This is a genomic window from Duganella fentianensis (genome assembly GCF_964031615.1).
Lineage (GTDB): Bacteria > Pseudomonadota > Gammaproteobacteria > Burkholderiales > Burkholderiaceae_D > Rugamonas > Rugamonas fentianensis_A.
On record NZ_CAXIQN010000022.1, the window covers coordinates 515,377 to 629,253 of the forward strand.

Below are 113,877 nucleotides of genomic sequence, written 5' to 3' on the forward strand. Positions count from 1 at the left end.
GGTGCGCAGAATCTCGCGCGAATGTAGGGCGGCATCGACGCTTTCAGCCTGTACCTGCGGCGCAAGTTCGCCCAGGTGGAGCTGGTGACGCAGTTGCTCCATAGGGCGGCCGGCACCTAGCCCCTGCTGTACGAATTCATGGTAAGACTCTCGCGCACGCTGCAGATCGTTGCCGAAATGTGCGAGCAAAGCAGTTGTATTGAGCCATTGCGGGCATGGAGCGGCGCCCATGACGTACCGGTGGCTACTCCAGTTCCATTCCTCTACGGACTCAACCAGTTTGGCACGTACAGGGTTAAGCACGATATAGCGCGCCAGCTCCTGCAAATACGATTCCTTTTCGCACAGTATTGCCGTGTAGCGCCCTTGGAATACATGTCCAACGAGCTGATGGCGGCGATTGAAAGTTTGTGAGTAGATGCCATTCAGCTGGCGCATGCCGTGGGCGAGATGCGCCTTGCGGGTTTCGATCAGCAAGTGAAAATGGTTGCCCATCATGCAGTATGCATAGATGACAAAATCAAAGCGCTCGCATACATGCGTCAGTATATCCAGCCAACAACGGCGATCAATGTCGTCCTGATAGATGAATTCGCAGCGGTCCCCACGTGTCGTTACGTGATACAGAGCACCGTCAAATTCGATTCGGAGAGGTCGGGTCATAGGCGCAATGTAGCTGAGCGCGCGAAAGCGGCTTTGAAGTTCCTCAACCGGCAGAGGCGCTCGGATAGAGCGGAACGACTCACGGTCGAGGCTGCACAACTGCCCGACCTGACACCTGCACTTTGCCCGACCTGACCCCAGGGTTAAGTGGCGTTGAGTTCGGCGACGAAGTCGTATAGGTCGCCGCGAAAGTAGGAGCGGCAGAATTCGATGGCGCGGCCGTCGCGCAGAAAGCCGAGCCGTTCGACCGCCAGCCCCGCTTCGCCGCGGGCGGTCTGCAGCAGGCTGGCCTGTTCGCCCGTCAGTAGCAGGGCGCTCAGGCGCTGCAAGGCGCGTACGGGACGGTTGCCGGCCTGCTCCAGCGCGGCATACAGCGAATCCTGCACGGCGTCCAGCGCCGGCAGGCTGCTGCCCACCAAGGTGGCGTATTCGAGGCAGACCGGGACGTCGTCGGCATAACGGATGCGGTGAAAGCGGTACACCAGCGTTCCCGGACTGAGCCGCAGCCGCAGCGCTTCTTCCGGCGCGACGATGCCTTCGCTGCGCTTGAGCCAGACGCTGTGCGGCTGGCGTCCCCGCGCCCGCATGTCTTCCGAGAACGAGCTGAGTTTGGCGAAGTTCTTTTCTATCCGCGTATTGACGAAGTTGCCCGAGCCGGGCCGGCGTACCAGCAGGCCTTCTTCCACCAGTCCATCAATGGCTTTGCGCACCGTGATGCGCGACAGCCCCAGTTCGCTGGCCAGCTGACGCTCGGCGGGCAGGGCGCCATCTTTGCCGAACAGTTTGCTGTCGATGGCGCTGCGCAAGGCACGCTGCAGCTGCAGATACAGGGGCTGGCTGTTGTTTTCTCCCAACTTCTGCATGATCTGTGCTAGCGCATTCATACCCGGTGGTCTCCGTCTGGTTTGTTGGAAAATAATACCAAAAAAGACCAGTTGTGCGGTATTACACTGGTCTTATCACATTAGACCACCGCTACGCCTCTTCTCTGTGACAGAAAGCAACAAAGTGGTATGTATTGTTCATACAACATGAAGAAAAATATCGAAAACTGGTAGTGTTCTGGTATTGGTCTGGAGTATATTGGCGTTAAATTGGTTTTGTAAGTGGTTGCAAAGAAGGGATCTGCAGGAAGTTGCGGCGGCAACCAACTGCTTCTGAGATCTACGTTTAACCTGGACTGGCTTAGAGAAGCCACCAATCAAAGGGGGAGTATATGAAAGGTAATTTCACCGCAGAACAGCGCATGAAGCCGATCGCTGCAGCCGTGGCCATGCTGGCCATGAGCGTGGCCATGTCGGCTCAGGCTCAGCAAGCTAAAGAAGAACCGACCACCGTTATCGTGACCGGTATCCGCGCTTCGCTGCAGCAGTCGCTGAACCAGAAGAAAAATGCGGAATCGCTGGTGGAAGTCATCACCGCGGAAGACATCGGCAAAATGCCGGACAAAAACGTGGCTGACTCGCTGTCGCGCGTGGCTGGCGTGACCACCACCAGCGCCGGTTCGGCTGAAGGTTCGTTCGGCGAGAACGAACACGTACAGCTGCGCGGCCTATCCTCGCAGTTCACCCTGACCACTCTGAACGGCCACACCGTTTCCAGCGGTGACTGGTACGGTCCTAACATCGCGGCCGGTGGCCGCAGCGTTTCCTACACCCTGCTGCCATCCGATCTGGTAGGCCGCATCGTGGTGCACAAATCGTCGCAAGCTGACCTGATCGAAGGCGGCGCAGCCGGTACCGTGGACATCCAGACCCGCAAACCACTGGAATTCAAAGACCGTCTGACCACGTCGGCCTCCATCGAAGCAGCTTACTCGACCGCTGCCAAATCGACCGATCCAGCGATCACCGCACTGGCTAACTGGAAAAATGAAGACAACACCTTCGGTATTCTGGCCCAGGTGTTCTCGCAGTCGCGCAAGCTGCAACGCGCCGGTTCGGAAGGCGTGTGGTGGGACAAGGCTGGTGCTAACTACCCAGACCCGGCACTGGCTGGCAAAAACGTTTCCCTGCTGAGCGGCGCTGTGCTGTTCGAACAGGAACGTAAGCGTAACGGTGGCTATCTGGAAGCCCAGTGGAAACCACAAAGCAATGTAACCCTGGACCTGTCGGGCTTCCTGTCGACCGTCGACGCGAAGAACTACAACACCAACTACATGGCTGACACCATCAATGCCTTCAATGGCCCTGGCTGGAATGGCAATGCCGTGAAACCAACCGGTTCCTACACCGTTGCTGGTAACACCGTCACCTCTATCTTCTTCGACAAGAACGCTTTCGGTGCGAACTCGGCTGGCGCATGGTCGGTGGTGGAAGACGTGGCTGCACGTCCTGACGCTAAGACCGATTCGAAGTTCCTGAACTTCGATGCCAAATGGAAAGTCAGCGATGACCTGACCCTGACCAGCAAACTGGGCCACACCAGCGGCAGCGGCAAGACCAAGGACGTCGGTTTCGAAGTGCTGAGCGGCTGGAATCAAGGCGCCGGCTACTCGCTGACCAGCGATGGTATCTTCGTGCTGAACGTACCGGGCGGCGACAAGTTCGTACGTAACGGTGGCGGCATCGGCGGCTGGGGTAGCTACACCTCGTCGACCGACAAAGAATCGTATGGCCAGGTGGATGCTGACCTGAAACTGGCTTCGGACTTCGTTCCATCGGTTAAATTCGGTGTGCGTTTCGCTAAACACGAGCGCGATCTGCAGAAAATGGGCATGACCCTGGGTAAAGGTGCAGATGACGAGAAGCAGATTCCTGAAAGCGCCATCGGTAACTACGGTTCTAACTGGTACGGCAACCTGCCAGTCAACCCGACCCCTGGCTTCAACCCGTTCAAGATCAGCAACGAGTACGTGGCATCGTGGGTAGCGCAGTACGCTACCTTCAACACCCACGCTACCCAGCAAGAGTTCAACATCAAGGAAGACACCAGCGCTGGCTACTTCATGGCTAACCTGCAGCCTTCCGAGAATGTCAGCGGTAATGTCGGTGTACGTCTGGTGCGCACCAAGATGGATATCCACGCATTCCTGCCAGGCGGCAAGCCACAGTACGAGCAGACCTTCAACGACGTACTGCCTAGCCTGAACCTGCGTGCTGACGTTACCAAAGACCTGATCGCCCGCTTCGCCGTGAACCGTGGTCTGTCGCGTCCTGACTTCGGTCAGCTGGCCGGCAACGACCTGCGCGACACCCAGCACAACGGCGTTGGCAGCAACCCATACCTGAGCCCAATCCGCAGCAACAATCTGGATCTGAGCGTGGAATGGTACTTCGCTCCTAAAGCACTGCTGTCCGCTGGCATCTTCAGCAGCGACCTGAAAGGTGTGATCGCTTATGGCCACAGCATCCTGCCATACGCTGATGCATCGAAACAGGGCGCGATCGCCAACTACGACATCTCGGCTCCGGTCAACACCAACGGCAAGCTGAATGGCTTCAATCTGGCGTACGAGCAGAACGTCTGGGGCGGCATCGGCGTATCGGGTAACTACACCTACTCGGATGGCAAACAGACCGACAAACTGGCAACCGGCACCTGCAACGGTAAAGCTGGCGAAGACTGCACCCTGTACGGCACTTCCAAAGACTCCTACAACGTAGGCGCCTTCTACGAAGATGACCGCTTCAGCGCACGTATCGCTTACAGCCATCGTTCGGCCTACAAGCTGGGTAACCGCGGCGGCGCTGACTACTTCCAGAGCCCTAACGGTTCGCTCAACATCGCGCTGAACTACACCCTGAACAAGAACGTGATGTTCACCGTGGAAGCGCAGAACCTGAACGATCCGCTGATGACCGTGTACAAGACCGACACTACCCAGATCGCTGGCGTGTACAAAAACGGCAAGACCGTGTACGGTGGTCTGCGCGTCAAGTTCTAATGGCATGACTGATCCGGTCCGCCATGTCTGACATGGCAGGCCGTGATTAAGCGAGGCTGTCCGGCACTGGTGCCGGCAGCCTTTTTTCTTTGTATGACAGGATTAAAAATGCGTCGACTCTCTTTGCCTGCGCTGGCTGCTGCTGGCGCCATGCTGTTCACTTGCGCAGCAGCTTCTGCAACCACTGTTGCAACCACTGCGGCTCCCGCTGCCGTCGCTGTGCCAGACAGTGCACCACCCGTGGTATTCAGCGCATACAAACATCTGGCGCAGTGGCAGGATGATGCCGCGCCCGTGATCACGGTAGCGCCGGACGGTGTGCGCCTGCCGTATCTGGCCGACGGCGCCAGCCGCTTTGGGCGCGCCGCCCTGAGCTGGGCTTTTGCCAGCGGCGAGTGCGGCGAAGAAGTCTGGGGGAGCGTGAGCGGTGCGCAGATTGCGGCCGCCAATGTGGCGGCGTTCGCGCAGGCCGGCATCGGCTACATCGTCTCCACCGGCGGGCAGGGTCACATGTTCACCTGCGCCAGTGATGAAGGCATGGAGCGCTTCATCAGCCGCTACGAATCGCCCGCTTTGCTGGGCATTGATTTCGATATCGAAGAAGGCCAGACGCCAGCGCAGATCGATGCGCTGGTAGGGCGCGCCAAAGTGGCACAGCAGCACCGCCCCGCGCTGCGCTACAGCTTTACGGTGGCCACCCATGCCGCTTCCGATGGCAGCCGGCACAGCCTGAATACGCTGGGCGAGACTGTGCTCAAGGCAGTACGCCAGCATGGCCTGCGTAACTACACCTTCAATCTGATGGTGATGGATTATGGCCCGGCAGCGCGCAAGGCCTGCGTGGTACGCAAGGGGCGCTGCGATATGGGGCGCTCGGCGCTGCAGGCGGCGCACAATGTACATCGCAAGTATGGCATTCCCTATCAGCAGATCGAACTGACGCCCATGCTGGGTGTGAATGACGTAGTGGAGAACGTGTTCACCGTGGCGGATATGCAGTTGCTGGCGCGCGCCGTAGCGCAGTACAAGATGGCCGGCCTGCATTTCTGGTCGCTCGATCGTGACACGCCGTGCCGCCAGCCCGTAGCGGGCGCGGATGCGCTGTGCAGCGGTATGAACGGTGTGCCCGCAGGCGCCTATCTGCGTGCGATGGGGGCGGCGCCGACGGAGGCCAAGCAATGAAACGGCTGCTGGCGCTGGATGTATTGCGTGGCCTGACGGTCGCGCTGATGATCGTGGTGAATACGCCGGGCGACTGGAACCATGTGTTTGCGCCGCTGCTGCACGCGCAATGGCATGGCTTCACGCCTACCGACTGGGTGTTCCCCACCTTTCTGTTCGTGGTGGGGAATGCGCTGAGTTTTGCCGTGCCGCGTTACGCGGCACAAGGCCATGGCGCCGTGCTGCGCAAGGCTTTCAAGCGCAATGCCATCATTTTCCTGCTGGGTTTTCTGCTGTTCTGGTTCCCGTTTGTGACGCAGGATGCGAGCGGTAGCTGGGGCCTGATACCGCTGGCTGGCACCCGCATCCCCGGTGTGCTGCAGCGTATCGCGCTGTGTTCGCTGCTGGCCACCCTGATTCTGAATTTCTGGGGGCTGCGCGGTGCCGTGCTGTATTGCGTGCTGGCGTTGCTGGGCTACTGGTGGCTGCTGCTGGCATTGGGTGATCTGACGCTGGCGGGCAATGCACCCGCCAAGTTTGACCTGTGGCTGCTTGGCGCCTCCCACCTGTATCAAGGGGAGGGTGTGCCATTCGATCCGGAAGGCTTGCTCGGCACGCTGCCCGCGACGGTGAATCTGCTGGCCGGCTATTTCACGGGACGCATGCTGCTTCAGCAAGGCACGGGTGTGGCGACCTTACGCCGCATGGTGCAGGCGGGCGTGCTGCTGGTGTTGCTGGCACTGTGCTGGCAGCTGGTGCTGCCGCTGAATAAAAAGTTATGGACTAGTTCCTACGTGCTGCTAACGGTAGGTCTGGATCTGCTGGTGCTGGCGCTGCTGGTGTATGCCATTGAAGTGCGCGGACAGCGTGGCTGGACCTACTTCTTCGAGGTGTTCGGCAAGAATACGCTATTCATCTACTTGCTGTCGGAGCTGGCGGTGGTGGTGCTGGTGCGTATGCGTGTCGGTGCGGTGGATGGCTACACGTGGATATACCAGCAGCTATTCCAGTCGCTGGCAGCGCCGCAGGTGGCCTCGCTGATGTATGCGCTGTGCTTCATGCTGCTGTGCTGGATGGTCGGCTGGCTGATGGATAAGCGCCAGTGGTACGTGAAGGTATAGCCGCAATGACCGTCCATCTTGCCACCAGCATCGGCAACAGTAGCATCGGCAGCGGCAGCGGCAGCGGCACCGCAGTGCGCCTGCTCAGTCTTGACGCCTTCCGTGGTTTCGTGATTCTCACCATGATCTGGGTGAACTATCTGGCCGGCATGGCGGGCATTCCCTACTGGCTGGAACACGCGGGGCCGCGCGCTGACGGCATCACTCTGCCTGATCTGGTATTCCCCGGCTTCCTGTTCATCGCCGGCATGGCGATTCCGCTGGCGCTGCGCCGTGCCGTGGGGCAGGTCACACCGGCCTTGCTGGCGCGTCTGTGCTGGCGCGCCTTCAGCCTGATGGTGGCAGGCGTGGTGCTAGCCAATGCTTACCGCTACGATGCGCAGGCGCTACTGCCTCGCGCTGCGTACATGGTGCTGTTCTATCTGTCCATGCTGCTGTTGTGGCGGCAGGGCGGTGCGCGCTGGCAGGTGTGCTTGGGCGCGGCCCTGATGCTGGCCTTGCTGCTGCTATTCCGCGGCCAGCCCGATGCTGATTTCCCCAGCGTGCATCTGCATCACGGCTGGTGGGGCATACTGGGCATGATAGGCTGGGCTTATCTGGTCTGCAGTCTGCTGTATCTGGCTACTGGCGGTAGTGCCATGGCGCTGACGGGCGCGCTGGCTGGTCTGCTGGTGCTGTACATGGGCGGCACGGCCGGTGCCTTGGCAATTCCCGCGTCGCTGGGCGATCTGGTGAATGTGCCGCAAGTGCTAGGCTCGACGTCCGCCAATATGCTGGCCGGCGTGCTGGCCACCCTGTTGCTGACCAATGCTGCGGCCACGCCGTGGCAGCGCGCGCGGGCGCTGGCGTGGCTGGCGCTGTCCCTGTTTGGGGCGGGCCTGCTGCTGCGCCCCTATCACGGCATTAACAAGATCCATGCAACCGAGTCCTACACGCTGGTGTGCTCGGGCCTGGTACTGGCCATGTTCATCGTGTTCTATGTGCTGATCGATATTCTGCAATGGCGGCGCTGGTGCTGGCTGCTGCTGCCCGCTGGCGGCAATGCGCTGTTTGCGTATATTGCGCCCGATCTGTGGGAACAGTTGATGGCGCTGCTGCATATGCCGCGCTGGTGGTGGCCATACTGGCAGCAGGGCGGTGCGGCAGGCTTGCTGAACGCTGCCGCGATGACGCTGGCGATGATGGGGCTGACGGCGCTGGCTAATCGCGCAGGCTGGCGCCTCAAGTTCTGACTTGTATCGAGGCTGAAAAGCACTGCGGCCGGAAGATCCGGCCGCAGAATGATTGCGCTAGCGGTTACTGCAAGCTGTGATTACTTGGCTTCGGCAGCAGCTTTAGGCGGGTTCTGGTACATGATCCAGTAGCGCGCCAGATCGGCACGACCGTCATTGCCGGTGATGGTTTCCAGCAGCTTGATCGATTCTTCCTTCTGACCAGCCAGTGCCAGCGCGTAGCCCAGACGCAGTTTGGCGTCTTCAGGATTCTTCGCGACGCCTTTGGCGATACCCTGTTTCATCAGGTCGATACCTTTGTCGAACTGGCCCAGTGCGATGTAGTTGTAGCCCAGATTGACCAGACCCACGCCGTCTTTCGACTTCTGTGCAGCAGCGATACCTTTGTCGATGTTTTTCGCATCGTCGGCAGCGCCCTTGTCGGCGCTGTCTTTCACCTTCTGGATCACGGCCTTGTCTTTACCGGCAGGGACGCCGTTAGGATAGGCTTTGTCCATCGCGACTTTACCTTCGGTGAAGAAGCCACCCAGCACGGCCAGATCACCCAGTTCCAGATAGTCTTCGGTTTCCATTTTCGATGGCGCAGCCAGCGCCTTCAGACGCGCCACATCCAGATCGAAGCGGGTCGAGTAGGTTTTCTTGCCGCGAGTACGGTTCAGCAGGTCGAACCAGTAGTCCGGGGTTGCGTAGTAGCGTGTCAGTTCTTCCACGGCCTGCAGATACAGCTCGGTATCCTTGGTCTTGATACCGATGTTACCCAGCAGGTTCAGTTCATCCTTCGGTGGCGCGATGCCGGTCTTCTTGGCGGCTTCTACGTCCTTCAGCACTTCTGCCTTGGCGCCGGCGAAGTCGTTCTTGAAGAACATCGAACGTACGATGTACTGGCGCTGCTTCTGGGTGTCGCCCGATTCGGTGCCGTAGCGGTTGAACCAGGTAATGGCCTGATCGTAGTCCTTGATATTGCTGTAGTAGATGCCGGCGATAGCATCGATGAAGCGCAGTTTGTTTTCTGGCGTCAGACGGCCCGATTCCACCATTTCAGCCAGCGCTTTCACGCTCATTTCGTGGTTGGACGAAGCCTGACCCAGTTGCACACGCATCTGGTTCAGAATGAACTGCTCGTAAGGGGTGACGTTGGCCATGGCGGCCGACTGGTCGATGCGGCTCTGGAATTCGGCGAAGTTCTTATTGTCCAGCAGGACTTTGGTCTGGGCTGGATCGATCAGTTTGAAGATTTCCGGACGGATGGTGTCCTTAGGCGGCTCGGCCGCTTTGGCCGCTTCCGCAGCAACGACAGGGCTCATGCCCAGCAGGGTAGGGGCAGCGTTCAGGCCGATGGCGGCCAGCAGCAGACTAAGACGGGCGAAACGAATATGGGACATGAATTATCCTTCTATCAAACAATTGAGCGATCGGGCTGGTAGGCCCTGCCGTCGCGACGGAGTAAACCCGCGTATTGTTACATAAAACGCGAGGAAAAACTGAAATCAAGCGTGCTGTGCGCTGCTAGCAAGCGCCTGACCGCTGGCGTCGAAAATGTGGCACTGCAACACAGGCAGTTGCAGATAGGCCCGCTGGCCTGCTTGCAGCGCGGCGGCATCGGCCGGTGCGCGGATTGCAATCAGTTCGCTGCCGCCATCCAGACTGGCGTAGACGATGGACTGGTCGCCCAGATATTCGATATGGCCGATGCGCACTTCCACCGTGTTGTGACCGGCCGCTGGTGCAAGGCGCAGGTGCTCGGCGCGCACGCCCAGCGTCACCCGCTGGCCGCAACTGGCCTTGCTTCTGGCGCCGCTGGCGACGGCAATGATGGCGCCACCGGGTAGCAGCAGGTTCAGTTGTTCGCCGCTGCTGGCGATTACCTCGGCACTGATGAAGTTCATCTTGGGCGTACCGAGGAAGCCGGCCACGAACAGGTTGGCCGGATGGTTGTATAGCTGGTGCGGCGTGCCCACCTGCTCGATACGGCCGCCGTTAAACACGGCAATGCGCTGGCCCAGCGTCATGGCTTCCACCTGATCGTGGGTGACGTAGATCATGGTGGTTTGCAGTTCGCGGTGCAGCCGGCTGATTTCCACCCGCATCTGCACGCGCAGGCTGGCATCCAGATTCGAGAGCGGCTCGTCGAACAGGAACAGTTCCGGCGTGCGCACGATGGCGCGGCCTATCGCTACGCGCTGGCGCTGGCCACCCGATAGTTCGGACGGTTTGCGCTGTAATAGCTGGGTGATCTGCAGCGTGGCCGCCGCACGTTGCACGGCTTCGTCGATGGCAGCAGCCTTGTGGCCGGCCAGCTTGAGGGCAAACGCCATATTCTCGTACACCGTCATGTGCGGATACAGCGCATATGACTGGAACACCATGGCCAGCTTGCGCTGGGCCGGTGCGATATCGTTGGCACGTATGCCGCCGATGTGCAGATCGCCGCCGCTGATCTGTTCCAGACCGGCGATCATGCGCAGCAGAGTGGACTTGCCGCAGCCGGACGGGCCGACGAACACCATCAGCTCGCCGTCGGCGATATCGAGGTCGATGCCGTGCAGGACGGCGGTTTTATCGTAATGCTTGACGATCTGTTTGAGACTGACACTGGCCATGGAGTCAACCTGCACTGGCCGCGGCGGGTGAGCCTTCCGCTGCGGCTTCATCGTCTTGTGGACGGGCCGCCATAGGAATCAGTTGCGACAGCACGGCCACCGGCACGGCGCACACCATCACCCACACGAAGAAGTTGCGGTAACCCAGTGCCAGCTGGATGTCGCCGCTAAACAATTTGAACAGCACGAAGCCCAGCTGCATCACACCGGTGGCGAACGCATAGTGGGCCGTCTGGTATTTGCCCGGTGCCACCACCTGCATCATGTACAGAATCAGACCGACGAAACCGAAGCCGTAGCCGAACATCTCTACGCTCAGGGCCACGCCGATTACGGACAGTTCGGTGGGCTGGAATACGGACAGCAGATAGAAGGCCAGATTCGGCAGGTTCACGGCCAGTATCAGCCACAGAATGGCGCGCTTGAGGCTGAGCCACGACGTAAAGTAGCCACCGGCGATACTGCCCACCACAAAGGCCACCGTGCCCACGGTGCCATAGACGGCACCCACTTCGGCCGTGCTCAGGCCAAGGCCACCCAGATGACGGGCTTCGCGCAGGAATAGCGGGCCGATCGACTGTACCTGTGCTTCGCCGGCGCGGAACAGGATGATGAAGATGATGGAAACCCAGATGCCTTTTTTGCGGAAGAATTCGACGATGACTTGCCACAGCGTGCGGGCAATCGCTGCCGCATTGTGTTCATCGCTGGTGGCGTTCTTCGCCAGCGGCAGCGCCCAGCTGTTGTACAGCCCCAGCGTAACCATGATGGCGGCAAGGATGCAGTAGCTAATCGTCCATGCCGGCACTACGCCGATGGATTTCTCGAAGTGACCAGCCAGCAGCAGCAAGCCGCCCGTGGTAAAGAATTTGCCGGCATTGAAGAAGGTGCCGGTCCAGCCGGCGTAAGCTGCCTGACCTTTTTCATCGAGGCTGGTGATGTACAGGCCATCACAGGCGATATCGTGGGTGGCGGCGGAAATCGCCACCAGTCCCAGCATGGTCAGCACGGCAGCAAACCAGAACGGCGTATGCAGCGACAGCGCCACGCCGCCCAGACACAGACCGCCCAGAATCTGGAAGCTGACCACCACCAGCTTCTTGCTGCTGGCCAGTTCGAGGAAGGGACTCCACAATGGTTTGAACACCCACGCAAAGCCGATCAGCCCCGTCCAGTGATTAAGCTCGTCGTTGGGCACGCCCATACTCTTGAGCATCTGGTTCGCCACGATCATGACGGCGAAGAAAGGCAGGCCCTGCGCCAGATACAGGCTGGGCACCCAGAATTTCGGATTGCGTACGGCGGGTGTGCTGTGTTCCATGTGGTGTCTCCCCTCAGATTTTTTTATGCGAAGCCGCCGACCGGTGCGCGGCCGCTGGCTTCCAGCGTGCCGGACAGCCACAGGTTAATCGCTTCCAGTGCGGGCTGGGCAAAGCCGTAGGTCATCAGGGCAGGGGCTTGAATGTCGAGCGCCTGATACGGGTTCCACAGCGCCAGATGCAGGTCGGGCTTCCAGTTGTTACGGGCGTTGTCGCCATAGCGCAGGCGCGAAGTAGAAGCCAGCATGGTGTAGCGGCCATCGTCGGGCAGGCTGTTCCAGTCGAAGCTGTCGGCATCGTCGTAGGTCACCAGTTCCACGTCGTACAGGGTGCGCAGCGAATCGGCCACCACGGCGGCCGGTACGCCAGCTTCCGAAACGCCATCGCTGACCACATCCTGCCGTGCCACCAGACGCACGCGTGCACCTGCTGGCGGGCGCTGTGGCGCGCCGTAGGCGGTCAGGCTGCGCTGCCAGCCTTCGGCCATGATGCGGCGGTCGCTGGCATCTTCCTTGTAGGAGCGCTGCTTGCACGGGTAAGCCTGTGCCAGTGCGCCCAGACGTGCCAGACGGCGCTGGATGTCGGCCTGGGTGATTTCGCCCGAAGCGATAGCGGCGGCGATGGCGTTCAGGGTTTCTTCCTGCGTTTCCGTGGTGCCCAGTGCCATCACCATGTCGGCACCGGCGGTCAGTGCGCGCACGGCGGCATTGCCCACGCCATAGCGGCCGGCAATCGCGTGCATGTCCATGCCGTCAGTGATGATGATGCCCTGATACTGCCATTCCTCGCGCAGCAGGCCGGTCAGGATGCGGCGCGACATGGTGGCCGGATTGTCGGCATCCAGCGTCGGGTAGACGATGTGCGCCGTCATCATGGCCGGTGCAGCACCGGCGGCGATGCGGAACGGCGCCAGTTCCATGCGTTCAAGTTCGGCCACCGGCTTGTCCACGGTGGGCAGATCGCGGTGCGAATCCACGCTGGTATCGCCATGGCCGGGGAAGTGCTTGACGCAGCAGGCTACGCCTTCGGCGTGCGAGCCGGCCATCCATGCCATCGCCAGTTCGGCTGCGCGCACCGGCTCGGCGCCAAACGAACGTTCGGCAATGACGGGGTTGTGCGGATTGTTGTTCAGGTCCAGCACGGGAGCGAAGTTCCAGTTGAAGCCCAGTGCTTTGACGGCGCGCGCCACGGCGGCGCCGGTGCGGTAGCTCAGATCGAGGTCGTTGGCTGCGCCGAGGCCCATGGCCGCCGGTGGTGCTGGCACCCATGTCGAGCGCACCACGGCACCGCCTTCCTGATCGATGGCGATCAGGGCTTCGTCGCCCATCACGGCGCGCAGGTCGGCCGTCAGCTTGGCCAGTTGGACGGAGTCCGTCATATTGCCGCGGAACAGACAGACGGCGCGGATGCCGTTAGTCTTGAGGAAATCAGCGGTGGCGGCATCGAGCGTGGTGCCGGGGAAGCGGATCATGATCAGCTGGCCGGCCAGCTTGCGCAACTGGTCTTGGGTTACTTGTGGGGTTAAGGTCATTTCACTGCTCCATCCATGCCGCGCATGAAGAATCGTTGAGTAAAGAGGAAGGCTGCCAGGGTAGGCAGTATGGTAAGCACGGTGCCGGCGGCGATCACGCGCGTGCTGCTGCCGAACGTGCCGCGTAAATACAGCACGCCGACCGACAGCGGGAACTGGTCTGGCTTGCTCATCACGATGGATGGCCAGATGTATTCATTCCATGCTTCCACCGCCGTCAGGATGCCGACCGTGGCCAGCCACGGTGCGATCAGTGGCAGCATGATTTTATAGAAGATAGTCCACTCCGAAGCGCCGTCCACGCGGGCCGCATCGATCAGATCCTGCGGCACTTCTTCGAAGGCCTGCTTGAGCAGCAGGATGGCGACTGCCGTGACGACATTCGGCAGGATCACACCCGTGTAGGTATCGACCAGACTGAGTTTGGTGACGGTGATGAAGTTGACGAGGAAATTCACTTCCGACGGCAGCACCAGCGTGGCGAGAATCAGGCCGAACACCAGCTTGCGGCCTTTGAACTGCATGCGCGCAAGCGGATACGCGGCGGCGGAACACAGCGCCAGTTTCCAGAACACGGTGCAGGCTGCGATCAGCAGCGAGTTGCCGAGGAAGGTAGCCATAGGCAGGGTGTCGAACACGGCGATGAAGTTCGCCAGTGATGGCTCGCGTGGCCAGAACGTCGGCGGGAACGCGAAGATATTCCCTTCCGTAGACAGCGCCGTGACCAGCGTCCACCAGAACGGGAATACGCACACCAGTGCCAGTGCACTCAGCAGCAGATAGTGGGCGAGTGTTTTCAAGGGCGTCTTCATGGGCGGTGTTTGGGTTTTAGGTAGCGCAGGCACAGCAGGGCTATGCCTATGCAGAACACCGACATGACGAAGCTGGCCGCCAGTGCGCGCGGCAGTTTCAGGTGTTTGAGTCCCTGATCGTAGGCGTAGTACAGGCCCGTGAAGGTGGAGTTCATGGGGCCGCCCTGCGTCAGCACATCGACTTCCTGATAGGCTTTGAGCGCGGCCAGCACGGACAGAATGGCGCATACCATGATGGTAGGGCGCAGCATGGGGACGGTGATTTTCCAGAAACGCTGCCAGCGGCTTGCGCCATCGAGAATGGCGGCTTCCTGCATATCGGCCGGCACGGCCTGCAGCGCGGCCAGATACATCACCATATACCAGCCCAGCCCGCGCCACAGCGTGACGAACATGATGGCAAACAGCGCCAGACTGTCGTTGGACAGCCAGCCTACGGGCGCATCGACCAGACGGCACAGCATCAGCACGTAGTTGAGCGCACCCTGTTCGTGGAACATAAAGCCCCACATGATGCCGACCACGGAGACAGTGGTCACTACGGGCACATAGAACGCGGCGCGGAAGTAGCGGATGCCGGGTAGCTGATTATTCACCAGCACGGCCAGACTCAGTGCACCGATCTGCACGAACGGCACCATTAGCAAAAACACCAGCGAGTTTTTCAGGCCGGTGACGAACATCTCGTTGTTGAAGATGTAGCGGAAGTTATCCGGACCTACCCAGTGCGTCTCGCGGATCAGGCTATAGTCGGTAAAGGCCAGTAGCGAACCGAAGGCCACGGGCCAGAACGAGAACACCGCCAGCAATGCCAGTGCTGGTGCGAGGAACAGCCATGCAGTCAGGTTACGCATCTCAGTGGCTCCGCAGGCTGGCAAGTTTGCGGTTCCACTGCTGCACGGCCTGATCGAGCGCGAGGCGGATATCCTGCTTGCCCGTCACGCCCGCTTCCACGGCTTTCACCAAGTAGCGGCGCAGTTCATCGTAATCGTCGATGCCGGCTACGTACATGGTGTGGGAGTGGGGCATCGAGACGGCACCGGCGGCCACAGCTTTTTCGGCCGCGCCGGCACCAGCAGGCACGGTGGTGAAGAAGGCATCGTTGGCCGCCTGCGCCATGGCAGGATATACGCTGGCCTGCTTGGCGAAGGCCAGCTGGTTGGCGTCGTTGGTCAGGTAGCGGGCGAACTTGCCCACTGCAGGCAGCAGCGCAGGGCTGACATTTTTCGGCACGGCGAAATGCACCAGCCAGCCGCCATCGGCGATGCCGGTAGGGCCTAGCGGCGCAGGGGCCACGTCGGTAATGGCGTAGATATCCTTGGCGTCCGTTTCGATCCGGCGCACGGCCGTGGGCGGTGCCAGCAGCATGCCGAGCCGGCCGCCTTTGTAGGCGTCGATGGCGGCGGGGAAGTTATCCTCGGCGAACAGGGCATCCTTGAGCAGTCCACCGGCGCGATAGGTTTCCGCCAGCTTGCGGATCAGCGCCACATGGGCGGGCGAATTGAATACGGCTTTGCCATCGCGGAGCAGGGGCAGACCCTGCTGCATCATCAGGCCGTCAATCTTCGACAGGGCAGGGCATAGACCGGCCTTGCCTGTGCGGGCCGCGATCTGACGTGCAAACAGCAGCTGTTCATCTAGGTCGCGCGGGGCGCGGGTAATGCCAGCCTGCTTGAAAATTTCGGTGTTGTAGGTGATCACCGCCACGTTGCTATACATGGGGAAGCCGTAGGTCTTGCCACCGAAGGTCAGATCCTGCAGCGTGCCGGGCAGGTAGCGCGCACGCGCGTCGGCCAGCAGGCCGTCCACCGGCAGCAACAGGCCGTCGCGGGCAAATTCGTCGGCCCATGGCACGTTGAGATTGACCAGCGCGGGCGGGGTGCCGGCAACAATCCGGGTGACCAGTTTGGTCTGGATGATATCCCACGGGAAGTCGACCCACTCTACTTTCACCTCGGGGTTGTCGCGCTCGTAGCGCTGTACCAGCTGTTCGAAGTAGGGGGTGAACTTGGGCTTCATGCTGAAGGTCCAGAATTCGATCTTCTGGACCGGTGGCAGGCTAGGGCTAGCCGCCGTGGCCAGCGAGCCCACCATCCACGCGACGAGCAGGGCCGATAGTTTGCGCAAGGTCTGCATGCTCATGGATGGTGGCGCGGCGTGGTAATGCTTAGTTGGTCTTGGTGACTTTGCTCAGGTGGCGCGGTGCATCCGGGTCCATGCCACGCGCTGCCGACAGTTGTGCCGCCATGACGTAGAAGGCCTGAATTGCCACGATAGGATCGAGATCCGGCGTGGCCGCTACTGGCAGGGTCAGATCGCGTTCGGCCACATCGGCCGGTGCCGCCAGCAGCACGCGCGCACCACGGCCACGCATTTCACTGGCCAGTTGCAGCAGGCCAGCCTGGGTCGGGCCACGGGTGGCGAAGATCACCAGCGGGTAGCCGTCTTCGATCAGCGCCATCGGGCCGTGCTTGATTTCCGCGCCGCTGAAGGCTTCTGCCTGCAGTGCCGATGTCTCCTTGAATTTCAGCGAAGCTTCCAGAGCCACAGGGAAGCTGATGCCGCGGCCGACCACCATGATGTTGCGGGCTGGTGCCAGCACTTCGATGGCGGAGCTCCAGTCTTCCTTGGTGGCGGCGCGCAGCGAGTCAGGCAGCGCTTCCAGACCGGCCAGCAGTTCCGGATCGTTCTGCCATGCAGCGACCAGACGGGCACCGGCCACCATGCTGGTGATGAAGCTCTTGGTGGCGGCGACGCTCTGTTCTTTACCGGCGCGCAGCGGAATCGCGTATTCGGCCGCGTGGGCCAGTGGCGATTCGATATCGTTGACGAGGGCTACGGTGGTAGCACCGCCATCGCGGAAGTATTTGATTGGCTCGACCACGTCCGGGCTCTGGCCCGATTGCGAGATGGAGATGGCCAGCGTGTCGCGCGTGATCAGCGGCGATTTGTTCAGCGTGACCAGCGACATCGGCAGCGATGCCACCACGCGGCCCAGACGGGCCATGATCAGGTAGGCCGCGTAGGCGCAGGCGTGGTCCGAGCTACCGCGCGCAATCGTCAGCGCGGTCGAGAAGGACGTGCTCCTCAATTTACGGCCCAGCTCCGCGTAGGCTTCGCCATCGCTGGCCAGTTGCAGGGCTACGCAATCAGCGGCGGACAGGGCTTCTTTCAACATCATTGAGGTCACAACAATTCTCCTTCGATATAGACGGCTTTGAGGTTCAGGTCACGGTCGAGCACCACCAGATCGGCATAGGTGCCGGGAGCCAGACGGCCCCGCTCTTGCAGGCCGAGATAGTCGGCCGCGTTGGTTGAGACCCGTGCCGAGGCATCTGCCAGATCGAGGCCGAGTCCGACCAGGTTGCGTAGCGCCTGGTCCATAGTGAGTGTGCTGCCTGCCAGCGTGCCGTCGGCCAGCCTGACCCCGCCCATGCATTTCATGACGGTGTGGCGGCCCAGCATATATTCGCCATCGGGCATGCCCGTAGCGGAGGTTGAATCGGTGACGCAATACAGTTGCGGAATGCAGCGCAGCGCGGTGCGGATGGCACCCGGATGCACGTGCAGTAAATCGGGAATCACTTCGGCGTAGTGGGCATGCGCCAGCGCTGCGCCCACCATGCCCGGCTCGCGGTGATGCAGGCCTGTCATGGCGTTGAACAGATGGGTGAAGCCGTGCGCGCCATGCTGGAGCGCGGCGACGCCATCTTCGTAGCTGCCCAGGGTATGGCCGATCTGTACACGCATGCCCGCCTCGGCCAGTTCGCGTACCAGTTCCAGATGGCCTTCCAGTTCAGGCGCTACGGTAATCAGTTTGAGCGGCGCCAGTGCTTCCAGCTGTTCCACGTCGGCCAGCTTGGCAGAGCGCGCATACGGCGGCTGGGCTCCCAGCTTGCCGGAGTTGATGAACGGGCCTTCCAGATGCACGCCCAGTACGCGCGCCTCACCTTGGCCGCGTTGCTGCACGGCGCGCTGGATACCACGCAGCGCCTGTTCGATATCTTCCGGTGGCGCCGTCATGGTGGTGGCCAGCAGGCTGGTGGTGCCATGGCGCGCATGGACTGCGGCGATGGTGTGAATGGCGTCGCCGCCTTCCATTACATCCTTGCCGCCACCGCCGTGTACATGCAGGTCGATAAAGCCGGGCAGGATGTAATCGTCGCTATTGAGCTCGGGGGCGGCATGATCGCCGTGTATGGCGCTGACGCGCTGGGTGAACGTGATCTCGCCGTGCACCCAGCCTGCCGTGGTGAGGATATTGCCCTTGATGCTGTTGCTGCCCTTGATTGCATCGCTCATCTGCGCGACTCCGCTACGAATTCATAATAATCACTGCGGCAATACGAGTGGGTCAGTTCCACCGCTGCGCCGTTGTCGAGATAACTGACGCGGGTAATGTGCAGCATGGCTGCCCCCGCAGGTATGCTGGCCAGTTGCGCCTGTTCGGCATTGGCGTTGACGGCGCGGATATGCTGCAGCGCGCGCATCGGTATGGTGCCATTGGCTTCCAGATAGCCGTACAGGGAATCCTGCACGCTGTGGGGATTCGGCATGTACTGGGCCGGAATGGTGGTGGTTTCGATCGCCATCACCACATCGTCGGCCGTACGCAGACGCTTCAGGCGCGCCACCGGCATATTCGGCGACAGTCCCAGCGACAGCACTTCGGTGGGTGAAGCGATGCCGATTTCGCGTTGCAGCCAGCGCGAGCCGGCCGAGAAGCCCCGTTCGCGCAGCTCTTCCGAGAAGCTGGTCAGACGTGACAGCGGCTGTTCCAGTTTGGGCGTGATGTAAGTGCCGGAACCGCGCCGGCGCGTCAGCATGCCCCGTTCGCACAGCATGTCGATGGCTTTGCGCGCCGTCACGCGCGAGATGGTCAGCATCTCGGACAGCACGCGCTCGGAAGGCAGCGCTTCGTTGACGCGCCAGTCGCCGGCGGCGATACCGTCGGTCAGCTTGTTCGCCAGTTGCACATACAGCGGGGTATCGCTATCGGCATCAGGACGGAAATCGCGCAGTTGGCTCAGCACCGGCTCATCCTTTCAGGTGCTGCTGGATCAGGCGCAGCGCACCGGCGGCGGAATCGCCTTGCGGATTGACGATACGGCGCAGCATGGAGACGGGCAGGTAAGGGCGCAGTGGTGCAGCGAGGCCGCCGCACAGGGCGATCGGAAGAGTGCCCGTGCTATCGAGCGCGTTGCCCATCAGTTCTACCTGACGTCCCGCTTCCAGCAGGATGGTGCGGGCGACCTCGTTGTTCTCGCCATGCTGCAGTACCAGCCGTGCCAGCTGGGCGTAATTGGTCTGGCTGGCGCGTGCCAGCCAGTTCTGGATGGCCGTGCGTTCGCCGCCGCACGCTTGTGCCACGTCGTGGCTGAAAGCGTCGGCTGGCTGGCGGCCATCGAGTACCTGCTGCACATGGTTGATAGCGCGCAGACCCATCCACGCGCCCGAGGCTTCGTCGCCAGCAGGGAAGCCCCAGCCGCCTACTTCTACGTGGACGCCGTCGATGCGTTTGATTTCGCCCACGCTGCCGGTGCCCAGCGCGATGATGGCGCCCGGCTGGCCGCGGTGTGCGCCCAGTACGGTGGTATGGCCATCGCTTTCCAGCGCAAGGCGGGCATAGCCGGGATTGGCCGCGACGAATTCGGCGGCCCACTGTTTATTGTGTACGCCGGCCAGACCGAGGCCGATGGCTACGTGGCGACGCTCGGGGACAGGCAGATCGGCCGCACGGTAGGCCATGGCAGCCGCTTCCTCGACGGCTTTCCACGCATTGGCGATGCCATGCATGAGGCCGGATGGACCACTCACACCCTCTGCCAGTTCTATGCCATCAGTACGTGCCAGACGTACTCTGGTGCCGCTGCCGCCGCCATCAACCCCGAGTAAGAATTCGATCATGATTATCTGTGTAAGTCGCCGTGGAAGTCCGGCGTTGAGGGCACTATAGGTGCTTGCAAACCAGCTTGTCAACAGGTATTTAACTGGTATTATAAAATAATGAAGTGGACTGGCAATTGTATGCTCGGAATTTTTCCTAAGTAATTGAAATCAAACAGAAGTTTGAAAAATCGGGCGTATTGTGCAAGTGTGGTATTTGCATGCCACTTTGGTCTGCATCTGGTTAGCTTGCAGTACCTTGAGGCAGGGGGGGGAGAGGAAGTAGTACGGCGGGGGAGACTTGCGGGGGAGGCGGGGCGGGCAGACACGTGGCCTGCCCGCAAGAAGAACTCGCGTAACTTACTGGGTGGTGCGCTGGCCGCGGCGTTCGTAGGTCACCAGCTGGGTGCGCTCGCCTGCTGTGCGGCCGGCCTGATTCACCACCGCATTGCCGGGGCCGCGAACCTGAATGTCGGTCTGCTGGGCCAGCAGCTGACGTGCATTCAGATTGCCTGAGCCGTTCAATTGTGCGCTCAGTTGCTCGGTGCGGCCATCGAGCTTGATGTCGCCGGGGCCCTGTATGCTCAGCTTGACGGACTTGCAGGCCGCCGTTGCGCTGAGGTCGCCCGAGCCACTCATTTCCGCGTCCAGCGTTTCACTCACGCGGCTCAGGTAGATGCTGCCGGGGCCGCGGCTACGTGCCATGGCACGGCCCACCTGCAAGTTCTGGCCTTCCAGATCACCGGAGCCGCTCAGCTCGGCATTCAGCTGGCCCACGCTGCCGCTGAGTATCATATTGCCCGGCCCTGTCAGCACGGCATGCACGCTGGCGGCCTGCAGGCCGCGTACGGTCAGGTCACCCGAACCGCGTACTTCGCCATCGAATTTCTTCAGATTGCCGGAGATGCAGGCTTCGCCGGGACCGCGCAGGGCGGCGCTGGCTGCTTCCGTGCTGAGGGTGCAGGCATCCAGATCGCCGGAGCCGGTGATTTCCGTACGCAATTCGGCACTGCTGCCGCTCAGCGTGACGGAACCGGGGCCGTGTAGGGCGGCGTTGATGCGGCTGGCATGCAGATCACCCAGATGCAGGTCGCCCGAGCCGTTCAGCGTCAGGTTGACATCCTGTGTCATGCCGGCCGCATCGACATCGCCGGCGCCATTCATGGTCAGGTTCAGGCTGGCGGCTTTCAGCGTGCGCAGGCGCAGGTCGCCGCTGCCGGACGCCTGCACGGTGAGGTCGCGCACGCTGCCGTTGGCATAGATGTCGCCGGAACCTTCGGCATACACGGTCAGTTGCTGGCCCTGGATATTCTGCAGTTCGATATCGCCGCTGCCGCTGTTGCGCAGGCTTTTCAAAGTCGCTGCGCTGATGCGCACCGTGACGGGCGGTTTGCTTTCCTTGTTCCAGCTGAAGTTGAAGGTCCAGCCTTTGCTCTTGTGGCGTGGCTGGCGCACGGTCAGCGTGTCGCCGCTGACGCTGGTTTCAATTTCGGCAATCTGGCGGCGCAGGCCGCTCAGTTCGATGCTGCTGCCGGGCTGGTTGGTGACGATCACGCGGAACGGGCCATCAATGGCAATATTGCTGAAAGCGGCCACGTTACGGTTTTCCGTGGTGCTGGCGTTGTCGGTCTTATTGTCCGTCTTGTTGTCGGCGTGGCTGGGCAGGGCGGCCAGCAGCAGGGTGGCAGCAACGGCGGCAGTCAGCTTGGCGGGGGTGAAGGTAGGCTTCATGATGGTCTCGGTCATCGGTAGTGGCGATGGTGAAACGATAAGGGTTAGGCCGTGGGCGCGTAGGCAGTTTGGGACGAATGCGCCAAATTGCGGCATCAGCTGCAAAAATGCGCGCCTGAACGGTGACGCCCTGCCTGCAACAGCGGCCATTTTGACGCGTGGAAACAGTATGTGATTTGAATTCAAACTGTCATAATAGGAATCACAAATTTATTGCCAACAATAGGCTAAAGTTGCAGGCAACTAAATGCCGTTATAAACGTATTGCCGGGAAATACCTGCGCACGTATCTGGAGAGCGCACATGATTAAATATATGGGGACAAAAAATAAGGAAGACGGCTCGGTGCTGTACGTTTTTGTCGTGAATGGTCTGCATAAGGAAATCCGCGAGGGCGCATTGAAACAGCATCCCGGTTGCTACGAAGCCTTGCCTGCTACGGCCAAGGCACGCATCAGCGCCAACCGTCTCTGGTTGTCCAAAGCCTGATGGGGGCGCGCTGGCGGCTACTGCTGGCGGCTGCGGCGCTGGCCGCGCAAGCCGGCATGGCGCAGGCCGTGCCCACCACCTTCGGCACCATCATCGGTAACGGTGTGCTGTGCCGCGATCACACGGATAATCTGTATTTCTACAATTATCTGGTGAAGTTTTTTAAAGAGCCCTACAAGCACGAGGGCGGCGCGTTCTGGTTCAAGACGGACGGCGCTACGCTGTGGGGAATCACGATACCGGAAGTGATGGTCAGCGACGATACCAGCCCTTACATCTTTGTCGGTGCCGTGGCCGAAGCGCCACCGGAAGATCTGGAAAAAGCCATCATTGCGCAGGTGGGTCACCATTACACCCGTATCGATACTTCTGCCTATCCCGTGCGGGAATCCAAGCCGGCCAGCCGGATCGTGTATTTCGACACGCGCGCCAAGATATACTGCGCCAAGTTCAAACCCATGCCGCCGGTGCAGCCGCCAGCCGTGCAATTGCCGCCCGCGCGTGCGCGGGTGAAATAGCACGGGCGCTGCCGCCTGTGCCGTTCTGACTATGTACACCCACTACTTCCATCTCAAACAGTCGCCGTTTTCCATCGCCCCTGATCCGCGCTACCTGTTCATGAGCGAACGCCATCGCGAAGCGCTGGCGCATCTGCTGTTTGGCGTGGGCAGTGGCGGTGGCTTTGTGCTGCTGACGGGCGAAATCGGCGCCGGCAAAACGACTGTGTGCCGCTGCTTCATGGAGCAGATTCCCGAGAACTGCAAGCTGGCCTACATCTTCAATCCCAAGCTGTCGGTGGAAGAACTGCTGCTGTCGATCTGTGACGAATTCGGCATTGTGCTGCCAGCGCAGGGCGCGGGTGCCGTCAGCGTTAAAACCTATGTGGATGCCATCAATGCCTACTTGCTGGCCAGCCATGCGCAGGGACGCAACAATGTGCTGATCATCGATGAGGCGCAGAATCTGTCAGCTGCCGTGCTGGAGCAGCTGCGCCTGCTGACCAATCTGGAAACCAGCGAGCGCAAGCTGCTGCAGATTATTCTGATCGGCCAGCCGGAACTGCGCAGCATGGTGGCGCAGCCGGAACTGGAACAGCTGGCGCAGCGGGTGATTGCGCGCTATCACCTTGGTTCGCTGACGGCGGCGGAAACCGCCGCCTATGTGGAGCACCGGCTGGCGGTGGCCGGAGCGGTGGCAAGCGCACCGTTCCCGCGCACGCTGATGCCGCTGCTGCACAAGCTCACCAAAGGTGTGCCGCGCCGTATCAACCTGCTGTGCGACCGCGCGTTGCTGGGCGCTTATGTGGAGAATCAGCCGCAGGTCAACCGGGCGATTTTGCGCAAGGCAGCGGCGGAAGTGTTTGCCAGTTCCGAGGGAGGCAGCGCAGCGGGCACGCCGCCGCGCTGGCCGCTGCTGGCAGCCGGAGTGCTGGGCGGGGTCGTGCTGAGTGGCGCCGTGTGGCTGGGCTACGGGCGTGCGCCGGCTGGTGAGGCGGCGCAAGTAGCGGCGCCGGCCGCCGCCGTTACGCCGGCGGTGCCGGCAGCGTCAAATCCAGCTTCTGCCACGACCGGCGCGGCTGCGGCGGCAGCGCCGGTTGCAGCGGCCGCGCCAGTATCCGGTGCGGCGGCGGGCATGGCATCGGCTGGGACGCTGCCAGCAGGCGGCGTATCAGCGGGGGCGGCAACAGCAGGGGCGGCGTATAGCCAGTCCGACGCGCTGCGTGTTCTGGCGGCGCGCTGGGAGCTGAAGCTGCCGGAAGGCGACCCCTGCACGCTGGCGGCCAAGCTGAATCTGCGCTGCCTGTCAGCCAAAGGCGGGCTGGAAGAATTGCGTCAGCTCGACCGGCCGGCCGTGCTGACGCTGCATGATGATCCGGTGCGACCGAATTATGTAGTGCTGACGGCGCTCGATGATGCTTACGCTACCTTGCAGGGGGGCGATGGCAAGTCGCAGCGGGTCAAACTGGCAGCACTGGAAGCGCGCTTTAGTGGCGAGTTCAGTACCTACTGGCGTGCCCCGCGTAGCTGGCGCGATGAAGTCTCGGCGGGCGATAAAGGCCCCGATGTGGACTGGCTGGCGCGCCGCCTGGCACAGATGTATGGCTTGAAGAAGCCGGCCGAAGGCCAGCCGCTGAATGCTACATTGCGTGCGCGCCTGACGGAATTCCAGAACGAGCAGAAGCTCAAGGCGGACGGCGTGGCCGGTCCGAAAACTTTTATCCGCCTGTATCAGCAGGGTGGGGTGCGCGAGCCGCGCTTGCTGTCAGCGGAGGAGAAATAAATGTCGTACATACTGGAAGCGCTGAAGAAGGCGCAGGCTGAAAGACAGCTGGGCAATGCGCCGACGCTGCATGCAGCGAGCATGCAGGCGCCGTCGCTGGCAGCAGCACTGCCGTGGTGGCGCCGCCCGCTGGTGCTGGCGGCCTTGCTGATGGCGCTGGTAATCGTGGCGCTACTGGTGCTGTTACTACGCCCCGCTCCCAGTGCAACGCCAGCTGTGCTGACGGCAGCGCCGGCACATGCGCCGTTACCGTCCGGGGTGCCGAAGGAAATCAAACCGGAACTGGTGCTGCGCGCCGCCACGCCTCCCGTGGATATGCCGCAACCCTTGCCGGTGCCGGAAGCGCATGGCGGGGTGGTGCTACGTGCGGGCGAAAGCGCAGCCTCACCAGCGCCTGCAGCTGCGGCTGCGCCAGCGCCAGCGAATGTTGCCCCGACTAGTGCCGCGCTCAAGCCGGCCGCTAGCACCCGTGCCAGCGAAGAACCTGTGCTCAATCTGCGTGAATTGCCAGAGCCGATACAGCGCGCCATTCCGACCGTGGCGGTGGGGGGCTATATCTATTCGTCCAATCCGGCTGACCGCTTGCTGCTGGTGGATAAAGTGCTGCGCCACGAAGGCGAGGAAGTGGCGCCCGGTCTGGTGCTGGAAAAGCTGCAGGCACGCGAAGCCGTTTTCAGTTTCAGGGGCTATCGCTACCGCATACCGTACTAGACCTGTCATCAAGGCGTCACGCGGCAGTGATATTTTTACATCATTGATCTTCTCGCACGGATTTATGATGAAATACCTGAACCTGATGCCCCTGCTGCTCGCTGCCGTTTTTGCCATGCCACGCGCCCACGCGGCCACGGTGGAAGAGGCGCCCCATCCCGTAAGCACTTCCTATGCCGCGCTGTGGATAGGGTTGGGCATGCTGGCGCTGGGCAGCAGCCAGCGCCGTAACGAGCCATTCAAGCAACTCGACGAATAAACCGCTAGCGCCGTGAAAACCAGCTGCTGCGTATAATGGCGGCAACCTGTTTTCGCGGAGTAGCACTATGCAGAAGTTCGTTGGCGGCCAGCTTTCCCCAGTGCTGGTGGTAACCGGTACTTCCGGTAGCGGCAAGACCACTTTGCTGGAATTTCTGATCACCAGTCTGGCGGCCGAGGGTGTGCGCATCAATATGATCAAGCACAGCCACCATGACATCGAACTGGAGCCGCCCCGCAAGGATAGTGCACGGCTGCGCCTGGCCGGTGCGGCCGAAGTGATGGTGGCATCGCCTTACCGCGTGTCCATCGTGCAGGAACTGCGCGGAGCGCCCGAGCCCACGCTGGAGCAGCAACTGGCGCGCATGTCGCCCGCCGACCTGACGTTGCTGGAAGGCTTTAAATCCGACCCTATCCCCAAGCTGGAAGTGTATCGGCCCGAAGTGGGCAAGCCGCCACTTTATCCGCATGATCCGTACATTTATGCTGTTGCTTCAGATCAAGCAGCGCCGGCCGAGTTGCCGCCCCATCTGGTCTGGCTCGATCTGAACCAGCGTGCCAGTGTGCTGGAGTGGGTGCGGAATTACTGCAAAGAATCGAAATAAATGCGGCAAACTGCCTAAAGTTTGCGCTGGTCTGTCCGTAAATCTTCGTGATACCCCTTAATGGAGGATTTCATGGACATCTCAGGCATTGCCCAGACTGCCAGCACGATTGCTGACACCGGTACCAAGCAGGCCGTAGGCGTGGCCGTGCTGAAAAAAGCACAGGATATTCAGGCTTCCAGTGCCAGTGCGCTGATCGAAGCGATTCCGCCGGTACCTTCGGCACCCAATCTGCCTTCGCACCTCGGTAACACCATCAATACCACGGCCTGAGCGCCGTGTTCTCTGCCGTTGCGGCCCTGCCTGGATCAGGCCGGCCGTGCCGGTGCGCGGGTGCGCGTGCGCGCCACCGGCATTCGCCGCATCCTGCCGTTTCATTCTCCCGAAAAAAAATCTGAAAAAAGTGTGTAAGGTCACGCCCATGTGCTGCGACTACGGTACAGTTGCACACGCTTGTGCAGCACAACACCACTTTTACTATCGAGGAGATTTACCATGAACCAACGTCAAGCTCTGATCGCCGCTGCTCTGGCCACCGTCTGCGCGGCCTCCATGACGCAGGCTGTTGCTGCTGAAGAAAAAGAAAAATGCTACGGCGTCGCCAAAGCCGGTGCCAATGACTGCGCTACCGGCGCCCACTCGTGCGCAGGACAGGCCAAGACGGACAATGCGCCTACCGAATGGAAGTACGTGGCCAAAGGTACGTGCGAAAAATCCGGTGGCAAGACCATGGCACCGGCCAAGTAATCGTTCATCGGGCGCAGCGCTATGTCGTTGAATTGGAGTGTAGCGCCCGTCGCCGGTGTGGGCGTCGGGCTGAGAACGCCTCACTACCGGCAGTTTCTGGAACAGCGGCCGCAAGTGGGCTGGCTGGAAGTACACACGGAGAATTATCTGGATCAGGGCGGCTGGGACAGCCATGTGCTGGAGCAGTTGCGACAGGATTACCCCATCAGCCTGCATGGCGTGGGACTGGGCTTGGGCTCGGCACGCGGTTTTTCCGCTCGGCATCTGGAACGGGTGCGGGCACTGGTTGAACGGGTGCAGCCTGCACTGGTATCCGAGCATCTGTGCTGGAGCGCCGTGGCCGACCGTCAGCTCAACGATCTGTTGCCCGTGACGCTGGATCATGCTGCGCTCGACCTGTTCAGTGCGCGCGTGCAGCAAGTGCAGGATGTGCTCAAGCGGCAAATTTTGCTGGAAAACGTTTCAACCTATTTGCGCTACCGGCACGATGCCATGAGCGAGGCCGAGTTTCTCGCCGCACTGGTGGCGCGCACGGGCTGTGCGCTGCTGCTGGACGTGAATAATCTGTACGTCAATCAATGCAACCATGGCGAAGACGCGCTCGCTGCCATGGCTGCCATCCAGCCCGGCACGGTGGGCGAAATTCATCTGGCTGGTCATCTGGTGACACCGCAGGCGGTGATCGATCATCACGGTGCGCCCGTCAGCGCCGAAGTCTGGCAGCTATACCAGCACGCCTTGCAGCGCTTTGGCGCTGTGCCCACGCTGATCGAATGGGATACCGATGTGCCGCCGCTGGAAGTGCTGCTGGCCGATGCAGCGAAAGCGGACGCGCTGCAGGCGCGCCATGTGCCGCCGTCCTTGCTGATGCAGCAGTCGCCGCTCGCCAGCGCCACGCAGGATCTGCCTGTGCTGGCTGCCAGCCAGCAAGCCTTCACTGCTGCATTGTTCGATCCGCTGCAGACGCCGGCCGCGCTGGCGCTGTTCAAAGGCGAGCAGAATGAACACCGTTTTGCCCTGTATCGGGGCAACCTCACAGTGGGCTGGCACAAGATACTGGCCTCGGCCTATCCGGTGATTCGCCAGCTGGTGGGGGAGGAATTTTTCGCAGGGCTGACGCGTGCCTATGGTCATGTCCATCCATCCGATAATCCCGATCTGAACTGCTTTGGCGACCGTTTCGCCGCTTTCCTGCACAGCTTCCCGCCCGTGGCGGAACTGCCTTATCTGCCGGATATGGCGGAACTGGAATGGGCTATGCACCGTGCCCACTATGCGGCAGCAGAACCGCTTGTCAGTGCGACCGAAATGGCGGCTGTGCCGCCGGATCAGCTGGAGCAGTTGCACCTGCAACTGGCACCCAGCTGCACCCTGCTGGCGCCCGCATGGACGGTGCTCGACGCATGGTGTGCGCATCAGTCCGACAGCGCAGTGGCAGCGTATGCGCCGGTCAGCGGCAAACAGTACGGGCTGGTATGCCGGCCGCAATGGCGCGCACGCCTGCTCATGCTCAGCCCCGCCAGCCATGCGGCACTGTCCGTGCTGGCCGCTGGCGCCACGCTGGGTGATGCGCTCGATGCTGCGTTCGAGCTGGATCAGGCATTTGATTTTGCCGCGCATCTGCAGCAATGGCTGGCCTGCGAAATTTTTGTCAGGATCGTGCGCTAGTTCCGACCAAGCTAATTTGGGAGGAAATCATGGTAGTTCTAGCGGCACTGTACCAGCGTAGCCTGGTACTGGATGACAAGCTGACGCAATGGGGTGGTGCAGCGCTGGGCTTGTTCCTGCGCCTGTATGTAGGCTGGCAATTCTTCAAGGCGGGCATGGTCAAGCTAGGGGACTGGAGTGCCACGCTGGCACTGTTCCGCGAGGAATACCATGTCCCCTTGCTGCCAGCGGAACTGGCGGCCTATCTGGGGGCGGCGGGGGAGCTGGGGCTGCCGCTGCTACTGTTTGCCGGTTTGCTGTCGCGTCCGGCAGCGCTGGCGCTGTTGCTGGTGAATGGGATGGCGGTGCTGTCCTACCCGCAGCTGTTCAGCTTTGACTGCCCTGCAGCCATCAATGACCATTTCTACTGGGGGATGCTGCTGCTGGCACTGCTGGTCTACGGACCGGGCCGGATTTCACTGGATCAGGCACTGGCGCGGCGGCGTGGCTAGGCGCGCGGGCGTACGCGCCGGCAAGGCAGGGGAATTCAGGGGAACTTAGTGGAACTTATTGGAACTTATTGGCGTTTGAAAGCGCGCAGCAGGCGCGCTTCGCCGCTCAGATCCTGATGTAGCAGATTGGCGGCGCGGGTCAGTTCTATCATCCGGTCCACCTGTATGTCTTCGAAGCGGGCCAGTTCTTCCGTGGCGTAGTGCAGTGCCTGCGCCAGCCGCGTGCGTGCATGCTGGTACAGCTGGCTGTGATAGGCGTTGGTGTTGCTGAGCAAATCCTCGGCGTTTTCTATCACTTGCCGCAAGTCTTCCAGCAAACGTTCCTGCGATTGCAGTTTCACTTCAGGATCGTCCATGACGTACCCCTGACTAACAAATTGATGACAGAACTGGCGAGTAGACAGTTCCACTATAGTTCACAAACGGCCACCCCGTTTGTGGCGCCACAAAATGGCGACAGACTATAGTGTATCAAACTATTTCTTCAATACAATAAGTATTATGCGTTATGCACGTCGATGCGCACCTCGCCGAGCGTCACATACTGGCCGGCGCGGATCTTGGCGGTCTTGCGCAGTTCCTTCTTGCCATCGACTTTGACGCTGCCCCCGGCGACCAGCATTTTGCCGGCGCCACCGCTGTCGCACAGGCCCACCAGTTTCAATAACTGATTCAGTTCAACAAACTCGCCATTCAATTCAAAACTGACTTTTTGCATATTATCCTCTGTTGCTGTGATGGGAACGCAGTGCGTTCCGCCCGCCAGAATGGCGCAAGTGTGGCAGTTTACTCTATGTGGCGGCTATGCTTGAGGTTGCTCTCTAGAAAAGTACTCGCTATGCTGTAAGTAAGGCTGCAGTGAATCTAGCCTCGGCCATGTGGCCGGAAGGAGGTGCACCATGCGTTATGCAATTGTTTGCCTTTTTGTAGCGAGTCTATTGCTGCCGGCGTGGCCCGCAGCAGCAGCGGGTCAGACTCATGCCGACAGTGTGCTGGGGGGCAGTACGGCACGGCTGCAACTGGGCAGCCTGCCGGCACCGCTGGCGCCGCTCGATCCGCTGGGCCCCACGCTGAATGCGCCGGGCCAGCGTTTTCTTACCAGTGCCGAGTTCGAGCGCAAAATGGGCGCTGCCGTCGGCATCGTCAGCATAGGCGTACTGCGCGAAGGGGTGGGTGTGTCTGGCCCTCAGCAGAGTCCCGCGCTGGCCATGTACACCCGTCCCAGCACCAGCTTTACTGCCGCCACCCTGGGTTATGCGCTGACGCCCCACAGTGCCGTTACGGCCATGGTGTCAGCCGCCCGCACGGAAGGACTGGGCGCACCCGATAGTCTGCTGGCGCAGGTTTCTTCGGTGCGCACACTGGCTTACAGCCTGTCGTGGGCGCGACGCGAGTGGCTGGCGACGGGCGATAGTCTGGCGCTCACCCTGTCCGTGCCGGCGCGGGTGCGCAGCGGCACGCTCACAGGCAACAGCACAGTGGCGCTGACGGGGGAACCGGGCGCACTGCCTTATGGTACGGCCATGCTGAATCTGCGTCCTACTGCCACAGAACGCGATGTGGAGTTGCGCTATACGTTGCGGCCGGATGGCATGGCGCGGCAGGGCCGGCTGAGCGCCGCCATCATGTGGCGGGTGCATCCGGGCCACAATGCCGCCGCCGCGCCGGAATACCTGCTGGGCCTGCGCTATGTGCAGGGTTTCTAGCGCTGGGGCTTGGCTGTGGATCTTCGTTATGGCGATTAGCCGTGCGCGCCGGGGCGGGTCATGGCCAGCGGATCGATCCAGCTGGAAAACTGTTCAGCCGTCACATAGCCGAGCGCCAGTGCCGCTTGCTGCAAGGTGCTGCCTTCGTGCTGGGCTTTCTTGGCAATCGCGGCCGCCTTGTCGTAGCCGATGTGGGGCGTGAGCGCCGTGACCAGCATGAGAGAGCGCTCCATCAGTTCGGCAATGCGCGTGTGCTGTGGCTGTATGCCTGCCGCGCAGTGATGCTCGAAACTGTGCATGCCATCGGCCAGCAGGCGGGTGCTTTGCAGGAAGTTGTGAGCGATCAGGGGCTTGTAGACATTCAGTTCGAAATTGCCGCAAGCGCCGCCCATGCTGATGGCCACATCATTGCCCAGCACCTGACAGCACAGCATGGTCAGCGCTTCGCACTGGGTGGGGTTGACCTTGCCCGGCATGATGGAGCTGCCCGGCTCGTTTTCGGGGATGCTGATTTCGCCCAGACCGGAGCGGGGGCCGGAAGCCATCCAGCGCACATCATTGGCGATTTTCATCAGAGCGGTGGCGAGGGTTTTCAGTGCGCCGTGAGCGTGCACCAGCGCATCGTGGCCTGCCAGCGCGGCAAATTTATTGGGCGCCGTCACGAAGGGCAGGCCTAGCGTCTGCGCCAGCTGGGCGGCGATGCGGCTGGCAAATTCCGCGTGGGCATTCAGGCCGGTGCCAACTGCCGTGCCGCCGGCCGCCAGTTGCAGTACGCCGGCGAGCGTCTGGGTGATGGCCTGTTCGGCGAAATCCAGCTGGGCCACGTAGCCGGAAAACTCCTGCCCCAGCGTGAGCGGGGTGGCGTCCTGCAGGTGGGTGCGGCCGATTTTGACGATCCCGGCAAAACTCTGCGCCTTGGCGTCCAGCGTGGTGCGCAGCTGGCGCAGGACGGGCAGCACCTGCGTGGCCAGTGCCACGGCGGCGGCCACGTGCATGGCGGTGGGGAAGATGTCGTTGGAGGACTGGCCCAGATTGACGTCATCGTTGGGATGCAGCAAGCGGCCCTGGCCACGTTTGCCACCCAGTAGCTCGGAAGCGCGGTTGGCCAGCACTTCGTTCATATTCATATTGGTCTGGGTACCGGAGCCGGTCTGCCACACGGCCAGCGGGAACGCATCCGGATGCTGGCCGGCCAGCACTTCGTCGGCCGCCTGCATGATGGCCTGCGCCTTGTCGGCTGCCAGCAGGCCTAGATCGCGGTTGACGTTTGCGGCGGCGCGCTTCACGCTGGCCAGCGCATGAATCAGCTGGGGTGGCATGCGCTCGCTGGAGATGCGGAAGTGTTCGAGCGAACGCTGGGTCTGGGCGCCCCAAAGCTGCGCTGCCGGTACTTCGATCGGGCCAAAGCTGTCATGTTCGGTGCGGGTATCCATGAGGCATCCTTTATAAGGTGGGCAAGCTTGTCCGTTTGATCATCCCTTCCTAGTGTAGCCTAGTGGCGAAAAATTATCCGAGGGCTACAAAACGGGGAAAAATTGCCGTTATAACTGATACACTTTTAGCCTTTGCGTCCAGCCGCACCCGACATGCAGCGTTCACCACTACTGACTTCACTCACCGCTATCGCCGGCAGCCTGCTGCTGGCGACGGCTGCGCCTGCGGCCGAGCTGGGGGATATTTCAGTACGTTCTTTCATCGGTCAGCCACTATCGGCCGATATCGAACTGGTGCAGGTTGCGCCTGACGAAGCGGCCACCCTGCAAGTCAAACTGGCGCAGGAAAACGTCTACCGTGGCGCGAATATCAGCATGAATCCGGCGCTGGCCGGCTTGCACATGACCATCGTGCGGCGTGATGGTCGCCAGTATCTGCGGGTCAGCACCACGCGGCCGGTCGAGGCCGACTATCTGCACCTGTTCCTAGAACTTAGTGGTGGCGGGCGGCAGGAAGTGCGCGCTGCCACCGTCTGGCTGCAGGCTGATCCGAATCCTTCGCGCGCCAGTGCGGCACCGGTGACTGCTGTGGGCAGTCCGGCGCCCGCACCGTTGCCGCCTGCGCCCTTGCCGTCCACGGCTGTACCGGCCGCAGCCGCCGAGCTAGCGGCTGCGCGTGGTCGGGCAGCGCCTATGCCTTCGCTGCATGAGTCGGAAGTGGGTGTGGCCGGTGGTTTGCGTGCCAGTGCAGCCGCTGCACCGGCACGTCGCCCATCGGCGCCGAGCAAGCCTGCACCCGCTAAAGCGGCAAGTTCTGGCGAGGCGACCTCTGATGCTGCCGTACCGGTGCCGGTGGCGCAGGCGCTGCTGCCTATGCCGAATCTGCCGCTGCCCAAGAGTGTCAAGCGTGCCCCTGCACCTGCGGCCTGTTCGGCTGCACCGGCACCTGCGGCAGCCAAAGAGTGTGCGGCTTTCGATGCGCATAGTCAGGAGCTGAATAGCAAACTGTCCGAATTGGAAGGCAAGCTGAAAGTGCTGCAGGGGGCGCTGGGCGCGGCGCCTGCGGGAAAAGGCAGTGCACCGGCGGCTGGCGCGTCTGCCAGTAGCGCGGCAAGTGCGTCGGCTGCTGCAAGCGCGGCAGCTTCGGCGCCGGCAAAATTGGCTAGCAGCGCGGCCGCGCACGCATCCGAACCGGCTGCCACTGGCGGCGAGGCCGCCAGTGGAGAGCGCTGGGTGCCACCTCCCGGTGTGCAGGGTGAACTGGCCAAAGCCCGTGCGGCGGCGGCCCATGGTGGCGCCAGTGATGCGGCGTCTGCTTCCGCCGGGGCGGAAGCTTCGGCCTCGGCAGAGGCTTCGGCGGCGGCCTCTGCTGCGGCTAGCGAGGCTGTGTCCGGACCGGTGAAAAAGGTCAAAGTCCTGCCCAAGCTGAAGTACAAGAAAGAGAAACCACCGGAACCACCGCCTAGCAGCCTGAATGTGCCACTGATTGCCGCTGGGGCAGGCGTGGCCGCACTGGTGCTGGGGCTGGCCGGCTGGTTATTCCTGCGCAAGAAGCGCGGTGCGCCACCGTTAAAAATCGGACAACTGTTCCGGAAGAAAAAGGCGGCCGAGCCGGAAGTGAAGCATGAGGAGGCGCCACCGCTAGAAGATGTGACGCCGGAATCGCTGATGCAGCAGTAGGCTGCGTGAGGTGAGGGGAGGTCGGGACGAAAAAAAAGCGCCTTGTTTAATAAGGCGCTTTTTTACTGGGCGGGTGCCGGATCAGGCAGCCATGCCGGGAACCGTGTTCATCCAGGGCTCGGTCACGTCGCGGATAGCGCGGTCGTTGGCTAGAATCTGTTTCAGCAGGTCGATTTTGCGCAGACGCTGGGCGCCGCTCAGGGCAGGTACGCCGGTGCTGATGGCGCGGCTTTCGGCGGCGCAGCGGTTTTCCAGCTTGCTCAGGCCATCCCAGTCACCCATGCGTGCGGCATTGGCCATGTGATTGGTCATACCGGCAATATTTTCGTACATCGAGAGGACTTCGCTGGAGGTCATATTCGCACCCTGGCTGGTTAGGCGGATTACCGCATGTCCTGATTAACGTCGGGGCGAACGGGAACTTTAGGGTCTTTTTCAAATATTTTTGAAAAAAAGTGAAAAAAAACCGCCCGATGGTGATTCGGGCGGTTTTTGTTGTCAGTTGATTACTGTTTTGACTGTCTGGGGGCCTGTTTACTTCACCAGTTCTTCCAGACCGGCCGACAACTCATCCGGCGATGGCATTTCGTCGATCAGGGCATCGTCATCCAGTCCCAGTTCTTCGGCCAGATCGGTCGGGTAGCAGGCGGCGATTTCTTCGGCACTCAACTGGGCCTGCTCTACCCGGGCACGCCATGCGGCCAGTGCGACCACGGCGGCCAGACGGTTCAGTTCGCCGTTATGGTGTGGCTCAGGGAAGGCTGAAATGGTTTCCGCGAAGGTGGGTGGGAATTTCCAGCGGCGTGCCAGTTCTGCACCCACATCGGCAAAGGTGTAGCCGAACGAGGCCTGTTCGGCGTCGAGGCGGCGCGCATCGAGCGGGCCGGCAACCTTGTCCAGCGCCATGGCCTGCTCGGCCATGGCCGAGTGGATCACCAGTTGGCCGATGCCGTGCATCATGCCGATGGTGAAGGCGAGGTCGGTGTTTTCCTTGGTCTTTTTGGCGATCCATTTGGCGGCGACGGCCGTGTGCAGGCTGTAACGCCAGAACTGTTTGAGGTCCAGCCCCGGTACCGTCTTGAAGCCGCTCACCAGACCGGAGCTGATGACCAGCGTGCGGACAGTGACAAAGCCCAGCATCAGTACCGCATCTTCCACCGTGCCTATGCTACGCGACACGTGGTAGTAAGCCGAGTTGGCCAGACGCAGTAATTTCGCGCTCAACACAGGATCGGTGGATAGCTTCTTGGCGATTTCTTCCGTCGAAACGCTCGCTTTATCAAAACTGCTGATCAGCTCTTCAACCACCTTAGGTGCGGTTGGCAACGCGGTGGGATTCTGGAACAGTGCATCAAGCTTCATGTTGATTTCTCCAATTGAAATTGCGCGTTTCTGTTTGCTAACTATATAGCGATTCCCACAGGGAAAGAAACAAATTTGTTACATCAGCGTATCTTTTCTGTCGAGTCGATTGCAAGCTGCCTGCCGCTGCTGCGATGCGGCATGGCCGGTATGCTTTGCGGGCGTGTGCTGGCGCACGGAGTACAAGGTTGCGACTGCCTATATTGACGCGTATGCACATAGCGCAACGCTGTGTGTACTGTCGTTTCATTGTTGATAGAGGAGTTGACCATGAACAAGGATCAGGTAAAAGGCAAGGCCCGTGAAGTGGGCGGCAAGGTGCAACAGGAAGTGGGCAAGCTGGTGGGCAGTAGTGAGCAGCAGGCGAAAGGATTGAGCCAGCAGGCTGCCGGCAAATTGCAGAAAGGGCTAGGTGATGCCAAGGAAGTTGTGAAGGATCTCAACAAGGGCAATCGCAATTAATTGGGTTCATTGCGATCGCCCATAAAGCAACAGCCGCAGGCATCGCTGCCTGCGGCTGTTGCGCGTACTGCGGATACCGCTTAGTTGGTTTCCGGCTTCAGATTCTTCTTGAAGAAGGCTTCGATGTAGCCATACACATGGCGCTGCGGGCCGCGACCGGAGATGCCGTGCTTGGCGCCAGGATAGGTCATCAGCTCGAAGTGTACATTGCGCTTGACCAGCGCATCGATCATGCGCGTGGTGTTGGTGAACAGCACGTTGTCATCGGCCATGCCGTGGATCAGCAGCAGCGGCGATTTCAGACCGTCGAGGTGCGAGTACACACCCGCCGTGACATAGCCTTGCGGATTTTCCTTAGGCGTGCCCATGAACTGTTCCGTGTAGTGGGTGTCGTACAGCGCCCAGTCCGTCACAGGGGCAACGGAGACGCCCATGGCGATCTTGTCCGACGCTTGTGCCAGCAGGCGCAGCGTCATGAAGCCACCATAGCTCCAGCCGAATACGCCGATGCGCTTGGCATCCACATAGCTCTGCTGGCCCAGCCATTCGATACCGGTCAGCTGGTCTTCCACTTCTACCTTGCCCAGATTGTGGTAGTTGGCATCGGTGAAAGCGCGTTCGCGCCGCGACGAGCCACGGTTATCCAGACGCCAGACGATGAAGCCCTGCTGCGCCATGTACTGGTCGAACAGATTGCCCCAGCGGCGTGCCACGTGCTGCGAGTGCGGGCCGCCGTAAGTGGACAGGTAGACCGGATACTTCTTCATCACGCTAAAACCGCTAGGCTTGATCATCGAGTAGTACAGGGTCTGGCCGTCTTTCGATTTCAGCGTGCCGTATTCGGTTTTTAGGTGGGCGTCGAGGTATTTGCCATAAGGGTGGCTGGCGTTCAGTTCATTACGTTCCAGCCAGCTCACCATGCTGCCGTCCGGACGGCGGATGCTCACTTGCGGCGGCAGGTCAGGGTTGGAATAGGTGTCGACAAACACTTCGCCGTTACGGGCAAAGGCGGCATCGTGCCAGCCGTCGCCCTGCGTGATGCGGGCCGGTTTGCTGGCTGTGCTGCCATCGAGCTTCAATGCGTAAGTCTGGCTATCGACGACCGCATCGCGGTTGGACTGCACGAACACGCGGCCGCTCTTTTCATCCACTGCCAGTACGCGGTCTATGCCCCATTCGCCGCTGGAGATGGCGTGCTGCAGTTTGCCGCTCATGTCGTACAGGTAGAGGTGCTTGCGACCGGTGCGCTCGGACGACCAGATGAAGCGGTCGCCGGACAGGAAGCGCAGGTCGTCGAAGATGCTGACCCAGGTTGGCGAAGTTTCCGTGATCAGCACGCGCTGCGCCAGCGTGGCGGCATCGACGGCGATCAGTTCTAGCTTCTTCTGGTCGCGGCTCTGGCGCTGGAACAGCAGCGACTTGGCGTTGCCGCTCCAGTCGGCGCGTACCAGATAGATGTCGGGATTGCTGCCCAGATCAACGTTGCGGATCTCGCCCGTAACCGGCGAAACGATGTGCAGGCTGACCAGCGCATTCGGATCACCGGCGGCAGGGTAGCGCTGCTCGACCACGTCGGTGCGGTCGGCGAAGATCTCGAAGCGGCGTGCTACCGGTACTGGTGCTTCGTCGTAGCGTTTGTAGGCGATGGCGCTATCGTCCGGCGCCCAGTAGTAGCCGCTGGTCTGGCCCATTTCTTCCTGCGCCACGAATTCGGCTTCGCCGTTGTGCACGGTGTCTTTACCGTCCGTGGTCAGCTGCTTTTCCTTGCCCGTGCTCAGATCGATCACGTACAGGTTCTGGTCACGCACGAAAGAGACGTAACGGCCTTTCGGCGAGATTTTCGGATCGAGCACATTGCCGGAGGCGACCATGCGCGCTGCATCGGGCTTGCTGGCATCGATCAGATACAGATTGCCGGCAATCGGTACCAGCAGTTGCTTGCCATCGGGCGACCAGCTATAGCTGAGGATACCTTTCAGGCTGGCCGTGCGCTCGCGTTCGCGGCGGGCTTTTTCGGCAGCGGACAGGTTCTCGTCCGGCACCAGAATCTTGGAATCGACCAGACGGTGGGTGGATTTGTCCTTCAGGTTGAATTCCCACAGGTCGAGCTGGAACTGGTTGTCTTCGCGGCCGCGCAGGAAGGTCACGCGGGCGCCATCGGGCGACACTTTCAGGCTGCGCACACCGGGGCCGCTCAGCGACGGGTCGGAATGCAGTCGGTCTAGCGTGAGTTTTTCAGCGGAAGCCTGGGCTCCGGTCAGGAGGGCCAGAAAGCAGAGTATGAAGCGCATGGCGGGGATTAGTCTCAGGTTGACGGAATCCGAGACAATACCAGAGCAGGCAGGTCGTGGCGAGATGGCAATGTTCTGAATCTACGGGCGAAAACCGTTTTTCCTTCGGCGCCTCGTGTGCCGATTTCGCCGTCGTTGCGCCTAGCTTTGCGGCGCGTGCTGTGCCGCCGCGCGCTGCAGCGACAGGCGGTGCAGGGCCCAGCTCAGTAGCAGGGCAGCGACCGTCAAGCCTATCACCAGCGCGATCCAGAAGCCCTGCGCCGCCATCGGCTGGGCGGGGCGCCATGGCAGCCATTCCGGCGCCAGCCCCAGCCAGCAGCCCAGCGGCAGAGCGAAGCCCCAGAACGCCACAAGCTGGATCTGCATGGGCTGGCGCGTCACCTTGTAGCCGCGAATGGCACAGGAAGTCGCTACCTGGGTAGCGTCGGACAGCTGGAACAGCGCGGCCAGTAGCAGCAGCTGAACGCACAGCGCCTGCACCGCGAGGTCGGAGGTATAGGCCGCAGCGATCTGCGTGCGTGCCAGCACGATGAACAGGGCTGACAGGGCGCCAAAGGCGAGTGACATGACCACGCCCACCCACGCCACAAAGCGCGCCCGCTGCGGATTGCCTTCGCCCATGGCATGGCCGACGCGGGTGATCAGGGCGATGCCGAAACTGAGCGGCACCATGAACACCAGCGAAGTGAAATTGAGGGCAATCTGGTGTGCCGAAATCTGCACGGCGCCGAAGCGGGCGATCAGCAGGCTGATAGAGCCAAAGGCACTGACTTCGGCAAAATAGGTGATGCCGATGGGCAGACCCAGCTTGAGCATGTTGCCGATTTCGCCCCAGTGCGGGCCTTCCCAGTGGGTGAACGGATAAGTGGCGCGGTAGGCCGGCGCGTAGCGCATCCATGCCAGCATGGCGAACAGCATCAGCCACATGCACAGTGCGGTGGAAATCGCGCAGCCTATGCCGCCCACGGCAGGCAGGCCCCAGTTGCCGAAGATGAGCAGCCAGTTACTGAGCACGTTGAAGGCCAGTCCCAGCAGGGCGATCACCATTACCGGCTTGGTCTGGTTGATGCTGGTGCTGTAGCCGTACAGGGCACGGTAGGCGGCAAACGGTGGCAGACCGAAGCTGATGATGTGCACAAACAGGGCCGCCTGTTCATGCACGTAGGGCGTCAGTTGCAGGTGATCGAACAGCAGCGTGGCCAGATTGGCCAGCAGCATGGCTAGCACGCCCACGCCGGCCGCCTTCCACAGCGACTGGCGCACGGCATGGGGGATTTTGCCCAGTTCGCCGCCACCCACATCATGCGCGACGATGCTGTTTATCGCCATCATGATGCCGCTCACCGTGACGAGAATGATGGACCAGATCGACGTGCCCAGCGCCACGGCGGCCAGTTCGTCGGCGCTGGCGTGGCCCGTCATGGCCACATCGGCCACGCCCATGCCCACCGTGGCCAGCTGGCCGATCAGCATGGGCCATGACAGCGCCCACAGCGCGGCGACTTCGTGACGGAGATTGTGCAGGGTGAATTTGTGCGGCATGGGGAGTAGGGTGGCTCGGAGCAAAGCAGTTTAGTGGCGGCCATTCTAGCCAGTGGCGGCCATTCTAGCGCGCAGCCTGCGGCCTTGTCTTACAAATTCTTGCAAATTGGGCATGGCTGGCCGTCAGCCATGCGTAGCGCTGGCGCGTTATGAGACTATGGCAGCTTGCCAGCGTGCCGACACCTAGCTCATACTCACGACCATGAAAACCTCTCTGCTCCGTATTCTCCGTGCCGCCCTCGTGCTGGCGCTGCCCGTTGCCGCCGCTCAGGCTGGCGAAATCACGCTCTACACCCACTCCAATTTCAATGGGCCGGCATTGAGCCTGCGCGGCGAGACGCCCGATCTGGTGCCGTACAACTTCAATGACCGCGCCTCCAGCGTGGTGGTGCGTTCCGGTACGTGGCAGTTGTGCGAGCACGCCGATTTCCGTGGTCGCTGCATGGTGGTGGAGCGGGGCGAGTATCCGGTGCTGGCCGGCTTTAACGATATGATTTCCTCGGCGCGCGAGATCGGCGGCCGTGGCGAGTGGAATGGCCGCGACGAGCGCAACGAGCATAACGAGCGCTGGGATCGTAACGATCGCAATGACCGTAACGATCGCAATGAACGTCATGGCCGCCGCTGGGAGCGTGACGACGAGCGTGGCCACGGCCATGGGCGCGATCCGATCGAGCTGTTCTCCCAGTCTGCCTTCAATGGTGCCCGCCTTGGCCTGCGCAATGATGTGCGCACGCTGGTGGATTACGACTTCAACGATCAGGCCGGTTCTATCGTTGTCAATGAGGGCCGCTGGGAACTGTGCGAACATGCGGATTTTGGTGGCCGCTGCATCGTGCTGGAACCGGGCCGTTACGAATTCCTCGATAATATGAATAACCGCATTTCCTCGCTGCGCCGTATCCGCTAGGTGCGATGCGTTATCATGACGGCGCCGGATGGGAAAAGGAGCGCCGTACGTGGAATACAAGGATTACTACCAGACGCTGGGGGTGGCTAAAACCGCCAGCGAAGAGGAAATCAAGAAGGCTTACCGCAAGCTGATACGGAAATACCATCCGGACGTCAGCAAGGAAGCCAATGCCCAGCAGAAGACCCAGGAGCTGAACGAAGCCTATGGCGTGCTGGGCGATGCGGAAAAGCGCGCCGCCTATGATGATCTGGGACGTGGGCACCAGTATCGCGCCGGCCAGCAATTCCGCCCACCGCCAGACTGGGGCCGCACCCACGGTGGTGGTGGCGGTGGGTTCGGCGGCATCGATAGCGACTTTTTCTCCGACTTGTTTGCCAATCTGGGCGGCGGGCGCCGGCGTCAGGCGCCACCGCGCAAGGGCGACGATAGCCACGCCAGCATCGCTATCGATGTGATGGACAGCTATCAGGGGGCCAGCCGCACCATTACCGTGTATGTGACGGAAGCCGATGGCTACCGTAGTGAACGCAATCTGACGGTGAATATCCCGAAAGGCATCAGCGCTGGCCAGCAGCTACGTTTATCCGGTCAGGGGCAGGCTGGTGCCGGCGGTCGTGGTGATCTGTATCTGGAAGTGGAGTTCCGTCCCCACCCGCGCTACCGTGTGGAAGGGCGCGATGTGTATGCCAGCGTGCCGGTGACGCCATGGGAGCTGGCGCTGGGCGGCGAGATCGAAGTTAATACCCCGTCCGGCCGGCTCAAGGTCAACGTACCGGCCGGATCGCAGACAGGTAGCAAGCTGCGTCTGCGTGGACGCGGGCTGCCGGCGCGCGAGCCTGGTAATCTGTATCTGCTGCTGGACGTAGTGCTGCCACCGGCCACCAGCGAAAAAGGACGCGCCCTATACGAAGCGATGGCGCGCGATCTGGCCTTCAATCCCCGCGCTGGCGACTAGCGCCGGCGCAGTGTCAGCGGCGCCGGTGCGCGCTGCGATGCCGCAGCACATTCGGCCTGCGTCTGGTCGGGTGTGGCATCTTCGAGGTTGAGGAACTGCTGCATCAGCCAGCGCGAGGCCGGCCCCGGTTCTTCGTCGCCACGACGGATCACGTACAGCGGGAAGCTGAACGAGCTGCCTTCGCTCACATCAAGCTGCACTAGCCGGCCGTTATCCAGATCCCACTGAATGAATTCGACGGGCATATTGCCCCAGCCTATACCGCTGCGCAGCAGCGCGTGTTTGGAACTGAGGTCGCCCAGGCGCCAGTCGCGCAGCGCGCGCACGCCGAAATCCTGTCCCTTGGTCAGCGTGCTGCGATCGGTCAGCACCAGCTGGGTGTGCTCGCGTAGTACCTCGTTGGGGATCTTGCCTTTGATCTGTGCCAGCGGGTGTTCCGGTGAAACCACCGGCACCATGGTGACGAAGCCGCAGCTTTGTCGCTCGATGGTATCGGGCGCACCGGGCATCCAGCCGCTGATGCCGATGTGGCATTCGCGTTCCATCACCAGCTGGGTAACGGCGCCCAGCGCTTCCGTGCGCAGCCGCATGGCCACGGTGGGAAACTCGTTCTGGAAGGCGTGCAGAATGCGCACCAGCTTACAGGTCGAGAACATCACATCGACCACCAGCGAAACTTCCGCTTCCAGTCCGGCCGAGAGGGCCTTGGCACGGGCGCGCATGCCATCCACCTTGAGCGACACGGCACGGGCATCGGCCAGCAGCGCTTTGCCCGCTTCCGTCAGCACGGGCTTGCGTTTGCTGCGGTCGAGCAGGGCGATATTCAGCTGGTCTTCCAGATTGGCGATGGTGTAGCTGATGACGGACTGGGTACGGTGCAGTGCGCGCGCTGCATGGGCAAAGCCGCCATGGTCGATGACGGCGATGAAAACACGCAGCTGGTCGAGGGAGGGCAGGCCGGGATCGCGCATGGAGAGCTTTCTGTTATCGATTTTATCGATGAATACGATTTAAATTTAGACTATTCCATCGATAATAAACCCGAACTATCATGCCTGCAATCCCTCTCCCTTTGAAAAGGAATTGAACATGGCAAGCTTACTTCACATTGATAGCAGTGTACGTCAACAAGGTTCCCTGTCGCGCCAGCTGGGCGGCGAATTCCTTGCCAAATGGCAGGCCGCCAATCCGGACGGCAAAGTGGTGACGCGCGATCTGGCCGCCAACCCTGTGCCGCACCTGACCGAGCAGATGCTGGGTGCCTACTTTACCCCGGCCGAGCAGCGCAATGCCGAGCAGGCCCAGACCATCAAGACTTCCGATGCGCTGGTGGACGAACTGCTGGCCGCCGACACCATCGTGATCGGCGCACCGATGTACAACTTCTCCGTACCGTCCGGCCTGAAAGCATGGATCGACCACGTGGCACGCGCTGGCCGCACCTTCAAATATGGCCCTAACGGCCCTGAAGGTCTGGTGCACGGCAAGAAAGTCATCGTATTCGTCGCCTCGGGCGGCGTCTACAGCGCCGGCCCTGCCGCTGCCTATGACCACGTCACCACCTATCTGCGCACCGTGCTGGGCTTCCTCGGCATGACCGACGTCAGCTTCATCGTGGCCGAAGGCGTGGCCATGGGCGAAGCGGCAGTGGAAGCAGCGCTGAGCCAGAGCCGCAACCAGCTGGAAGCGATTGCCGCCTAAGCTGTCTAGACAACACAGTCCCACTCCCTAGCGGTCGCGTGCCGCAGGGAGTTTTTTTGTTTTGAGCGTGCGGTTTATTCTGCGATTTTCCCCGTCTTCGCCGATAATTGCGATAACGCAAGGCTGGTCCTGCATTTCTGTGTCTGTTCTGGAGTCTCCATGTCGAGGAAGTTGCATTTGCTGATCATCGATCCGCAAAATGATTTTTGTGATCTGCCGGCCGCCTACTGCCCCGTTGATCCCGTCAGTGGCCAAGTGCGCACGCCCGCGCTGCCCGTCACCGGCGCCCATCAGGATATGCTGCGCCTCGCCCGACTGATTAACTACGGCCGTGCTGCCCTGAGCGAGATCAGCATCACGCTCGATTCGCACCACCGCTACGACATTGCTCACCCCACCTTCTGGCAGCGCGCCGACGGCGGCGCGGTTAGTCCGTTCACCGAGATCAGCGCTGCCGCCGTGCGCAGCGGCGAGTACCAGCCGCGCCAGCCGGTAGCGCTGACGCGGGTGCTGCACTATCTCGACCAGCTGGAAGCCACCGGACGCTATCGCCTGATGGTGTGGCCGCTGCACTGCGAAATCGGCAGCTGGGGCCATAACGTGCATGAAGATGTGCGTCAGGCTTATGCCCAGTGGGAAGATGCACACCAGCGCGTGGTGCACAAACTGAATAAAGGTAGCAACCCGTGGACCGAGCACTATTCGGCCGTGATGGCGGAAGTGCCCGATGCCGACGATCCGGAAACGGCACTCAACACGGCCTTCATTGCGCGGCTGGCGCGGGCCGATGTGATCTACGTGGCAGGCGAAGCGGGCAGCCACTGCGTCAAGGCCACGGTGGAGCATATCGTCGCCCATATCGGCGCCGACAAGGTGGCGCAGCTGGCTTTGATTACCGACTGCATGAGCCCCGTCGCGGGCTTCGAGGCAGCCTATCAGGACTTCCTGCACGCCATGCAGGCACGTGGCGTGCGCCTGCTGACAGCAGAACAGGCAGAGGCCGAACTGGCGGCTGCCGCATGACGGCGCCGGTAGTACGCAGTCTGCTTGAAACAGACCTGTATAAATTCACCATGTGGCAGGCGCTGCTGCATGGTCACCCGAACTCCCATACCGAGTACGAATTCGTCTGCCGCAACCAGCCGGCCTATCCGCTCTGCGAACTGCGCGCGGAGCTGGAACGCGAGCTCGATCATCTGTGCAGCATGAGCTTTAGCGACGAGGAATTGCGCTATCTGCGTACGCTGCGCTACATCAAGAGCGATTTCGTCGACTTCCTCACCGTGTTCCGCTTCCAACGCCGCTTCATCAGTGTGGGCACGGAGGGCGATACCCTGACCATCCGCGCCAGCGGGCCGCAGGTGCACGTGATGGGCTTCGAAATCTACGTGCTATACATCGTCAACGAACTGTATTTCCGCCGCTTCGATCAGGCTGCAGCACTGGCCGAAGGGCGCACCCGCCTGCAGGCCAAAGTGGCGGCACTCAAAGCCTTCGGCCAGCAGCCGGCACGCCGCAATCCTTTCGAGTTTTCCGACTTCGGCACGCGCCGGCGCTATTCGGGCGCATGGCATGATGAAGTGGTGCAGTGTCTGGCGCAGCAGGTGCCCGAGTACTTCAAGGGCACCTCGAATGTGTATCAGGCCATGCGTTTCGGGCTGGTACCGATCGGCACCATGGCGCATGAATACATGCAGTCGTTCCAGGCTTTCGGTGTGCGCCTGCGCGATTTCCAGAAAGCTTCGCTGGAAGCGTGGGTGCAGGAATACCGCGGCGATCTGGGCGTGGCCCTCACCGACGTGGTGGGCATGGATGCCTTCCTCAACGACTTCGATCTGTATTTCGCCAAACTGTTCGACGGCCTGCGCCACGATTCCGGCGATCCTGTAGTGTGGGGCGAAAAGGCACTGGCGCACTATGCGCGCCTGCGTATCGATGCCAACACCAAGCGGCTGGTGTTTTCCGATGGCCTGAATCTGCACAAGGCCTTTGAGTTGTATGGCCATTTTGCCGACCGCATCATGACCGGTTTCGGTATCGGCACCCATCTGACCAATGACATGGGGCTGGAACCGCTGAACATCGTGATGAAACTGGTGGTCTGCAATGGTCAGTCGGTGGCCAAGCTGTCCGACTCGCCCGGCAAGACTCTATGTAAGGACGAAACCTTCCTGGCCTATCTGCGGCAGGTATTCCAGCACCATAACAGTTGAGATGACAGCCACCTACTACCTATATCTGATCAATGCAGGGGTATTCAGCATCATCGGCACCTGCTTGCTGCTGATCTGGCGGCGCCACCGCAGCCAGACCTTTGCGCGCGATATGGGGCTGGCGACACTGTGCGCGGTGCTGCTGCCGATAGGCTATCTGCTGCATCTGGTGCTACCGCCAAGTCTGAATCTGCTGCCCACGCTGCTGGCGCTGCAGGGCGCCATCCCCAGCATGCTGTTCCTCACCTCCGGCGTGCTGCGCCTGGCGGGGCGGCGCCTGTCGCCGCTGGCGGCCATTACGCTGGCCGCGCTGGCCACGCTGACACTGGTGCTGCCACCGGCTGGTCATAAGCTGTTCTACTGGCCCATACTGTATCTACTGGTGCTGTGTGGTACCGGCGTCCTGACCACGCGCTGGCTGTGGCAGCAGGTCGGGCTGGAGCGCTGGGTGGGTCCGCTGCTGATCCTGCTGGGGCTGAACCAGCTGTTCCTGATCCTGTATGCCGAGCAGGGGCTGGCCGCGAATCTTCTGTGGGCCACGCTGATCCGCACCGCCATCGGCGTGATTTTTGCGCTGGCCGCGCTGGAAGGCGCGATCCGCGAATCGGCGCGGCTGGGCGTACGCTTTCAGCAGATGACCGAACATACGGTGCAGGGTGTGGTGGTGACCGATAGCGAGCGCATACTGTATGCCAATCCCGCTGTGCGCAATCTGTACGGCGTACCGCTGGGGCAGGGCGCTTATGCCAGCCTGCGCGAACTGCCGGCTGGCCTGTTCTGCGAGCAGACCTTGCTGCGTGAGCACCAGCTACTGCAAACAGGCCAGCAGGATGTTGCGCACTGGGAAGACCGCTGCGAAGTGGCGGGCGGGCGTACGCTGGAACTGCGCTTCGAAGCATGGCGGGTGGAATGGGATGGCCAGCAGGCCACCCAGATTCTGATTACCGATGATAGCGAGCGCAATGCCAGCGCGCGCGCCTTGCTGCATCAGGCCAGCCACGACGAACTGACAGGGCTGCCCAATCGCAGCGTGCTGATGCGCCATCTGCGCGAGTACTGCTATCTGGCCGATGGTTCCATGCAGTGCACGCTGGTGGTGCTGAATATCGACCGCTTCAAACTGTTCAACCAGAGTCAGGGTGATCTGACGGGCGACCAGTTGCTCAAGGCGTTTGCTGCGGCACTGGCGCAGGCACTGGGCTGCAAGGGAGAACTGATGCGGCTGGGTGGCGATGAATTCGCCATCGTCGATCCGTCCGGCGACGATGTACGCGCTATCGCTGAACGCTTGCGCGCGGCCTGCATGCAGGCGCTCAAAGTACCGGGCGGCGAATACTTTATCGATGCTTCGATGGGCATGGCCGTATTCCCCACCCATGCCGATAGCGCCGACGCCTTGCTGCGCGCCGCCAATGCCGCCATGTATCAGGCCAAGCGCACACCGGGCACATCACTGGCCATGGCCGAACAGCGCTTTGTGCAGATGTCGCGCGATACACTGGCGACGGAACAGGCACTGCGCAAGGGCATACGCAATCATGAGTTCTACCTTGAATACCAGCCCAAGATCGATGCCGTCAGTGGTCAGTTGCTGGGCTTCGAAGCGCTGGCGCGCTGGCGCCGGCCCGAGGTGGGGCTGGTCAGTCCGGTGGAATTTATCGCCGTGGCCGAAAGCACGGGCTTGATCGGTGAACTGGGCGCCAGCCTGCTGGAACAGGCCTGCTGCCAGATCGCCAGCTGGCGTAGCGAACTGGGGGAATGTGTGCCGGTCGCGGTGAATGTCTCGCCGGTGCAGCTGCTTAATCCGGGCTTCCCTCAGCGCGTGCAGAAGCTGCTGGAGAACACCTGCATACCGGCCGAAAGCCTCACGCTGGAAATTACCGAGAGCGCGGCGGTGGATAATCTGGAAGACACGCGCCAGCAACTGACGGTGCTGGAAGAACTGGGCATCAAGGTGGCGATGGACGATTTCGGCACAGGCTTCTCCTCGCTCAGCATGCTGCGCCAGCTTCCGCTCAGCACGGTGAAGATCGACCGTGGCCTGATCGAACCATTACCGGCACCCGATGCGGTGGCGGTGGTACGCGCTATCTGCCAGCTGGCAGCAGCACTTGATCTGGAAGTGGTTGCGGAAGGTATCGAAACGCTGGAGCAGGCGATCACCGCGCGTGACGCCGGTTGTCACGTGTTTCAGGGTTACTTCTACGCCAGACCGTTACCGGTGGCGGAAGCGGGCGCGTGGATGCAGCGCCAGTATGCCGCGCAGGCCGACGCTAGCAGCACGACAAGCGGTGCCGCCAGCGTCGCCGACTGATCAGGCCTGTCGGGCGCCAAAGCCGGCCATGATGGCATCGGCCTTTTCCTGCTCATCCTCATCGTAGATATCCAGCGTCAGCATGGCACCGCTGCGCTGGCGCGCGGCGGCCGCTGCTGCTGCACCGCCGGGTGTCAGCGCATCGAGGATGTTGCCGACCGTGCTGGTAGACACGCTGGTCGGCAGCGGTTTATGCTTGGTCAGCTGGATGCAGGACTGGGGAAAACCGCTGGCCAGCAAAGCCGTGCGGGCGCTTTCGGCGTCCGTGACTTCGGCAAAATTACGGTGGATGGTACGGGTCATGATGTGGTGCCTCCTAGCGGAATTGCACGTACGGATGGCTTAGAAGCCGTTGACCACGGTATTGAAATGTTCCACTTTCGGTGGCTGGGCGAAATAGCCGCCCACCAGACCGCGCCACGTTACAAAGCCTTCGCTGCCGCGGAAATCGACGATATGGTTATCCAGCGTTTCCCAGCCCACCACCAGATGGTAGGTGTCGGGTACTTCGATATCGCGGTCGAGGCGCATGGAAATGCAGCCCTTGGCGGCTTTGAACACAGGGATGGCCTGATGCACGGCAGCCTGGAAGGCTTCGTGGGCGTCGGATTTGATGTACAGCTCGGCTACTTCGTAGATCATGGAACTTTCCTTTCATGGTATGCCGCTATTGTGCCTCAAGCGTGGCGGCACAGGTAGTTCGGCAGCGCGCGTAGCGCACACATGAACGGGGAGGGTGTTGGTGCCGGTATATTTCCCGACCGCCGGCGCCGGTAGTAGCGACCGTGGTACGGTGCTAATGGGTGGTTCTATGTGAGAACTGTGGCCATGATAGTGGTCAAATATGACGGGCGTTTGACGGGGATGCAGGCGGCTGGAAAAGGGAGTAGAATGGTGGTGTCTGTGGGGCCGACCTGGTTTCGACGTGGGTTGCAAAGCAGAACAGGGCATACCGAGGCCTGGTTACCTCGTAAATACACCCAGAAATCAATAACTGCAAACGATAACTCGTACGCACTGGCAGCCTAAGGGCTGTTAGCTCCTAAACGCTTCTTCCCTGGGGCGGACCGTCAAAAGTCATGGAGTCATTTACAGGGAATCGCGCTGTAACGGGTCACTTGAAGCAGCGCTAAATCTAAGGTGAATCGCCTGTCCATAACGTGCACATCCGTGCTGTACAGGTTAAATTAAATGATAGTGCTAAGTATGTAGAACTGTCTGTGGAGTGCTTGCGGACGCGGGTTCGATTCCCGCCGGCTCCACCACTGGATCCAAAATAAAAGGCCCGGCGCTATGCGTCGGGCCTTTTATTTTGGCCGCAGGCTTTCACTGGCGGGAATTGAACCCGCGTCCCGCGGGGCCGTGCGGGGAATTCGGCGCGCATGCGCGCCGCCCGCGCGGCGGGTTGCGCTTGCAAGCGCAACCCTCTCCGATTCGTCCGACTAGAAAATCGCCGCAGGCGATTTTGCGCGAGCGGGAGCGAGCGCTGGCCGCCGCAGGCGGCGTGCCGAATTTCCTCACGGCACAGTTGATCAAATTCAAGCACTGAGCGTAGTTATCTGCAAACTAGCTGCGCGCTTTCCATGATGGGGCCGTTTTTGGAAATAGTATTTAGAGTACATTCATGTGCATACACCGGCACCTGTTTGAATAGTTTCAGTGTTGCGCCCCCTCCGCCATAACCACAGTACATCCACAGCCTGTACCCATGGGGCAGATCAAAGCTCCAATGCTGCGTTTCTATGGTCTGGTTGCCTATCCTGCGACGGGTGTTGCCATCAGGGACAAGAAAAGCGGATTCTTCAGGCGAACCATGCAACATCCCTCCCTCGGTCAAATAAACAGGTCTAAGCATGTGCAATTCCCAGCCTGCTGGTGGGTGCAGTGATTGAATAGCATCTGGCTCTAAACGTTTTGGGCAGGAAATCGGCTGTTCGATTGCTAAGGCAATGCCGTTAGCAAAAATTCCGAACGCTGTCATGGCAAGAATATCGGATCTCATCATTCGATCACGAAGTAGGCAAGTGCGTTGTCGGATGGGTTTCTAAAACTTCCATCTTTGTTGCGCTGCTGGCGAGGCGGCGGAATGCGAATCAAACGGGCGGAGATGACTGCTTTAGCTTTCCATTGATCCACCACCCAGATTCCACCCTGCATAACCTTCAAAACAATTGCGGCGTGGTTTCCATGCGCGCGATTCGGATAGCGGCCATTGACGAAGGTGGCGATCGCTGTCCCTTTGGTTACCTTAGTGCCTAATTCGAGCACATTTCCCCCTTCTTTCCATGAGGAAGTTGGGGCTCCAATCAACCCCGGCACAAAATATTTGATGAGTGCAACGCAGCTTCCGTCGCCGACGGCTGCTGGAGGTGGGTCTGTATCCAGCGCGTCCACCTCTTTGTAGATGTAAGGCATACTCTTCTCCGTCTTGGATGGGTATGCCTGATTGTTTTCTACAGAGTTACTGACTGCATTGTGTTAAGACAAGGTAGATAGTTGTTTGGCGAGATATCAATTGCTGTTTTAAAGATGTTTGATTCAAAAATAGCCTTAGTCGGTTTTGTGGAAGCTCCTCGCCGGAGTCCAGCGACGATTTCCTTCCACCGTTACCGATTGGATCTTCTGTACATGCTGTGGTTGCGCGCGATTCTTGTCGGTGAAGTCCATCCTGGACCATGCAATGAATTTCGATGAACTCATGTTCATCGTTGAAGAGTCATCCGTTTGCAGGACTGCGCTGGTAGCGACCAATGAAGGGGTAGTCATGGATGGCTCCTTAGAGATTTCAGCTTCGCGTAAGAGCGTGCCTGCCACAAACGAATCAATGTATTCTTTGCTAGCGCTAGATTGTCGCCAGAATGGATGGACTGGCTGCGCGTGCGAAGGCTGATTTTCCCGACCTTTTGCTCGGCATCGGTTGAGATTACTCAAAGTGGCGCGGCATGCCCTTACTGAGCTTGAGTCTGTTTAAGAGAAGACCCTTCGATTCCCCCTAGTCTAGGGACATACCAGTCCGTTAGGAGGCGTCGAAATGCCGTACATCTACCCGAAAGTAAAAGACCTTAAAGGTGAGCCCGTTGTCGGTAGTCACCAGTGCGTCGCACTTGTCCAGGCGTATGCAGGCGCACCTACAACTACTTACTGGAGACAAGGGGAAGCAGTCTTCGGAAACAAGACTCTTAAGGAAGGTACCGCCATCGCGACCTTTGTTGATGGCCGTTATGCGAATCGACCGCACGGCAACCATGCCGCACTGTATGTGGGGCAGGCGGCCAATAGAATCTTAGTGGTCGACCAATGGAAAGCCGCCGGGAAGAAAGACATCTCGCTCCGATTAATTACCTGCAAAGGACGAGACAAGCAAGGGAATCTCATGCGCCCAAGCGATAATGCCGACGCGTTCTTTGTGATCGAATGAGCGCTTATATGCAAGGGGAAACAACGAGGCTGATTTGGTGGTGCAAAAATTCGGCGCTGAAAGCGGCTGGTCTTGTACTTGCTGCCCAGCTCGCAGTTAGTGTCGCCGCGCCGGCACTGGAATGTCCACAGTCGATTCCCGAACAGTCGGTCCGTCTTGTTGATGCTCCGAAGGGTTGGAATACATTTGTGCGAGCTCCGCTCTATCTAAATAGCGCGGCGCCAATGGCCGGCCCTCCGGAACACCTTGGGGAGTTGGCCGACTACGAGCAAAAGAAAGTGAGAGGCGGCTGGAAAAATACGTATCAACTTGACGGTAAATTCCCGGAGGGGAAGTGGCTGGCTTGCGGGTACGGCGAGTCAAACCAGGTAGTGCTTTCTATGAGGCTAGATGACAATGTCCAATCTTGCGTCATCACCTATAGCAAAGGCTCCCACCTTGGAGAGAGTAAGGTTGCAGTCACGTGCAGGTAGTGCAACGCATTTCGTGTTGGATATCTGCCAGTCAGGTGTATGTATAGCGCGTGCCAGTAGGCGCGCTAGTAATTGCGCCGACCGACCTTCAAGTGTTTGAGGTACCGCAATAATCTGCTCTTCTTTGAATCGCTTTTCGCTGCTTGCCTCCCAGGCATGGCTTCAGCATCCGCTAGTATCGACGACGACTGTTGGCGTATCTCCAAAGGTTTCCACCTGATGATAGGCGACCTTGCACTTGGTTGGATCAGGTGCGTTATCTATACGGAATTCTGTGAGCGTGGTGTTGACTTCATATGCTGTGACGCCCGAGGTATTCATCCAGTCCTTGATCCCGAAATAGCTAGGCACGCGTGACTGTCCCGTCGGGTAGCCGTTATACATCGTACCCACCACGCCATCTGGACCTGTAACAGAAGGAGAGAATCCCGACTTCTGGCAGCCAGTAACTACAGCGCAGGCGGACATTGCTTGGCTGATTGCTGCCTGTACTGCACCTTGAGTTGATTGAATTACTGCAGTTCGTCCACTTTTTCCAATGTTGGCATATTTAGGTAGCGCGACGGCGGCGAGAATCCCAAGGACAACAATAACCACGACTAGCTCAATCAGGGTAAAGCCCCGACTGGATTGAAAAGAGGAGCGACGCATTTAACTGATACCTTTCAAACTGAATGAACATTCTAAATAAACCTTAACATATCAATTCGAAAGTTTTCAAGTATGCAACTTTATCACCGGAGCCATGTCGCAACGATACTTGCTGACCAGTCAATGATGTCAAAACACATCAAAATGCTCCTTAAATCATCTAAAATCGATCAAATATTTGATTTTGTGTGATCTTGATGCGGTCGCCTAATGCTTAAGCTGCGTATTGCAATACGTATAAATATAATTTTTATGAGTGAATTAAATGGGCAGGGGGAGTGAATTTAGTTACGGAAATTGATCTACTAGCAGTAATTGGCAAATGCCATTCTGCTGTCACAGACCGTTGCGTTACGTGAAGATTTTGAGCCGAAGATTTGAGATATCCCCTGCAGGTTCGCAGGGCGATTGGTTGATGGCAATAGATTTGGATAGGCGGGGATTTACTGTTCTGAGCTTGTGACTGAAGCTAAATTAACATCAGATCACGCCGCTAGTTCGGCCTGTTGGCGCAGGCAATCGCGCAGCAGGGCAAGCAGTTGCAGCGGTTGCGTATGCAGATAATCCGCCTGCCAGCTGCGCGGCTCTTCGGCGCCAGCATAACCCCAGCCAGCGGCGATGGTCAGCATGCCCGCCGCCTTGCCCGCTTGAATATCGCGCAGATCGTCGCCCACATACCAGCACTGCTCCGGCGCCACGCCCAGACGGCGCGCCGCTTCCAGCAGCGGTTCCGGATGCGGCTTGGCATGCGCCGTGGTGTCGCCCGAAATGGCGCAACCGGCGCGGCCCAGTCCGATCTGCGGCAGCAGCGGATCAGTGAAGCGCTGCGATTTATTGGTCACCACACCCCAGCGCAACCCAGCCGCTTCGATACCATCGAGCAGTTCCTGCACGCCATCAAACAGACCGCTGTTGACGGCCATCGCCGCCTGATAGTTAGCGAAGAAACCGTCGCGCAGCACGGCAAAGCCTTCATCCTCCGGCGTCAGGCCAAACGCTGCACCGATCATGCCGCGTGCACCGGCCGAAGCGGTAGGGCGCAGCACTTGGTAGTCGGTTGGCTCCAGCCCGCGCTCGGTGCGCAGCAGGTTGACGGCGGCGGCCAGATCGGGCGCCGTATCGGCCAGCGTGCCATCAAGATCGAACAAAATGGCGCGCGGGGCAGCAGGAAGGCTCATGGATGCAATCTTTCTTCTTGATCTTGCTTACAGCGGACGGGTGGTAGCGACCAGATAGTTGACGCTGGTATCGTTGTTGAGCGAGTAGAACTTGGTGAACGGGTTGTAGCCCATGCCCTTGAAGCCCGCCACATCCAGACCGGCGCTGCGGACGTACTGCGACAGCTCGGACGGGGTGATGAATTTCTCGTAGTCGTGCGTGCCTTTTGGCAGCATGCGCAGGATGTATTCGGCACCCAGAATGGCGAACAGATACGATTTCGGGTTGCGGTTCAGGGTCGAGAAGAACACATGGCCGCCCGGCTTCACCAGTGTGGCTGCAGCGCGCACGATAGCGCCCGGATCGGGCACGTGTTCCAGCATTTCCATGCAGGTCACCACATCGTACTGGCCCGCTTCTTCGGCCGCCATGGCTTCGGCCGAGATCAGCTTGTAGCGCACCGCCACGCCCGATTCCAGCGAGTGCAGGTCGGCTACTTTCAGGGCTTTCTCGCCCAGATCGATACCCGTCACATCGGCGCCTTTGCGCGCCATCGATTCACTGAGGATGCCGCCACCGCAGCCGATGTCGATCACTTTTTTGCCGGCCAGCGGCACGCGCGCATTGATCCACTCCAGACGCAGCGGATTGATTTCGTGCAGGGGACGGAATTCGGAAGTAGGGTCCCACCAGCGGTGGGCCAGGTCGGCAAATTTCTGCAGTTCTAATGGATCGGCGTTCATGGTGTTCAGTCTCAAAAGCGAATCCCGCTATTCTAAATCAGCGGGCGTAAAAAAACCCGCCGAAGCGGGTTTTCTGTGATGCGGTGGGCAATTACTTGGCGGTGCCTACCACTTCGATTTCTACGCGACGGTTTTTAGCGCGGCCTTCAGCAGACTTGTTGTCGGCTACTGGCTGTTTCTCGCCTTTACCTTCGGTGTACACGCGGTTGGCTTCTACGCCTTTCGATACCAGATAAGCCTTCACAGCGTTAGCACGACGCTCGGACAGTTTCTGGTTGTAAGCATCGGTACCGACCGAGTCAGTGTGACCAACGGCGATGATGACTTCCAGATTGATGGCGCCCAGTTTCGAGCTCAGGTCGTCCAGCTTGGCTTTGCCTTCTGGTTTCAGGGTCGATTTGTCGAAATCGAAGAAGGCGTCAGCAGCGAAGCTCACTTTTTGAGCGGTTGGCACTGGTGCCACTGGTTTCGGTGCCGGAGCAGGAGCCGGTGCTACTGGAGCAGGGGCTGGTGCTACTGGTGCTGGCGGTGCTACGCACTTGCCGTTTTCCAGTTTCTCTGGCTCTTTGCAGATCGGGGCGTCGCAACCTGGCACGGCATCAGCCGGGGTCCAGTAGCCGGTACGCCAGCACAGACCGAATGGATCACGGGCGATTACGCCGCGGGCATCCTGCACATAAGCGCTCTTAGGCGTTGCAGCCTTGATGTCCTGGGTGACAGGCGCATATGGTGGCGCGGTCGGCGCGGTCTGGGCCATAGCCGAACCGGCGAATGCAGCCGAGATGGCCAGCATCGAAATCAGTTTTTTCATCTTTTTCTTCCTTTCGGGGTGATATCCGCAGAAAACTGCGCGACGTAGTGATACATAGGACCAATTTTACCATGCAGGGGCGTCGCACCGCTTTCCCGATTGTGAAACATGCAATGAGGGTCTTAATCATTGTGCCACAAGCGATTTGGCGACGTTTGCGGGCTCCAACATGAGTGCGCGCCGCTTTCGACCAAAATGTTGTTTAGTTGCAACGTGATTGTCGATAATAATTCCTCAATGTGTCATGAATATTACAAGGTGTTACAACCTGTTGTAGATCGCGCAACGCGCCAGAAAGTGGCAAGGTGGCGGATTTGCGCAGGTCGCCTTGCGCGCATGGTAAAATCGCACGCTTGCCCATCCTTACGGAGGGCGGTGCAAGAGATGCAGTACCTGCGGCATACATTGCTTAATAAACCACAGTCATAGATCAGTCGACCCGCCAATGGATCAATTCGCAAAAGAAACAATCCCAATTTCCCTCGAAGAAGAGATGCGCAAGAGCTACCTCGATTACGCCATGAGCGTGATTGTGGGCCGCGCCTTGCCGGATGTGCGCGACGGCCTCAAGCCGGTGCACCGCCGGGTGCTGTTCTCGATGCATGAGTCGAATTACGTGTGGAACCGTCCTTACGTCAAGTGCGCCCGTGTGGTGGGCGACACCATGGGTAAGTACCACCCGCACGGCGATGCCTCGATTTATGACACGCTGGTGCGTATGGCGCAGGACTTCTCGCTGCGCTACATGCTGGTCGATGGTCAGGGTAACTTCGGTTCCGTCGACGGCGACGGCGCGGCAGCGATGCGTTACACCGAGTGCCGTCTGGACAAGATCTCGGCCGAACTGCTGGCCGACATCGACAAAGAAACCGTGGATTTCCAGCCTAACTATGACGGCAAGGAAAAAGAACCGACGGTACTGCCTACCCGTATCCCTAACCTGCTGATCAACGGTTCGTCCGGTATCGCGGTGGGTATGGCCACCAATATTCCGCCGCACAACCTGCATGAAGTGATTGCCGGTGCGCTGCACGTGCTGAACAACCCGCACTGCTCGATTGATGAACTGATCGAACTGATTCCGGCACCGGACTTCCCGACCGGCGGCATTATCTACGGCGTGTCGGGCGTGCGCGATGGTTATCGCACTGGCCGTGGCCGTGTGGTGATGCGCGCCAAGACCCACTACGAAGAATACGGCAAGGATGGCGGCCGCACCGCCATCATCGTTGACGAGCTGCCGTATCAGGTCAACAAGAAGTCGCTGCTCGAGCGTATCGCCGAGAACGTGCGCGACAAGAAGCTGGAAGGCATTTCCGATATCCGCGACGAATCCGATAAATCGGGTATGCGCGTGGTGATCGAGCTGAAACGCGGTGAAGTACCGGAAGTGGTGCTGAACAATCTGTACAAACAGACCCAGTTGCAAGACACCTTCGGTATGAATATGGTGGCACTGGTGGATGGCCAGCCGCGCCTGCTCAACTTGAAAGAGATGCTGCAGTGCTTCCTTTCGCACCGCCGCGAAGTGGTCACGCGCCGTACCGTGTTCGAGCTGCGCAAAGCGCGCGAACGTGGTCACGTGCTGGAAGGTCTGGCAGTTGCGCTGGCTAACATCGATGAATTCATCGCCCTGATCAAAGCCGCACCAACCCCGCCAGTGGCAAAAGCTGCCCTGATGGACCGTTCGTGGGATTCCTCGCTGGTGCGCGAGATGCTGGCCCGTACCAGCGAAGGCAGCACCATCGGCGGTATCGAAGCGTTCCGTCCGGAGCACCTGCCTAAGCACTATGGCATCCAGTCTGACGGCATGTACCGTCTGTCGGATGATCAGGCGCAGGAAATTCTGCAGATGCGTCTGCAGCGTCTGACCGGTCTGGAACAGGACAAGATCGTCAACGAGTACAAAGACGTGATGGCCGAAATCGCCGACCTGCTGGACATTCTGGCTACGCCGGCCCGCGTGACCACCATCATTACCGATGAAATGACCCACGTCGCCAACGAGTTCGGCGACCGTGCTAAAGATCCGCGCCGTTCCAGCATCGAGCACAATGCCACCGATCTGGGTACGGAAGATCTGATCACGCCGCAGGACATGGTGGTGACCCTGTCGCACACGGGTTACATGAAGGCCCAGCCGATTTCCGAATACCGTGCGCAGAAGCGCGGCGGTCGCGGCAAGCAGGCCATGGCTACCAAAGAAGAAGACTGGATCGATCAGCTGTTCATCGCCAACACCCACGATTACATCCTGTGCTTCTCCAACCGTGGCCGCATGTACTGGCTGAAGGTGTGGGAAGTGCCGCAAGGCTCGCGCAACTCGCGCGGCAAGCCGATCGTGAACATGTTCCCGCTGGCCGATAACGAGAAGATCACCGTGATCCTGCCGCTGTCGGGCGACAACCGTACCTTCCCTGAAGATCACTACGTGTTCATGTCCACCAGTCTGGGCACCGTGAAGAAGACCCCGCTGAAAGACTTCAGCAATCCGCGTAAGGCCGGCATCATTGCGGTCGATCTGGATGAGGGCGACTTCCTGATCGGCGCTGCACTGACCGATGGTGCGCACGATGTGATGCTGTTCTCCGACGCCGGCAAAGCCGTGCGCTTCGATGAAAACGATGTGCGTCCTATGGGCCGTAACGCCCGCGGCGTGCGCGGTATGAATCTGGACGAAGGCCAGCGCGTGATCGCGCTGCTGGTGGCCGAGAACGAGCAGCAGTCGGTGCTGACGGCAACCGAAAACGGCTTCGGCAAACGTACCCCGATTATCGAGTACACCCGTCATGGCCGCGGCACCAAGGGCATGATCGCGATCCAGACGTCGGAACGTAACGGTAAAGTGGTAGCTGCGACGCTGGTCGATTCCAGCGACGAAATCATGCTGATCACCACCGGCGGTGTGCTGATCCGTACCCGCGTGTCGGAAATCCGTGAAATGGGCCGTGCTACCCAGGGCGTCACCCTGATCGCGGTGGAAGACGGCACCAAGCTGTCCGGTCTGCAGCGCGTGGTGGAAACCGACATCGACGAAGTGGAACTGGAACCGGGCCCTGACGCCAAACCGGCTGACGCCCAGCCCGAGTAAGTCAACGCCATAGGCCGGACGCTGTTCCGGCTGGCAGCGGGGTCAGGTTTATTGCGCGGATAAATGCGACAATGAAGCTGGCCCCTTTTTTTTACTGTGGAGTGAAGATGAAGAAAATCGTTAAGAATACCGTAGCAACTGCTGTAGCTGCGCTGGCCCTGCTGGCCAGTGGTGGCGCGTATGCTCAGGCTACGGACGCCTCCACGGCCGCGGCACGCGAGCTGTTCGAAGCGATGAACTACCGCACAATGATGAACGGCATGATGCAGCAGATGGCGCAGAACATCGGCGGCTCCATGCGTGCCGGTGCCGAAGCGGCCATCCGCAACAACCCGAAAGCGTCCGAGCAGGACAAACAGGCGGCCATCATCAAGATGGAAGCGGAACTGCCAGCGGCCATCAAGCCTGTGCAGGAAATGCTGAGCGACCCGGCGCTGGTGGATGAAGTGCTGGCCGAAACCGTGCCGCTGTACGCGCGCACCTACACGGCCGACGAGCTGAAACAGATCACTGCTTTCTACCGCACGCCCGTGGGCAGCAAGATGCTGGCCTCCATGCCCAAGCTGATGTCGGAAGGGATGCAGATCGGTCAGCAGGTCGTAGCGCGCCGTATCGGCCCTTTGATGCAGAAAATGCAGGAAAACAAAAAAACCAAATAAGGATCGCAACGTGACTCACATCTATAATTTTTCCGCCGGCCCTGCCGTACTGCCGAAGGAAGTGCTGACCCGGGCTGCTGCCGAAATGCTGGACTGGCATGGTAGCGGCATGTCGGTGATGGAGATGAGCCACCGCGGCCCCGAATTTATTTCGATTTACAAGGCAGCCGAGCGCGATCTGCGCGAACTGCTGGCAGTACCGGACAATTACAAGATTCTGTTCATGCAGGGCGGCGGTCTGTCGCAGAACGCCCTGATTCCGTTGAATCTGGTGGGCCACAAGCCGCAGCCAGCAACGATCGATTTCATTCATACGGGTTCGTGGTCGGGCAAATCCATCAAGGAAGCAGGTAAATACGCCAGCGTGAATATCGCTGCCACAGGCAAAACGGGCGTGCCGCCTGTGGCCGAGTGGAAGCTGACGCCGGGCGCCGCCTATCTGCACATGTGCACCAACGAGACCATCGATGGTGTCGAATTCGCCTTTGAAAATGGCGTGCCGGCCGGTCTGGCTGGCGTGCCGGATGATGTTCTACTGGTGGCCGATATGTCCTCGCACATTCTGTCGCGGCCTATCGATGTGTCCAAGTTCGGCCTGATCTTCGCCGGTGCGCAGAAGAACATCGGTCCGGCTGGTGTCACCATCGTGATCGTGCGCGAAGACTTGCTGGGCAAGGCGCTGCCGATCTGCCCGTCGGCTTTTGATTTCAAGCTGGTGGCCGATAACGAATCGATGTACAACACGCCGCCTACCTACGGCATCTATATCGCCGGGCTGGTGTTCCAGTGGCTGAAAGAGCAGGGCGGTGTGGCGGCAATGGAGCAGCGCGCGATTGCCAAAGCCGATCTGCTGTATGCGGCGCTCGATGCCGATGACTTCTACCAGACCCGCGTTGAAAAAACTTACCGTTCGCGCATGAACGTACCTTTCTACCTGAAGGACGAGAGCAAGAACGAAGCATTCCTGGCCGGTGCGAAAGCGCGCGGGCTGTTGCAACTGAAGGGCCACAAGTCCGTCGGTGGTATGCGGGCATCGATCTATAACGCGATGCCGATCGAGGGCGTGCAAGCGCTCGTAGACTACTTAAACGAATTCGCTGGCCGATAATCCATGACAGACAAACTGAAACCCTTACGGGAACAGATCGATAGCATCGACGCGCAGATTCTGGATCTGCTCAACCAGCGCGCCCGCGTGGCGCAGCAGGTCGGCCACGTCAAGGCCGAAACCAATGCCCCTGTGTTCCGTCCTGAACGCGAAGCGCAGATTCTGCGCAGCGTGGCCGAACGCAATCCCGGCCCGATGGGCAATACCGAACTGCAGACCATCTGGCGCGAAATCATGTCGGCCTGCCGCTCGCTGGAAAAACGCGTCACCATCGCCTTCCTTGGCCCTGCGGGGACGTATAGCGAACAGGCGGTGTACCAGCAGTTCGGCACGGCCGTCGATGTGCTGCCTTGCTCGTCGATCGATGAAGTGTTCCGTGCGACGGAAGCAGGCACCGCCGAATTCGGCGTGGTGCCGGTAGAGAATTCCACCGAAGGCGCAATAGGCCGCACGCTGGACTTGCTGCTGCAGACACCATTGACCATCAGCGGTGAAGTGTCGATTGCTGTGCGTCACAGTCTGCTGACTGGTATGGGCAATATGGATGGCGTGAAAGCCATCTGCGCCCACGCGCAGGCGCTGGCCCAGTGCCAGATCTGGCTCAACAACAATTACCCTGATATCGAACGCCGCGCCGTGTCGTCCAATGCGGAAGCGGCGCGCATGGCGCGCGACGACCATACGCTGGCCGCGATTGCCGGTGAACGTGCCGGTGTGCGCTATGGCCTTGGCACCGTCAAGGCGAATATTCAGGATGACCCGCACAACCGCACGCGCTTTGCCGTGATCGGCTATCTGCAGGCTGGCCCGTCCGGCAAAGACCGTACCTCGCTGGCACTGGCCGCGCCGCACAAGGCTGGTGCCATGTATGGCCTGCTGGGTTCACTGGCGCAGTTTGGCGTGTCGATGACGCGCTTTGAATCGCGTCCAGCCCGCACGGGTAGCTGGGAATACTATTTCTACGTCGATGTGGAAGGCCATGTGCAGAATGAGGCCGTGGCTAAGGCACTGGAATCGCTGCAAAGTAACGCGGCCTTCTTCAAGGTGCTGGGTTCCTATCCCGTCAGCCTGACCTGAGCCCGGTCGTTTAGACGTTCAGGCGCTCAGGAACGCACAGAATTGCGGGCGGGTAGACACCGCCGAGTCTACCCGCCGCGAGTTGGCTGATGCCGTGAGAGCGGCATCGGCGTCGTTTTATTAATCGAGTATTTAACGAGAAAACAGAGAGAGACTATGTCCAACAATTACGGCCCAGACTACGTTCGCGCAATCGCCCCTTACCAGGCGGGCAAGCCCATCGCCGAGGTGGCACGCGAATTCGGCCTCGACGAAGAGGCTATCGTAAAACTGGCATCGAACGAGAACCCGTTCGGTGTACCCGCATCGGCTGTGCAAGCCATGAACGCTGCGGCGGCAGAACTGGGGCGCTATCCTGACGCCGCCGGCTTTGACCTGAAAGGCGCGCTGTCCAAGCGTTACGACGTACCGGCTGACTGGATCACGCTGGGTAACGGCAGTAACGATATTCTGGAAATCGCTGCCCACGCTTTCGTCGAGCGCGGCCAGTCGGTGGTGTACTCGCAATACTCGTTCGCCGTGTACGCACTGGCGACGCAAGGCATCGGTGCACGTCACATCGTGGTACCGGCCAAGAACCACGGCCATGATCTGGACGCCATGCTGGCAGCCATCGAAGCGGATACCCGTCTGCTGTTCATCGCCAACCCGAACAACCCGACCGGTACCTTCATTCCGGCCGCCGAGATTACTGCCTTCCTCGACAAGGTGCCAGCGCACGTAGTCGTCGTGCTGGACGAGGCCTATAACGAATTCCTCGCGACCGAGAACCAGTTCGAGTCGGCCGAATGGGTGAAAAAATATCCTAACCTGATGGTGTCGCGTACCTTCTCCAAGGCCTATGGTCTGGCCGGTCTGCGCGTAGGCTTCGCGATTGCCCAGCCGCCGCTGACCGACCTGATGAACCGCATCCGTCAGCCATTCAACGTCAACTCGCTGGCGCAGGCTGCGGCCATCGCGGCGCTGAACGACAAGGAATTCCTGCAGAAGAGCGCCGCCAACAACACGGCAGGCTATCAGCAGTTCGTCGAAGCGTTCGAGCAGCTGGGTCTGGAGTACGTGCCGTCCTACGGTAACTTCGTGCTGGTCAAAGTGGGCAGCGATGCCGGCGCCGGTGCACGCGTGAATCTGGCGCTGCTCAAGCAGGGTGTGATCGTGCGTCCGGTGGGTAACTACGGTCTGCCGGAGTGGCTGCGTATTTCCATCGGTCTGCCACAGGAAAACGCCGTGTTCATTGCGGCACTGACCAAGGCACTGGCCGAGTAAGTAGGTAAATCAGGCTGGCCTGAGCGGGCCAGCCGCTTGAAAGATAAAGCTGAATCAATGCTGAATAAAGTCGTCATCTTCGGTGTAGGTCTGATCGGTGGTTCGTTTGCGCGGGCGCTGAAACAGGCCGGTATGGTGGGTTCGGTCGTCGGCATGGGGCGTTCTACCGCCTCGCTGGCACGGGCGCAGGAGCTGGGCATTATCGACGTGATCGGTAGCGATATGGGGCAGGCGCTGCAAGGCGCCGACCTCGTGCTGCTGGCCGCGCCGGTGGCGCAGACGGAAGCGATCCTGTCGGCGCTGGCGCCGCACCTGCAGCCGGGCACCGTGGTGACCGACGCCGGCAGTACCAAGTCGGATGTGGTGGCTGCGGCGCAGCGCGCACTGGGTGCCAAACTGGCCCAGTTCGTGCCGGGCCACCCGATTGCCGGCCGCGAGACCAATGGCCCCGATGCGGCCATTGCCGATCTCTACGTCGGCAAGAAAGTAGTATTGACGCCTCTGCCGGAAAACAGCGCGGCCGATGTGGAAACCGTGGCCGCCGCATGGCGCGCCTGCCACGCCATCATCCACCGCCTGTCCGCCGAGGAGCATGACAAGGTGTTTGCCGCCGTAAGCCATCTGCCGCATTTGCTGGCGTATGCGCTGGTGGACGACATCGCCAACAAGCCGCATGCAGACTTACTGTTCCAGTATGCGGCCAGTGGCTTCCGCGATTTCACAAGGATCGCCGGATCGTCGCCCGAAATGTGGCGCGACATTAGCTTGGCCAATCAGACGGCATTGTTGACGGAGCTGGATGCATATCTGGCACAATTAACGGGCCTGCGTGCCCGTCTGGCCGCTGGTGACGGCGCGGCGCTGGAGGGCATCTATAGCAATGCCCAGCGCGCCCGCCACCAGTGGATCTCCGCGATCGAGGCGGCCGAGCAGCCGCCCGCGCAAGACCAAGCTGAATAAATAAGCTGAACACATCAGGAACTCGCATGACTCACGAATACATAGATCTGGCCACGGTGGCGCACGCCGAGGGCGCAGTCCGTCTGCCCGGCTCGAAATCCATTTCCAACCGCGTGCTGCTGCTGGCCGCACTGTCGCAGGGCGACGTACAGATCGTCGATCTGCTGGCCTCGGACGACACCGCCGTGATGCTGGCCGCGCTGCGCTCGCTGGGCGTGGAATGGCGCGAAGAGAAAACCGCTACGGGCACCATCCATCACGTCAAAGGTGTGGCAGGGGTACTGCCTAATGCCAAGGCCGACCTTTTCATGGGCAACGCTGGTACCGCTATCCGTCCGCTGACGGCAGCACTGGCCGTGATCGGCGGCGACTACACGCTGCACGGCGTACCGCGCATGCACGAGCGTCCTATCGGTGATCTGGTCGATGCGCTCAACGCGGCCGGCACTAATGTCGAATACACGGGCAACCCCGGCTTCCCGCCGCTGCACATCAAGCAGGGCAAGATCCACGCGCAGCGCCTGTCGGTGCGCGGCAATGTGTCGAGCCAGTTCCTGACGGCGCTGCTGATGGTGGCACCGCTGATGGCACGCGAACACGCGATTACCATCGAAGTGGAAGGCGAGCTGATTTCCAAGCCTTACATCGAGATCACCCTGAACCTGATCCGTCGTTTCGGCGTGCAGGTGGAGCAGGATGGCTGGGCTTCGTTCACGCTGCAGCCGGGGCAGGTGTACCAGTCGCCCGGCGTGATTCACGTCGAGGGTGACGCTTCCTCGGCGTCCTACTTCCTGGCGGCGGGCGCCATTGCTGGCGGTCCGGTACGGGTGGAAGGCGTGGGCAAGGACAGCATCCAGGGCGATGTGCGCTTTGTCGGCGCGCTGGAACAGATGGGCGCCCAGATCACCATGGGCGACAACTGGATCGAAGCGCGCTCGAACGGCGTGCTGAAAGCCATCGACGCCGATTTCAACCACATCCCCGATGCCGCCATGACCATCGCCGTGGCTGCCCTGTATGCGGACGGCACCAGCACGCTGCGCAATATCGCCAGCTGGCGCGTCAAGGAGACCGACCGTATCGCCGCCATGGCCACCGAGCTGCGCAAAGTGGGTGCCATCGTGGAAGAGGGGCCGGACTATATCCGCGTGACCCCACCGGCCGTGATCCAGCCTGCTACCATAGACACTTATGACGATCACCGCATGGCCATGTGTTTCTCGCTGGTAGCGCTGGACGGCGCTGCCCGCAAGGGAAATGTGATGCGGATCAATGATCCTAAATGTGTCGCCAAGACTTTCCCTGAATACTTCGCGGCATTTGCCGCGATTGCAAAATAGAAAATATGCCAACATCCATCATTCCTGTGATCACCATCGATGGCCCGACCGCGTCCGGCAAGGGTACGGTTGCCCATCGTGTGGCAGATCAACTCGGTTTCCACTATCTCGACTCGGGTGCGCTGTACCGCCTGACGGCGCTGTCGGCCTTGCGCCGCGGTACCGATCTGGCCGACGAGCATGCGCTGGCCAAGCTGGCCGAGCACCTGCAGTGCAGTTTTCAGGGCGGCGACATCATTCTGTCGCATGAAAACGTCACCGAGGCGATCCGTGCCGAAGCCGTGGGGAATGCAGCTTCCAAAATTGCAACTTTCCACGCCGTACGCCATGCGCTGCTAGGCCTGCAACTGGGCTTCCGCAAGGCGCCCGGTCTGGTGGCCGACGGGCGCGACATGGGCTCGGTGATCTTCCCGCACGCCGTGCTCAAGGTGTTTTTGACGGCCAGTGTGGCGGCGCGCGCCGAACGCCGGTATAAGCAATTGATAGCTAAGGGAATTTCTGCTAATATGGATGATCTGCTGAAGGATTTGCAGGCGCGCGACGAGCGCGACACCAATCGGGCCGTAGCGCCGCTGGTGCCGCCCGAAGGCGCGCTGGTGCTCGACACCTCGGAAATCAACGCCGAACAGGCGGTGGCGCAGGTGCTGGCATGGTATGCCGCTGCCAAGTAAGCGCTCACAGCAGAACAGAACACGCAGTACCGTAACGAGTTAGTAGGTAGTTTAGTAGTCCGGCAGTAAGTAGTACTTTTATCAACCCTAACCCAATTGAAGTCGCATTTCGCGAGCCTTGTTGGTAACCTGGAAGTCATAATGTCTAATATGGAAAGTTTTGCAGCCCTCTTCGAAGAATCCCTGTCGCGTCAAGACATGCGTTCGGGCGAAGTGATCTCGGCTGAAGTCGTTCGTCTGGATCACAACTTCGTGATCGTCAACGCCGGCCTGAAATCGGAAGCATTCATCCCTGTTGAAGAATTCAAAAATGACCAAGGCGAACTGGAAGTCAAAGTAGGCGACTTCGTTTCCGTGGCCATCGAATCGCTGGAAAATGGTTTCGGCGATACCATCCTGTCGCGCGACAAAGCCAAGCGTCTGGCTTCGTGGCTGGCACTGGAAAAAGCCATGGAATCGGGCGAGATCGTTGTCGGTACCGTCAATGGCAAAGTCAAGGGCGGTCTGACCGTTCTGACCAACGGCATCCGCGCCTTCCTGCCAGGCTCGCTGGTAGACACCCGTCCAGTAAAAGACACCACCCCATTCGAAGGCAAAACCCTCGAATTCAAAGTGATCAAACTGGATCGCAAGCGTAACAACGTGGTTCTGTCGCGTCGCGCCGTTATCGAAGCTTCGATGGGCGAAGAGCGTCAGAAACTGATGGAAACCCTGAAAGAAGGCACCGTGGTGACCGGCGTTGTGAAAAACATCACCGACTACGGCGCGTTCGTGGATCTGGGCGGCATCGACGGCCTGCTGCACATCACCGACCTGGCATGGCGTCGTGTACGTCACCCATCGGAAGTGCTGACCGTGGGTCAAGAAATCACCGCTAAAGTCCTGAAATACGATCAAGAGAAGAACCGTGTTTCGCTGGGCGTGAAGCAACTGGGCGATGACCCATGGACCGGTCTGTCGCGTCGTTACCCACAAGGCACCCGTCTGTTCGGTAAAGTCACCAACCTGACCGACTACGGCGCGTTCGTGGAAGTGGAACAAGGTATCGAAGGTCTGGTACACGTTTCCGAAATGGACTGGACCAACAAGAACGTTGCTCCTAACAAAGTTGTCCAACTGGGCGACGAAGTAGAAGTGATGGTTCTGGAGATCGACGAAGAGCGTCGTCGTATCTCGCTGGGCATGAAACAGTGCAAAGCCAACCCATGGGACGACTTCGGTGTTACCCACAAGAAGGGCGATAAAGTCAAAGGCGCGATCAAATCGATCACCGACTTCGGCGTGTTCATCGGCCTGGCTGGCAACATCGACGGTCTGGTACACCTGTCCGACCTGTCGTGGACCGAAACCGGCGAAGAAGCCGTACGTCGCTTCAAGAAAGGTGACGAACTGGAAGCCATCGTTCTGGCTATCGACGTTGAGCGTGAGCGCGTATCCCTGGGCGTTAAGCAACTGGAAGGCGACCCATTCAACAACTTCGCAGCGATGAACGACAAAGGTGCTCTGGTTTCGGGTACCGTGAAATCGGTTGAGCCTAAAGGCGCCGTGATCGCTCTGTCGGAAGAAGTTGAAGGCTACCTGCGCGCTTCGGAAATCTCGCGTGACCGCGTGGAAGACGCTGGCACCCACCTGAAAGTGGGCGACACCGTTGAAGCGCTGGTAATCAACATCGATCGCAAAGCTCGCAGCATCCAGCTGTCGATCAAAGCGAAAGATAGCGCTGAGACCGCAGAAGCCATGCAGAAAATGGCAACCGACAGCAACGCTGCTTCGGGCACCACCAGCCTGGGCGCTCTGCTGAAAGCCAAGTTCGATAACAAGAACTAAGACTAGTCGATGACCAAGTCCGAGTTGATCAACCGTCTGGCTGAGCGTTACTCTCAGCTGGTGGCGAAAGATGCGGAATATGCGGTCAAGACCATCCTCGATGCCATGACCAACGCTTTGGCGAGTGGTCAGCGCATCGAGATCCGTGGTTTTGGCAGCTTTGCCCTCAATAGCCGCCCCCCGCGTATCGGACGTAATCCGAAATCGGGTGATAAAGTGATGGTGCCGGAAAAACGGGTGCCGCACTTTAAACCGGGCAAGCAATTGCGCGAACGGGTGGATGCCATGGTCGGGCAACCGATCATCGAGGACTGAGCGTCTGAAGGTTAGAAGAGAAAAGCGGCGTCTGCGGATGCCGCTTTTTTTATGCCCGTGGCATGCTCGCCATGGGGGGAAACGTCGTAAATTTTTGCGCAAAGGCGTTTCTAGTGCATACTTGCGCTCTTGGAATTGATGAACAGGAAGCAGGCTGATGAAATTACTATCCACCCTGATAGGTTGCGTTCTTTTTGTCCTGTTTTTCGGCTTTGCGCTGAAGAACACGCAGGAGGTCGATCTGCACCTTTTCCTGCACTATGATCTGCACGGCCCGCTGGTGCTGATGCTGCTCGGTTTCTTTGTGGCCGGCGCCTTCCTCGGCGTGCTGGCGCTGACGCCGACGGTGTTCCGCCATCGCCGCGAAACCAATAAACATAAAACCACGATCACGACGCTGCAAAGCTCGGCGCTGCAGGCGCAAGCCCAGCCGCAGCCGGATAGCGTCAAACCACAATAAATACAAAGCATGGAATTAGAACTCTGGTGGTTACTGGGTATCCCCGTCTTTTTCGGACTGGGCTGGGTCGCCGCACGCGTCGACATCCGTCAACTGGTGTCGGAATCGCGCACGCTGCCGCGTGGCTATTTCAAAGGCCTGAATTTCCTGCTCAACGAGCAGCCCGATAAAGCCATCGATGCCTTCATCGACATCGTGCGTATGGACCCGGAATCGGCCGATATGCACTTCGCGTTGGGGAACCTGTTCCGCCGCCGTGGCGAGACCGAGCGTGCTATCCGCGTGCACCAGAATCTGCTGGCCCGTCCCGATCTGCCCGTCGAGCAGAAAGAGCACGCCCAGTACGAACTGGGCATGGACTATCTGAAAGCGGGTCTGCTGGACCGCGCCGAAGAAACCTTTAACGCCATGCTGCAGGGCCAGTACGCGGTGCAGGCCCGTAAAGCCCTGCTGGAGATCTTCCAGCGCGAGAAAGAATGGCAGCGTGCCATCGAAGCGGCGCTGGCGCTGCAGGAAGCCGGTGCCGGTTCGCGCCAGAAGGAAATCGCCCAGTTCTATTGCGAGCTGGCGCAGGACGCGCTGGTGCACCTGCACCCGCAGGATGCGCTGGTACTGCTGGAAAAATCGCTGCAGGCCGATCGCGTCAATGTACGCGCCACCATGCTGATCGGTGATGCCCAGCTGGCGCAGGGCGATGTGGAAGCGGCGCTGCTGACCTGGCGTCGCGTCGAGCAGATCAGCGTGCCGCATACGGCGCTGGTGGCGCAGCGCATGATGGATGGCTACAGCAAAGTAGGGCGCCCGCAGGAAGGCGTCAACCTGCTCAAATCCTATCTGGAGCAGGCTTCCTCGATCGACCTGATCGAAGTGGTCTACAAGGCCGTGCTGGAACTCGATGGCGTGGCTGCGGCCAAGCAGCTGGTGGTGGATGAATTGCGCCGTACCCCGACCCTGCTGGGACTGGACAAGCTGCTGGAAGCGCGCCTGATGGATGCGCCGGTTTCCATCGTCTCGGAACTGTCCATGGTCAAGAATCTGGTCCACGGTTACACGCAGAAGCTGGCGCGCTATCAGTGCAGCCACTGCGGCTTTAAAGCGCGCCAGTTCTACTGGCAGTGCCCGGGATGCAGCCGCTGGGAGACTTACCCGCCGCGCCGCACCGAAGAACTCAATGTGATGAATTAAGAAGAGTAACACCATGAAAATTACCATTATCGGCACGGGCTATGTAGGTCTGGTCACGGGCGCCTGTCTGGCGGAGCTGGGCAACGACGTGTTCTGTCTGGACGTGGATCAGAAGAAGATCGATCTGCTCAATAACGGCGGCATTCCTATCCACGAGCCGGGGCTGGAAGAAGTGGTGGCGCGCAACCGCGCCGCTGGCCGTCTGCAGTTCTCCACCGACGTTGCCGCCTCCGTGGCGCACGGCACGCTGCAGTTCATCGCCGTTGGTACGCCACCGGATGAAGATGGCTCGGCCGACCTGCAATATGTACTGGCCGCTGCCCGCAACATCGGCAAGCACATGACGGAATTCAAAGTCATCGTCGACAAATCCACCGTGCCGGTAGGGACTGCCGACCGCGTTAAAGCGGCCGTGCAGGAAGAACTGACGGCGCGTGGCGCCGAGGCCAAATTCTCCGTTGTGTCGAATCCGGAATTCCTCAAGGAAGGCGCGGCCGTCGAAGACTTCATGCGTCCGGACCGTATCGTGATCGGCTATGACAGCACGCCGGAAGGCGAGAAGGCCCATGGCCTGATGAAGAAGCTGTACACACCGTTCAACCGTAACCACGAACGTACTTTCTGGATGGACGTGCGTTCGGCCGAGTTCACCAAATATGCGGCCAACGCCATGCTGGCCACCCGTATCTCGTTCATGAACGAGCTGGCCAATCTGGCCGATCAGGTGGGCGCCGATATCGAAGCCGTACGTCACGGCATCGGCTCCGATCCCCGCATCGGTCACAGCTTCCTGTACGCCGGTGCCGGCTACGGCGGCTCCTGCTTCCCGAAAGACGTGCAGGCGCTGGAACGTACGGCACGCCAGTACGATCAGGACCTGCTGATCCTGCGCGCAGTAGAAGCTGTCAACGATAAGCAGAAGCTGGTGCTGGGCCAGAAAGTGGTCAAGCGCTTCGGCGCTGACCTGAGCGGCAAGCATTTTGCCGTCTGGGGTCTGGCGTTCAAACCGAACACCGACGATATGCGCGAAGCGCCAGCCCGCGTGCTGATCCGCCAGCTGCTCGATGCTGGCGCCAGCATTGCCGTGTACGATCCGGTGGCCATGGCCGAAGCCAAGCGCGTGCTGGCACTGGATCTGAGCGCCGAGGAACTGGCCCGTATCCGCTTCGCCAGCAGCCCGATGGATACCCTGACGGATGCCGAAGCGCTGGTAATCGTGACGGAATGGAAGGCCTTCCGTAGTCCGGACTTCGACCGTATCAAAGGCGCGCTTAAGCAAGCCATCATCTTCGACGGCCGCAATCTGTTCGAGCCGGAAGTGATGGCCGAAGCAGGCTTCGAGTACCACGGCATCGGCCGTTCCATCCTGACCCGCGCATAACGAGGCTGCCGTGACGACGAGTGTGACTGTAGCGCCGGCACTGGATCAGGTGCGCGTGCTGGTAGTAGGCGACGTAATGCTGGACCGCTACTGGTTCGGTGACGTGAGCCGGATTTCGCCGGAAGCGCCGGTGCCTATCGTGCGGATCGAGAAGCGCGAAGCGCGTCTGGGCGGCGCCGCCAACGTGGCGCGCAATGCGGCTGCACTGGGCGCCCATGCCGGCCTGCTGGGCGTGGTGGGCGACGATGAGGCGGGTGATGAAGTGGCGCAGTTGCTGGAAAGCGGCGGCATCCACAGCTACCTGAAACGCGACGCAGCGATTTCCACCATCATCAAGCTGCGCGTGATCGGCCGTCAGCAGCAGATGGTGCGCATCGATTTCGAAGAAGCTCCTACTGACACCGTGCTGCGCGATAAACTAGTGCAGTTCAAGGCGCTGCTCAATGACTACGACGTGATTGTGCTGTCCGACTATGCCAAAGGCAGTCTGGTGAATGTGGCCGATATGGTGACCTCGGCCCGCGCCGCTGGCAAAGTGGTGATGGTTGACCCGAAAGGTGACGACTTCACGCGCTACACGGGTGCCACCGTACTGACCCCGAACAAAGCGGAAATGCGCCGCATCGTGGGCGACTGGCGTAGCGAAGAAGAACTGACGGCCAAAGCGCAGAAAATGCGTAGCGACCTGAAACTCGATGCCTTGCTGCTGACCCGTTCGGAAGAGGGCATGACGCTGTACACGGAAGGCGAGCAATTCCACATGCCGGCACAGGCACGCGAAGTGTTCGATGTGTCTGGTGCCGGCGACACCGTGATCGCCACCATGGCCGCCATGCTGGGCGCGGGCGCTAGCTGGCAGGAAGCGGTGCAGACGGCCAATCGCGCCGGCGGCATCGTGGTTGGCAAACTGGGCACGGCCACCGTCACGCGCGAGGAACTGTTCCCCGCTTGATCTAGCTCAGCTTCTGTAGTCTTCCAGGGCGTCAGCGCGTCAACCGCGCTGGCGCCCTGTCGTTATGGGGCTTCAAGGTGCGATGGTCGCCCTTGCAACCTATGGGAGAGTGACATGATGCGGAAACTGATACTGGCTGTAGCCACGCTGGTGGCCAGCATGAGCTTTGCGTTCGCGCAGGTGGATGTCAACAAGGCCGATGCGGCCGCGCTGGACGCCGTCAAAGGCATAGGTCCGGCCAAGACCAAGGCTATACTGGACGAGCGCAAGAAGGGTGAATTCAAGGACTGGGCCGATCTGGAGCAGCGCGTCAAAGGCATAGGCGGCAAGAATGCGGCCAAACTGTCGGCGGCGGGGCTGGTGGTGAACGGCAAATCGATGGAAGGTGCACCGGCCGTGGCCACCCCGGCCAGCAAAACCAGCAAGGCCGCCAAGGCCGACAAATCGGCGCCGGCTGCGCCAGCGGGCAAATGAAGCTTAGGCCGTGGTAGTGCTAGTTGCTTGATCCTTGCCCGCAGCGCAAAGCTGCGGGTTTTTGTTTGAGAATTGTTTCAGAGCGAAAATTCAGTGCGGTGACGTGAGAAGATAGCCGGATATCTTCCCCGGAGACCATCGATGTACCTGAAACCGCTGACCCTGAGCGTGGCCGTGCTGGCTGCCATGACTAATTACGCTGCACAGGCAGCCACTGCCGATGCCGGCCCCGATACGCGCCGCCATCAGGCCCAGATCGATCAGATCGTCAAACAGATATCGCCGCAGCGCATCGAAGGCTATGTGCGCAAGCTGGTGAGCTTCCGCACCCGCCATACCATGTCGGACACGGTTTCCGAGACGGAAGGCATCGGTGCGGCACGGCGCTGGATCAAGGCCGAACTGGAGCGCTGTGGGGCTGCGGCAGGTGGGCGCTTGCAGGTGGCGTTCGATAGCCACATTGCGCCGGTGTCCGCGCGCATCAGCCGCCCCACGGAAATCGTCAACGTCGTGGCTACGCTGGCCGGCACGCAAGATGCTTCGCGCGAGCGCATGTATGTGGTCAGTGGCCATTATGATTCGCGCAATACCGACGTGATGGATGCAACGGGCGACGCACCGGGCGCCAACGATGACGCCTCCGGTACGGCGGCCGTGATGGAAATGGCCTGCGTAATGGCGCGTTATCAGTTCGACGCCACGCTGGTGTTCATGACGGTGGCGGCGGAAGAGCAGGGCTTGCTGGGGGCGGCGCACTGGGCCGAGCAGGCCAAACAGAAAAATCTGAACATCGCCGGCATGATCACCAACGACATCATCGGCAGTTCGCGTGACGAGCACGGCAAGATCGACAACCAGCAGGTGCGCCTGTTTGCCGAAGGGCTACCGGTACAGAAAGAAAACAGCGACGTAGTACGCACCCTGATCCAGACGGGCGGCGAGAACGACTCGCTATCGCGCCAGCTGGCACGCTCCGTCAAGGAATCGGGCGAGCGCTATGTAGCGGGCTTCAAAGTCAACGTGATCCAGCGGCGCGACCGCTATCTGCGTGGCGGCGACCACATGCCCTTCCTCGAACGGGGCTACGCAGCGCTGCGGTTTACCGAACCGGCGGAAGACTTCAACCACCAGCACCAGAATATCCGCACCGAAAACGGCGTGCTGATAGGCGATCTGCCGCAGTACAACGACTACGCCTACATCGCGCAGGTAGCGCGGGTAAATGCGGCCGCGCTAGGCACGCTGGCATTGGCGCCGGCGGCACCGGCCAAGGTGCAGGTACGCACCTCCAAGCTACAGAACGACACCGAACTGGTCTGGCAAGCCAATGCCGAGCCGGATCTAGCCGGCTACCGCGTGGTCTGGCGCGAAACAGGCGCGGCTGACTGGCAGGGCAGCCGTTTCGTCGGCAAAGCCACCGAAGCCACGCTGGCGCTATCGAAAGACAACTACTACTTCGGCGTGCAGGCCGTAGACAAGGACGGCAACGTCAGCCCCGCCACCTATCCCGTTCCCCTCCGGTAACTTCCTAACTTCGGGGTCAGATCTGTCATTCGGACACTCAAGCAGCACGATTGAGATGCATCAATCGTGCTGCTTTGTTTTGTGATGCGAGCTTTACCAAGCGCTTCCTCATTTCATGCTGACTGCCAAATTGCTCAATATTGAGCAGCCTCAATAGTGTGCCGTCGATGTCCGAATGACAGATCTGACCCCGAATGGCGAATTGGGTTTAGGATTTGTTACTATGGCGGAATGACTCTGAAGATTTCCCGCATTCTGCATGCCGGCTATGTGTTTGAGTGCGCTGGCCGGCGCATTGTTTTCGATCCCGTATTCGAGAACCCGTTTAGCCGTAACTGCTACGCTTTTCCTGCCGTGCGCTTCGATCTGGCCCAGGTCCGTGCGCTGCAGGTCGATGCGGTGTTTATTTCGCATTTTCATGATGATCACTGTTCGTTCGAGAGTCTGGAACTGCTCGATCGTGCGACGCCTATCTATCTGTACTGCCATTTCGAGGAGTTGTTCGAGCTGATCCGTCAGCTGGGTTTCCGCGATGTGCGTTCCCTCAAGGTGGATCAGCCCGTTCACATCGGGCCGTTCGAGGTGATCCCCCGCCGTGCACTCGATGCCGATGTCGATTCGATGTTCCATGTGCGCGCAGAAGGTCTGAATGTGCTCAATGTGGTCGACGCGTGGATGGACCCGGATACGCTGGAGCAATTGGCACCCTATGCGCCGTGGGATATGGTGCTGTGGCCTTTCCAGACCATGCGCGAGGTGGATGTGATCGCGCCTAGCCGCGCCAGCCGCGCGCCGCACCAGCTCCCCGAGGAATGGCCGCAGCAGCTGCAGGCGCTGGCGCCGCGCTACGTGGTGCCCAGTTCCTGCCAGTTCGTGCAGGAGCCTTGGTCGTGGTACAACCATGCGATGTTCCCGGTGACGTATCGCCAGTTTGCCGCGGCGCTGGCCCAGTGGCTGCCGCATACGCAGGTGGTACGCATGAACCCTTCTGTCAGCTTCGAGCTGAGCGCGCAGGGACTGCAGGCTGCGGCGCCTTTGCCGTGGGTGATACCGGTGGGCGAGCAGGAGGTCGATTTCGATTATCAGCCGGATCTGGTGCCGCCGCCGACGGCGCAGATTGCACGCCACTTTGATACGCTCACTGCGGAACAGACGGCGCTGGCGCTGGCGTTCTGTCGCGAGGGGCTGCTGCATAAGTATCGCGAGATGGAGCTGCCCGAGGAGAGCTATTTTGCCGCTGCCTGCGGCTGGCAATTGAGCGTGTTCGATCACGCGGGCAGGGCACAGCAGTTCCGCTACCGTATCCATGGCGACGAGATCGAACTTGATGACAGTATCGCGACGCCACAGTGGCAGACCGAGATACCGCTGGCCAAACTATATGCCGGTCTGGCGCTCGGTGAATCGCTGACGTCGATGTACGTGCGCATCCACGGCGCACCGGAGGACGCCGATGTGGTGGACGACCCCTTGATCCGCTGCCTGTTCAATGACGCGTTTGCCGCCTACCAGGCAGCCCAGCTACGCCGCATACAGGCGCGCACTCCGACGACAGACTAGTCGCCCTGGTGGCGCCTGCAAAACGCGCCCGGTTAAGCCTTGGTCAGCGGCAGGTTGGCGAGGAAGGCGTGAATCTGCGCCACCACGGCCGCGCCTTCGCCCACGGCGGCAGCCACGCGCTTGGTGGAGCCGGCCCTTACGTCGCCGATCGCAAACACGCCCGGCACGCTGGTTTCCAGTGCCGCCCGCGCCGGCAGATCGGGCGGATAGACGCCGTTGCTGAAGTTGGCGCGGCACTGGGCTTTGGTGACGTCGAAGCCGGTGCGGATGAAGCCATGCTGGTCCACGTCCACCCCGCAATCCGCTAGCCAGCCCGTGTTGGGATCGGCGCCGATGAACAGGAATACCCGACACACTGGATAGTCGGTTTCCTGCGCGCTCGGCGCATGGCGTACCCGCACTTGCCGCAAACCGTCGTCGTCGCCTTCCAGTGCGACGATTTCGCTTTGCGTGTGCAGGGTGATGTTGGGGGTTGCTTCGATGCGTTCGATCAGGTAGCTGGACATGGTGGAGACCAGGCTGTCTTTGCGGATCAGCATGTGCACATGCTTGGCCTGGGTAGACAGAAATACGGCTGCCTGTCCGGCCGAATTGCCGCCGCCGACGAGGACGATCTGTTCGTTCTTGCACAACTGGCCTTCGATGGGCGAAGCCCAGTAGTACACCCCTTTGCCTTCGAACTGGCGCAGATTGGCCAGCGAAGGGCGGCGATAGCGCGCCCCGCACGACAGCACCACGGTGCGCGCCTGCAGGCGCTGTAGGCTGCCGCACATTTCCACCTGTAGCGGGTAGGTGTCGCACAGCAGCCGTCCGGCCGGTGCGGGGATGGCCACCTCGACGCCGAATTTCTGGGTCTGTACGTAGGCCCGTCCGGCCAGTGCGCGCCCCGTGATTCCGGTGGGGAAGCCGAGGAAGTTTTCGATGCGGGCGCTGGCTGCCGCCTGCCCGCCCGAGGCGCGGGTTTCCAGCACCAGTACCGACAAACCTTCCGAGGCGGCATATACGGCCGCTGCCAAGCCTGCCGGCCCGGCACCGACGATGATTACATCCCATACTTTGTCGCTATCGAGCTGGGGCAGCATGCCCAGACAGCGGCCGATGTCGACCACGGTGGGGTTGTGTTTGACCACGCCGTCGGGACAGACCACCAGCGGTAGCTCGTCCGGCTTGGGCTGGTAGTGCGCCATCAGCGCGGCCGCCTGCGCACTGTGTTCGGGGTCTAGCACTTCGTAAGGATGGCCGTTGGCAGACAGGAAGCTTTGCAGCGTATGCAGGCGGCCATGGCCGCGCGGCGCCACCAGCACCGGGCCGCCCGAATTCAGGGACAGCAGGCCGACGCGGCGCAGGATCAGCGCGCGCACAATACGCTCGCCCAGATCGGCATGGGCGATCAGCAGGGCGCGCAGCGATTCCGGCTGGATCAGCAGCACTTCCGTGTCGCCCACGGCGCGGCCATTGGCCAGCGATGGCCGGCCCGACAACTGCGCCACCTCGCCGCCGAACTGGCCGGCCTGATGGAAGGTGATGTGGGCGGTATTGCCTAGCCCGTCGTAGCGGCTGACTTCGATCTGGCCCTGCAATACTAGTACCAGCCCGAAGCTGGTCTGGCCAGCGCGGAAGATCCACTCACCATCCTCGAACTGGCGCACCGTGCCGAAGCGCAGCATGTGCTTCACATCGCTTTCGCTCAGGGTGGGGAAGATCTGGTGGCGACGGGTGTCGAGGTCGATGCCGGGCCCAGAGACGGGTTCATCGGCAGTCAGTTCAGGCAGCATTTCCGGGCTATTGTTGGGCATAGCAGTCCTGCGCAGAAAGTGGTGTGAGGGGTGCTGCCAGTCTAGCGGAAGCCGCGCGGCAGGTGTACGAACTTGCATGCCGCTGGCGGCATAAAAGCCACGGCTGTTGCTGTTTGACGTGAGTTTTTCGTATATGGCGCAGGCTTGCAATTCGGAAAACCTGCTAGCAGCCATGAATCGTGCAAGTTTCTTCGTTACGGGGCGGGGTTTCAAGCAAGGCGGGGGCTTATGGGATTAAAATGGGGTTTTGGTTAGGCACGAATACACAACAAGATGGCTTATAAAACCCTCGCAGATACGATAGGCAATACCCCGCTGGTTCAATTGATCAACCTGCCCGGTGCGGAGGCGCAGGCGCGCAACAACATTATTCTGGGCAAGCTGGAAGGCAATAATCCCGCGGGCTCCGTCAAGGACCGCGCCGCCATGTCCATGCTCAAGCGGGCCGAGGAACGGGGCGACATCAAGCCGGGCGATACCCTGATCGAAGCGACCAGTGGCAATACGGGCATCGCGCTGGCCATGGCGGCGGCGCTGCGCGGCTATAAGATGCTGCTGCTGATGCCGGAAAATCTGAGCGTGGAACGGCGCCAGAGCATGGCTGCTTACGGCGCCCAGATCATGCTGACGCCCAAGACGGGCGGGATGGAATATGCGCGTGATATGGCCGAGCAGTTGCAGAAAGATGGCAAGGGCATCATTCTGGATCAGTTTGCCAACGGCGATAATGCGCGCGCTCACTACGAAGGCACGGGGCCGGAAATCTGGCGCGATACTGAAGGCCGTGTGACTCATTTCGTCAGCGCCATGGGCACCACGGGTACCATCATGGGCGTGTCGCGCTACCTGAAGGAACAGAATCCCAACGTGCAAATTATTGGCGCCGAACCGGAAGAAGGTTCGTCCATCCCCGGCATCCGCAAATGGCCGGAAGCCTATCTGCCGAAAATCTATGACCGTAGCCGCGTCGATCAGGTGGAGTCGGTATCGCAGGCTGCGGCCGAACGCATGGCGCGCCGGCTGGCCGCGGAAGAGGGCATCTTCTGCGGTATCTCCGCTGCTGGTGCGTGCGAAATCGCCCTGCGCATTTCCCAGACGGTAGAGAACGCCACCATCGTGTTCATCGTCTGCGATCGCGGTGACCGCTATCTGTCCACCGGCGTGTTCCCGGCCTGATAACAAAAAACCTCATCGCCGTTGCCGGGGATGAGGTTAGTTTGCAGGACGCAGGGGGCGATCAGTTCTGGCCGCCGCCCGATTCGCCTTCTTTCGGTTTGAACTGCTTGTCGCTGATGCGGAACTTGTTACGACGGTCGCCCATCAGATAACGCAGGTCGCGAATGCTCAGGTCGCTAACTTCGTGCATACGGATCAGCAGCGAAGCACCGACTGGCAGACGGTGGTGACGGATTTTACTGATGACTGGTGGCGCTACTTCCAGTGCGCGCGACAGTGCTGCGTCGTTTTTCAGGCGCAGGTTTTCAATCAGGGTATCCAGCAGGCGGTTGGGATTGTACTGCAGCAGATCATCGCCATCCGCATCGTTGTTCATGTCTATGCCGACTTGGTTTGTCATGATTTCGTTTTTTCCTTCTGTAAAGTTGTCCTGCAAAGTACAACACTCGGAGCTCGCTTAGCTGCGTTCACGTTCTTCCTTACCAGGAACGAATTCACACACGGACGGATTCCGGGATAACAATTTTCATAATATATACACAATTGTACCTAACTCATACCCATAAGCAACAAGAATCACGCTGCGTTTGGGTACTGTTGTCGCTCTGCAACATTGTGTGAGAATTATACACCGGCCCTCATGTTATGCTGGCTGCGCTCACAATTATTGAATCCATAAGCTTAATTATAAAACAATCAGCTTGTGTTCCGCGTAGGTATATTCCTCAACTACCGCAAGTTTGTCGAAAAAATTTCTTCGTGTCAACTAAACAATACAGTTGGCAAGACCATATTCCAAGAAACGTTACGCTTCTTTACATTCTTTAGCGCAATTGTTTGATGGCACGGCCCAGTTCCAGCACCGACATCGCATAGAAATAACTGCGGTTGTACTGGGTGATGGCGAAGAAATTCCCGTTTGCTAACCAGTATTCTGTGGGCTCTGCGCCATTTTGCAAGTCCACCAGTCCATATTTTGTGTGGTCCGGTGGCGCAGGTTCGGTGCTGACGCCAGCGACTTTCAGTTCATTCCAGCTATAACTGGCCACCAGCCCCTGATTCAGCATGCGTTCCCATTGCAGGTGCGGGGCGACAGCGGCAGGGTAGACGATGGCGCCATTGAGTTCGCGCTGCCAGCCATGCGCAACGAGGAAGGCGGCAACACTGCCGATGGCATCGGTGGGCGAGTTGAGCAGATCGATCTGGCCATCACCATCGAAGTCGACGGCGAATTTCATCACGCTATTCGGCATGAACTGGGGCATGCCGATGGCGCCGGCAAACGAGCCGCGCAGGCTGAGCGGATCGAGATTATTTTTGCGCGCATATTGCAGCGCTGCTTCCAGTTCGCGCCGGAAGAAGGCCATGCGCTCGTTGCGGGTGGGCGTTTCCGGATAGGCGAAGGCCAGCGTGGTCAGCGCATCGAGTACGCGGAAGCGTCCTGTGTTGCGGCCATACACGGTTTCTACGCCGATGATGCCAACGATCACTTCGGCTGGCACGCCATACTGCGCTTCGGCCCGTTCCAGCGCGGCGCTGTTTTCGCCCCAGAATTTCAGACCGGCGTTGATGCGTACGGGTTCGATAAACAGCTTGCTATAGGCTTGCCAGTTTTTCGGCTTGCCCGGCGGTGCAGGTTTGATCAGCTGGACGGCGGAATCGACAAAGCGTACTTGCCCCATCAGGTTGCTGAGTTCCGCGCGGTCCCAGTGATTGCGTACGGCCACGTCATCGAGGAAGCTGCTGACTTCTTTCCAGTCGCCGAAGTTGACGAACTCGCCTTCGTAATCGACGGCAGGGGCTTTCTTCTTGACGGTCTTTTTCTTGTGCGCGGCAGCTTTGCTGGCCTTGCTGGTCTTGTGCTGGGTGGGGGTTGCGCAGGCATTGCCCAGCAGGGTGGCCAGCAGCAGGGCGGTGATCAACGGCTTTATCGACATAGAACTAACAATTTCCTTAGCATCGCAAGCGATGCAGTACGTGATTCGGGGCGATCGGCGCCATAGCGCAGACGGCTGTAAAGCTTTAAAAATTCTTGCAGCGCGGCTTGCTGCGCAGCGCTGGACGGGCGTGTCCGCAGCCGCAGCGCATAGTCCTGTGGTCCTTCCTGCGGTGCGCGGACGAAGCCGTGGCGCGCCTGCTGGCGACAGAATTGCTGGTACAGCTGCTGCAGCGGATCGCGCTGGCGCTGGCGGCGCCACCATAACAGCCCACACAGTAGCATTGCTGCGCCCAGCGCGCCAGCGCCAAAGCCCCATGTCTGCCATGTTTGAATTAAGCGCTGCGGCTGTGCCGCAGTCTGAGCTGCAGTTTGTGCTGCAGATTGCAGCAGCGCTTGCTGGCGTTCGGGGCTGTAATCCAGCACCCACTGGTTCCACTGGCTATTCACTGCTGCTAACTGGAAGTGCAGCGTGGCGAGCAATGTTGCGGCTTCGCCGCGTAGAGCTTGCAGCAGTGGCGTGGCGCCTTGCTGGCTGGCGTCGGCCGGTGTCGCGCCTTGCAGGCGTTGCGGCGCCACGGCCGCCGTGGGATCAGCCCGTAGCCAGCCGCTACCGGCCTGCCAGTATTCGGCCCAGGCGTGGGCATCGGACTGGCGCACGCTCAGCATGCCATCGATGGGATTCAGTTCGCCACCCTGATAGCCTGTGACCACGCGTGCCGGTACGCCCATGGCACGCAGCGCGAACACGAAAGCGCCCGCGTAGTGTTCGCAGAAGCCGGCTTTGCTATCGAACAGGAATTCGTCGACGGCGTGGCGTCCCAGCAGCGGCGGTTCGAGGGTGTAGCTGTAGCCGCCTGTGCCTAGCGTACGCAGTAGGCGCTGCACCAGCACGGGCGTTGCCGCATGGTCGGCCGATAAACCTGCCGCCAGTGCCAGCGTGCGCGGATTGAAGCCTGCCGGTAGTTCCAGCCAGCGCTGCAGGGTGGCGCGACTAGCCCCGTCCTGCAGGCGGTAGTCCAGCCATGCGCTGCTGCGGTAGCGTAGTCGTTCTGACGGGGCGCTGGTAGTGAGGAATTCCATTTCGTCCGTGTCGCGTACGGCATGGCCGGGCAGTTGTAACTGCGGCCCGCTCAGTTCCAGTGCAGGCAGGTAGCGGTGCTGCTGTACTTCCAGCGTGAGTTCGTAGGGCAGCGCTGGGCCACGCGTTGCGATATCGATGTCGGCGCGCTGCCATGCTGGCTTTGCCGCGACGCGGGTCCAGCGGCGGCCATCGTAGTCGCCCAGTACGATGCTGCGCCAATACAGCTGCGAAGGTGAAGGGTGGGCGCCCTCGAAACGCACACGGAAGGCCAGCGCATCGGAGCGTGCCAGTGCGGCGATGCTGCCCGGCGCCATGCTGTCGGACAGGCCGGAGCTACCGGCGGCGCTGGCTCCGGGCAGGCCCCAGAGTGGCCCGCTGATGCGGGGGAAGCCGAGAAACAGCAGTAGTGCCAGCGGTGCGGCGAATAGCAGCAGGCGCAGCACCAGTGTCATGCGCTGGCGCAGCGCTGGCTGCTGTGCGCCATACTGGAACGAGAGCTGGGCCGTGAGGATCAGTACCAGCGCCAGTACTGTATGCAGCGCCATCAGCATGGACTGGTTGTAGAAGTAATTACTGAGTAAGACGAAATGGCACAGGAAGATCACCACCATTACATCACGTCGCGCATGCATTTCCAGTGTTTTGAAGCCCAGCAGCAGGGTTAGCATGGCGACCCCGCTATCGCGTCCTAGCCAGCTGTGGAATTCCGCGCGCACGCCAGCCATGGCGGCTAGCGCGATCGGTAACAATAGCCAGATGGGGGGCAAACGCCAGCCGGCGCAGGTGAGTAAGGTGCGCCACAGCAGCGTGGCGGCGATGGTCAGGCTGATCCACCACGGCAGGTGCTGGGTATGCGGCACCAATACCGCCAGTGCTGCCAGCAGCAATAGCAGGGTGTCCTGCTGCTCGCGCGTGTAGCGTAACAGCCGTCCCTTCATGAATGTGCCTCCGCTGGTCGCGCCTGATCTGCTGGCGTCACATCTGCGGGTGCCGCATGGGGCTGGGCCGGGACTGCCCCGGCCTGATACAGCGCCAGCGCGCGCAGGCAGTCATGTTGCTGCGCCGGCCCCAGCGACTGAGCGATCTGCTGCTGGCCTAGTTGCAGGCTGTACGGCAGAGCGCAGGCTTCTGCTGCGAGTACCCATGCGCATAGGCGCGATAATTTCTGTTCCAGTGTTAGCTGGGATGGTAGCTGGGCCAGATCGAAGTGCAGGGCACCGGCTGCACCACCGTCAAACTGGCGCGCCAGCAGTGCGGCGTGGTCCGCGCTGGCATGGCGGGCGATCTGGCGCCATGCCAGATGGCGCGGGCTGTCGCCGGGGCGGTAGTCGCGCAGACCCGCAAAGTGGTCGTTGTCGCTCAGATTGTGGCGATGTTGGCTGCCATTGCGGGTGCCGCTGGCGCTGGTGGGCAGGGGCATGGGCGGGTATTCGGGGGCGGGATAAACCAGTACCTTCTGCGCTGGCTGCCAGTAGCTCCATGCGCGGAACAGGCCGAGCGGGAAGCGCGTCACCAGCCGGATGCGGCCGGCCGCCTGCCAGCCCCGCGCGCTGGTGGCGGCATGCACCACTACGCTGGCGGCGGGTAGCTGGCTCGCGCCGCCTAGGTCGCATGGAACCATGCTGGTGCCATCGGCCTGAAATCCCAGCCACAGCGCGTAGTGCTGGCGGCCGGCGGCAGGCGTCAATTCGATCTGGAAGCTGGCCGCTGCACCGGCAAAGACGGGCATGGCGCGGCCGGGTGTGAGTGTCAGGCCGGCCAGATTGCGCGCTGTGGCCACCATGTCGGCCAGCACGCAGGCGCCCAGCAGGAAGGTCAGTGCATAGCCCAGCCCGAGGTTGTAGTTAAGCGAACCGGCCAGCATCAGTAGCAGTAGCCCGCTACATTGCAGGCCGGCGCGGGTGGGGACGATGTAGATGCGGCGCATGCTCAGCGTCATGCTGCTGGCAGCCGGCCCGCCCAGATGGTACAGCCAGCGGGCCTGCACTGCGCTGCGCAATCGCTGCAGAAGCGCTTTCATCGCCGTCAGACGGGAACGGATTTCAGCAGCAGTTGCACCAGTTCGGCGCCGGTACGGGCGCCGCCTGGCGCTGCCGGCAAGGGCCGCAGGCGGTGGGCGCAGACGGCTACCAGCACGGCTTGCACGTCTTCCGGTAGCACGTGGTCACGCCCATCCAGCAGGGCCCACGCGCGCGCAGCATGCAGCAGGGCGATGGCGGCACGGGGGCTCAGGCCTTCGGCACACCACGGCCGGTTGCGCGAGGTGGCGGCCAGCGCCTGCACGTAATCGATCAGGGCGGGCGCAGCGTGAATACCGCGTACCGCCTGCTGGGCCGCGAGTAGCGCGGCCGGCTGCATCTGCGGCTGCAACGTGCGCAGCAACTGGCGGCGGTCTTCGCCCATCAGCAGGGCGCGTTCGGCGGCTGCGTCGGGATAGCCCAGCGAGAGGCACATGAGGAAGCGGTCCAGCTGCGATTCCGGCAGCGGGTAGGTGCCGATCTGGTGGCCGGGATTTTGGGTGGCGATGACGAAGAACGGTGCGGGCAGGGGCCGCGTCACACCGTCGCTGCTGACCTGCTGTTCGGCCATGGCTTCCAGCAGGCCGGATTGGGCCTTGGGTGTGGCGCGGTTGATTTCATCGGCCAGCAGCACCTGCGTGAAGATCGGTCCCGGATGGAATACGAAGGCGCCCTGTTCGCGCTGGTAGATGGCGATGCCGTTGACGTCGGCCGGCAGCAGGTCGCTGGTAAATTGCAGGCGGTTGAACTGCAGCCCCAGCGACAGGGCCAGCGCATGCGCCAGCGTGGTCTTGCCTACGCCGGGCAAGTCTTCGATCAGCAGGTGGCCGCCGGCCAGCAGGCAGGTCAGGGCCAGACGGATTTGCGGGTCTTTGCCGACGATGACAGTGCCAACCTGACGGGCGACGGCTTGCAGTTGCTGGTGCATGGTATCGATGGACGGTTGTTCTGCCCTGATTCTAAGCGAGAACGCGTGCCAGCGATACCAGTGCGGTTCGCCTTAGTCGGCGTGCTTGAGATTTTTGTCGAGGAAGACTTCGACCTTGCTCCAGAAGTCGATATTGTTTTCCGAGTGACGCCAGCCATGGCCCTCGTTGTTGTACATCAGGTAGCTGACGTTGGGATTGCCGGCTTTGACGGCGTCGGCAAATTTGCGCGCATGTTCGGGCGGTACGCGGCGGTCCTGCGCACCGTGCGCCATCAGCAGCGGCTGTTTCAGTTCGGCGGCGCGCAGCAGCGGGGACGTGTGGCGGAATTGCTCGGCATTTTTCTCCGGATCGCCGATCAGCTGGCGTGCGCCATAGCCCAGCCACTCTTCCGGCATATCCGATTCGCTGGAACTGAACATCAGATTGATGTCGGTGACACCGGCCCATTCCACGCCGCAGCGGAACAGTTGCGGTTCCTTGATCAGTCCCATCAGCGTGGCATAGCCACCGTAGCTGGCGCCCATCAGGGCGATGCGCTGGCTGTCGGCCCAGCCCTGCTGGATGGCCCACTGTGCCGCATCGCTCAAGTCATCCTGCATGCTCAGGCCCCACTGGCGCCAGCCGGCGCGGAAGTGATCGGCGCCGAAGCCCGTGCTGCCGCGGAATTCCGGCTGGATCACGACGTAGCCGCGCGAGGACAGGAAGGCTGCTTCGCTATCCCATTCCCACGACGAACCGCGCGCCTGCGGACCACCATGCACCAGCACGACGGCCGGTTGCGGGCCAGTCGGTTTACCGGCTGGCATGGTGACGTAGACTGGAATGCTGCGGCCATCGCGTGCCTTGTACTGGTGGAAGCTGCGCGCGCCTACCTGTGCCTTGGTGATGTTGGGCTGGGTGCTGCCCAGACCTATCATGGCGCCACTACTGCGGTTGTACAGGATGTATTGCAGCGGCTGGCGATCCGATACGGCAGCGATCAGCAATACCGGGCTGGCACTGCAATCCTGTGCGCAGCTCACGGTGTTGATGGTGCCGGGCAGGGCGGCATCGATCTTGGCCTGTTCGGCCTTCAGCTTGGGATCTAGCCAGACCGTGGTGCCGGCATCGGTATGCAACTGGAAGCCCAGCAGCTTGCCCGTGGCGCGGTCGATTTCCGGCGCGCCGTGGAAATCGAAGCCCGGTGTTTCGACGATAGGCTCGTCGTCCATCTTCATGGCCTTCAGGTCGTAACGAAACAGGGCACCGTAGTTCTTGTAGTTGGCACGTACGAATAGCGTATTGGCGCCATCGAAAAATAGGGGCTGGAAGCGCTGGTCGGTAAAGCACACACCGTTGTTCAGTTCTTTCCACTGGGTGTCTTCAGGATTGCGGAAATAGCTGATGCAGCGGCCTTTGACCATGCTCGATACCACGCGCGGTACATCTTTGCTATCGGTGATCCAGTCCTTGACGGCTTCCGGCTGGGGGCCTTCGAAAGCGCTGCGCAAAATCTGGGTGCGGGTGTTGAGGCGGTACAGGCGCGAATGGTCGGGCGCGCGGTCGGTATGGTTCCAGACATACTTCTCCACCAGTATGTCGTCCGAACCATCGTGGGCCGTGTCGAAGAAGCCGTATTCGGCTGTCAGCGTGCGGTTGGTGAAGCGCGAACCTATGCTTTCCTGCTGGTGGCCCCAGTTACCGGCGATCAGGTGGACGCGTCGCTCGCCATCACGGTCAACGGCGAATTCATCCCAGTTGCCCTCGAATTCGATCTGCATATTCTTTACAGTGAAGCCGATACGCTGCTCGTTAATCCAGTGCAGGCTGGTGACTCGGGCGTTATCCATCGCATTGCGGGTGATGACTTTGAGCTTGGTGGGATCGGCGGTTTCGCGGATCACCAGTGCCTGGGTGCCATCGCTGAGCGCCATGGTGCTGGCCACATAGCCGCCTTTGGGCGACAGCGTGACATTGCTGATTTCGGCGCCGTTGAAAAAGGCCGCAACGGGCGGCAGGCTGGCTGTAGCGGCCTGCAGGGCGGGGCTGAACAGGGCGGCAATGAGAGCTAGGCGGGGCAGAAAAACGGTACGACGCATGGGGACCTTTAATGATATGATTTATTATTTGATAATCATATTAGTCAATTGATTTATTGTCCATTGAGACAATCTGGCAAGTATGACTTTGTGGCTTCTATGGTAAATTGGGCGATACCAGTAGAAGTACGCGATATGACCACAGCCATTTACAGCCATCCCGATTGCGCCCGGCACGATATGGGCGACTGGCACCCCGAATCTCCGGCGCGCCTGCAGGCCATCGCCGATCAGCTTATTAGCGCTCATGTGAACGATCTGTTCCAGCACCGCGAGGCGCCGCTGGTGGCGCTGAGCGATCTGGAACGCAATCACAGCCGCAACGCCATCGCTATCGTGCGCGACAATGTGCCGGCCGAAGGCGACACCTATCCCATCGATGGCGACACCACCTTAAACCACTACAGCTGGGCCGCAGCCCAGCGCGCCGCCGGTGCGGCCGTGGCGGCCACGGACGCGGTAATCGATGGCGAGATCGAGAATGCCTTCTGCGCGATCCGCCCGCCCGGCCACCACGCGCGGCCGATCGAGCCGATGGGCTTCTGTCTGTTCAACAACGTCGCCATCGCGGCCAAGCATGCGCTGGACGTGCGCGGGCTGGCGCGGGTGGCCGTAGTGGATTTCGATGTTCATCATGGCAATGGCACGGAAGAAGCGTTGCGCAACGAGCCGCGTGCGCTGATGGTGAGCTTCTTCCAGCATCCGTTCTACCCCTACACGGAGCCGGAGCCGATCACGCCGAATCTGGTGAATGTGCCGCTACCGGCACGTTCCGGTGGCGAGGAAGTGCGCAAGGTAGTGCTGGAACACTGGCTGCCGGCGTTGCAGGCCTTCAGGCCGGAGATGATTTTTATTTCGGCGGGATTCGATGCGCACCGTGAAGATGAAATCGGCGGCATGGGACTGGTGGAAGAAGACTATGCGTGGATCACGCAGCAGATCATGGCGGTAGCGCGCCAGCATGCGCAAGGCCGCATCGTCAGCTGCCTTGAAGGTGGCTACAACCTGTCGGCACTGGGCCGCAGCGTAGTAGCGCACCTCAAGGCGCTGGCCGAGATCTAGTTGACGATACGCGCCCCTTGACGGGCCGACCAGCGGTACAAGTTCCATACCAGCGCGCTGCCCACCAACAGGGCAATGATCATGGTGTTCGATTCATTGAGGCTGTTGGCGATAGCCAGCGGCTCGCCTTTACCGGATAGCACGATCAGGCCGGCCAGTGCCACATTGAACAGGCTTTCGCCAACGATGAAGCCGGACATGATCAGCACCCCCAGACGCTTGGCGGTTTCGCCGCCCGTCTTGCGTTCCATCGCGCGTTCGAACAGGTAGCCGGTAATCGCGCCGATCACCACCGGCGTAATCACTGCGCTGGGCAGGTAGATGGCCAGCCCCACGCCCAGCGGTGGCAGGCTGTATTTGTTGTTGCTGGTTTTTTTCAGAGCGAAGTTAATCAGCACCAGCAGCAGGCCGACCAGCGCGCCGTAGCCCAGCAGATTCCATTGCAGATTGCCGCCGATGACGCCATTGGCCAGCGTCGAGATCAGCAGCGCTTGCGGTGCGGCCAGCGGCTGGTCGGAGATGGCATGGGTGTTGGCCGCGCCGACGAAGCCGTTGGCGTGGTTGAGCAGTTCCAGCACGGGTGGCACCACGCAGGAACCGGCCACCACGCCGATCAGCAGGCCCACCTGCTGTTTCCATGGCGTGGCATCGACCAGCTGGCCCGTTTTCAGATCCTGCAGATTGTCGTTGCCGATCACGGCCACGGCCAGCACCACGGTGGTGACGAACAGGGCGAAGGCGATCAGTGCCTGTGCCGTGTTCGGGCCGAGGATGCCGCGGCCTACCATGCCCACGCTGAGTGCAGCACCGAGGATGGTCAGAATCGCGATGCCCGATACGGGGGAATTGGAGGAACCGATCAGACCTGCCATGTAGCCGCATACGGCGGCAGCAAACATGCCGGCGATCAGAATGTAGCCGATGCCGACAGCTACCAGCGGCACGCTCAGGCTGGCGATGGTAGTACCGTCCAGGAAGCTGGCCAGCAGCCAGCCGGCTGGCACCATGGAGATCAGGGTAATCAGGCCGACGATGAAGATGGGCAGATCCTGCTCGGTACGGTCCAGCGCCACGCCGGCCTGTTTGGCTTTGCGTGCAGTTTCCATGGCCGATTTCAGGCCGCTGTAGATAGGCTTGGCCAGACCGGCCAGCGTGACGATAGCGGCCAGACCGATCACGCCGGCGCCCATCATGCGCACTTCTTTGGACCAGATGCTCAGCGCATGGGCGCTGGCATCCATGCCGGCTGCGGCAGGCGTCAGGCTGGTCATCAGCGGCACCATGATGCCCCAGGCGATGATCAGACCGGCCAGCATGGCGATGCCGACGGTAATGCCCATCAGGTGGCCGGCGCCGATCAGGGCCAGCGAGCTGGAAGCGCCGATGCCGGTGGCACCGCTGCCGGTACGGAAGTAGAGCGACATTTCGGCTGCCATGAATTTGATGGCGCCGCCCGCAGCATAGGCTGCCGAAGCCAGACTGCCCCAGATCACGGCCCACAGGCCGGCTTTGCCTTCCTCGGCGCCCGAGCGCGAGGCCATGCCCACTTTCAGCACCTCGGCCGCAGCCACGCCTTCAGGGTAGGGCAGATCGGATTGCGACACGAGGGCGCGGCGCAGCGGCATGGTGTACATCACACCGAGCACGCCGCCCACGGCGCAGGCGCCGAACACAGGCCAGAACGGCACTTCCGACCACCAGCCTATCATGATCAGGCCGGGCAGCACGAAGATCACGGAAGCCAGTGTGCCGGCGGCCGAAGCGATGGTCTGGACGATGTTATTTTCCTGTATGGTGGCGTCCTTGAAGGCGCTCAGCAGCGCCATGGAAATCACGGCGGCAGGAATCGAGGTAGCGAAGGTCAGGCCCACTTTCAGGCCCAGATACACCTGTGCGGCGGTGAATACCAGTGTAATCAGTATCCCCAGGATGATGCCACGCAGGGTGATTTCCTTCGGATTGGACGGTGCAGCTATGCTCATCTTCAGCACTCCGGTCGAAAAATAAATATTGTAGATATGGTTAGAAACAGCAAAAGCGACCCATCATATCCGAAAGCCGCGCGGCTCAGCAGGTAAAATAGCGGATTGTCAGAACGTTTTAGAAGGTCAGAGCATGTCGATACAATGGTTCCCTGGGCATATGAACGCCGCCAAGAAGAAAGCGGCCGAGCAGATGGAGAACACCGATCTGGTGATCGAGGTGGTCGATGCGCGGCTGCCCGAGGCCAGCACCAACCCCATGGTGCTAGAGCTGCGCAAATTCCGCCAGCGTCCGTGCCTGAAGATCATCAACAAGGTCGATCTGGCCGATCCTGCCGCCACGGCCGCGTGGGTGGCCTATTACAACGCGCAGGAAGGCGTGAGCGCGTATGCCATGACCACCAAGAAGCCGGCCGACGTGGCGCGCATTCCCGAACTGGCGCGCGCACTGGCGCCGCACCGCGGCGTGCCGACCAAGCCGCTGCGCATCATGATCATGGGGATTCCTAACGTGGGCAAATCCACCCTGATGAATGCGCTGCTGAAGAAGCGCGTGGCCAAAGTGGGCGACGAGCCGGCTGTGACAAAACAGCAACAGAAGCTGTATCTGGATAAGAACACCATCCTGGTCGATACGCCCGGCATGCTGTGGCCGAAGATCGCCATGCCTAGCGATGGCCTGATGCTGGCCGCCAGCCATGCCGTCGGCACCAATGCCGTGATCGAAGAAGAAGTGGCCGTGTTCCTGGCCGACGAACTGCTGCAGTCCTACCCGCAGCTGCTGGTAGCGCGCTACGGTTTCAAGGATATCGAGAGCATGGACGGCATCGCCGTGGTGGAAGGCATCGCCGCGCGGCGCGGTTTCCGCCAGAAGGGTGGCGATCTGGATTTCGAAAAAGCCTCGCACGTCTTCCTCGGCGACTACCGCAGCGGTGCGCTAGGCCGTATCTCGCTGGAGACGCCGGCTAGCCGCGCCTTACGCCTCGAACAGTTTGCCGCCGCCGAAGCGGCCCGTCTGGCTGAAAAGGCCGCCAAGGAAGCGGAAAAAGCCGAGAAGGCCGCGCGCGGCAAGCGCGGTACCTAAGGCGTCCGGTCAGCTTTTGCGCTGACGGTAGATCTGCAGGGCGACCAGTGTGGTCGCCATAAAGCAGGAGAACACCAGGCTGCGGCCCCAGTGATAGTTGGTGGGGTCGCCCAGCGTGTGGACATAAATCACGTTACCGCATAGGCCGCCCAGCATGGCCATAGCAAAGTTGCGCACATTCCGTTTCATATCATTCTCGCGTTAAGTAGTGCGGTGATTCCGGGCTATGGCTGGCCGCACGAACCTCGCGGACATCCTTCTTTATGGGTTTATTCTACCGAGTCTGGCGTGATGGACTTACGGACTTTGCCCTGCTCGTCCAGCATACGGATTTCGGCCTTGCCGTTGGCGCTGACCAGCAGCTGCATACGTATCCGGCCTTCCGCATCCTTGAGTTGTAATGCCGCCCCCTTGTCCCCGGTATTGCCCAGCCATATACGGTTCTGGCTGAGACGACCGCTTTCTACCAGATTTTTCCAGTAGCTACGCTGCTCAACGTCGCTGAGTTTTTTGCTCTCTTCGCCAAAGCGTTTCACGTCGTCCATCGAGGTGATGGTATAGCTGGGAACATCGTTGATTTTCAGCCCCGTCATCTGATAATTGGCGCTGTCATTGTTGAGTAACTGCAGCGTCTGATCCTGCCGGAAGCGATCAAATGTGAGCGATAAGCCCGATGAAATTTTGCCGTCAGCACTGATGCTGCCCTTCTGGATCAGACCACCGTTTTCCGTGCCTTCCTCGTTAATGAACAGCATGCCAGCGAATGACCTGCGATCTGGGCGAGCGCCTTCTTTACCTTGCTGGAAGTCCCCGGGGAATTGTGCCTTGTTCGACAAAATGATGCGTTTGGTGCCGTCTGGTTCGACGATATTGATGCGGCCTACGGTAATTTCATCAAAGCTGGCGTTACGGCCGGGATTGGTGGCGCCAGTCAAAGCGACTACCGCCGCAATTGCTGCTGCCATCGCGGTAGCACCGCTCAAAAAAGTGCGAACATTCGACATACAACTCCCTGATTAAAAAGCTAGCGGCTATCCGCGCCAGCCTAGACTGCGAAAGTGGCGCAGTCTACACCAGCGCTAGGGAGTCAAAATACACCAACTGTCACAACTTGCTTGCGCACTTAATGTGGTGCGGTGTTCAGCATCGCATGCAGCGTTCGGCGAGCGATCAACCGAAGCGGAAGCTGCTGACGGCTAGCGCGCCCATGAAGGCGTCTTCGTGATACGGCACGCTGGCGTTATCCTGCTCGGCTGCGCCTACCACCACCATCAGCGGCAGCAGGTGTTCCTCGCGCGGGTGCGCCATGCGGGCAGCCGGTGCTGTTTCCCACTCCAGCAGGGCCGCGGTGCGTTCGGTTGGCGGCAGGGCCATGGCGCTGCGCAGCCAGTCGTCGAAGGCGCGCGCAGCAGCGGCGCCCTGTGCGTTAAAGGCGCGCAGATTGTGGAAGCTCAGGCCACTACCGACGATCAGCACACCCTGTTCGCGCAGCGGTGCCAGCAAACGGCCCACCTGCAGGTGCGCCAGCGGATCGAGATCGTGGCGCAGCGAGAGCTGGACGATGGGCATGTCGGCCTGCGGATAGGCCGGATACAGGGCGCTGAACGTGCCGTGATCGAAGCCGCGCTGCTCATCCAGCACGGCAGGGAAGCCGCCCGCATCGAGCAGCTGCTTGACCTGCGCGGCCAGTGCCGGATCGCCCGGTGCCGGATACTGCACTTGGTAGGTGTGCGGCGGGAAGCCACCGTAGTCGTAGATCATCGGCGGCTGGGCCGACGACGACAGCATGAACTGGCGCCCCTCCCAGTGGGCGGTAATGACCAGCAGCGCTTTCGGCCTTGCCGGCAGTTCGGACGGCAGGGCGCGCAGCGACGCATCGAGCTTGGCATACAGATGCCCGACCTGATCCATCATGAACGGCCAGGGGCCGCCGCCGTGGGACAGAAAATAGGTAGGCAAGGTAGACATGTGCAAACTCCGTGGGAATGATGCCCATAACTATAAGGACGGCTGCCCACCTTATCAATCCATGAAATGTCGATAGATTCGATCTAAATAGTTAATCGAACGGCTGCTGCTGCCACACCGATAGGGTCGCGCGCCAGCGGTAAAACCGTCCAGATGCGCGTAGACGCGTATAATGCGCGGGTTTTGGTGCTTGCCAGCGTGTTCGCGCTGGCAGTTAAACGGGAAACACAGGGTCGTGCGCGCTTGTCAGCGCGGCGGCTAAAGTGTGCTGCCCCCGCAACGGTAACGCATGACGCAACGCGCGCCATGCCAGCCCGGATACCGGCCAGACAGGGGGAAGGGCGCAGGCATAGCCGGCGCCACTTCCGTACACTTCCAGCTTGCGGGGACGCAGGCGGATGTCTCTTTTGAAAATGAATGTCATGTCAGTTTTCCGTCCACGCCGGCTCGCTGCAGCCGTAGCTCTCTGCTTTACCTCCGTAACCCCGCTGACCGTTCTGGCACAGGAAGTCGCCGCGCAAACGGCACAAATGGCGCAATTGGCTCAAGCGCTGGCCCCCGTCGTCGTCACCGGCGCCCGTTTTGATGCCGATGCAGCCCTGCCGCCCATCGGCGCGATTGTGATCCAGTCGGAAGATATCCAGCGTGCTGGCGTTAATGACGTTAATTCGGCAATCCGCAAAATTGGCGGCGTGTATGGTCGCCAGAGCCTCGATGGTAGCCCTGATTTCAGTCTGGACCTGCGCGGCTTCGGCACGAACAGTAGCCAGAACATGGTGATCGTGCTGGATGGCGTGCGCCTGTCGGAAAATGAACTGAGTAACGCCATTCTGTCCACTATTCCTATCGATAGCGTGGAACGCATCGAGATCACCCGTGGCGGCGCCAGTGTGCTGTACGGTGATGGTGCTACCGGTGGCGTGATCAACATCGTTACGCGCCGTCCGGTGAAGTTCAGCCGTCGTGGCAGCATGTTTGTGGAAGGCGGCCAGTTCGGCGCAGGTGAGCTGCGCCTGTCCGGCGCACATGCATGGGAAGGTTTCGCAGCCGATGCCACGCTCGATACCCAGCGCACCGACAACTACCGTAACAACAACGAATTCAAGCAGACCCAGTTCGCCGGTGGCGCACAGTGGTTCAGCGATGCTGGCCGTGCCGGTTTCCGCTACGAAGGCGCGCGTCAGGATATGGGCTTGCCCGGTTCGCTGAAGGCCAGTCAGTTTGCCAGCAATCCCCGTCTGGCCAGCACGCCGGACAATGCGGCCAGCCTCGATAGCGACCGCCTGACCGTGTTCGGTCAGCGCCGCATCGGCGCGTATGATCTGGCGGCCGATCTGTCCTACCGTAAGAAGCACAGCAAGGCCAGCTATTTTGGCGACTACCCTTCGGTGACGGATTACGAGAGCAAGCAGACCCAGTTCTCGCCACGTGTGCGCCATCTGGGCCATGTGGCTGGTCTGCTTAACGAAACGGTTGCCGGTATCGATATGACGTACTGGACCCGCGTTGCCACCGGCGGCAGTTCGGCGGACGCCAATCAGCACGCCAAGGCCATCTATCTGCGCGATGAACTGCGCTTCGATGCAGCCCATCAGGGCCGTCTTTCGGCGGGTGTACGGCGCGAACTGTTCGATAAGAACTTCCGCGATCCGTTTGGCTACGGCAGTACGGCCTACAGTGCCGTGCAGGCAGTGAATGCTTGGGAACTACAGGCCAGCTATATGCCGCTGGCGCACACCACGGTATTCGGCAAGGCTGGCCAGAGCTACCGTCTGGCTACCTCGGACGAAAATGCTTATCCGCAGACGAATAATCAGCCACTGGCGCCACAGCAGTCGCATGATCTGGAACTGGGCGTCAGCTATGCCAGCGCGCTGCAGAAACTGACAGCGCGGGTGTTCCGCCATCAGCTGACCAACGAAATCTTCTACAACCCTAGCGTCTACGCCAACGTCAATCTGGCGCCGACCCGCCGTGAAGGCTTCGAGCTTGATGCCGAACAGCGCATCAACGCTGACTGGACGTTAAACGGTCACTACCAGTATGTGGATGCCCGCTTTACCGAAGGCAGTAATCATGGCAAGCAGATGGTACTGGTGCCGAAGAATACGCTGAGCGCACGGATCAGCTGGACGCCAGCCAGCGGCCAGACGGCCGATCTGGGCGCGCAGTGGGTGGATAACCAGCGCTTCGGTAATGACTTCGCCAATCAGTGCAGTGCCCGCATTCCCAGCTACACCACGCTGGACGCCCGTTATGCGCGTACCTACGGCCAGTGGGAAGTGGCGCTGCAGGGCTTGAACCTGACGGACAAGCACTACTACTCGCAAGCGTTTGGCTGCAACAGCGCGATCTATCCGGCCGATGGCCGCCAGTTCAAGCTGTCGGCGCGCTACAGCTTCTGAGCTAAGCCATGAAGACTCGCGCTTACTTCCGCAAGCTGGCGCTGCTGGGTGCCATGGCCGGCCTGCTGGCCGCTGGCGCCGCGCAGGCGGCCATCACCGTGCGTGACGATGCCGGTAATACCGTCACGCTGGCCAAACCAGCCCAGCGCGTGATTGCCATGGCACCGCACATTACGGAGCTGCTGTTTGCCGCTGGCGGCGGCGAGCGGGTAGTGGGCGCGATGAACTTCAGTGATTATCCGGAAGCAGCCAAGCGCCTGCCACTGATCGGTAGCGATGCGCAGATCGATCTGGAGCGGGTGCTGGCACTGCGGCCAGATCTGCTGGTGGTGTGGCAGAGCGGGAACACGGCACGCCAGATCGAACAGCTGAAAAGTCTCGGCGTGCCGGTGTTCTACAGCGAACCGAAAAAACTGGAGCAGGTTGCTACCAGCCTGACCCGGCTCGGCCAGCTGATGGGCACCGACGCGGTGGCGCAGGCCGCAGCGCAGGATTACCGCCAGAAGATTGCCGCGCTGAGCACCCGTTATGCAGCCAGACCGGTGGTGCGGGTGTTCTACCAGATCTGGGAAAAGCCCATCTACACCCTGAACGGCGAGCATATCGCCAGCGACGCCATGCGCGTCTGCGGCGGCCAGAATGTGTTTGCCGATGAGCGCGTGCCGGCACCGAATGTGAGCAGCGAAGCGGTGCTGAAGGCTAATCCCGAAGCCATCATCGGCGGCCAGCGCCACGATGCCGAAGCGGGCATCCAGATCTGGCGCAAAGTCACGGCGCTGGAGGCTGTCAGGCGCGGCAATCTGTTCATGCTTGATAGCGAACTGCTGGTGCGCGCCACCCCGCGCATCGCCGATGGCATTGCCGTGCTGTGCGAAAAACTGGAAACGGCGCGCCAGCGCCGCCCCGCCAGCAAGCCTTAATCTTCAGTTAATTTGCGCGCAGAGAAAAAGGTGGTAATCTCCCCGCGTTTGCCACCTATCTTGAACAAGGACTACTATGCGTTTCCTGAGCTTTCTGCGTCCCCTGTTAGCCACTGCTGCCTTCATGGCGGCTGCCAGCGGCGCCTATGCGGCCGATTTCAAAGACGGTCTGGACTACAATACCGTGAACGCGCCTAGCCGCCCGGACACGGGCAAGAAAGTCGAAGTACTGGAAGTGTTTATGTACCACTGCCCGCATTGCAACGCGCTGGACGTGCCACTGGCCGACTGGGTGAAAAAGCAGGGCGACAAGATCGTGTTCCGCCGCATGCACCTCGGTGAAGATGCGCAGGCCAAGGCTTTCTACACGCTGGAAGCCATGAATGCGCTGGGTAACGGCATGCACGAAAAGCTGTTCCGTGCGATTCACGTCGAACGTAATCGCCTGAATACCGACCAGCTGGTGCTGGACTTCGTGGTGAAAAACGGCATCGACAAAGCCAAATATCTGGAAACTTTCAACTCGTTTGGCGTTCAAACCCGCATCAAGCGCGGCGTGCAGATGGCCAATCTGTACAAGCTCGATAGCGTGCCTGCCATCGTGATCGATGGTCATTACACCACGTCGCCAGCCGTGGCTGGCCATGGTCTGACTTCGGTACCAGCGGCCCACGCTGCCATGTTTGCCGTGGCCGATAGCCTGATCGCCAAGTCGCTGCAAGAACGCGCGGCGAAGAAATAAGCCTACCTGACGGGGGAAGTATGAAAGACATCAGCGACGAACAGAAAGCAGTCGAAGGGCAGGTAATGAAGATCTATAAGGAGTCTTCACCAGCCATCGAAAACCTGTTCGAATGGGCGTATATCAACCATCTGGCGTGGAGTCTGGCGGCCGTAGCACTGGCGCTGGTAGTCTGGCTTACGCTGGCGCTGAGTAATGCAGAAAACCAGCGCAATGCGCTGGCTACCAAGCAGTGCGCCGATCCCATTTTCAAAGGCGAGATCGACAAAAAATGCCTGCGCAGCGTGCAGTCGCGCGAGCATTGGTGGCAGCACGTCAGCTATGCGCTGACCCACCTGAGCCCCGAGAAGTAGACGGTTGCGCAGGCACTGGCGTTGTACGGATAATCACCGTGCAGGTCGTGCCTGCCACCAGTTCCAGCCCCTGCGGCAGTGCATCGAGTGCAATCCGCACCGGCACCCGCTGCGCCAGCCTCACCCAGTTAAAGGTCGGATTGACATCGGCCAGCAGTTCGCGCCCCGTGCTGGCATCGCGGTCGGTAATGCCGTGGGCAATGCTGGCAATATGGCCATGCAGCGCGCTAGCGCCGCTCATCAACTGGATTTCCACCGCATCGCCGGTTTTCAACAGCGGCAGCTTGGTCTCCTCGAAATATCCCACCACATAGAACGACGCGGCGTTAATCAGCGCCAGCTTGGCTGCGCCCACCGCGGCGAAATCGCCCGCATGCACATTCAGATTGGTGACATAGCCGGTGACGGGGGCGCGCACCACGGTGCGTTCCAGATTCAGCTCGGCCAGTGCACGTGCGGCCAGTGCTGCCTGAGTCTGGGCGCTGGCTGTATCGGCAGCAAAGGCGGCGCTCTCGCGGCTCTCGGCCGAGATGATGGCGCTGTCCAGCGCGGCGCGGCGGCTGGCCTCCTTGTTGCGCCGGCCCCGTTCCACCTGCTGCGCGGCCAGCAGCGCCTGCGCCTGCGTGAGCGCATTGCGGTAGCGCGCCTGATCGACCGTGAACAGGATGTCGCCCTTCTGCACCAGCTGGTTATCGTGCACTAGCACTTCCGTGACAGTGCCGGCTACATCCGCGCTGATGGTGACGACATCGGCCTTGATGCGGCCATCGCGCGTCCATGCGGAAGCCATGTAGTGGTCCCATGCAGAGCGGCCCATCCACAGGGCGGCGCTCAACAGAATGAGCGTGAGGAAGTAGCGGAAGATACGGGATGCGTTCAAGGTAGGCTCTCGGGGGCAGGGAGGTGGCGGATTACTGGTAAAGGGTGATCAGCAGGGCGCTGAAGATGCAGACGAACAGGCACAATCGCGCCAGCGCCGGATGCCAGCTATGGCGGTAGGCACCCAGATGGCTGAGCGCATGATCGAGCACGCCCTGCAGCACCATGCTGATCAGGAAGACCGGCAGCACGCCCGGTATCAGCACGCCGAACAGATCGATTTCACGGGGCATGGCGGGCTTCTCCTGTAGTGAGCTGGTCTTGCAAGGATGTGTAGATGGCGTGCAGATCGGGCAGCGTGGCCTGCAGCGTCAGCTGCTGCTCGGGCGCTGCCTTGGCCAGTTCGGCACGGACCGCCGAGCCGGTAGCCAGCGTTAGCTGCAAGGTGGCGTCGGCGCTGGCGTGGTCGGGCGCCTGTAAATAGCGGGCCAGCTGGCTGACCAGCGCCTGCAGTGCCGACCGTGCGACACCGGCTGGCGCCTGCGCCAGATAGTGGCGCAGGTCGATGATGGCGTGGCCCAGTTCCAGCAAGGTCAGACCCTGACTGACGATGGCGCGCACTTCGGCGCCAGGGGCCGGGCCGGCCGCCGCATTCAACTGGCTAAGCAGGTCACGCACGCGGTTGTCATAACGGCGCTTGAGATGGAACATGGGCGCCTTGCAGGCGCGCGCCGCTTCGCGCCACAGCGCTGCCGCCACATGGTCGCGCTGGCCCATGGTGTGCTCGGGCAGCACCACGCTGAACATCAGGTAGGCCACCACCACGCCCAGCAGCAGCGCCAGTTCGCTGTTGATGAAGTTTTCCATATCGTAGTGCATCAGGTTGGACGGTATCAGCAGAGTGGCGCAGAACATGCAGATGCCGATGCCGGCACCGGCCCAGCGTGCACCGCTAAGCAGATAGGCACCCAGCGCCAGCACCGGCATGGTCGCTAGCACCAGTGTGACAAAATCATTGGCGCGCGCCAGCAGGAAGAATTCTGTGATGAAGGCCAGCGGGGCGGCGATGGCAAAACCGATCAGCACCTGCTTGATCATGGCGGTCGGGCGCGGCGAGGACGAGGCCAGCGCGCAGAAGATGGTGGCAATGACGATGGCATTGCCCAGTTGCGGCCACGCCAGCCAGTACCATGCCGCCACGGTCACCAGCAGGGTAGTGGCAGCGCGCACGCCGCTAGCCAGCACGATGGCGCGTGGCGTTTTCGGTGTGTAGGCGCCGGGATCGCTGACTAGCTGGCGTTTTTCCTGCGTCAGTCCGCGGTAGATGGTGATGAACTCGCCGAGGTCGCGCACATAGCGTTCCAGCAGTTCGATGGTGGTATCGAAGTCGATCTGCTGGGCACGCGCGATCGGGTGCTGTGCCGATAGCTGGGTGAGCTGGTAGCGGGCGGCCGCCGTGTCGCTGGCCAGCTGGCTACGCATGGCCGCCACGCGCTGCGGTGTCAGATCCTGCGCCATGGCGCTGGCCAGATGGCTGTGGATAGGCTGCACCAGTGCCAGTATGCTTTGTGCGTGTTCGGGGGCGGCGCCATGCAGGCGGTGGATTAGCCGGTGCAGCGTGTAGAAAGTAGTCAGCACGGTCATGAAGGCGGCATTGAAAGCGTGCAGCTGACGCGTGCGTGCACGACCATCACCGGCTTCAAAGAAGGCGGCAGCGCGGCCCGATTCTAGGGCGGCGATATCGGCGGCAAAGCGCAGGTGGGTGAGCTCCGTTTCGGCGGGCGTGAGACGCTGCTCCAGCACCTGCGTACAGAAGGTAATGAAGCTGCTGTAGCGGTTCTGTACGGTGCGCATCACATTGCGCGCATGGCGGCGCGGGAATACCACGTCGTGGATGACGGCAGCGCAGATAATACCCAGCCCCACTTCCGTCACGCGGGTGACGGCCAGATTGAACACGTGTTCAGGCGCGTCGATGGCGGGCACTACGATCATGCAGGCGGTATAGCCGGCCAGGACAAAGCTGTAGGATTGCTGGTTGCGGTGCATGGCGGCGCCGCTGGTGCACAGCGCGATCCACAGCGCCACGCCCAGATACAGCAGGATGGGGGATTGCGGCAGCAGGGCCATCAGCAGCAAGGCGGCCGCGCAGCCGACCAGTGTGCCGAGAAAACGGTAGAAGGCTTTTTCCAGCACCATGCCGCTATTCGGCAAGGCGAGGATCATGCAAGTGGCTAGCGCCGAGTATGGTGCATCGAGTCCCAGCCGGAACGCCAGCCACAAGGCGCAGTAGCAGGCTAGCAGGGTGCGGGCGACGAAGATCCAGCGCTCGCCTTCGCTGTTGAACCAGTAGCGGCTTTCGCTCGCCAGCCACGCCGCCAGTTGGGCGCCTGCCCCGCGCTGATCTGCTGTTGAAGTGTTGCTAGTGGCAGCGGCGGGGGCAGGGTTCATATGTGTATGCGCTAGGTGAGCGCTTCCAGATTGTTGAGCTGCCTACGCAGCAAATCTTCAAGTAGTTTCAGTTCTACGGGGCTGTAGCCATCGTAGGCGCGGGTGGTGGTGCCATACACTTCGGGCAGCACTTTTTCTACCAGCGCCCGTCCCGTGTCCGTCAGTTTGATCATCACGCAGCGACGGTCACCGGGGCGGTTGCCACGGGTGATCAGGCCTTGCGCTTCCAGATCGTTGCAGACGCGGGTCAGGTTGGCCGGCTTTTCCATACAGGCTTCGCCCAGTGTGGAAGCAGTCGAGGTTTCATCTTCCGAGCCATACAGCACGGCCAGCACCATATAGCTGGCGTCCACCAGATCATATTTGCGCAGTGCCGCGTTGCTCAGGTCCTTCATCCGTTTCTGGATGTGGTAAGTCATGCGCAGTACGCGCATCAAATCTTCCGGGAATTCCGGCATGCGGGCATGGATGTTTTTCAGGCGCTTTGTGGTCGCTGCAAAACTACTCATTGCCTACTCCTCTGCTATCTTATAGAAGTCCCGATTGTACAATTTTTATATCATGGCAATTCCAGTTTTATGCCGCCACCTAGCGCTGTCATCAACAATGTGTAGTTCTCTAGTTGTTTGCTTGCCACGACTGCCTGCTGTTGCTGCTCATTGAGCACGGCCAGTTGTGCGCTGATGGCGCTTTGCGCGTCGCTCAGACCTGCGCGGTAAGCCTGTTCGGCCAGTTGCTGCTGGCGTTTTGCCACCGCCACGGCGTGCAGCGCCAGCGTCTGCTGCGCCTGCACCGAATTGATGCGTACCAGCGCGTTGGCCACTTCCGTCAGCGCCTGTACGATGCTGGCGTTGTACTGTTCCACTGCACCATCGTAGAGCGCGCCCTGTTGCTGCAACTGGCTGCGCAGCCGGTCGCCATCGAACAGGGGCAGACTGATAGCCGGCGTCACGCCTGCCATGGCCGAGTGGCCGTCCAGTAGATGGCGCAAGCCCAGCGACTGCAGGCCAGCGAAAGCGCTCAGGTTGATGTTCGGGTAGAACGCCGCCTGCGCCGCGCCTATGCGGGCACTGGCTGCTTCGATGCGCCAGCGCTGCGCGACGATGTCGGGCCGGTGGCCCAGCAGTTCTGCCGGTAGCTGCGGCGGTAGTGCGGCTTCCGGGCTAGCGGTCAGCATGAGGGCCGGCCGGGCGATCGCATCACCGTCGCCCGGACCTTTGCCTGAAAGGGCGGCCAGCTGATTGCGCAGCAAGGCCATGGATTCTTCTATCTGTTCCAGTTCGCGTCGTCCGGCGGCCAGCGTGGTTTCCATGCTGCGTACATCGAGTTCGCTGGCCAGACCGGCGTGCTGGCGCTGGCGGCTGATATCGAGCAGGCGCTGGCGCTGGGTCAGACTCTGTTCGGCACTGTCGTGCAGTGCGTACTGCAGCGAGAGCTGGATGTAGTTCTGGACGATGGCTGCCGCCAGTGTCAGGCGCGCCAGCTGGGCTTCGGCCGAGGCGATCTGCACATCATCGAGTGCAGCGGTCAGCGCCTGCCGGTTGCGTCCCCATAGATCGAGGTCGTAGCTGGCTGATACACCGGTGCTGGCGTTCCACGCATAGTTACCAGCCAGCGGAGGCGGCACGGTGCTGTTGGCCGAATAGCGTTGACGCTCGGCGCTGGCGCTGGCATCCACGCGCGGCAGGGTAGCGGCCTGCGTGATACCGGCCAGTGCCGCGGCCTGCCGCACACGGGCCTGCGCCAGTTTCAGCGTCGGCTGCTGTGCCAGTGCGCTGGCGACGATGCGGTTCAACTGGCTATCGTGCAGCGCTTCCCACCAGTGCTCGCTGGGCCACTCGGCATCGGCGCGCGCCGCGCGGATCGCTTTGCCTGCATCCAGCGTGGTGACGCTAATCGGCGTGGCCTGTGTGTGTGCGGCCTGCATCGGTGCGCAGCCGGCCAGCAGCGCGAGCAGGCTGGCGGCGACCGTCGCTGGCAGGGCGGCTACGAAGCGTGAGGGTTTCATGCTGATCACGGCAGGCTGTGGCGAGTCAGTGGAGCTGGCGGCTGGCGCTGGTGGCAGTCCGGCTTATTTCGCGTAGTGCTTGCGGGTCTGGGCGACGTCCAGATCGGCTTCCGTCTCGATCAGCGTGCCGTTCTTGCGCGCTTCCAGATAGGCCGCCTGCACTTGTTCGCGCGTCAGCGCGGCAGGCTGAGTGCTAGCCAGTAGCGCGCCGCTGACAGCGGCAGGCGCCGTAGCGGTGCTGGTTGCTGCCGCGGCAGTGCTAGTCTTGGCAGCCGGTGCGCTGGTCTGGGCGAAAGCGCTGGTGACGGTAGTGGCGGTAGCGGCGATAGCGAATGCGGCAGTAGCGGCCGCGCTCAACAACTGTTTGCTGATAGTGCTCAGCTTGATGCTCCTAGCGAGTCGGGATGAGTAAACTATAGTGATGAATAGTACATTTGTAAAGTAATTGTTTTCTATGGCAGCAATAGCTTTTTTCTTTGTGAGGCGAGGGGAGGCGGTGCAGCTTGGGTAGATGACGAAAAAAAAGGGAGCGCGAGGCTCCCTTTTTTGCTGTCGCGTGAAGGCGATCAGGCGAAGTTGGCAGCAGCGAAGTCCCAGTTGGCCAGCTTGAAGAAGGTCTCAACATATTTAGGACGGACGTTGCGGTAGTCGATGTAGTAAGCGTGTTCCCACAGGTCGCAGGTCAGCAGCGCTTTGGCATCGGTGGTCAGCGGGGTCGCAGCGTTGGAGGTGTTGACGATGTCCAGCGAACCGTCGGCTTTTTTCACCAGCCAGGTCCAGCTCGAACCGAAGTTGCCGACGCACGACTTGGTGAACTCTTCCTTGAACTTGTCGAACGAACCCCATTTGGCGTTGATGGCGTCAGCCAGCGCGCCTTCTGGTGCGCCTTTGCCGTTCGGGGTCAGGCCGTTCCAGTAGAAGGTGTGGTTCCACACCTGAGCTGCGTTGTTGAACACGCCGCCCGACGATTTCTTGACGATTTCTTCCAGCGACAGGTTTTCGAACTCGGTACCTTTGATCAGGTTGTTCAGGTTGGTCACATACGTTTGGTGGTGTTTACCGTAGTGGTATTCCAGCGTTTCTTGCGAGATGTGCGGCGCCAGAGCGTCGATGGCATAGGGCAGAGGTGGCAGAGTATGTTCCATTGTTATTCCTTTAATGGTTGCTGTGTTAAAACCGGGGTGATTTTTGTCGAAACGTCCAGCATTGTAAAGCGGAAGCGCTTTCGCTGCAGGAAAGCCCTCAATTCCGTGTGGCTAAAAGCCCAAGGCTAGCGCACCCGCCGCGTGGTCTCGCGCACCACCAGCTCCAGCGGCGGTACTTCGCCGCGCGCCGCTTCGCCGTTAATAATGCGCAGCAGCGCCTGCGTAGCGATGCGGCCGATGTCGTACAGCGGCTGACGCACCGTGGTCAGGGGCGGCGTGGTGTAGGAGGAACCGGGCAGATCGTCGAAGCCGACCAGCGAAATATCGTCCGGCACGCGGATGCCTTTGCGGTACAGCGCCAGCCGCGCGCCGTAGGCGGTCAGGTCATTGGCGGCGAATACGGCGGTGAATTGCTGGTGGCTGTCGAACAGCTGGTTCATGGCCAGCATACCGCTCGATTCGTGGTAATTACCTTCCACGATCAGCTTGTCGTCGAGCGCGATACCGGCTTCCTGCAAGGCGCGGGTGTAGCCGGCCAGACGCTCGCCCGCGTCGATGTTGTTGGCCGGCCCCGTGATGAAGGCGATGCGACGGTGGCCCAGTTCGATCAGATGGTGCACGGCCAGATAGGCGCCCGCTTCGTTATCGAGCTTGAAGCCCAAGGCGCTCGCCGTATGCAACGCGCGGCCCGTGGAAACGATGGGGCGCTGGGTGGAGAAGTTCAGTACGGTCTGGTCCGACATGCGGCCCGACAGCAGGATGATGCCGTCGACTTTACGTGCCAGCAGCAGGCGAATACGGTCGGCTTCTTCTTCGGCATCCCAGTGGCCACTGACGATCACCGAGGCATAGCCGGTATTTTTCAGGCCGTCATCGACGCCGCGCAGGGTTTCGTCGAAGAAGGGCGAGGAAATATCCTGCACCACGATACCGATGGTCATCGAACGGCCTTTTTTCAGGCCCTGCGCCATCTGGTTGGGCGCGAATTTCACTTTGTCGATGGCAGCCAGCACGGCGTCGCGCTTGTCGTCCGAAACCCGGGCGGTGCCATTGAGGATGCGCGAAACGGTACTGGGCGAAACACCCGCCAGGCGGGCTACATCCATCAGAGTCGAAGGGCCGGAGTGTCGCGTATTGTCTGCCAAGGTGTGTCCTGCTGCGGTGGATAGGGAAGTGCGGTGCGTGAAAACCTTTTCGCGCCAAGATTACCACAAAACTCTGAGCTATCCGGCAATTGTCGGGCTGCTACTTCGTCAGGCTTAGAAAACGCTGACTTTAAGGCCTGAAAAGCACTTTGAAATCGTTTTCAAGCTCGCTCTGGCATATAATCGCTGACTATAAGGGCAATACAGGCAGAACCGCCTACCCGTAGAAATAGAACAGGAAGTTGCATGGAGACCGTCGCACATCACCACTCCCCCCGTCTGCTGGCTGACGTAGGCGGCACGCGCGCCAGTTTTGCACTGGAAACGGCGCCTAATTGCATCGTTGCCGTGTGGGAGACCGATTGCGCGGTCTATCCCACGCTGGGGGCAGCACTGGTGGCCTATCTGTCGCAGCCAGCCACGGTGGCGGCGGGCGGCTATCAGGCGCGTTATGCCGGCATTGCCATTGCCAACCCCATCGATGGCGACTGGGTCACCATGACCAATCACCACTGGTCGTTTTCCATCGAAGCCGTGTGCTCCCAGTTCAGCCTGAAGTCGCTGGTGGTGGTGAATGATTTCAAGGCGCTGGCCAGCGCCTTGCCGTATCTCGATGCGGCGCACCGTCACCAGATCGGCGGCGGCGTAGCGCGTGCCGGTGCCATGATAGGGCTGGTGGGCGCCGATGCGGGGCTGGGCGTTTCGGGGCTGGTGCCGGCGGGCGAGCGCTGGATCGCCATCGATAGCGAAGGCGGGCACAGTACTTTTGCGCCCATGAACGAGCGCGAAATCGAGATCCTGCGCTATGCACGGCGTTATCATGAACACGTTTCGAGCGAACGGCTGGTATCGGGGCTGGGGCTGGCGCTGGTGTACCGTGCACTGGCCGAGCGGGCCCGCATCACACCGCAGGATCTGGATGCCGTGCAGATTACCGAACGGGGTCTGGCGCGCACCTGTCCCGTGTGTGAAGAAACCCTGCTGGCGTTCTGCGAGATGCTGGGCACGGTCGCCGGTAATGTGGCACTGACGCTAGGCGCCAAAGGCGGCATCTATATCGGCGGCCGCGTCGTGCCGCCCATGCTGGAGTTCTTCGAGCGCTCCGGCTTCCGCGCCCGCTTCGAACAGAAGGGGCGCTTCTCCGACTATCTGGCGCACATCCCCACGCTGGTGATCACGGAAAAATATCCTACCCTGATCGGCATGTCGGCCATGCTGTCGGCCGTTTAATTCTCCAGCGGCTGGACTGACGCCACGCCCACTTGCGCGCTGCCGCCGGCGACGCGCACCTTGATGCTGCTGGCTGCCTTAAGCTGGGCCGGATCGCGCACGATGCTGCCCTGTTCATCACTGACGATGGCATAGCCCCGTTCCAGCGTACGCTGGGGATTGAGCAGCGCCAGTTGCGAGGACCATGCGGCCAGCGCTTCGCGCCGCTGGCCCAGTTGCGTGGCCAGCGCCAGCGTGGCACGGTGCTGCAGATTGGCCAGCCGGGTGCGCTGCGCCGTCACATCGGGTTTACGGGCCGCCAGCCGGTCGGCCAGACGCTGCATCTGGTAGCGCGCCTGTGCCACGGGCGCACGGTTGGCATGGGTCAGCGTGCTGGCCAGCGCCTGCAGTTTCAGGCGCTGCTGGCGGATCTGTGCGGCAGGGCTGAGCAGGCGGTGGCTGTAGTTATCCAGCGTCTGCGCTGCTTCGCTGCCCGTGCGGCGCATGGCGCGGCGCAGATCAATCACATGCGAGCGTAACTCGGCCACCCAGTCGGCGCGTGGCGCAACGGCCAGTTCGGCAGCGGCCGTGGGCGTGGCGGCACGCAGGTCGGCGGCGAAATCACAGATGGTAAAGTCGGTTTCGTGGCCTACGCCGGAAATCACCGGCATGCGGCAGTTGGCCACGGCATAGGCCACATCCTCGTCATTGAAAGCCCACAGATCTTCTATGCTGCCGCCACCACGACAGACGATCAGCACATCGCAATCATTGCGCAGCGAGGCGGTATCGATGGCGGCGGCGATTTTCTCGCCGGCGCCCTGACCCTGCACGGGAGTAGGGTAGAGCACCACGTTGACATGGGGCGCGCGCCGCTGCAGCGCCGTCAGCACATCGCGCAGTGCTGCCGCTTGCGGACTGGTGACGATGCCCACGGTGCGGGGGAACACGGGCAGCGGGCGCTTGCGCTCGGGATGGAACAGACCGGCCGCTTCCAGCTTTTCCTTCAGGCGCAGAAAGGCCTCGAACAGCGAGCCTACACCGGCGCGGCGGATGGCTTCCACGTTGATCTGGTAATCACCCCGTGCACCATACAGCGTGACCAGCGCACGCACTTCCACCTTGTCGCCCTCGCGCGGGATGAAATTGGCGTACTGGGCGCGGCCGCGGAACATCACGGCGCGCACCTGTGCGGCATCGTCCTTGAGGGTGAAATACCAGTGGCCTGAACTGGCGCGGGTGAAGTTGGACACTTCGCCGCTGATCCATGTGAGCGGGAAGGAGCGCTCGAGCAGGCGCGCGACGGCCTGATTCAGGGCGCTGACGCTGATGACGGGAGCGCTAGGCGGGGCGCTAGTATCGGCAGAATTCATAGTGGGCATGCCCGGCAGGGGCGGAAAATCCGGTAGAGCGGGATTTTAACGCGTCAGCGCCTGTGTATAGCTATCCACACGGCGGGAAAACTGTCATACGGCCGTCATACGCGATAATTGGCGCTAGATATTGCATGTATGGCACTGATTTTAAACAGAAAATCTGCCTGCTAAATTCCTGTGCAGCGGTAAAAAATCCTTATAAATCAAGTGCTTTGCATAAGTCACGGGTGGTTGCGCACAAAGTTATCCACAAAAAATGTGTAGAAATCCACCGATGGGATAACTATCCGGCAAATTTTGTCCCCATGCGGTGCAGAACTGCGCAGATGTCGTCTCTGCATTATTTTTATGCATGCATAGAATTTTCTTCCAAATCAAACACTTGCCTAATAACATCTGCCGTTGCGCACAATCTTATCCACACAAAGTGTGTAGAAGTACACAGCGCAGCGGGGTGTTTTGGCTGCTTTTTGCCTGCCTATTTTTTGAGCTTGAAAAAAATATCCTTATAAATCAATAGACTTAGCTGTGGCGTACAGCCTTGCGCACAATCTTATCCACATAATTTGTGCAGAACTGCACAGTTGTCCCCATACAGGGCTAAAAAATATCAGGATAGCAATGATTTCACCCCATAGTCTGCCCCGTGCCGGAATTTTGCGCAGGAGAACTATATTGATTGAAATCAATGAGTTAACTGCCCACCCCATGCCTTGCTCACAATCTTATCAACAGAATATGGGCACAACTTTTGCATACCGATAGGGCGGAAGTCTCGGGTGTGCTGCGCTATTTTTGAGCTTGATAATTTTATCGATTGAAATCAATGACTTAGCATTGGCTGTACGGTATTGCACACACAATTGTCCACAGAAAATGTGAAGAACTCACAGGCGGGGATAAGTGCCATTCGGGCGTGGGCGCCCAGCCACTTGCCGAGTACGTCCCAACAAGATACATTGCGCCTTCGGGTGTTCATCTATTCAGGAGTCTGTTTTGCTCGCCATCTTACAAGCGGCCGGTTGGCCTATCTGGTTATTGCTGACCGCTTCGATTGTTGCCACTGCGCTCATCATTGAACGGCTGCTCTATCTGCGCCGTAGCAAGATCCTGCCGAAAAAGCTGCTGGACGACGTCGTGCTGGTGTACCGCAACGGCAAGGTCACGCCGGACATCATCGAAAAGCTGGAGCAGAATTCACCGCTGGGTGTGGTGTTTGCTGCCGCGCTGCGCAATATCGAGTCGCCGCGCGAAGTGATGAAGGAATCCATCGAAGAAGCGGGGAGCGGCGTGGCGCACACGCTGGAACGCTTCCTCACCACGCTGGGCACGATCGCCACGCTGGCCCCGCTGATGGGGCTGTTCGGCACGGTGGTCGGCATGATCGAGATTTTTGGTGCACAGAATGCTACCGGCTCGAATCCGGCCCAGCTGGCGCACGGTATTTCCGTGGCACTGTATAACACCGGCTTCGGGCTGGCCATCGCCATGCCGGCACTGGTGTTCTACCGCCATTTCCGCGCGCTGGTCGATAGCTTCATCATCGAGATGGAACAGCAGGCTGTGAAGTTCGTCGATATTGTCCACAGCAAGCGCAAGTAAGGACACCGCATGAACTTCCGCAAAGGCCAGCGCCGCGAAGATCCGGAAATCAATCTGATTCCCTTCATCGATGTGCTGCTGGTAATCCTGATCTTCCTGATGGTGTCTACCACCTACAGCAAGTTCACCGAACTGCAGATTACCCTGCCGACGGCCGACGCGCAGAAGGCTACGGAGAAACCGTTCGAACTCAACGTGACGGTGGATGCCAAGGGCAATTACACCATCAACCAGCAGCCGATCTCCTTCCGTGATGTGGCAGGACTGGCGCAAGCGATGAAGAATACGGCCGCGCAGGGCGGGGCAGCGGGCCAGTCGCCCGTCGTGATCGTCAATGCCGACCAGTTTGCCATGCATCAAATGGTGGTGAACGTGATGGAAGCAGCGCGCGTGGCCGGCTACGAAAAACTCACGTTTGCCGCCCAAACCGGTGCGGCTAAGTAAGCGCAAGCGTCGGTGGCGGTGAATTCTCCTTCCTCTCAGCCTGTAACGGCAGTGCCGGCACCGTCCGGATCTGCGCTGGAAGCGCGTCTGACGCGCGCATGGCTCAAGCGCGGCCCGCTGGCCTGCGCGCTGTGGCCTGTCTCGCTGCTGTTCCGGCTAATCAGTGGCGTGCGCGCTGCGCTGTTCCGTGCCGGTGTGCTGAAGTCCAGCCGACTGCCCGTGCCGGTGGTGGTGGTGGGGAATATCTTCATTGGCGGCACTGGCAAGACGCCGCTGACCATCTGGCTGGTACAGGCGCTGCAGGCGGCTGGCTTGCGGCCCGGCGTGATTTCGCGCGGCCATGGCAGCAAGGATACGGCACCGCGACTGGTGGATGGCAGTGCCACGGCCGCGCAGGTGGGCGACGAACCGCTGCTGATCTGGCAGCGCTGCGCCTGCCCTGTGATGGTGGGGCGCGACCGCGCCGCGACAGGGCGCGCGCTGCTGGCGCTGCATCCCGAACTCGATCTGATTCTGACTGACGATGGCCTGCAGCATTACGCTCTGCAGCGCGATGTAGAAATCATTCTGTTCGATGGCCGTGGTGCCGGCAATGGCTGGCTGCTGCCGGCCGGCCCCCTGCGCGAGCCCGTCAGCCGGCGGCGCGATTTCACCGTCATCAACGCGCCGCAACTGACGCCTGCGCTGCAGGCCAGTGCCGGTGCCAACGGCGCCGCCTACCAGATGGTGCTGGCCGGCGACTATGCCGAACAGCTGTGCAACCGCCAGCAGCGCACTACGCTGGCCGAACTGGCCGCCCGTCCCGCATTGCGGGTGGTGGCGGCGGCCGGCATCGGCAATCCGGCGCGTTTTTTCAGCATGCTGAAAGCGGCTGGCCTGCAAGTGCAGGAACTGCCGCTGCCCGATCATCACGATTTTCTCGACCGGCCGTTTGCGGCACTGGAGGCCGATCTGATCTTGATGACGGAGAAGGATGCAGTAAAATGTGCGCAAATTGAAGAACTCAGAGATGATCCGCGTTTGTGGGTTGTCCCGGTCACGGCGCGCATCGATGCCGCGCTGGCCGCTCAAATCGTGGAGAAATGTCGTGGACGCTCGTTTGCTTGATATCCTGGTCTGCCCTGTCTGCAAGGGCCCGTTGGAGTACGATAAAAAGGCGCAGGAAATGATCTGCAAAGGTGACCGTCTGGCTTTCCCTATCCGTGATGGCATCCCCATCATGTGGGCCGACGAAGCCCGCACCCTGCAGGATAAGGCGGAATAAGCGGTGGCAGCACCGTTCATCGTCATCATTCCGGCACGTCTGGCTTCGACCCGACTGCCCAACAAACCGCTGGCCGACCTCGGTGGCAAACCGATGGTGGTGCGCGTGGCCGAACGCGCTGCGCTGGCCGGTGCCAGCCGCATCATCGTCGCCACCGACCATGCCGATATCCGCGCTGCCTGTGAACAGCATGGCGTAGAAGTGTGCATGACCCGCGCCGATCACCCCTCCGGCACTGACCGCATCGCCGAAGTGGCGCGTGCGCTGGCGTTGCCAGCCGATGCCGTGGTGGTCAATCTGCAGGGCGACGAACCGCTGATCGATCCCGCACTGCTGCAGGCTGCTGCGGCCCGCATCAATGCCGACGTGCCCATGTCCACCTGCGCCCACCCGCTGCATGATGCGGCCGATGCCTTTAACCCCAACGTGGTGAAGGTGGTGCTGGACAAAGCAGGCCGTGCACTGTACTTCTCGCGTGCCACCATTCCATGGCACCGCGATGCGTTCGCTAAAGACCAGAGTGCGCTGCCGGCCGGCTATGTGCCGCTGCGTCATATCGGTCTGTACGCCTACCGTAACGATTTCCTGCAAGCTTACCCGACGCTCGATGTTTCCCCACTGGAATCTATCGAAGCGCTGGAACAGTTGCGCGTGCTGTGGCATGGCTACCCGATTGCCGTCCACGTGACGGATTCGGCACCGGCTGCCGGTGTCGATACGCCGGAAGATCTGGCCCGGGTACGCCAGTTCTACTAAAACCCGTCCGAGCCTGGCGCTGTTGTGTGCCATACCACAGCGTCAGGCAATCGTCAGTTGTATCGGTTATAACTACGGACGGTGGTGCGATATTCATACGGAATATCTCTCCCCGCCCCGGATTCGCCCCATAAGAGCGGTTTTAGCTGTCACAAATTGGCGTAGAGACGAGGTTTTGTGGTAAGTTGCGTACGATAGTCAGACTTGCAGCAGATCTACTGTTTCCACATCACCCATATCCATATCTGTTTTAGGAATTTTTCATGCGTCTTATTCTTTTAGGAGCACCAGGTGCCGGCAAGGGCACTCAGGCTAATTTCATCAAAGAAAAATACAACATCCCGCAAATTTCCACTGGCGATATGCTGCGTGCAGCCATCAAAGCTGGCACCGAAATGGGTCTGGCTGCGAAAAAGGTCATGGACGCAGGTGGTCTGGTGTCGGACGACATCATCATCGGTCTGGTCAAAGACCGTCTGGCCGAGCCGGATTGCGCCAACGGCTATCTGTTCGACGGCTTCCCACGCACCATCGCTCAGGCTGACGCCATGAAAGACAGCGGCGTGGCGATCGACTACGTGCTGGAAATCGACGTGCCGGACGAATCCATCGTCGAGCGTATGTCGGGCCGCCGTAGCCATCCGGCTTCGGGCCGCGTGTACCACATCAAATTCAATCCACCTAAAGTCGAAGGCAAAGACGATGTGACCGGCGAAGATCTGGTGCAGCGTGACGACGACAAAGCGGAAACCGTGAAGAAACGTCTGGACGTTTACCACAACCAGACCGAAGTGCTGCTGGGCTACTACAACAACTGGGCCAGCACCGGCCAGCCAGGTGCCCCGAAATACCGGAAGATCTCCGGTGTGGGTCCGGTAGAACAGATTCGTGACGCGGCATTTGCCGCGCTGGCAGAATAAGCGTTACAGTAGAGCGGACCGAGTGTCCGCTTTTTTTATGCCTGCGCAGGGATGCGTAGGCCGCGCCCTTTAGGCTAGACCTGTTTGCAAGACCTACAGGCAAGAGCTAGCGCTCGGTGCTCTCCCGTTTTGAAGTGATGCATTACGCAGGTTAGTTGGCTGCGTCGTCCTATCCGGATGGCGTCAGTTTTCTGAGTGTGGTTTGTAGACTTGTTCAATAACAATAAGGGGACACTATGGCAGCTAGTCTATGGTTTGCAGTTGCGTGCGGCGTGATCGCCGTGGTTTATGGCTTATGGTCGCGGAGCTGGATTCTGCGACAGGACGCGGGCAACCCCCGCATGCAGGAAATCGCCCTCGCGATTCAAGAGGGCGCGGCCGCCTATCTGGCGCGCCAGTATCGCACCATCGGCATTGTCGGCGTGGTGCTACTCGTTCTGATCGGCGCCTTGCTCGACATGCGCACCGCCGTCGGCTTCCTGATCGGTGCTGTGCTATCCGGTGCCTGCGGCTTCATCGGCATGAATGTCTCGGTGCGCGCCAATGTGCGCACCGCGCAGGCTGCTACCAAGGGCATGAATGAAGCGCTGAATGTTGCCTTCAAGGGTGGCGCCATTACCGGCATGCTGGTGGTGGGGCTGGGCCTGCTGGGCGTGGTGCTGTTCTATATCTATCTGACGGCCAATCCGGCGGGTGCCAACGTGAGCCCGCATGACCTGATCAAACCGTTGATCGGTCTGGCGTTTGGTGCGTCCCTGATCTCCATCTTCGCCCGTCTGGGCGGCGGCATTTTCACCAAGGGCGCCGATGTGGGCGCGGATCTGGTGGGCAAGGTCGAAGCCGGCATCCCCGAAGATGATCCCCGTAATCCGGCCGTGATTGCCGATAACGTGGGCGATAACGTGGGCGATTGCGCCGGTATGGCGGCCGACCTGTTCGAAACCTATGTGGTGACGCTGATCGCCACCATGCTGCTGGGTGCGCTGCTGATCGTCAATGCCCCCACCACGGCCATCGTGTATCCGCTGCTGCTGGGGGCCGTATCCATCATCGCTTCCATCATCGGCTGCGCCATGGTCAAGGCCCAACCGGGCAAGAAAATCATGTCGGCCCTGTACACGGGGCTGTGGTGGGCGGCCGGTCTGTCGCTGATCGGCTTTGCCGTGATTACGTGGCAGGTGTGGCCGGATGAAGCCATGCGCATGAAAATGATGGGCTGCACCGTGGTCGGCATCGTGCTGACGGGGCTGATGGTCTACATCACCGAGTACTACACGGGTACGGACTTCCATCCCGTTAAGCACATCGCCGAAGCATCGACTACGGGCCACGGCACCAACATCATTGCCGGTCTGGGCGTGTCGATGAAATCGACTGCCTATCCGGTGCTGGCCGTATGCGCGGCCATCCTCGTCTCCTACCAGCTGGGTCAGTTGTACGGCGTGGCGATTGCGGCCACTTCCATGCTGTCCATGGCCGGTATCGTGGTGGCGCTCGACGCCTACGGCCCTGTGACGGATAACGCGGGCGGTATCGCCGAGATGTCCGGCATGCCGGAATCCGTGCGCGCCATTACCGATCCACTCGACGCTGTGGGTAACACCACCAAGGCTGTGACCAAAGGCTATGCGATCGGCTCGGCCGGGCTGGCCGCGCTGGTGCTGTTTGCCGATTACACCCATGCGCTGGAATCGGCCGGCAAGAGCATCACGTTTGACCTGTCCAACCCGATGGTGATCGTGGGGCTGATTATCGGCGGCCTGATACCGTATCTGTTCGGCGCCATGGCGATGGAAGCCGTAGGCCGTGCAGCCGGTGCGGTGGTGGTAGAAGTGCGCCGCCAGTTCCGCGACATCAAGGGCATCATGGATGGTACGGGCAAACCGGAGTACGACAAGGCGGTGGATATGCTGACTGCGTCGGCGATCCGCGAAATGATTGTGCCTTCGCTATTGCCGGTGATCGTGCCGATTGTGGTGGGCATGCTGCTGGGTGCTGCGGCGCTGGGCGGTATGCTGATGGGCACCATCATCACCGGCCTGTTCGTGGCGATTTCCATGACCACGGGTGGCGGCGCGTGGGATAACGCCAAGAAGTACATCGAAGATGGCCATTTCGGCGGCAAGGGTTCGGACGCACACAAGGCGGCCGTGACGGGCGATACGGTGGGTGATCCGTACAAGGATACGGCCGGTCCTGCCGTGAATCCGCTGATCAAGATCATCAACATCGTCGCGCTGCTGCTGGTGCCCTTGCTGCCGGCTTCGGGCTGGCTGGCCGTGACGCCGGCAGTGCCTGTTGCTGCCGTGGCCGCGCCTGCGGCGGCCATGATGCAGCG

Annotated in this window: 106 protein-coding genes, 1 other RNA gene and 1 riboswitch (2 of these 108 cut by a window edge); of the genes, 57 read left to right on the forward strand and 50 right to left on the reverse strand. The window is 60.6% G+C overall.

The genetic code is table 11. The features are described 5' to 3' along the window. Positions 1–663, reverse strand: partial view of a transposase gene (locus tag ABNT42_RS19465; protein ID WP_348699759.1) — the 5' portion only. Its footprint begins 180 nt before the window's first position; the window shows 663 of its 843 coding nt (coding positions 1–663); its start codon is at positions 661–663; the stop codon falls past the left edge of the window. A gap of 143 nt (positions 664–806) precedes the next feature. Then, the gene (locus ABNT42_RS19470) at positions 807–1,547 is read right to left on the reverse strand and encodes a GntR family transcriptional regulator (protein ID WP_348699761.1); all 741 of its coding nucleotides are present in this window, start codon (positions 1,545–1,547) and stop codon (positions 807–809) included. Positions 1,548–1,879: 332 nt separating this feature from the next. Here ABNT42_RS19470 and ABNT42_RS19475 point away from each other — a divergent pair, with 332 nt between their 5' ends. The 4 genes from ABNT42_RS19475 to ABNT42_RS19490 all read left to right on the forward strand — a co-directional run bounded on the left by ABNT42_RS19475 (position 1,880) and on the right by ABNT42_RS19490 (position 8,063). Continuing rightward, positions 1,880–4,549 (forward strand): TonB-dependent receptor, encoded by a 2,670-nt coding sequence (locus ABNT42_RS19475; RefSeq protein ID WP_348699762.1) that lies wholly within the window; start codon positions 1,880–1,882, stop codon positions 4,547–4,549. Positions 4,550–4,657: 108 nt separating this feature from the next. Beyond that, positions 4,658–5,731 (forward strand): glycosyl hydrolase, encoded by a 1,074-nt coding sequence (locus ABNT42_RS19480; protein ID WP_348699764.1) that lies wholly within the window; start codon positions 4,658–4,660, stop codon positions 5,729–5,731. Then, positions 5,728–6,831: a heparan-alpha-glucosaminide N-acetyltransferase domain-containing protein gene (locus ABNT42_RS19485; protein ID WP_348699766.1), complete on the forward strand. Its 1,104-nt coding sequence runs from the start codon at positions 5,728–5,730 to the stop codon at positions 6,829–6,831. Before ABNT42_RS19480 ends, ABNT42_RS19485 begins: the two co-directional genes overlap by 4 nt. Before the next feature lie 5 nt (positions 6,832–6,836). Then, complete coding sequence (locus tag ABNT42_RS19490; RefSeq protein ID WP_348699768.1) at positions 6,837–8,063, forward strand: DUF5009 domain-containing protein; 1,227 nt, start codon at positions 6,837–6,839, stop codon at positions 8,061–8,063. Between the two features lie 80 nt (positions 8,064–8,143). Here the strand turns inward: ABNT42_RS19490 and ABNT42_RS19495 are convergent, their stop codons facing one another. The 12 genes from ABNT42_RS19495 to ABNT42_RS19550 all read right to left on the reverse strand — a co-directional run bounded on the left by ABNT42_RS19495 (position 8,144) and on the right by ABNT42_RS19550 (position 21,942). After that, on the reverse strand, positions 8,144–9,445 hold the full coding sequence (locus ABNT42_RS19495) for a hypothetical protein (RefSeq protein WP_348699770.1): 1,302 nt from the start codon (positions 9,443–9,445) through the stop codon (positions 8,144–8,146). 105 nt (positions 9,446–9,550) lie between these two features. Next, the gene (gene ugpC / locus ABNT42_RS19500; protein ID WP_348699773.1) at positions 9,551–10,663 is read right to left on the reverse strand and encodes a sn-glycerol-3-phosphate ABC transporter ATP-binding protein UgpC; all 1,113 of its coding nucleotides are present in this window, start codon (positions 10,661–10,663) and stop codon (positions 9,551–9,553) included. Between the two features lie 4 nt (positions 10,664–10,667). Then, the gene (locus tag ABNT42_RS19505) at positions 10,668–11,984 is read right to left on the reverse strand and encodes an MFS transporter (RefSeq protein WP_348699774.1); all 1,317 of its coding nucleotides are present in this window, start codon (positions 11,982–11,984) and stop codon (positions 10,668–10,670) included. A 23-nt stretch (positions 11,985–12,007) separates the two neighbouring features. Then, entirely contained in the window at positions 12,008–13,513 is a 1,506-nt protein-coding gene (gene nagZ, locus ABNT42_RS19510) for a beta-N-acetylhexosaminidase (protein WP_348699776.1), read from the reverse strand. Further along, positions 13,510–14,313 carry a carbohydrate ABC transporter permease gene (locus ABNT42_RS19515; protein WP_348699778.1) on the reverse strand — a complete coding sequence of 268 codons (804 nt, stop codon included), beginning with the start codon at positions 14,311–14,313 and terminating at the stop codon, positions 13,510–13,512. Before ABNT42_RS19515 ends, nagZ begins: the two co-directional genes overlap by 4 nt. Positions 14,314–14,321: 8 nt before the next feature. Further along, complete coding sequence (locus ABNT42_RS19520; protein ID WP_348699779.1) at positions 14,322–15,179, reverse strand: sugar ABC transporter permease; 858 nt, start codon at positions 15,177–15,179, stop codon at positions 14,322–14,324. Between the two features lies 1 nt (position 15,180). After that, positions 15,181–16,467, reverse strand: coding sequence for an extracellular solute-binding protein (locus ABNT42_RS19525; protein WP_348699781.1), 1,287 nt, complete (start codon positions 16,465–16,467; stop codon positions 15,181–15,183). Positions 16,468–16,492: 25 nt separating this feature from the next. After that, complete coding sequence (locus ABNT42_RS19530; RefSeq protein ID WP_348700132.1) at positions 16,493–17,506, reverse strand: SIS domain-containing protein; 1,014 nt, start codon at positions 17,504–17,506, stop codon at positions 16,493–16,495. Between the two features lie 5 nt (positions 17,507–17,511). Then, the gene (nagA, locus tag ABNT42_RS19535) at positions 17,512–18,627 is read right to left on the reverse strand and encodes an N-acetylglucosamine-6-phosphate deacetylase (protein ID WP_348699784.1); all 1,116 of its coding nucleotides are present in this window, start codon (positions 18,625–18,627) and stop codon (positions 17,512–17,514) included. After that, positions 18,624–19,358, reverse strand: coding sequence for a GntR family transcriptional regulator (locus ABNT42_RS19540; RefSeq protein ID WP_348699785.1), 735 nt, complete (start codon positions 19,356–19,358; stop codon positions 18,624–18,626). The genes nagA and ABNT42_RS19540 overlap by 4 nt, the downstream gene beginning before the upstream one ends. A gap of 4 nt (positions 19,359–19,362) precedes the next feature. Beyond that, entirely contained in the window at positions 19,363–20,232 is an 870-nt protein-coding gene (locus ABNT42_RS19545; RefSeq protein ID WP_348699787.1) for a BadF/BadG/BcrA/BcrD ATPase family protein, read from the reverse strand. A gap of 339 nt (positions 20,233–20,571) precedes the next feature. Beyond that, complete coding sequence (locus ABNT42_RS19550) at positions 20,572–21,942, reverse strand: DUF2807 domain-containing protein (protein ID WP_348699788.1); 1,371 nt, start codon at positions 21,940–21,942, stop codon at positions 20,572–20,574. A gap of 315 nt (positions 21,943–22,257) precedes the next feature. On the opposite strand from ABNT42_RS19550, the gene ABNT42_RS19555 reads away from it, so the two are divergent. From ABNT42_RS19555 to ABNT42_RS19600, 10 genes are all read left to right on the forward strand, one after another. After that, positions 22,258–22,431: a hypothetical protein gene (locus ABNT42_RS19555; protein WP_348699790.1), complete on the forward strand. Its 174-nt coding sequence runs from the start codon at positions 22,258–22,260 to the stop codon at positions 22,429–22,431. Next, on the forward strand, positions 22,431–22,949 hold the full coding sequence (locus ABNT42_RS19560; RefSeq protein WP_348699792.1) for a hypothetical protein: 519 nt from the start codon (positions 22,431–22,433) through the stop codon (positions 22,947–22,949). Before ABNT42_RS19555 ends, ABNT42_RS19560 begins: the two co-directional genes overlap by 1 nt. A 31-nt stretch (positions 22,950–22,980) precedes the next feature. After that, entirely contained in the window at positions 22,981–24,711 is a 1,731-nt protein-coding gene (locus tag ABNT42_RS19565) for an AAA family ATPase (RefSeq protein WP_348699794.1), read from the forward strand. After that, complete coding sequence (locus ABNT42_RS19570) at positions 24,712–25,422, forward strand: general secretion pathway protein GspB (RefSeq protein WP_348699797.1); 711 nt, start codon at positions 24,712–24,714, stop codon at positions 25,420–25,422. It abuts the gene before it with no gap. Between the two features lie 67 nt (positions 25,423–25,489). After that, positions 25,490–25,681: a hypothetical protein gene (locus ABNT42_RS19575; RefSeq protein ID WP_348699799.1), complete on the forward strand. Its 192-nt coding sequence runs from the start codon at positions 25,490–25,492 to the stop codon at positions 25,679–25,681. A 67-nt stretch (positions 25,682–25,748) separates the two neighbouring features. Continuing rightward, complete coding sequence (mobB, locus tag ABNT42_RS19580; protein ID WP_348699801.1) at positions 25,749–26,285, forward strand: molybdopterin-guanine dinucleotide biosynthesis protein B; 537 nt, start codon at positions 25,749–25,751, stop codon at positions 26,283–26,285. A 72-nt stretch (positions 26,286–26,357) separates the two neighbouring features. Continuing rightward, on the forward strand, positions 26,358–26,558 hold the full coding sequence (locus ABNT42_RS19585; protein ID WP_155434629.1) for a YjfB family protein: 201 nt from the start codon (positions 26,358–26,360) through the stop codon (positions 26,556–26,558). Positions 26,559–26,780: 222 nt separating this feature from the next. Beyond that, positions 26,781–27,032, forward strand: coding sequence for a DUF2282 domain-containing protein (locus tag ABNT42_RS19590; protein WP_348699804.1), 252 nt, complete (start codon positions 26,781–26,783; stop codon positions 27,030–27,032). Positions 27,033–27,053: 21 nt separating this feature from the next. Next, entirely contained in the window at positions 27,054–28,700 is a 1,647-nt protein-coding gene (locus ABNT42_RS19595) for a DUF692 family multinuclear iron-containing protein (RefSeq protein WP_348699806.1), read from the forward strand. A gap of 29 nt (positions 28,701–28,729) precedes the next feature. After that, the gene (locus tag ABNT42_RS19600; protein ID WP_348699808.1) at positions 28,730–29,191 is read left to right on the forward strand and encodes a DoxX family protein; all 462 of its coding nucleotides are present in this window, start codon (positions 28,730–28,732) and stop codon (positions 29,189–29,191) included. 65 nt (positions 29,192–29,256) lie between these two features. Here ABNT42_RS19600 and ABNT42_RS19605 read toward each other — a convergent pair whose 3' ends face one another. Together ABNT42_RS19605 and ABNT42_RS19610 are read right to left on the reverse strand one after the other, a co-directional pair. Further along, the gene (locus ABNT42_RS19605; RefSeq protein WP_348699810.1) at positions 29,257–29,547 is read right to left on the reverse strand and encodes a hypothetical protein; all 291 of its coding nucleotides are present in this window, start codon (positions 29,545–29,547) and stop codon (positions 29,257–29,259) included. 143 nt (positions 29,548–29,690) lie between these two features. Then, positions 29,691–29,909, reverse strand: a complete 219-nt coding sequence (locus ABNT42_RS19610; RefSeq protein WP_348699811.1) for an RNA-binding S4 domain-containing protein — start codon at positions 29,907–29,909, stop codon at positions 29,691–29,693. A 181-nt stretch (positions 29,910–30,090) separates the two neighbouring features. On the opposite strand from ABNT42_RS19610, the gene ABNT42_RS19615 reads away from it, so the two are divergent. Further along, a complete protein-coding gene (locus ABNT42_RS19615; RefSeq protein WP_348699812.1) occupies positions 30,091–30,897 on the forward strand; it encodes a hypothetical protein in 807 nt (268 codons plus the stop codon). A 35-nt stretch (positions 30,898–30,932) separates the two neighbouring features. Here the strand turns inward: ABNT42_RS19615 and fumC are convergent, their stop codons facing one another. Beyond that, a complete protein-coding gene (fumC, locus tag ABNT42_RS19620; protein WP_348699814.1) occupies positions 30,933–32,330 on the reverse strand; it encodes a class II fumarate hydratase in 1,398 nt (465 codons plus the stop codon). 153 nt (positions 32,331–32,483) lie between these two features. Here fumC and ABNT42_RS19625 point away from each other — a divergent pair, with 153 nt between their 5' ends. After that, a complete protein-coding gene (locus tag ABNT42_RS19625; protein WP_348699816.1) occupies positions 32,484–34,010 on the forward strand; it encodes a hypothetical protein in 1,527 nt (508 codons plus the stop codon). Between the two features lie 81 nt (positions 34,011–34,091). On the opposite strand, the gene ABNT42_RS19630 is transcribed toward ABNT42_RS19625, so the two are convergent. Then, the gene (locus tag ABNT42_RS19630; protein ID WP_348699818.1) at positions 34,092–34,367 is read right to left on the reverse strand and encodes a flagellar protein FliT; all 276 of its coding nucleotides are present in this window, start codon (positions 34,365–34,367) and stop codon (positions 34,092–34,094) included. 177 nt (positions 34,368–34,544) lie between these two features. Continuing rightward, entirely contained in the window at positions 34,545–35,372 is an 828-nt protein-coding gene (locus tag ABNT42_RS19635; RefSeq protein WP_348699820.1) for an HDOD domain-containing protein, read from the reverse strand. A 270-nt stretch (positions 35,373–35,642) separates the two neighbouring features. Between ABNT42_RS19635 and ABNT42_RS19640 the strand changes: the two genes are divergently transcribed. Then, a complete protein-coding gene (locus tag ABNT42_RS19640; RefSeq protein WP_348699822.1) occupies positions 35,643–35,834 on the forward strand; it encodes a CsbD family protein in 192 nt (63 codons plus the stop codon). Between the two features lie 80 nt (positions 35,835–35,914). Here ABNT42_RS19640 and ABNT42_RS19645 read toward each other — a convergent pair whose 3' ends face one another. Then, a complete protein-coding gene (locus ABNT42_RS19645; protein WP_348699824.1) occupies positions 35,915–38,125 on the reverse strand; it encodes a S9 family peptidase in 2,211 nt (736 codons plus the stop codon). A 141-nt stretch (positions 38,126–38,266) separates the two neighbouring features. Beyond that, on the reverse strand, positions 38,267–39,667 hold the full coding sequence (locus tag ABNT42_RS19650; protein ID WP_348699825.1) for an MATE family efflux transporter: 1,401 nt from the start codon (positions 39,665–39,667) through the stop codon (positions 38,267–38,269). Positions 39,668–39,869: 202 nt separating this feature from the next. Between ABNT42_RS19650 and ABNT42_RS19655 the strand changes: the two genes are divergently transcribed. Together ABNT42_RS19655 and ABNT42_RS19660 are read left to right on the forward strand one after the other, a co-directional pair. After that, the gene (locus tag ABNT42_RS19655; RefSeq protein WP_348699827.1) at positions 39,870–40,577 is read left to right on the forward strand and encodes a beta/gamma crystallin-related protein; all 708 of its coding nucleotides are present in this window, start codon (positions 39,870–39,872) and stop codon (positions 40,575–40,577) included. A 49-nt stretch (positions 40,578–40,626) separates the two neighbouring features. Continuing rightward, complete coding sequence (locus ABNT42_RS19660; protein ID WP_348699828.1) at positions 40,627–41,535, forward strand: DnaJ C-terminal domain-containing protein; 909 nt, start codon at positions 40,627–40,629, stop codon at positions 41,533–41,535. Here ABNT42_RS19660 and ABNT42_RS19665 read toward each other — a convergent pair. Next, positions 41,532–42,506, reverse strand: a complete 975-nt coding sequence (locus ABNT42_RS19665; protein WP_348699830.1) for a LysR family transcriptional regulator — start codon at positions 42,504–42,506, stop codon at positions 41,532–41,534. The two genes, ABNT42_RS19660 and ABNT42_RS19665, sit on opposite strands and share 4 nt — an antisense overlap. 118 nt (positions 42,507–42,624) lie before the next feature. Between ABNT42_RS19665 and ABNT42_RS19670 the strand changes: the two genes are divergently transcribed. From ABNT42_RS19670 to ABNT42_RS19685, 4 genes are all read left to right on the forward strand, one after another. Continuing rightward, on the forward strand, positions 42,625–43,236 hold the full coding sequence (locus tag ABNT42_RS19670; RefSeq protein ID WP_348699832.1) for an FMN-dependent NADH-azoreductase: 612 nt from the start codon (positions 42,625–42,627) through the stop codon (positions 43,234–43,236). A gap of 159 nt (positions 43,237–43,395) precedes the next feature. Further along, positions 43,396–44,259, forward strand: a complete 864-nt coding sequence (locus tag ABNT42_RS19675) for a cysteine hydrolase (RefSeq protein ID WP_348699834.1) — start codon at positions 43,396–43,398, stop codon at positions 44,257–44,259. Beyond that, the gene (gene pncB / locus ABNT42_RS19680) at positions 44,256–45,449 is read left to right on the forward strand and encodes a nicotinate phosphoribosyltransferase (protein ID WP_348699836.1); all 1,194 of its coding nucleotides are present in this window, start codon (positions 44,256–44,258) and stop codon (positions 45,447–45,449) included. The genes ABNT42_RS19675 and pncB overlap by 4 nt, the downstream gene beginning before the upstream one ends. Position 45,450: 1 nt before the next feature. Continuing rightward, the gene (locus tag ABNT42_RS19685; RefSeq protein WP_348699837.1) at positions 45,451–47,763 is read left to right on the forward strand and encodes an EAL domain-containing protein; all 2,313 of its coding nucleotides are present in this window, start codon (positions 45,451–45,453) and stop codon (positions 47,761–47,763) included. On the opposite strand, the gene ABNT42_RS19690 is transcribed toward ABNT42_RS19685, so the two are convergent. Together ABNT42_RS19690 and ABNT42_RS19695 are read right to left on the reverse strand one after the other, a co-directional pair. Further along, positions 47,764–48,066, reverse strand: a complete 303-nt coding sequence (locus tag ABNT42_RS19690) for a hypothetical protein (RefSeq protein WP_348699838.1) — start codon at positions 48,064–48,066, stop codon at positions 47,764–47,766. A gap of 39 nt (positions 48,067–48,105) precedes the next feature. Beyond that, entirely contained in the window at positions 48,106–48,405 is a 300-nt protein-coding gene (locus ABNT42_RS19695; RefSeq protein WP_348699841.1) for an antibiotic biosynthesis monooxygenase family protein, read from the reverse strand. A gap of 263 nt (positions 48,406–48,668) precedes the next feature. On the opposite strand from ABNT42_RS19695, the gene ssrA reads away from it, so the two are divergent. Then, positions 48,669–49,028, forward strand: a transfer-messenger RNA (tmRNA) gene (ssrA, locus tag ABNT42_RS19700). A gap of 290 nt (positions 49,029–49,318) precedes the next feature. On the opposite strand, the gene ABNT42_RS19705 is transcribed toward ssrA, so the two are convergent. Next, positions 49,319–49,768 carry an STY0301 family protein gene (locus ABNT42_RS19705; protein WP_348699843.1) on the reverse strand — a complete coding sequence of 150 codons (450 nt, stop codon included), beginning with the start codon at positions 49,766–49,768 and terminating at the stop codon, positions 49,319–49,321. Next, positions 49,765–50,178, reverse strand: a complete 414-nt coding sequence (locus tag ABNT42_RS19710; RefSeq protein WP_348699845.1) for a BPSL0067 family protein — start codon at positions 50,176–50,178, stop codon at positions 49,765–49,767. Before ABNT42_RS19710 ends, ABNT42_RS19705 begins: the two co-directional genes overlap by 4 nt. 616 nt (positions 50,179–50,794) lie before the next feature. Between ABNT42_RS19710 and ABNT42_RS19715 the strand changes: the two genes are divergently transcribed. Continuing rightward, positions 50,795–51,181: a BPSL0067 family protein gene (locus ABNT42_RS19715; RefSeq protein ID WP_348699846.1), complete on the forward strand. Its 387-nt coding sequence runs from the start codon at positions 50,795–50,797 to the stop codon at positions 51,179–51,181. 635 nt (positions 51,182–51,816) lie between these two features. Here the strand turns inward: ABNT42_RS19715 and ABNT42_RS19720 are convergent. The 4 genes from ABNT42_RS19720 to ompA form a co-directional block, all read right to left on the reverse strand. Next, positions 51,817–52,305 (reverse strand): prepilin-type N-terminal cleavage/methylation domain-containing protein, encoded by a 489-nt coding sequence (locus tag ABNT42_RS19720; protein WP_348699848.1) that lies wholly within the window; start codon positions 52,303–52,305, stop codon positions 51,817–51,819. A 485-nt stretch (positions 52,306–52,790) separates the two neighbouring features. Next, a complete protein-coding gene (locus ABNT42_RS19725; protein WP_348699850.1) occupies positions 52,791–53,483 on the reverse strand; it encodes an HAD-IA family hydrolase in 693 nt (230 codons plus the stop codon). A 27-nt stretch (positions 53,484–53,510) separates the two neighbouring features. Then, positions 53,511–54,206, reverse strand: coding sequence for a bifunctional 2-polyprenyl-6-hydroxyphenol methylase/3-demethylubiquinol 3-O-methyltransferase UbiG (ubiG, locus tag ABNT42_RS19730; protein ID WP_348700134.1), 696 nt, complete (start codon positions 54,204–54,206; stop codon positions 53,511–53,513). A gap of 91 nt (positions 54,207–54,297) precedes the next feature. Then, a complete protein-coding gene (gene ompA, locus ABNT42_RS19735) occupies positions 54,298–55,017 on the reverse strand; it encodes an outer membrane protein OmpA (protein WP_348699853.1) in 720 nt (239 codons plus the stop codon). Positions 55,018–55,462: 445 nt separating this feature from the next. Between ompA and gyrA the strand changes: the two genes are divergently transcribed. The 17 genes from gyrA (at position 55,463) to ABNT42_RS19820 (ending at position 74,867) form a co-directional block, all read left to right on the forward strand. Next, positions 55,463–58,108: a DNA gyrase subunit A gene (gene gyrA / locus ABNT42_RS19740; protein ID WP_348699854.1), complete on the forward strand. Its 2,646-nt coding sequence runs from the start codon at positions 55,463–55,465 to the stop codon at positions 58,106–58,108. Between the two features lie 107 nt (positions 58,109–58,215). Next, a complete protein-coding gene (locus ABNT42_RS19745; protein WP_348699856.1) occupies positions 58,216–58,767 on the forward strand; it encodes a DUF2059 domain-containing protein in 552 nt (183 codons plus the stop codon). Between the two features lie 10 nt (positions 58,768–58,777). Further along, the gene (gene serC / locus ABNT42_RS19750; RefSeq protein WP_348699857.1) at positions 58,778–59,875 is read left to right on the forward strand and encodes a 3-phosphoserine/phosphohydroxythreonine transaminase; all 1,098 of its coding nucleotides are present in this window, start codon (positions 58,778–58,780) and stop codon (positions 59,873–59,875) included. Between the two features lie 3 nt (positions 59,876–59,878). Continuing rightward, on the forward strand, positions 59,879–60,952 hold the full coding sequence (pheA, locus tag ABNT42_RS19755; RefSeq protein WP_348699860.1) for a prephenate dehydratase: 1,074 nt from the start codon (positions 59,879–59,881) through the stop codon (positions 60,950–60,952). Between the two features lie 156 nt (positions 60,953–61,108). Next, on the forward strand, positions 61,109–62,218 hold the full coding sequence (gene hisC / locus ABNT42_RS19760) for a histidinol-phosphate transaminase (protein ID WP_348699861.1): 1,110 nt from the start codon (positions 61,109–61,111) through the stop codon (positions 62,216–62,218). Between the two features lie 57 nt (positions 62,219–62,275). After that, complete coding sequence (locus ABNT42_RS19765; RefSeq protein ID WP_348699863.1) at positions 62,276–63,178, forward strand: prephenate dehydrogenase/arogenate dehydrogenase family protein; 903 nt, start codon at positions 62,276–62,278, stop codon at positions 63,176–63,178. 26 nt (positions 63,179–63,204) lie between these two features. Beyond that, positions 63,205–64,518 (forward strand): 3-phosphoshikimate 1-carboxyvinyltransferase, encoded by a 1,314-nt coding sequence (gene aroA / locus ABNT42_RS19770; RefSeq protein WP_348699865.1) that lies wholly within the window; start codon positions 63,205–63,207, stop codon positions 64,516–64,518. Between the two features lie 5 nt (positions 64,519–64,523). After that, positions 64,524–65,189: a (d)CMP kinase gene (gene cmk, locus ABNT42_RS19775; protein WP_348699866.1), complete on the forward strand. Its 666-nt coding sequence runs from the start codon at positions 64,524–64,526 to the stop codon at positions 65,187–65,189. Between the two features lie 150 nt (positions 65,190–65,339). Next, positions 65,340–67,016, forward strand: coding sequence for a 30S ribosomal protein S1 (gene rpsA, locus ABNT42_RS19780; RefSeq protein ID WP_161039538.1), 1,677 nt, complete (start codon positions 65,340–65,342; stop codon positions 67,014–67,016). A gap of 9 nt (positions 67,017–67,025) precedes the next feature. Beyond that, positions 67,026–67,331: an integration host factor subunit beta gene (locus ABNT42_RS19785; RefSeq protein ID WP_161036683.1), complete on the forward strand. Its 306-nt coding sequence runs from the start codon at positions 67,026–67,028 to the stop codon at positions 67,329–67,331. A 157-nt stretch (positions 67,332–67,488) separates the two neighbouring features. Continuing rightward, on the forward strand, positions 67,489–67,791 hold the full coding sequence (locus ABNT42_RS19790; protein ID WP_155434665.1) for a LapA family protein: 303 nt from the start codon (positions 67,489–67,491) through the stop codon (positions 67,789–67,791). Positions 67,792–67,800: 9 nt separating this feature from the next. Further along, the gene (gene lapB, locus ABNT42_RS19795; protein WP_348699869.1) at positions 67,801–68,976 is read left to right on the forward strand and encodes a lipopolysaccharide assembly protein LapB; all 1,176 of its coding nucleotides are present in this window, start codon (positions 67,801–67,803) and stop codon (positions 68,974–68,976) included. Between the two features lie 13 nt (positions 68,977–68,989). Further along, positions 68,990–70,357: a UDP-glucose/GDP-mannose dehydrogenase family protein gene (locus ABNT42_RS19800; RefSeq protein ID WP_348699871.1), complete on the forward strand. Its 1,368-nt coding sequence runs from the start codon at positions 68,990–68,992 to the stop codon at positions 70,355–70,357. Between the two features lie 10 nt (positions 70,358–70,367). Further along, entirely contained in the window at positions 70,368–71,309 is a 942-nt protein-coding gene (rfaE1, locus tag ABNT42_RS19805; protein ID WP_348699872.1) for a D-glycero-beta-D-manno-heptose-7-phosphate kinase, read from the forward strand. A gap of 114 nt (positions 71,310–71,423) precedes the next feature. Then, the gene (locus tag ABNT42_RS19810; protein WP_348699875.1) at positions 71,424–71,783 is read left to right on the forward strand and encodes a DUF655 domain-containing protein; all 360 of its coding nucleotides are present in this window, start codon (positions 71,424–71,426) and stop codon (positions 71,781–71,783) included. A gap of 141 nt (positions 71,784–71,924) precedes the next feature. Further along, the gene (locus ABNT42_RS19815) at positions 71,925–73,307 is read left to right on the forward strand and encodes a M28 family metallopeptidase (protein WP_348699876.1); all 1,383 of its coding nucleotides are present in this window, start codon (positions 71,925–71,927) and stop codon (positions 73,305–73,307) included. A 231-nt stretch (positions 73,308–73,538) separates the two neighbouring features. Further along, positions 73,539–74,867, forward strand: a complete 1,329-nt coding sequence (locus ABNT42_RS19820; RefSeq protein WP_348699879.1) for an MBL fold metallo-hydrolase — start codon at positions 73,539–73,541, stop codon at positions 74,865–74,867. A 32-nt stretch (positions 74,868–74,899) separates the two neighbouring features. Here ABNT42_RS19820 and ABNT42_RS19825 read toward each other — a convergent pair whose 3' ends face one another. Further along, the gene (locus ABNT42_RS19825; protein ID WP_348699881.1) at positions 74,900–76,663 is read right to left on the reverse strand and encodes an FAD-dependent oxidoreductase; all 1,764 of its coding nucleotides are present in this window, start codon (positions 76,661–76,663) and stop codon (positions 74,900–74,902) included. 273 nt (positions 76,664–76,936) lie between these two features. Here ABNT42_RS19825 and cysM point away from each other — a divergent pair, with 273 nt between their 5' ends. Next, a complete protein-coding gene (cysM, locus tag ABNT42_RS19830; protein WP_348699883.1) occupies positions 76,937–77,839 on the forward strand; it encodes a cysteine synthase CysM in 903 nt (300 codons plus the stop codon). Between the two features lie 61 nt (positions 77,840–77,900). Here the strand turns inward: cysM and ABNT42_RS19835 are convergent, their stop codons facing one another. The 6 genes from ABNT42_RS19835 to ABNT42_RS19860 all read right to left on the reverse strand — a co-directional run bounded on the left by ABNT42_RS19835 (position 77,901) and on the right by ABNT42_RS19860 (position 85,884). After that, complete coding sequence (locus tag ABNT42_RS19835) at positions 77,901–78,239, reverse strand: hypothetical protein (protein ID WP_348699885.1); 339 nt, start codon at positions 78,237–78,239, stop codon at positions 77,901–77,903. Between the two features lie 424 nt (positions 78,240–78,663). Further along, on the reverse strand, positions 78,664–79,776 hold the full coding sequence (mltB, locus tag ABNT42_RS19840; protein ID WP_348699887.1) for a lytic murein transglycosylase B: 1,113 nt from the start codon (positions 79,774–79,776) through the stop codon (positions 78,664–78,666). Beyond that, a complete protein-coding gene (locus tag ABNT42_RS19845; protein ID WP_348699889.1) occupies positions 79,767–81,797 on the reverse strand; it encodes a DUF3488 and transglutaminase-like domain-containing protein in 2,031 nt (676 codons plus the stop codon). The genes mltB and ABNT42_RS19845 overlap by 10 nt, the downstream gene beginning before the upstream one ends. Continuing rightward, the gene (locus ABNT42_RS19850; protein ID WP_348699891.1) at positions 81,794–82,879 is read right to left on the reverse strand and encodes a DUF58 domain-containing protein; all 1,086 of its coding nucleotides are present in this window, start codon (positions 82,877–82,879) and stop codon (positions 81,794–81,796) included. Before ABNT42_RS19850 ends, ABNT42_RS19845 begins: the two co-directional genes overlap by 4 nt. 5 nt (positions 82,880–82,884) lie before the next feature. Continuing rightward, entirely contained in the window at positions 82,885–83,805 is a 921-nt protein-coding gene (locus ABNT42_RS19855) for a MoxR family ATPase (RefSeq protein WP_348699893.1), read from the reverse strand. Between the two features lie 72 nt (positions 83,806–83,877). Then, a complete protein-coding gene (locus ABNT42_RS19860) occupies positions 83,878–85,884 on the reverse strand; it encodes an alpha/beta fold hydrolase (protein ID WP_348699895.1) in 2,007 nt (668 codons plus the stop codon). A 135-nt stretch (positions 85,885–86,019) separates the two neighbouring features. Here ABNT42_RS19860 and ABNT42_RS19865 point away from each other — a divergent pair, with 135 nt between their 5' ends. After that, positions 86,020–86,946, forward strand: a complete 927-nt coding sequence (locus ABNT42_RS19865; RefSeq protein ID WP_348699896.1) for a histone deacetylase family protein — start codon at positions 86,020–86,022, stop codon at positions 86,944–86,946. On the opposite strand, the gene ABNT42_RS19870 is transcribed toward ABNT42_RS19865, so the two are convergent. Next, positions 86,943–88,928, reverse strand: a complete 1,986-nt coding sequence (locus ABNT42_RS19870; RefSeq protein WP_348699898.1) for an oligopeptide transporter, OPT family — start codon at positions 88,926–88,928, stop codon at positions 86,943–86,945. The two genes, ABNT42_RS19865 and ABNT42_RS19870, sit on opposite strands and share 4 nt — an antisense overlap. 133 nt (positions 88,929–89,061) lie before the next feature. On the opposite strand from ABNT42_RS19870, the gene ylqF reads away from it, so the two are divergent. After that, positions 89,062–90,012, forward strand: coding sequence for a ribosome biogenesis GTPase YlqF (gene ylqF / locus ABNT42_RS19875; protein WP_348699900.1), 951 nt, complete (start codon positions 89,062–89,064; stop codon positions 90,010–90,012). A 9-nt stretch (positions 90,013–90,021) separates the two neighbouring features. On the opposite strand, the gene ABNT42_RS19880 is transcribed toward ylqF, so the two are convergent. The 3 genes from ABNT42_RS19880 to ABNT42_RS19890 all read right to left on the reverse strand — a co-directional run bounded on the left by ABNT42_RS19880 (position 90,022) and on the right by ABNT42_RS19890 (position 91,980). After that, positions 90,022–90,201: a hypothetical protein gene (locus ABNT42_RS19880; RefSeq protein WP_348699902.1), complete on the reverse strand. Its 180-nt coding sequence runs from the start codon at positions 90,199–90,201 to the stop codon at positions 90,022–90,024. An 80-nt stretch (positions 90,202–90,281) separates the two neighbouring features. Then, positions 90,282–90,977, reverse strand: coding sequence for a hypothetical protein (locus tag ABNT42_RS19885; protein ID WP_348699905.1), 696 nt, complete (start codon positions 90,975–90,977; stop codon positions 90,282–90,284). Between the two features lie 205 nt (positions 90,978–91,182). Then, positions 91,183–91,980: a class III extradiol ring-cleavage dioxygenase gene (locus ABNT42_RS19890; RefSeq protein ID WP_348699906.1), complete on the reverse strand. Its 798-nt coding sequence runs from the start codon at positions 91,978–91,980 to the stop codon at positions 91,183–91,185. A gap of 167 nt (positions 91,981–92,147) precedes the next feature. Further along, a riboswitch (cobalamin riboswitch) is annotated at positions 92,148–92,325 on the forward strand. A gap of 77 nt (positions 92,326–92,402) precedes the next feature. Between ABNT42_RS19890 and ABNT42_RS19895 the strand changes: the two genes are divergently transcribed. From ABNT42_RS19895 to ABNT42_RS19910, 4 genes are all read left to right on the forward strand, one after another. Continuing rightward, positions 92,403–94,385, forward strand: coding sequence for a TonB-dependent receptor (locus ABNT42_RS19895; RefSeq protein ID WP_348699908.1), 1,983 nt, complete (start codon positions 92,403–92,405; stop codon positions 94,383–94,385). 53 nt (positions 94,386–94,438) lie between these two features. After that, positions 94,439–95,305, forward strand: coding sequence for a cobalamin-binding protein (locus ABNT42_RS19900; protein ID WP_348700137.1), 867 nt, complete (start codon positions 94,439–94,441; stop codon positions 95,303–95,305). A 76-nt stretch (positions 95,306–95,381) separates the two neighbouring features. Then, positions 95,382–96,047, forward strand: a complete 666-nt coding sequence (locus ABNT42_RS19905) for a thiol:disulfide interchange protein DsbA/DsbL (protein WP_348699909.1) — start codon at positions 95,382–95,384, stop codon at positions 96,045–96,047. 20 nt (positions 96,048–96,067) lie between these two features. Next, positions 96,068–96,400 carry a hypothetical protein gene (locus tag ABNT42_RS19910; RefSeq protein WP_348699911.1) on the forward strand — a complete coding sequence of 111 codons (333 nt, stop codon included), beginning with the start codon at positions 96,068–96,070 and terminating at the stop codon, positions 96,398–96,400. Here the strand turns inward: ABNT42_RS19910 and ABNT42_RS19915 are convergent. From ABNT42_RS19915 to ABNT42_RS19950, 8 genes are all read right to left on the reverse strand, one after another. Further along, positions 96,363–97,280 carry an efflux RND transporter periplasmic adaptor subunit gene (locus tag ABNT42_RS19915; protein ID WP_348699913.1) on the reverse strand — a complete coding sequence of 306 codons (918 nt, stop codon included), beginning with the start codon at positions 97,278–97,280 and terminating at the stop codon, positions 96,363–96,365. The two genes, ABNT42_RS19910 and ABNT42_RS19915, sit on opposite strands and share 38 nt — an antisense overlap. Positions 97,281–97,311: 31 nt before the next feature. After that, complete coding sequence (locus tag ABNT42_RS19920) at positions 97,312–97,512, reverse strand: DUF1656 domain-containing protein (RefSeq protein ID WP_348699915.1); 201 nt, start codon at positions 97,510–97,512, stop codon at positions 97,312–97,314. Further along, the gene (locus ABNT42_RS19925; RefSeq protein ID WP_348699917.1) at positions 97,502–99,670 is read right to left on the reverse strand and encodes an FUSC family protein; all 2,169 of its coding nucleotides are present in this window, start codon (positions 99,668–99,670) and stop codon (positions 97,502–97,504) included. The genes ABNT42_RS19920 and ABNT42_RS19925 overlap by 11 nt, the downstream gene beginning before the upstream one ends. Before the next feature lie 11 nt (positions 99,671–99,681). Then, a complete protein-coding gene (locus tag ABNT42_RS19930) occupies positions 99,682–100,179 on the reverse strand; it encodes a MarR family transcriptional regulator (RefSeq protein ID WP_155434691.1) in 498 nt (165 codons plus the stop codon). A 50-nt stretch (positions 100,180–100,229) separates the two neighbouring features. Then, positions 100,230–101,678: an efflux transporter outer membrane subunit gene (locus ABNT42_RS19935; RefSeq protein WP_348699920.1), complete on the reverse strand. Its 1,449-nt coding sequence runs from the start codon at positions 101,676–101,678 to the stop codon at positions 100,230–100,232. 63 nt (positions 101,679–101,741) lie between these two features. Continuing rightward, positions 101,742–102,035: a DUF4148 domain-containing protein gene (locus tag ABNT42_RS19940; protein ID WP_348699921.1), complete on the reverse strand. Its 294-nt coding sequence runs from the start codon at positions 102,033–102,035 to the stop codon at positions 101,742–101,744. 209 nt (positions 102,036–102,244) lie between these two features. Beyond that, on the reverse strand, positions 102,245–102,823 hold the full coding sequence (gene sodB / locus ABNT42_RS19945; RefSeq protein WP_348699922.1) for a superoxide dismutase [Fe]: 579 nt from the start codon (positions 102,821–102,823) through the stop codon (positions 102,245–102,247). Between the two features lie 125 nt (positions 102,824–102,948). Beyond that, on the reverse strand, positions 102,949–103,929 hold the full coding sequence (locus ABNT42_RS19950; RefSeq protein WP_348699924.1) for a substrate-binding domain-containing protein: 981 nt from the start codon (positions 103,927–103,929) through the stop codon (positions 102,949–102,951). A 285-nt stretch (positions 103,930–104,214) separates the two neighbouring features. On the opposite strand from ABNT42_RS19950, the gene ABNT42_RS19955 reads away from it, so the two are divergent. Next, positions 104,215–105,198 carry a glucokinase gene (locus tag ABNT42_RS19955; RefSeq protein ID WP_348699926.1) on the forward strand — a complete coding sequence of 328 codons (984 nt, stop codon included), beginning with the start codon at positions 104,215–104,217 and terminating at the stop codon, positions 105,196–105,198. Here ABNT42_RS19955 and xseA read toward each other — a convergent pair. Further along, the gene (gene xseA, locus ABNT42_RS19960; RefSeq protein WP_348699928.1) at positions 105,195–106,550 is read right to left on the reverse strand and encodes an exodeoxyribonuclease VII large subunit; all 1,356 of its coding nucleotides are present in this window, start codon (positions 106,548–106,550) and stop codon (positions 105,195–105,197) included. The two genes, ABNT42_RS19955 and xseA, sit on opposite strands and share 4 nt — an antisense overlap. Before the next feature lie 999 nt (positions 106,551–107,549). Here xseA and ABNT42_RS19965 point away from each other — a divergent pair. The 7 genes from ABNT42_RS19965 to ABNT42_RS19995 all read left to right on the forward strand — a co-directional run. Beyond that, positions 107,550–108,155, forward strand: coding sequence for a MotA/TolQ/ExbB proton channel family protein (locus tag ABNT42_RS19965; RefSeq protein ID WP_348699929.1), 606 nt, complete (start codon positions 107,550–107,552; stop codon positions 108,153–108,155). Between the two features lie 9 nt (positions 108,156–108,164). After that, positions 108,165–108,599 carry a biopolymer transporter ExbD gene (locus ABNT42_RS19970; RefSeq protein WP_348699931.1) on the forward strand — a complete coding sequence of 145 codons (435 nt, stop codon included), beginning with the start codon at positions 108,165–108,167 and terminating at the stop codon, positions 108,597–108,599. Between the two features lie 18 nt (positions 108,600–108,617). Continuing rightward, positions 108,618–109,706 (forward strand): tetraacyldisaccharide 4'-kinase, encoded by a 1,089-nt coding sequence (gene lpxK, locus ABNT42_RS19975; protein ID WP_348699932.1) that lies wholly within the window; start codon positions 108,618–108,620, stop codon positions 109,704–109,706. Continuing rightward, a complete protein-coding gene (locus ABNT42_RS19980; RefSeq protein ID WP_071651656.1) occupies positions 109,687–109,863 on the forward strand; it encodes a Trm112 family protein in 177 nt (58 codons plus the stop codon). Before lpxK ends, ABNT42_RS19980 begins: the two co-directional genes overlap by 20 nt. Before the next feature lie 3 nt (positions 109,864–109,866). After that, positions 109,867–110,619, forward strand: coding sequence for a 3-deoxy-manno-octulosonate cytidylyltransferase (kdsB, locus tag ABNT42_RS19985; RefSeq protein WP_348699934.1), 753 nt, complete (start codon positions 109,867–109,869; stop codon positions 110,617–110,619). A 263-nt stretch (positions 110,620–110,882) separates the two neighbouring features. Then, entirely contained in the window at positions 110,883–111,539 is a 657-nt protein-coding gene (gene adk / locus ABNT42_RS19990) for an adenylate kinase (RefSeq protein ID WP_348699936.1), read from the forward strand. Between the two features lie 236 nt (positions 111,540–111,775). Then, a protein-coding gene (locus ABNT42_RS19995; protein WP_348699938.1) for a sodium-translocating pyrophosphatase crosses the window boundary here: on the forward strand, positions 111,776–113,877 show its 5' portion. The gene runs 61 nt beyond the window's last position; 2,102 of the gene's 2,163 nt are visible here — the first part of the coding sequence; its start codon is at positions 111,776–111,778; the stop codon falls past the right edge of the window.

What these genes read in the sequence shown, in the direction of transcription:
- ABNT42_RS19530 (WP_348700132.1), bottom strand. Translation starts at nt 17,506, where the DNA reads ATGATGTTGAAAGAAGCCCTGTCCGCCGCTGATTGCGTAGCCCTGCAA.
- ABNT42_RS19570 (WP_348699797.1), top strand. Translation starts at nt 24,712, where the DNA reads ATGTCGTACATACTGGAAGCGCTGAAGAAGGCGCAGGCTGAAAGACAG.
- ABNT42_RS19870 (WP_348699898.1), bottom strand. Translation starts at nt 88,928, where the DNA reads ATGAGCATAGCTGCACCGTCCAATCCGAAGGAAATCACCCTGCGTGGC.
- ABNT42_RS19585 (WP_155434629.1), top strand. Translation starts at nt 26,358, where the DNA reads ATGGACATCTCAGGCATTGCCCAGACTGCCAGCACGATTGCTGACACC.
- ABNT42_RS19630 (WP_348699818.1), bottom strand. Translation starts at nt 34,367, where the DNA reads ATGACCTCCAGCGAAGTCCTCTCGATGTACGAAAATATTGCCGGTATG.
- ABNT42_RS19745 (WP_348699856.1), top strand. Translation starts at nt 58,216, where the DNA reads ATGAAGAAAATCGTTAAGAATACCGTAGCAACTGCTGTAGCTGCGCTG.
- ABNT42_RS19480 (WP_348699764.1), top strand. Translation starts at nt 4,658, where the DNA reads ATGCGTCGACTCTCTTTGCCTGCGCTGGCTGCTGCTGGCGCCATGCTG.
- ABNT42_RS19690 (WP_348699838.1), bottom strand. Translation starts at nt 48,066, where the DNA reads ATGACCCGTACCATCCACCGTAATTTTGCCGAAGTCACGGACGCCGAA.
- mobB (WP_348699801.1), top strand. Translation starts at nt 25,749, where the DNA reads ATGCAGAAGTTCGTTGGCGGCCAGCTTTCCCCAGTGCTGGTGGTAACC.
- ABNT42_RS19505 (WP_348699774.1), bottom strand. Translation starts at nt 11,984, where the DNA reads ATGGAACACAGCACACCCGCCGTACGCAATCCGAAATTCTGGGTGCCC.
- ABNT42_RS19565 (WP_348699794.1), top strand. Translation starts at nt 22,981, where the DNA reads ATGTACACCCACTACTTCCATCTCAAACAGTCGCCGTTTTCCATCGCC.
- ABNT42_RS19920 (WP_348699915.1), bottom strand. Translation starts at nt 97,512, where the DNA reads ATGCCCCGTGAAATCGATCTGTTCGGCGTGCTGATACCGGGCGTGCTG.
- hisC (WP_348699861.1), top strand. Translation starts at nt 61,109, where the DNA reads ATGTCCAACAATTACGGCCCAGACTACGTTCGCGCAATCGCCCCTTAC.
- ABNT42_RS19810 (WP_348699875.1), top strand. Translation starts at nt 71,424, where the DNA reads ATGATGCGGAAACTGATACTGGCTGTAGCCACGCTGGTGGCCAGCATG.
- ABNT42_RS19670 (WP_348699832.1), top strand. Translation starts at nt 42,625, where the DNA reads ATGGCAAGCTTACTTCACATTGATAGCAGTGTACGTCAACAAGGTTCC.
- ABNT42_RS19790 (WP_155434665.1), top strand. Translation starts at nt 67,489, where the DNA reads ATGAAATTACTATCCACCCTGATAGGTTGCGTTCTTTTTGTCCTGTTT.
- cysM (WP_348699883.1), top strand. Translation starts at nt 76,937, where the DNA reads ATGGCTTATAAAACCCTCGCAGATACGATAGGCAATACCCCGCTGGTT.
- ABNT42_RS19615 (WP_348699812.1), top strand. Translation starts at nt 30,091, where the DNA reads ATGCGTTATGCAATTGTTTGCCTTTTTGTAGCGAGTCTATTGCTGCCG.
- mltB (WP_348699887.1), bottom strand. Translation starts at nt 79,776, where the DNA reads ATGTCGATAAAGCCGTTGATCACCGCCCTGCTGCTGGCCACCCTGCTG.
- ABNT42_RS19550 (WP_348699788.1), bottom strand. Translation starts at nt 21,942, where the DNA reads ATGAAGCCTACCTTCACCCCCGCCAAGCTGACTGCCGCCGTTGCTGCC.
- ABNT42_RS19885 (WP_348699905.1), bottom strand. Translation starts at nt 90,977, where the DNA reads ATGGCAGCAGCAATTGCGGCGGTAGTCGCTTTGACTGGCGCCACCAAT.
- ABNT42_RS19605 (WP_348699810.1), bottom strand. Translation starts at nt 29,547, where the DNA reads ATGGACGATCCTGAAGTGAAACTGCAATCGCAGGAACGTTTGCTGGAA.
- ABNT42_RS19640 (WP_348699822.1), top strand. Translation starts at nt 35,643, where the DNA reads ATGAACAAGGATCAGGTAAAAGGCAAGGCCCGTGAAGTGGGCGGCAAG.
- ABNT42_RS19520 (WP_348699779.1), bottom strand. Translation starts at nt 15,179, where the DNA reads ATGCGTAACCTGACTGCATGGCTGTTCCTCGCACCAGCACTGGCATTG.
- ABNT42_RS19865 (WP_348699896.1), top strand. Translation starts at nt 86,020, where the DNA reads ATGACCACAGCCATTTACAGCCATCCCGATTGCGCCCGGCACGATATG.
- ABNT42_RS19665 (WP_348699830.1), bottom strand. Translation starts at nt 42,506, where the DNA reads ATGCGCGATCCCGGCCTGCCCTCCCTCGACCAGCTGCGTGTTTTCATC.
- nagZ (WP_348699776.1), bottom strand. Translation starts at nt 13,513, where the DNA reads ATGACCTTAACCCCACAAGTAACCCAAGACCAGTTGCGCAAGCTGGCC.
- ABNT42_RS19905 (WP_348699909.1), top strand. Translation starts at nt 95,382, where the DNA reads ATGCGTTTCCTGAGCTTTCTGCGTCCCCTGTTAGCCACTGCTGCCTTC.
- ABNT42_RS19475 (WP_348699762.1), top strand. Translation starts at nt 1,880, where the DNA reads ATGAAAGGTAATTTCACCGCAGAACAGCGCATGAAGCCGATCGCTGCA.
- ABNT42_RS19950 (WP_348699924.1), bottom strand. Translation starts at nt 103,929, where the DNA reads ATGGATGTAGCCCGCCTGGCGGGTGTTTCGCCCAGTACCGTTTCGCGC.
- lapB (WP_348699869.1), top strand. Translation starts at nt 67,801, where the DNA reads ATGGAATTAGAACTCTGGTGGTTACTGGGTATCCCCGTCTTTTTCGGA.
- ompA (WP_348699853.1), bottom strand. Translation starts at nt 55,017, where the DNA reads ATGAAAAAACTGATTTCGATGCTGGCCATCTCGGCTGCATTCGCCGGT.
- ubiG (WP_348700134.1), bottom strand. Translation starts at nt 54,206, where the DNA reads ATGAACGCCGATCCATTAGAACTGCAGAAATTTGCCGACCTGGCCCAC.
- ABNT42_RS19485 (WP_348699766.1), top strand. Translation starts at nt 5,728, where the DNA reads ATGAAACGGCTGCTGGCGCTGGATGTATTGCGTGGCCTGACGGTCGCG.
- ABNT42_RS19800 (WP_348699871.1), top strand. Translation starts at nt 68,990, where the DNA reads ATGAAAATTACCATTATCGGCACGGGCTATGTAGGTCTGGTCACGGGC.
- ABNT42_RS19845 (WP_348699889.1), bottom strand. Translation starts at nt 81,797, where the DNA reads ATGAAGGGACGGCTGTTACGCTACACGCGCGAGCAGCAGGACACCCTG.
- ylqF (WP_348699900.1), top strand. Translation starts at nt 89,062, where the DNA reads ATGTCGATACAATGGTTCCCTGGGCATATGAACGCCGCCAAGAAGAAA.
- ABNT42_RS19710 (WP_348699845.1), bottom strand. Translation starts at nt 50,178, where the DNA reads ATGCCTTACATCTACAAAGAGGTGGACGCGCTGGATACAGACCCACCT.
- ABNT42_RS19560 (WP_348699792.1), top strand. Translation starts at nt 22,431, where the DNA reads ATGGGGGCGCGCTGGCGGCTACTGCTGGCGGCTGCGGCGCTGGCCGCG.
- ABNT42_RS19855 (WP_348699893.1), bottom strand. Translation starts at nt 83,805, where the DNA reads ATGCACCAGCAACTGCAAGCCGTCGCCCGTCAGGTTGGCACTGTCATC.
- ABNT42_RS19490 (WP_348699768.1), top strand. Translation starts at nt 6,837, where the DNA reads ATGACCGTCCATCTTGCCACCAGCATCGGCAACAGTAGCATCGGCAGC.
- ugpC (WP_348699773.1), bottom strand. Translation starts at nt 10,663, where the DNA reads ATGGCCAGTGTCAGTCTCAAACAGATCGTCAAGCATTACGATAAAACC.
- ABNT42_RS19495 (WP_348699770.1), bottom strand. Translation starts at nt 9,445, where the DNA reads ATGTCCCATATTCGTTTCGCCCGTCTTAGTCTGCTGCTGGCCGCCATC.
- gyrA (WP_348699854.1), top strand. Translation starts at nt 55,463, where the DNA reads ATGGATCAATTCGCAAAAGAAACAATCCCAATTTCCCTCGAAGAAGAG.
- ABNT42_RS19655 (WP_348699827.1), top strand. Translation starts at nt 39,870, where the DNA reads ATGAAAACCTCTCTGCTCCGTATTCTCCGTGCCGCCCTCGTGCTGGCG.
- ABNT42_RS19825 (WP_348699881.1), bottom strand. Translation starts at nt 76,663, where the DNA reads ATGCCCAACAATAGCCCGGAAATGCTGCCTGAACTGACTGCCGATGAA.
- ABNT42_RS19785 (WP_161036683.1), top strand. Translation starts at nt 67,026, where the DNA reads ATGACCAAGTCCGAGTTGATCAACCGTCTGGCTGAGCGTTACTCTCAG.
- ABNT42_RS19970 (WP_348699931.1), top strand. Translation starts at nt 108,165, where the DNA reads ATGAACTTCCGCAAAGGCCAGCGCCGCGAAGATCCGGAAATCAATCTG.
- cmk (WP_348699866.1), top strand. Translation starts at nt 64,524, where the DNA reads ATGCCAACATCCATCATTCCTGTGATCACCATCGATGGCCCGACCGCG.
- ABNT42_RS19765 (WP_348699863.1), top strand. Translation starts at nt 62,276, where the DNA reads ATGCTGAATAAAGTCGTCATCTTCGGTGTAGGTCTGATCGGTGGTTCG.
- ABNT42_RS19685 (WP_348699837.1), top strand. Translation starts at nt 45,451, where the DNA reads ATGACAGCCACCTACTACCTATATCTGATCAATGCAGGGGTATTCAGC.
- ABNT42_RS19525 (WP_348699781.1), bottom strand. Translation starts at nt 16,467, where the DNA reads ATGAGCATGCAGACCTTGCGCAAACTATCGGCCCTGCTCGTCGCGTGG.
- ABNT42_RS19555 (WP_348699790.1), top strand. Translation starts at nt 22,258, where the DNA reads ATGGGGACAAAAAATAAGGAAGACGGCTCGGTGCTGTACGTTTTTGTC.
- ABNT42_RS19650 (WP_348699825.1), bottom strand. Translation starts at nt 39,667, where the DNA reads ATGCCGCACAAATTCACCCTGCACAATCTCCGTCACGAAGTCGCCGCG.
- aroA (WP_348699865.1), top strand. Translation starts at nt 63,205, where the DNA reads ATGACTCACGAATACATAGATCTGGCCACGGTGGCGCACGCCGAGGGC.
- ABNT42_RS19590 (WP_348699804.1), top strand. Translation starts at nt 26,781, where the DNA reads ATGAACCAACGTCAAGCTCTGATCGCCGCTGCTCTGGCCACCGTCTGC.
- ABNT42_RS19610 (WP_348699811.1), bottom strand. Translation starts at nt 29,909, where the DNA reads ATGCAAAAAGTCAGTTTTGAATTGAATGGCGAGTTTGTTGAACTGAAT.
- adk (WP_348699936.1), top strand. Translation starts at nt 110,883, where the DNA reads ATGCGTCTTATTCTTTTAGGAGCACCAGGTGCCGGCAAGGGCACTCAG.
- ABNT42_RS19600 (WP_348699808.1), top strand. Translation starts at nt 28,730, where the DNA reads ATGGTAGTTCTAGCGGCACTGTACCAGCGTAGCCTGGTACTGGATGAC.
- pheA (WP_348699860.1), top strand. Translation starts at nt 59,879, where the DNA reads ATGACAGACAAACTGAAACCCTTACGGGAACAGATCGATAGCATCGAC.
- ABNT42_RS19900 (WP_348700137.1), top strand. Translation starts at nt 94,439, where the DNA reads ATGGCCGGCCTGCTGGCCGCTGGCGCCGCGCAGGCGGCCATCACCGTG.
- fumC (WP_348699814.1), bottom strand. Translation starts at nt 32,330, where the DNA reads ATGGATACCCGCACCGAACATGACAGCTTTGGCCCGATCGAAGTACCG.
- nagA (WP_348699784.1), bottom strand. Translation starts at nt 18,627, where the DNA reads ATGAGCGATGCAATCAAGGGCAGCAACAGCATCAAGGGCAATATCCTC.
- ABNT42_RS19895 (WP_348699908.1), top strand. Translation starts at nt 92,403, where the DNA reads ATGTCAGTTTTCCGTCCACGCCGGCTCGCTGCAGCCGTAGCTCTCTGC.
- ABNT42_RS19850 (WP_348699891.1), bottom strand. Translation starts at nt 82,879, where the DNA reads ATGAAAGCGCTTCTGCAGCGATTGCGCAGCGCAGTGCAGGCCCGCTGG.
- ABNT42_RS19635 (WP_348699820.1), bottom strand. Translation starts at nt 35,372, where the DNA reads ATGAAGCTTGATGCACTGTTCCAGAATCCCACCGCGTTGCCAACCGCA.
- ABNT42_RS19910 (WP_348699911.1), top strand. Translation starts at nt 96,068, where the DNA reads ATGAAAGACATCAGCGACGAACAGAAAGCAGTCGAAGGGCAGGTAATG.
- rpsA (WP_161039538.1), top strand. Translation starts at nt 65,340, where the DNA reads ATGGAAAGTTTTGCAGCCCTCTTCGAAGAATCCCTGTCGCGTCAAGAC.
- sodB (WP_348699922.1), bottom strand. Translation starts at nt 102,823, where the DNA reads ATGGAACATACTCTGCCACCTCTGCCCTATGCCATCGACGCTCTGGCG.
- ABNT42_RS19815 (WP_348699876.1), top strand. Translation starts at nt 71,925, where the DNA reads ATGTACCTGAAACCGCTGACCCTGAGCGTGGCCGTGCTGGCTGCCATG.
- ABNT42_RS19880 (WP_348699902.1), bottom strand. Translation starts at nt 90,201, where the DNA reads ATGAAACGGAATGTGCGCAACTTTGCTATGGCCATGCTGGGCGGCCTA.
- ABNT42_RS19545 (WP_348699787.1), bottom strand. Translation starts at nt 20,232, where the DNA reads ATGATCGAATTCTTACTCGGGGTTGATGGCGGCGGCAGCGGCACCAGA.
- ABNT42_RS19930 (WP_155434691.1), bottom strand. Translation starts at nt 100,179, where the DNA reads ATGAGTAGTTTTGCAGCGACCACAAAGCGCCTGAAAAACATCCATGCC.
- ABNT42_RS19925 (WP_348699917.1), bottom strand. Translation starts at nt 99,670, where the DNA reads ATGAACCCTGCCCCCGCCGCTGCCACTAGCAACACTTCAACAGCAGAT.
- ABNT42_RS19575 (WP_348699799.1), top strand. Translation starts at nt 25,490, where the DNA reads ATGAAATACCTGAACCTGATGCCCCTGCTGCTCGCTGCCGTTTTTGCC.
- pncB (WP_348699836.1), top strand. Translation starts at nt 44,256, where the DNA reads ATGACGGCGCCGGTAGTACGCAGTCTGCTTGAAACAGACCTGTATAAA.
- ABNT42_RS19860 (WP_348699895.1), bottom strand. Translation starts at nt 85,884, where the DNA reads ATGCGTCGTACCGTTTTTCTGCCCCGCCTAGCTCTCATTGCCGCCCTG.
- ABNT42_RS19715 (WP_348699846.1), top strand. Translation starts at nt 50,795, where the DNA reads ATGCCGTACATCTACCCGAAAGTAAAAGACCTTAAAGGTGAGCCCGTT.
- ABNT42_RS19705 (WP_348699843.1), bottom strand. Translation starts at nt 49,768, where the DNA reads ATGATGAGATCCGATATTCTTGCCATGACAGCGTTCGGAATTTTTGCT.
- ABNT42_RS19645 (WP_348699824.1), bottom strand. Translation starts at nt 38,125, where the DNA reads ATGCGCTTCATACTCTGCTTTCTGGCCCTCCTGACCGGAGCCCAGGCT.
- ABNT42_RS19820 (WP_348699879.1), top strand. Translation starts at nt 73,539, where the DNA reads ATGACTCTGAAGATTTCCCGCATTCTGCATGCCGGCTATGTGTTTGAG.
- ABNT42_RS19675 (WP_348699834.1), top strand. Translation starts at nt 43,396, where the DNA reads ATGTCGAGGAAGTTGCATTTGCTGATCATCGATCCGCAAAATGATTTT.
- ABNT42_RS19595 (WP_348699806.1), top strand. Translation starts at nt 27,054, where the DNA reads ATGTCGTTGAATTGGAGTGTAGCGCCCGTCGCCGGTGTGGGCGTCGGG.
- ABNT42_RS19890 (WP_348699906.1), bottom strand. Translation starts at nt 91,980, where the DNA reads ATGTCTACCTTGCCTACCTATTTTCTGTCCCACGGCGGCGGCCCCTGG.
- ABNT42_RS19695 (WP_348699841.1), bottom strand. Translation starts at nt 48,405, where the DNA reads ATGATCTACGAAGTAGCCGAGCTGTACATCAAATCCGACGCCCACGAA.
- xseA (WP_348699928.1), bottom strand. Translation starts at nt 106,550, where the DNA reads ATGAATTCTGCCGATACTAGCGCCCCGCCTAGCGCTCCCGTCATCAGC.
- ABNT42_RS19720 (WP_348699848.1), bottom strand. Translation starts at nt 52,305, where the DNA reads ATGCGTCGCTCCTCTTTTCAATCCAGTCGGGGCTTTACCCTGATTGAG.
- ABNT42_RS19935 (WP_348699920.1), bottom strand. Translation starts at nt 101,678, where the DNA reads ATGAAACCCTCACGCTTCGTAGCCGCCCTGCCAGCGACGGTCGCCGCC.
- ABNT42_RS19955 (WP_348699926.1), top strand. Translation starts at nt 104,215, where the DNA reads ATGGAGACCGTCGCACATCACCACTCCCCCCGTCTGCTGGCTGACGTA.
- ABNT42_RS19835 (WP_348699885.1), bottom strand. Translation starts at nt 78,239, where the DNA reads ATGACAAACCAAGTCGGCATAGACATGAACAACGATGCGGATGGCGAT.
- ABNT42_RS19625 (WP_348699816.1), top strand. Translation starts at nt 32,484, where the DNA reads ATGCAGCGTTCACCACTACTGACTTCACTCACCGCTATCGCCGGCAGC.
- ABNT42_RS19470 (WP_348699761.1), bottom strand. Translation starts at nt 1,547, where the DNA reads ATGAATGCGCTAGCACAGATCATGCAGAAGTTGGGAGAAAACAACAGC.
- ABNT42_RS19725 (WP_348699850.1), bottom strand. Translation starts at nt 53,483, where the DNA reads ATGAGCCTTCCTGCTGCCCCGCGCGCCATTTTGTTCGATCTTGATGGC.